The following is a 108,754-nucleotide window of genomic DNA, read 5'->3' as shown; positions in this document are numbered from 1 at the left end:
CAGGACAACAGAGGTGGGAACACGTCCGGTGCGGGCCGACGACGAGCTCGTCACTGCCGCGAAGCGCGGTGACGCCACCGCGTGGCGCGAGCTCTATCGCGCCCACGCCGGTCGGCTGCTGCTGTGGCTCGAGGCGCGCTCATCCCCCGGCGGCGAGGCCGCCGACGACCTCGCCGCCGCAGCCTGGCTGGTTGCCGCCGAGCGGATCGTCGACTTCACCGGGAGCTCGTCGGACTTCGGTGGCTGGCTGTTCGGCATCGCCCGCAAGCACGCCGCCAACGCCTCGCGGCGCACCGCCACCCGGATCAGGGGCCTCGACACCCTCGCCACCGACGCCGAGGTGACCGTCGCGGGGCCCGACACCCCTCTGCTGTCCGACGAGTGGGTGCGGAACGCCCTGGCGGTGCTGCCGCCGCGGGAGCGCGACGTCATCGCGTGCACCGAGGTGCTCGACCTCGACGTCAGCCAGACCGCCGCGGCGCTCGGCATGACGGCGGTCGCCGTCCGGGTCGCCCGGCACCGCGGCCTCAAACGGCTGCGGTCGCGACTCGGCGCCCCGCCGCCGGACCGCCCGGACATGGAGTAGAACAGGTTCTATTCTGGGCGCATGACGTTACAGGTGTCCGACGAGCACCGGGTCCGCACGCTGACCCTCGACCGCCCCGAGGCGCTGAACGCCTTCAACGAGGAGCTGTACGACGCCACGGCGGAGGCCCTCCTCGCCGCGGCCGTCGACCCCGAGGTGGCGGTGGTGCTGCTGACCGGCGCCGGCCGGGCCTTCAGCGCGGGCACCGACCTGCTGGAGATGCATCGGCTGGCCACGGATCCCGACTTCCCCCGTGGCACGCACGGCTTCATCGGCCTCGTCGACGCGCTGGTCGACTTCCCCAAGCCCCTCGTCGTCGCCGTCAACGGGTTGGGGCTGGGCATCGGCGCGACGATCCTCGGCTTCGCGGACCTCGCGTTCATGGCGGACGGGGCCCGGCTCAAGTGCCCCTTCACCTCACTCGGCGTCGCGCCCGAGGCGGCGTCGTCGTACCTGTTCCCGGCGCTGGTCGGACGTCAGCACGCGGCGTGGGCACTGCTCTCCGCGGAGTGGATCAGCGCCGAGGAGGCGCGGGCGATGGGGCTGGTCAAGGAGGTCTGCCCGGCAGGGGAGCTGATGGCCACCGCCCGCCGGCACGCCGAGGTGCTCGCCGCGAAGCCGATCTCGTCGCTCGTCGCGGTCAAGCGGACCATGACCGAGCCGCACCGGGCGGCGATCCGCGCGGCCCGGGATCGCGAGAACGCCGCCTTCGCCGAGCTGATGGGCGGTCCGGCCAACCTCGAGGCGCTGGCCGCCTTCGCGGAGGGACGGGAGCCCGACTTCACCCGGCTGCCGGCGGGCTGGTGACTCGGTCGACGGCTCGTCGACGGCTCAAGCGACGGCTCGGTCGACGGCTCAGGCGACGACCATGTCGCCGAGCGCGTCGACCAGAGCCTCCCGGAAGCCGGGCGGGGGCGTCACCGAGCGCTGGGTCTCGACATCGAAGAAGACGAGCGTCACCTTCGAGCGGGCCAGCACCGCGCCCTCGCTCGCGCGATCGGTGCCGTCGGTGATCTCGGACTCGATGACCATCGACCTGGTGCCGATCCGCGGGATCACCGACCAGGTGTCGTAGGCCTGCGGTCGCAGCGTGATCGGGGCGACGTACTCGACGTCGGCCTGGGCGATCACGCTCGCGATCCGCGGGAAGTCCCGCAGTTCCTGCCGCAGTCGTCCGAGCGAGGCGATCCGGGCCTCCTGGAAGTACTCGAAGTACTTCACGTTGTTGACGTGCCGGTAGACGTCGAGGTCGGAGAAGCGGACCTGCACCGGGTAGTGCGCCGCCCGGTCCCGCGGCACGTCCACCAGGACGGGGCGCGAGCGCTGGTCCCCGAGCTCGGCGTACGGCGCCAGCGCGTTGCGCTCCTGGTCGTCGAGGCGGCGCGGCAGCCCGGTCTCGAGGACGAACGGCGCCAGCACGGTGCGGGCGCGCAGGTAGACCGTGCGCGTGCCGTCGGACTGCTCCTCGAACACCTCGTGGTCGAGGGTGAAGCTGGCAGCGCGGATCTCGCTCACCCAGGACTCGATGGCGGCGGCCTGGAAGTGGAAGCGCAGCGGCGCCCGGAAGGTGACCTCGTGACGGCGTACGACGTAGGCGACATCGTGACGATGCTCGACCCCCGCGGCGGTCCTGCAGGCGTGCAGCAGGGCGCCCCGCGCCTCCTGGAGGTAGTCGACGTACTTCACGTTGTTGACGTGGTTCAGCTGGTCGATGTCACCCCAGCGCAGGGGGCAGTCGTAGCGGTGCCGCACGCGGCGCAGACTACGCTGTGCGCGTTCCGCCCCTCATTCCGCATCAAGGAGCCCCCATGCCCGAGGCCGTGATCGTTTCCGCCGCTCGTACGCCGATCGGACGCGCCAACAAGGGATCGCTCAAGGACTTCCGTCCCGACGACCTGACCGCGCTCATCGCCCAGGCCGCGCTGGACAAGGTCCCCGCGCTCGACCCCAACGACGTCGACGACCTCCTGCTGGGCTGCGGTCTGCCCGGTGGTGAGGCCGGCAACAACATGGCCCGCGTCGTCACCACGCTGATGGGCTACGAGATCCCGGGTGCCACCGTCACCCGCTACTGCTCCTCCTCGGTGCAGACCTCGCGGATGGCCTTCCACGCGATCAAGGCCGGCGAGGGCGACGTGTTCATCTCCGCCGGCGTGGAGACCGTCTCGCGCTTCCAGTTCGGGACCTCCGACCACATCCCGAACACCAAGAACGCACTCTTCGCCGACGCCCAGCAGCGCACCGAGGAGTACGCCCAGGGCGGTCGTGACTGGCACGACCCGCGCGAGGACGGTGTCCTGCCCGACATCTACATCGCGATGGGCCAGACCGCCGAGAACGTCGCGCGCCTGCGCGGTCTCAAGCGCGAGGACCTCGACCACTTCGCCGTCCGCTCGCAGAACCTCGCCGAGAAGGCGATCGCCGACGGTTTCTGGGAGCGCGAGATCACCCCTGTCACGCTCGCCGACGGCACTGTCGTGACCCAGGACGACGGCCCGCGCGCCGGCGTCACCTATGACGCGATCTCGCAGCTGCAGCCGGTCTTCCGGCCCGACGGCGTCGTCACCGCCGGCAACTGCTGTCCGCTCAACGACGGCGCCGCCGCCGTCGTGATCATGTCCGACACCAAGGCGGCCGAGCTGGGTCTGACCCCGCTCGCCCGCATCGTCTCCACCGGCGTCTCCGGCCTCTCCCCCGAGATCATGGGCCTGGGCCCGGTCGAGGCGACCCGGAACGCGCTGAAGTACGCCGGCATGACCATCGACGACATCGACCTCGCCGAGATCAACGAGGCCTTCGCCGCCCAGGTGCTGCCGTCCGCCGAGGACCTCGGCATCCCGATCGAGAAACTCAACGTCAACGGCGGCGCCATCGCGGTCGGCCACCCGTTCGGCATGACCGGTGCGCGCCTGCAGAACACGATGCTCAACTCCCTGCAGTGGCACGACAAGTCGACCGGCCTGATCACCATGTGCGTCGGCGGCGGTCAGGGCATGGCGATGATCGTGGAGCGCCTCAGCTGATCCCGACCCGGCTCAGATTGAACGCGCTCGACCGCCGACCCGGCGCAGATTGAATACGCATGCGGGCCGTCCCGGCTCAGATTGAATAGCGAGCAACTCAATCTGCGACGGGTCGGCGTCGTCCGGAGTTCAATCTGCGACGGGTCGGCGTCGGTCGGGAGTCGTAGCCTGCGGGCCATGAGTATCGAGGTGCGGCCCGCCGCCGTTTTCGAGGACGTGAAGGCGCTGGTGGGGCCGAAGCGCGCCGACGCCAGCGTGTGCTGGTGCCTCAGCTACCGGATCCCGTCGACGGTCAACAACAAGATGCGCGGGCAGGAGCGCGGCGCGTACGTCGCCCGGCTGCTCGAGGACGGGCCGCTGGGCGTCCTGGCCTACGACGGCGACGTGCCCGTCGGCTGGGCGGCGGTCGCGCCCCGCTCGGCGACGACCTTCGCCCGCAACCGCAAGATCCCCCAGGTCGACGAGCTCCCGGTGTGGTCGCTGTGGTGCATCCGGGTCCGGCCCGGTCATCGCGGCCAGGGCATCTCCCACGCCCTCATCGCCGGTGCCGTCGCGTACGCCCGGGAGCAGGGCGCGCCCGCGGTCGAGGCGTACCCGCTCGACAACGGCGGCGCGAAGGTCGACCAGACCATGGCGTACGCCGGGCTGCGGGCCAACTTCGAGGCCGCGGGCTTCCGTCACGTCGCCGACACCACGTCCGTCCTGAGCGGACACCCGCGGGTGCTGATGAGGATCGCCTTAGACTGACGCGGTGACTGACGAGAGCGCTGCGCCCGTGGCGACCGGCCACGAGCCGCGGTGGCTCGACCAGGACCAACAGCGCGCCTGGCGCTCCTTCCTCCTCGGCACCACCCTGCTCCTCGACCGCATCGACGAGGACCTGCGCCGCGAGCACGGACTCTCGGCGGTGGAGTACGAGATCCTGGTGCGGCTCTCCGAGGCCGACGGAACGCTGCGGATGGCCCAGCTGGCCGCCGCGCTGGCCCACAGCCGCAGCCGGGTCACCCACACCGTGAAGCGGATGGAGGGGGCGGGCCTCGTCGTGCGCGAGGAGTCGCCCGACGACGGCCGTGGGGTCGACTGCCGGCTCACCGACGCCGGTCAGGACATGCTGCGTACCGCGGCCCCCGGCCACGTCGAGACCGTGCGGCACTCGCTCATCGACCTCGTCGACCCCGACGACCTGCTGGCGCTGGGACGGGTGATGGACGCGGTCTGCGACCAGCTGATCTGCGCGCACCCGGAGCGCGAGATCAGGTAGCCGGGCTCTGCGGCGCGAGGCACGAGCGACGCGCTCGCGCCATCAATACCGGCCGTGTGGCCGCCACGCGAACGGTGGGCCTACGAGAGCCAACCGCGCAGGCCGGCGGAACGTGAGACGTAGGGAGCGAGGAACGAGCGACCGGAGCGAGCGTGCCGCCGGCCTGCGCGGGAGCTCCGCCCGGCGGCGACGCGCTCGCGCCTAATCACGCGTCAGGCGGCGGTGGGTGACGCGGTGCGGGCGGGCCGCCTCGACGCCGAGGCGCTCGATCTTGTTGTCCTCGTAGGACGCGAAGTTGCCCTCGAACCAGAACCACTCGCCCTCGTTGTCCTCGGTGCCCTCCCAGGCGAGGATGTGGGTGGCCACGCGGTCGAGGAACCAGCGGTCGTGGGAGGTCACGACGGCACAGCCCGGGAAGTCGAGCAGCGCGTCCTCGAGCGAGGACAGGGTCTCGACGTCGAGGTCGTTGGTCGGCTCGTCAAGGAGCAGCATGTTGCCGCCCTGCTTGAGCGTGAGCGCGAGGTTGAGGCGGTTGCGCTCACCTCCGGACAGCACGCCGGCCTTCTTCTGCTGGTCCGGGCCCTTGAAGCCGAACGAGGCGACGTAGGCGCGGCTGTTCATCTCGAAGTTGGCGACCTTGATGAAGTCGAGGCCGTCGGAGACGACCTCCCAGACGTTCTTGTTGGGGTCGATGCCGCCACGGCTCTGGTCGACATAGGAGATCTTCACGGTCTGCCCGACGTTGAGCTTGCCGGAGTCCGGCTCCTCGTTGCCGGTGATCATCCGGAACAGCGTGGTCTTGCCGACGCCGTTGGGGCCGACCACACCCACGATGCCGGCGCGCGGCAGGGTGAAGGAGATGTCGTTCCACAGGACCCGGCCCTCACCGTGCTCATTGAGGAAGGCCTTGGTGAGGTGCTCGGCCTCGAGGACCACGTCACCGAGCCGCGGGCCCGGCGGGATGTTGATGTCGGCGGCGTCGATCTTGCGGGCCTTGTCGGCCTCGGCGGCCAGCTCCTCGTAACGGGCCAGACGCGACTTGGACTTGGTCTGGCGAGCCTTGGCGTTGGAGCGGACCCACTCCAGCTCCTTCTCGAGCATCTTGGCGCGCTTGGCGTCCTTGGCGCCCTCGACCTTGAGTCGCTCCTTCTTGGTCTCGAGGTACGTCGAGTAGTTGCCTTCGTAGCCGTGGATCGAGCCACGGTCGACCTCGGCGATCCACTGCGCGACGTTGTCGAGGAAGTACCGGTCGTGGGTGACCGCCAGGACGGCGCCCGGGTAGGACTTGAGGTGGCCCTCCAGCCACTGGACCGACTCGGCGTCGAGATGGTTGGTCGGCTCGTCGAGCAGCAGCAGGTCGGGCTGCTGGAGCAGCAGCTTGCACAGCGCGACCCGGCGCCGCTCGCCACCGGACAGGTTGTCGACGAGCGCGTCGGACGGCGGGCAGCGCAGTGCGTCCATCGCCTGCTCGAGGCGGCTGTCGAGGTCCCAGGCGTTCATGTTGTCGAGCTCGGTCTGCAGCTCACCGGTCTCGGCCATGAGCGCGTCCTGGTCGGCGTCGGGGTCGCCCATCTCCATGTAGGCGTCCTCGAGGCGCTTCATCTTCGCCTTGGTGTCGGCGACGGCCTCCTCGACGTTCTCCAGCACCGTCCTGCCCTCGGTCAGCGGCGGCTCCTGCTGGAGCATGCCGACCGTGGCGTCGGGGTCGCGGACGATGTCGCCGTTGTTGGGCACGTCGAGCCCGGCCATCAGCTTGAGCAGCGATGACTTGCCCATGCCGTTGGGGCCGACGACGCCGATCTTCGCGCCGTGCAGGAACGACAGCGTGACGTTGTCGAGGACCACCTTGTCGCCGTGGGCCTTGCGCACATTGCGCAGAGAGAGGACGTACTCAGCCATGCCCCCAGGCTACGCAGCGGCGGCCTCTCGGTCGTGGTCGGGGTCACCCGCCGCGGCGGCGGAGGCGGCCTTGACGAACGTGGCGACGCCGCGGGTGAGGTCGTGGCCGATGGTGAGCGCCTCGATCTCGAGGGCGAGGACCTCCACGCCGTTCTTGTTGACGTAGGTCCGGTGCTCGAGCCGGCCGTGCACCAGGACCGGGTCGCCCTGGTGCAGCGACGGCCCGCCGTGGGTCGCGAGGCGCCGCCACGCGCTGACGCCGTACCACTGGGGCTGGCCGTCGACCCAGGTGCCGGAGGCGCGGCTGAAGTGTCGTGGGGTGCAGCCGAGCCGGAAGCTGAGGACGGGCACGCCGCCGACCTCCCGCAGCATCGGCGTCGTGCCGATCCAGCCCTGCACGGTCACCATCGTCTGGTGGGACATCTCGGTCTCTCCTCTCGTCGGTGCCGGCCGCGAGATCGACCGGTCGCCGACGAGTCCACGCCACCGGACCGACGAAGCGCCTCGGCGCACCCTCCGGCTGTGGACGAGCCCGGGCACGGGCCGGTGCTGTGGAGACCCAACGGCACCCCCGCGGAGCGTTGGGGCGGACGGGACCGCCGATCCTCAGGCCCGAGCGGTCTCGAGTCCACGACGGAAGGCGGCGTACGACGACAGCTCGACACCGATCGGCTGCACGACGTCGCTCTCCAGGACCTGGTGGACGACGCCCCGCAGCCGCTCGTCGGCCTGGTCGGCGCGCTGGCGGGCCAGGCCCCGGACCAGCATCCGCCCGACCGCCGCGAGCAGCAGCCCGAGCACGAGACCGCCGATGCCGAGCACGGCGGGGAGCGGGAGGCCCGCCACCTCCGTCAGATCCTCGGTCGTGCCCTGCACGGCCGCGACGGCCCACCAGGCGAAGCCGCCGACGGCGGCGACCAGCAGCAGCCAGTGGAGCAGGCGGACGAGACCGACCCACGCGGGCAGCCGGCCGCCGAGGTCGATCTCGCGCAGGCCCTTCTCGAGTCGCTCGCCGGTCGCGGCCAGCCGCGCCGACGCGCTCTCGCGAACCCGGGGCGCCCAGGCCGGGCCGACGCCGTCGGAGACCTCGTCGGCGAGGGCCCGGATGGTGGTGTCGACGGCAGCCCGGTCGAGGGGCGCGACCTCGGGATCGTCGCCAGGACCGTCCTCGCCGCGGCGCAGCAGCGCGAGCGGCGGCCAGGAGACGGCACTGCGGGCTCGCTCCCCCACGGTGCGCTCGATGCCCTCGACCACCGCGGAGATGCCGGCGGCGTCGGCGAGGCGGTCCTCGACCTCCTCGACCCGACGCCTGGGCAGCTCGGCCGCCGGCGTCGTGCCGCCCGCCTGCTCGAGGCGGCCCGCGGCGGCCGCGATGTCGGCCTCCACCCGCAGGCTCGTGCTGCGCTTGTCGTTGACCCGGCGCAGGATCTCGGCGCGGAGCTCGGCCATGCCGATGCCCTCCTTCGCCGAGATCGGCAGCACCTGCACCTGCGGCAGCCCGTCCTCGGCGAGCAGTCGCCGCACGTCGTCGATCATCGCCTGCCGGCGCTCGGGCGGCACCGTGTCGATGTGGTTGAGCGCGACGAGCATGACGTCCTGATGGGTGCCCATCGGTTTGAAGTAGCGATCGTGGACGGCCGCGTCGGCGTACTTCTGCGGGTCGAGGATCCACACCATCAGGTCGGCGACGGCCACCAGCCGATCGACCTCGAGGTGGTGGGCGACCTCGGTGGAGTCGTGGTCCGGCAGGTCCAGGAGTACGACGCCGTCGAACTCCGACTCCGAGCGCGTGTCGAGCATGGAGTCGCGCATGGTCTGGTGCCGCGGCGGGATGCCGAGCCAGTCCAGCAGCTCGCCGGCACCCGCACTGCCCCACACCACAGCGGTGGCCCACGAGGTCGTGGGACGGCGGATGCCGACCGAGGACAGCTCCAGGCCGGTCAGGGCGTTGTAGGTCGACGACTTGCCCGAGCCGGTCGCGCCGGCGATCGCCACGACCGTGTGCCGGGCCGAGAGGCGCAGCCGCCCGGTGGACTTGTCGACGGCCGCGGCGACGTCGTCGAGCACGGCGTCGGCCACCCGGCCGCGGGCCGCCTCGACGGCCGCGCCCAGACCGGCGACCCGGGCGCCGATCGCGGTGCCGCGGGTCGCGAGGTCCCCCGGGATCCGGTCGTCGAGCCCTTCAGTCAGCGGTGCAGTCACAGATGTCCACCCGTCCCCTTCTTGGCCGCGGCGAACCGCAGGTCGTCCACTCGTCGCGCCGCCTGGCGGAGCTGGTCGGGCGCGTCCGGCTTGAGCTCCCACTGCGCGGCCGGCGCGAGGTAGCGGGCCCGCTCGGCGCCCATCAGGGTCGTCAGCCGGCGGGCCAGGGTGCCCCGGGCCTGGTCGACCACGCGGGCGGCTCCGGTCTCGCCGAGGGTGCTCTCCAGCAGCGTCCGGCCCAGCTGCACCGATCCGGCCGCGGCACCGCGCGGATCGGGCCCGGCGAGGGCGACGACGCCCAGCGTGACGGCGAGCCCGCGGGCGCCGAGCGCCAGGAAGCGGGCGCTGTGGCGCGCGTCGCCGGCCTCGTGCTTGACGAACTCCTGGAGCTCCTCGTGCCAGCCCCGGATCTCCTGCTCGGCCTGCGAGCGCAGGCCGCGGCCCGCTCGGGTGAGGTCGTCGGCGGTCGACCGGAGCAGGGCCTCGCCGTAGGACTGCTCCCTCCACACGGCGGCAGCGGCGGCGGCCGCGCGTTCGGCGTGGTCGGCGACGAGGGCCTGCAGGCCCATCTCGATCGCCACACCGACCCGCTCGGCCTGTTGCGGCTTGCCCTTGATCGCGTTGACCAGTCGCTCGCGCACGAAGCCCACCTTGGCCTCGAGGGTGCGGGTCAGCTCGCCGCTGCCGACGAACTCCTGCCAGCGCGCCAGCAGGTCGCCGCGCAGCAGCGTCCCGTCGGCGCCGGCGGTGAGCAGCGCGGTCTGCGCGCCGTCGTACACCTGGTCGGCGCTGGTCAGCAGCTCGCCGACCGCCCCGACCTGCTGGGAGACGGCGTCGGCGATCGGGAACGCCTTGCGGGTCACCGTGCGCACCGCGCCGGCGACGGTCTGGTTGACGACGTCGCGCTTGGCGGCCGCGTCGCCGGCGAGCGCCGCGAGCCAACCCTTGATCTCGGTGCCGTACGACGCCGGCAGCAGTCCGTCGTCGCTGACGGTGCCCTGAGGGACGGCGAACAGCGGGCTGTCCTTGAGCCCGCGGGCCGCCATCATCCGCGCGAGATGGACCGAGACGGTCGCGACGTCCTCCTCCGGCGTCCGGCTGAGCACGAGGGCGACCGCAGTGTTGCGCTCGACGGCGTTCTTGAGGTGCTCCCACGGCACCTGGTCGGAGTAGCGGGCCGCGGAGGTCACGAAGAGCCACAGGTCCGCGGCGGCGAGGAGCTGGGCGGCGAGCTCACGGTTGCGCTCGTCGACCGAGTCGACGTCGGGCGCGTCGAGGACCGCCAGGCCGCGCGGCACGGCGGTGCTGGGGACGAGCTGGATCGCGAACTGGTCGGTCGTGGGCTGCTGGACCCGCGCCAGCTCGGGCAGCAGCCGGTCGGCGCCGAACCAGCGGCCGTCCTCGGGGTGGTGGACCAGCACGGGCGAGCGCGTGGTGGGGCGCAGCAGGCCGGGGACGGTGACCCGGCTGCCGACCAGCGTGTTGACCAGGGTGGACTTGCCGGCCCCGGTCGACCCGCCCACCACCACCAGCAGCGGTGCGTCGATCTCGGTGAGCCGCGGGATGATGTAGTCCTCGAGCTGCTCGATGATGTGCTCGCGCCCGACCCGCAGCGCATCCACGCCGGGGAGGTCGAGCGGGAGCGGCGCATTGAGCAGGGATCCGTGCAGGCGGACCACCTCGGTGAGCATCTTGCTCCCGAGGAGGTCGTCGCTGAGATCGGCGCCGAGGGTCATCGCTGGGGTACCACCTGTCCGGGAAAGGCGATCCGCGGCCGGGCCGCCTGGATCCGACCGAGGAAGTCCTGACCGCGCACCTGCCAGTCGGCCGGGGCGGTGCCGCGCAACAGCCGGTGGTGCAGGTAGCCGAGCTCGATGGCGGCCTGCTGGTAGTCGCGCATCGCGCGCTCCGCCTCCGGCCCGCCGAGGCGGCGGGCGTGGCGGCGGGCGTCACGGCGGGCGCGCAGGTCCACGACCCAACCGATGTCGGTGGCCGGGAGCAGGCCACGCTGCGCCGCGTCGGTGAGGGCCATCCGCAGCACGTGGGCCTCGGTCTCGCGGGCCCACCACGCCAACGCGATCACACCGAGGAAGGCCGGCGCCATGATGACGACGTACACGACGGCGAAGCTGCCGAAGCCGTACACCGTCGAGCCGTTCCAGACCGCGTGGGCGAGCACCGCGAGGAGGTAGCCGCCGAGCGGGGCGAGCCAGCGCACCGTCCGGCTGCGCGAGCTGACCGCGAGGCCGATGCCGATGCCGGTGAACGCCGTGAAGAGCGGGTGCGCGAACGGGCTGAAGACGCACCGGATCACGAAGGTGCCGGTGACGGCCTCGATGCCGCCCGGTCCCATGCCGTCGGTGCCGTTCCAGGCGGCGGCGAGGTAGAGGATGTTCTCGGTGAAGGCGAAGCCGACGCCGACCATGCCGGCGTACACGATGCCGTCGAGGATCCCGTCGACCTCCGCGCGCCGCCACCACAGCAGCAGCACCAGGAACAGCCCCTTGCTCGCCTCCTCGACCACCGGCGCGGCGACCGCCAGGGAGAAGTCGTCGGTGAAGCCGACGAGGAGGCCACCGAGGCCCTGCACGACGACCGCGGCCATGGTCGCGACGAAGGCACCCCACGCGAGGCCGCCGAGGAGCAGCGCGCGCGGCTCGGGCTCGTAGCGATCCAGCCAGAGGTACGCCGCCAGCACCGGCCCGACCGGCAGCGCGGCGAGCGCGGTGGCCAGCAGGGTGATGGCCGGGGCGCCCGACAGAGCCAGGACCAGCAGGGTGAGCAGCGCGCCGAGCACCACCGCCACGGTCACGACGACCGTGAAGGCAACACTGTTGCGGCGGGCTGGAGGCATGGGGGAACCCTATCGGGAGCGGCTGCCGCGCTCCCGATCGCCGCATGTGCGGGCGAGCGTACAGTGGCGATGTGAGTGCGGACATCACCGACGACAGCGCCCAAAACACGCCCAAGACGGAGCAGCACGACCCGGCCGTCCCCGAGGCCTACGCCGCCTTCATGCGGACCGGGTGGGACGAGCGCGAGGACGACGTCGCACGCCATCCGGTCGCCGACCTCGCCGCCGCCCGCCGCGCCCGCCTGGCCGAGGCGTTCCCCGGCGAACGTCTGGTCCTGCCCGGCGGTGGCTACCAGGTGCGCGCCTACGACACCGACTACCGCTTCCGCGCCGACACCGCGCACGCCTACTACTCCGGCAACCAGACGTCCGACGCCGTCCTGGTCGTCGAGCCGGACGGCTCCTCGGTGCTCTACGCCCGCCCCCGCTCGGGCCGCGACACCGACGAGTTCTTCCGCGACCGGCAGTACGGCGCCCTGTGGGCCGGGAAGCGTCCGTCGGCCGGCGAGCTGGAGGCTGCCCTCGGCCTGAGGGTCAAGCACGTCGACGAGCTCGAGGCCGACCTGGCGCGGGGCGCGAAGACCCGGGTGCACCGCGGCGTGTCCGCCACCGTCGACAGCCTGGTGGCCGGCGACGAGGCCCGCGACGGCGAGCTGGCCCGGGTCGCGTCGGAGATGCGCCTGGTCAAGGACGCCTGGGAGGTCGCGCAGCTGCAGGCCGCGGTCGACGCGACGACGCTCGGCTTCGAGGACTGCGTGCGGGAGTGGGACCGGGTCGTCGAGCACGGCGAGCGCTGGCTGGAGGGCACCTTCTTCCGCCGCGCCCGCACGATGGGCAACGACCTCGGCTACGAGTCGATCGTGGCCGGCGGGTCGCACGCGACCACGCTGCACTGGATCGAGAACTCCGGTCCGATCGTCCCCGGCCAGCTGGTCTTGTGCGACATGGGCGTCGAGGGCGCCAACCTCTACACCGCCGACATCACCCGCACCCTTCCCGTCACCGGGACGTTCTCGCCGCTCCAGCGCGACCTCTACACGCTGGTGCTGCGCGCGCAGGACGCCGCGCTGGCCGCGCTGCGGCCGGGCGCGAGGTTCCTGGCCGGCCACGACGCGGCGATGGACGTGCTCGCCCACGGTCTCGACGACCTCGGCCTGCTGCCGGTGTCGGTCGACGAGGCGCTCTCCCCCGACTCCCGGGTCTACGCCCGCTGGACGCTGCACGGCGTCAGCCACATGCTCGGGATGGACGTGCACGACTGCGGCCAGGCCGCGCCCGAGTCGTACCGCGAGGCCAAGCTCGTCGAGGGCATGGTGCTGACCGTCGAGCCGGGCCTCTACTTCCAGGCCGACGACCTGCTCGTCCCCGAGGAGCTGCGCGGCATCGGCATCCGGATCGAGGACGACGTCGTGGTCACCGCCGACGGCGTCCAGAACCTCTCGGCCGCGCTCCCGCGCACCCCCGAGGCGGTCGAGGAGTGGATGGCCGCCCTGCGGGGGTGAGACCACGGGCGGCGCGGCGCGCGATGTGAGCGGAGTCGGGCCGCTCGGCTGCGCTACCTTGCTGCCCTGACGACTCGGCGTACTTCGAACGGCTCGAGCACGCTCGAACAGGAGAGAGCAATGGCGGACAAGACGATCGTGACCGGCGTGGACGGCAGCGACACCGCGATGGCGGCGGCCGAGAGGGCGGCGACGCTTGCCCAGGCGCTGGGCGCCCGGCTGCACGTCGTGTCCGCCTTCGGCAGGTACGAGTCCGAGACCGTGCAGATCGGCAGCGACACCCTCCTCCTCAGCACCGAGCGGGACGCCGAGGAGGTCGCGGCGAAGGTCGCGACCAGCCTGCGCACGACGTTCCCCGGGCTCGAGGTCACCACGGCCGCCGCCGACGGCAAGCCCGGCGAGGCGATGGTGGCCGCGGCCGATCAGCTCGGCGCCGAGCTGATCGTCGTCGGCAACAAGCGGGTCCAGGGCATCGCCGGCCGGGTGCTCGGCAGCATCGCCCGCGACGTGGCCGCGCACGCCTCCTGCGACGTGTACGTCGCGCACACGCACGAGCGCAAGTAGCCGCTCCGCCCGCCCGCGGGGTCCGGCGACTTCCGAGTAACCCCCGGACGGGTCGAGACTGGGTCCGTGCCCACCAGGACTGCCACTGCCTCGTCGTACTCCATCACGATGCGCCTGTACACCACCGTCGACCACGGGGTCGTGGGCGAGGTCGCCACGGCGATCGCCGGCGCGGGCGGGATGGTGACCGCGATCGACGTCGCGGACTCCAGCGCGCACCGGCTCACCGTCGATGTCACCTGCTCGGCCGCGGACGCCGAGCACGCCGCCGATCTCCAGGCCGCCGTCGCGGCGGTCCCCGGCGTCGAGGTCCACAAGGTCTCCGACCGGACCTTCCTCATCCACCTCGGCGGCAAGATCGAGGTCACCTCCAAGGTCCCGCTCAAGACCCGCGACGACATGTCGCTCGCCTACACCCCCGGCGTCGGACGGGTGTCGATGGCGATCGCGGAGAACCCCGAGGACGTTCGCCGCCTCACCATCAAGGGCAACGCCGTCGCCGTGGTGACCGACGGCTCGGCCGTGCTCGGCCTGGGCAACATCGGCCCCGGCGCCGCTCTCCCCGTGATGGAGGGCAAGGCCGCGCTCTTCAAGCGGTTCGGCGAGATCGACGCCTGGCCGATCTGCCTCGACACCCAGGACACCGACGAGATCGTGCGCACGGTCGAGCTGATCGCGCCCGGGTTCGGCGGCATCAACCTCGAGGACATCGCCGCCCCGCGCTGCTTCGAGATCGAGGCCCGGCTGCGCGAGCGCCTCGACATCCCGGTCTTCCACGACGACCAGCACGGCACCGCGATCGTCGTGCTCGCCGCCCTCACCAACGCGCTGCGCGTGGTGAAGAAGGAGATGGGCACGGCGCGCGTCGTCGTGTCCGGCGGCGGCGCCGCCGGCACCGCGATCGTGAAGCTGCTGCTCGCGGCCGGCGCGCAGGACGTCGTCGTCGTCGACCGCGACGGCGCGCTCGTCGCCGACGCGCCCGGCCTGTCGGCCGCCCACCAGGAGCTGGCCGCCCTCACCAACCGCGAGCGCCGCACCGGCGGCCTGCAGCAGGTGCTCGAGGGCGCCGACGTGTTCATCGGCGTCAGCGCCCCCGGCATCCTCGCCCCGGAGTGGATCCCCACCATGGCCGCCGACCCGGTCGTCTTCGCCCTCGCGAACCCCGACCCCGAGGTCGACCCCGCCGCGGCCGCCCGCCACGCCGCGGTCGTGGCGTCGGGCCGCTCGGACTTCCCCAACCAGATCAACAACGTGCTCGCCTTCCCCGGCGTCTTCCGGGGCCTCCTCGACGCCCGGGCCTCCGAGGTGACGATGGAGATGATGCTGCGCGCCGCCGAGGCCATCGCCCTCGTCGTACGCGACGACGAGTTGAACGCGAGCTTCATCATGCCGTCGGTGTTCCACCCCGAGGTGCACCACGCGGTCGCCGCCGCGATCGCGGGACACTGAGCGATATCCTCGGGCCAGGCCCCCGTGGCGCAATGGATAGCGCAGCGGATTTCTACTCCGATGGTTGCGGGTTCGACTCCTGCCGGGGGCACCAAAGTGTTCATATCCGAACCATCGTCCTTTGCCGGGCGGTGGTTCTTTGCTTCCCACGAGAGACGCCCCTTGGGACGTTCGAGGCCCAGAACGGCCCGGCGGCGTAGATCCAGGGCGCGCCTACGGTGCTTGGCGACCATGACGTTCTCCCCCAGGTCTTCATCCTTGGTGGGGACAGTCTCGTCCTCGAGCGGTGCCGAAATGTGAGTTTGGATCTGCGCGTTCTGGTGCGCATTCCGTTCGTCCTCGAGATCGACATCAAGGGTGGGGCTGAGAAGCCTCTGGAAGGCTGGCATGACGTCGCTGCCGACGATGTCGTCGTCATCGATGTAGATGCGTTCGAAGACTGCCCGGTTCAGCTCGCGCCGGACAACGGGATCGGCTTCGGCGTACTGACTCTGTGGAGCGCCGAGCAGCGCCAGGCAGCGTTCGAGTCCGGCCGTCACCTTCGACTCGCTGAGTTCGAGGCGGGTGACCTCGTCCTCGATCGCGGCTCGCTCGGTGGCGATGCGCGCTTGCTCCTTCTTCAGTTCATGCTGGTCGACCGCGTCGGCGTAGAACGCCTGCAGCGCTTTCTCGCTCTCCCGCGCCAGACGGGTGAGGCGCGTAGCGGCCTCCTCACGGGACAGCGCTCGCATTGGTGCGATCGTCTCCACGTGCGAGAGCACGAGGCGCCGGATCTCCTCACCATGGCGTTCTGAGATCCGCACAGTCCCCCAGTGGCGAGCGACGAGTAGCTCCAGCTGATGAGCCTGAGCAGACCGGAAGTTGCAGCCGTTCCTCAGGTTCTTGCGGCCGAGGCAGCTGAAGTAGTCGTACATGGTGCCCTGGTTGTTGCGCGCCCGGCCGAAGGTCAGAGGTTCTCCGCAGCGGCCGCAGTAGAGGGAGCCTTTCAAGTAGTGGTTGTGTACGTGCGGCTTCTCGCCACTCTCGAAACGCTGCGTCCGCACTTGCCGCGCGCGTTCGAACAGCTCTTCGGCTATGAGCGCAGGGTGGCTGCCTGGGTACTCGACTCCTTCGAACGAGACCACGCCGAGGTAGTAGCGGTTCTTGAGGATCCGGTAGATATGCGAGCTGTGGATCGGGCGAGGCGGCTTGTTCGGTCGAGGGATAGTTCGCACCTGGTGGCGTTCGAGTTCGTCGCGCAGCATTGGCACCGTCCAGTCGCCGGACGCGTAACGTTCGAAGAGCCACGGCACCCAATGGGCGCGCTCGTCGTCGACGACAACCGTGCGCACCTCGCGGCCTTCCGCAGTACGCCGATGGACGTTGAGGTAGCCGAAGGGTGCCATGCCGGGAGTGCCACCGTTCATGGCCTTCTGGCGCATGCCCTTCTTTGCCTCGGTGGCGAGGTTCCGCGAGTAGAACTCGGCGATCGAGCTCATGATGCCGTGAAGGAGCATGCCGCTCGGCGTCTCATCGATGTTCTCGCTGCAGGACACGAGCTGTGCACCGGCGGCAGCGAGCTGGACGTTGATCTCGACATCATCGACGCGGTTGCGCGCAAGGCGGTCAACCTTGTGAACGATCACGTGCTTGATGCGGTGCTCGGCCACGAACGCCAGCATCTTCTTCAGCTCAGGACGGTTGGCGGATCGGGCACTTTCTCCGGCGTCGACGAACTCGGCGACGACGACCGCACCGAGTGTCTCTGCTCGGCGCAGGCAAGCGTCGCGTTGGGCAGGAATGGAGAAGCCCTCGGCCTCGCCGCCCTTGGTCGCCTGCTCTTTGGTACTGACGCGCAGATAGATGACCGCCATGGGCTTGACACCGAATGCTTCAGACGCGTGCATCATGCTCTCCTTGTTGTGTAGATGGCCCGGAACCGCTGCCCGCTTCCTACGGCTGTCGTGGTCGGGCGGGCGCAGCGTGGGGTTGGCTCTCTGTCGACGGCGACATTGAGGCGGGTCTGCGCGAGCCGGGCCTGGATGGCGGGTTCGCTGACGCCGAAGTGGCTGGCGAGGTCAGCGATCTTCTGGATGCCGCTGACCCACGCAGCTTTGAGTTCTCGTTTGCCGACGAGTGCGCAGCCTGCGAAGTAGTCGGCGGCTTTCTCGGCTTGCTGCTCGCCGCTGCGGAAGCGGTCGCCGGTGTAGAGGTCGTGAGTGCGACCGTGGTCGATGATGTGCTTGTACTCGTGCAGGATGGTGAAGCGCTGGCGGGTGACGGGGTCGCCCTTGGCGATCGTGATGACCCAGTGTTCGCCGTTCCAGTGGCTCATGCCGCTGACCGGGAGTTCGTCGTAGGCGACGGTGATCCGTGGCAGGCCGGTGATGTGGTGTTCGAGGATGCCGCGCTCGTCGGCGACGAGCGCAGCCATACGAATGGCTTGCTGCTCAGCGACGCGCAGTGCTTCGTCGAACGTCAGCGGGCGACGTGGGATGAGATGCCGGAGGCTCGCCAGTACTGATGGGGTTGTTGCAGTTGTTGATGTCATGGGAAGCCTCCTTTCGGCGCCGGTCTAGCGGCGTGTGATTGATTTCTTGGGGTCAGTCGGTCTCGTCTTGCCCTGGCGCGGGACCGTCGGCGTGGTAGCCGTGCTTGGCGGCGATGCGGGCGAAGCTGGCTTCGAGTTCGGCGCGGGCCTCGTTGGGCAGGTTGGCGTACTTGCTTCGGAGGTAGGGCGCGAAGGTCGGTAGCTGCGTCGGCCGGGCGTAGCCCGCTGCGACGTAGAGATCCGCCAGGTCCAGTTCGAGTGCGTTGGCGAGCGCGTCGAGCAGCTCGGGAGTCGGCGCAGCGGTGTCGCCACGCTCGATGCGACCGATGGTGGAGTCAACGAGTCCGGATCGGCGAGCCAGCTCCTTGACGCTCAGCTGCTTGCGTTCACGGGCTACTTTCACCAGCCGTCCTATATTTGTCGTTCGCTTTGCATTCATGATTTGGCGATGTTTCCTTTCGTTTTCCTCATTTTATCTCAGCGCGGCGTATATGCCGAGAACATTTCTGTTGTGGAATTCGCATTTCAGGATCTCCTCCCCTTATTCGGAAACGTTGTTTTTGGGGAGTCAGGGAGCCGCTGGCTGCGGCTCGACCTGACTCCCCGCGTGGGGTGAGCTGCGACCGTCGAGGTCGGGTTCAGCTCTTGGTGCTGCGGCCCCGGGGCGTGGCCGGCTTGGTGTCCGGGAACAATGCGGCAATGGCGCTGCGCTGTTCGGCGGCTTCGCGCTCGATCTCTTCGGTCAAGGCGGCTGCCTTGGCCGAGATCTCGGGGTTGGCGCTCAGCGTGGCGAGATGTGCCTCGATGGCGTCGCGGATGGTGTCCGTGACCGAGGTGCCTGCCAGCTTGGCCAGGATCGAGAGTCGAGCGTGCTGCTCGTCCTCGAGCCGGATGGCGAGGGTCTTCATGGCCCTTTCCTCCTTCCTGAGAGTTCACAGTCCGTGGGGTTGCAGCGCCTCCGAGTTGGCGCTGCAGTCCCGTTGGCCACCTCCTCGGGGTGGTGCGACCGGCGAAGGCAGGTGCCTTCACGGTGAGGCGGTCGCAGTCCCCCGATGAGGGACGTGGTCCGGCGCGAGACCAGGTCAGAGGAGCCGGGCGCGGAGGTCGAAGACCCAGACGCCACCGGCTGGGTCCGGCTCAATGTGGACCTCGCGGTTGTCGGTCCATTCGCGAGCCAGGCCCTGATAGTCGAGGAAGAGGTGTTTGGCGATCCAGTGTGGGATCTGCTGGGCCAGTACTTCGCCGAGTTCGGTGCTCGCCACGACGTCGCCAGCCCAGGCGGCGACGGAGTCGTAGTGGCCGCAGTAGGCGCGGTCGAAGAGCGCCAGGGCGTGGGGGTTGTGGTCGTTAAGCCGGGCCCAGGCGTCGTAGACAGCGGCGTGCTCGCGGCTGGCGGCCTCGGGGCTGCTTGGGGTTGTTGTGGCGTGTCGTTCGTGGGTCATGTCACCTCCTTTCCTGGTGCTTGCTGATTCGGCTCTGGCCGTCCACTGCGGACCTCGCGGCGGTAGCGGTCCAGGGCGAGCCGGATGTAATCGTCGCTGAGTTCGATGCCGAGCCAGTCGCGGCCGAGCTTGGCCGCAGCGATGGCCGTGGTCCCTGCCCCGATGAAGGGGTCGAGCACGATGCCGGGCTCGGCGTTGGAGGCGCAGCTACAGGTGGGGCGCGGTGGGGCTCGCCATGCCTGGTGTCCGTGGCGGATGACTGCGCGGGTCCAGGGAGCGCGGCAGCGGGTGCAGCGCATCCGTGGGGTGCTGGCTTCAACCATGCGGCGGGCGAGGCGTTCGGGGTAGGTCGCGAAGTGGGCACCGCGGTAGCCACCGGCTGGGAGTTGCCAGACGTCGCCGGGGTTCTTGCCCAGCGGGTGCCCGGCACGACCGGCGGCATGCAGGGCGTCGAGTCCTCGGTCGCCGTCGGCGTTCGGCCCGAGCCAGGCCGGCCGCTCTGCGGTGGGCGCCCGGCCGGCCCGACGCGGACGTAGCTGTGAGGTGTGCGGTGCCCGGAGGGCGTCGAGATCGAAGTAGTAGCGAGGCTGCCGGGTCAACAGGTAGATGATCTCGTGGGTGGTCGACAGCCTGTCACGGACGCTGGACGGGATCGGGTTGGTCTTGGCCCAGACGACGACGTTGCGTACGGTCCAGCCGTCGGCAAGCAGGCGGAGGGCCAAGCGCTGCGGCCCAAGCAGCAGGCTCTTGCGCGGTGCGCCCTCGCGAGGGTGGGTGCTGTAACTGTCGCCAAGGTTGAGCCAGATGCTGCCGGTGGGCACGAGGATGCGGGCTGCTTCACGGAGGACCTTCTGCAGGGCGTCGGCCCAGTCGTCGATGTGGTGCTCGAGGCCGACTTGGCCGGGATGGCCGTAGTCGCGCAGACGGAAGTACGGCGGACTGGTGACGATGGCGTCGACCGAGTGGTCCTCCAGCCTCTCAAGTCGGTCGAGTGCGTCTCCGGCGAGGATCTGGTTGCGCGGTGTGTGGCGTGGTCGGGAGCGGCGCTTCATGACAGCGGCTCCGTCAGCACGGCAGTGAAGGTCTCGGGGGTGGTGTAGCGGTAGAGCGCGGGTGTCAGACGCGGGCTGCGCAGGACAGTGGCGCGCAGTCGGTCGGCCCTCTCCGGCTTGGCGAACAGCCACAGCACCAACGGGAAAGTCCCGTTCTCGTGTTGCTCGATGCCGCTGCGGCGGAAAGCCTCGTAGTGACCGCACTTGCGGAGCAGCGTCGGCAGGCTCTCGGTGCCGAGATCGACCTCGATGAACCAGCGGTCGGTGTACTCGGCGGTCTGGATGCTGAGTGCGAGGTCGGGTTGCAGCCATCGCGGCTCGCCGCCCTGTCCGGTGTAGCGGCGCCAGCAGTCTGGTTCGGTCTGCACCGTGACGTCCTGGACCCCGGGGCGCAGGCGCACGGCGCGAGCAGCCAGGTGGGCATCCGCGACGGCCAGGCAGTGCGCTAAGAAACGCTCGGAGGGTTCATGGGTGCGGAAGGTGCTGCCGTCATCGCGAAGCAACCGGGCGCCCGCCGGGGCGAGTTGCCAGACCCGGGCCGCGCTCCCGGCTCGCACTCCCCCGATGCGCCGGGCCAGGGAGCGGATGAGCGCCAGGCGTTCGAGCCGGGCCAGCACGTAGCGCGCGGTGCGTGCCGCTGACTCGTCAGAGGCGTGACCGGTGAAGACAAAGGCCTGGACCTGGTGAGTGGTCAGGTAGCGGTGCTCACCGATGCGGTCCAGCACCTGGCGGTCGCGTTCCGGAATGTTGTCGGCGATCCGGTTGAGGACGTCGGCGTCGACGCGGCGGCGTTTGCGGGGCAGCGGCCCGGCGGCCGGCTCGGGAGGCAGGACGGAGCGAGTAGTCGTCCCCCGACGGGACGTGTTTACGTCGCTGACCTGCGGCGATGCCACGTCGCTGCTGAAGCCGAGCGGAAGACCGGTTGGAAGGCCAGCGCCTGGCGTATAGCCGCTCATGTCGGCTCTCCTTCGGTACCTGTCCGTGAGGTTCGGTGACGGGCGCGGCCGAACGACTCCTCGCCAGGCACTTGACTACCGCCGCGACCTGTGGCGGGTTGCCCGGCAAGGGTCAGCAGGTCCGCCTCGACCTCGGACAGCGGCTGTCCGTAGCGCTCCGCGGATCGCTGACGCACCAGCTGCGGATCCCGCAGCGGCGCCGGGAGCGGCGCCGTGGTCAAGCTGACCCACGGCCGGGATTGGTTGCCATCGAGCAGTCCGGCGTAGGCGTGGAAGGCCGGGAGCGCGGTGAAGTCCTCGGTCGCGAGCAGTCCTCCGGTCAGGCCGGCGATCTCGCGGGCGTCGGGACCGGTGAGCTCGAAGACGACACGGGAGCGAGCGTTGGCGGTGATGGCAGCCTTCACCTTCGGCGGCAACTGGCCGAGGTGCTGGTGGGCCAACGTGTAGCCGACGCCGAGTCCGCGAGCCTGGGCCAGCGCATCGGAGAGGTCACCCGGTAGGCGCAGGTAGTCCTGGAGCTCGTCGACCATGACCATGACGGGATGACGACGCTGAGCCGGAACACCAGCGCGTGCCAGCGCGGCAGCCCAGAGCTGGGAGACCACCAGTGAGCCGATGAGTTGCGCAGCTTCGGCACCGATCGCGCCTTTGGCGAGATCGACCAAGAGGATGCGGCGCTTGGTGAAGACGTCAGCGAGGTTGAACCGCGGGTGCCGTTGGCCGAGGACGCCGCGGACACCGGGGCGCAGCAGGATCGGGCGCAGTCGTCGCATGATCGGCGCGATGGCTTGGGTGCGCTCCGCATCGGATAGCGCCTCCCACCAGGCCCAGAACGAGCCGAGTCCCATGGAGTCAGCGCGGATCACCGGGCCGACGACCGAGCGTCGGAAGCCGTCGTTGGTCAGCAGCAGCGGCACCATCGCCAGCGAGGCATCACCGCGCCGGGCCAAGGTGGTCAAGCAGGCGTGGAGCACGTCCTGGACTTGGACGCCCCACGCATCGGCGTACAGCGAGTGGAGTACGCCGAGGGTGACATCAGCGGCGAGGTCCGGATCCTTTGCACCAGCCAGCCCGTTGATACCCACCGGGGCCGGGGACCTGGTGTCGAGGACGACGATGTCATCGAGAGCCGGCTCGTCAGCCCGGGCGAGGATGTCGTCGACCAGGTCGCCTTTGGGATCGATGACCACGACGCTGCGGCCAGCGTCGATGTCTTGTAGCGCCAGGTTCGCCATAAGAGTGGACTTCCCTACCCCGGTCGGCCCGATGAGGTGCAGATGCCGGAGCGAGTCGTCGACGGAGAGCGCGACAGGCTGTGTTGGCCGGGCGGTTGCGGTGCCAACGACGCGGCCGTGACGGCGCGCAGCCTTCGCCGGAGCCAGGAGGCATGGATGCGGAGAAGCGACGCCCGGGAGCGGCGCGGCCTTGGCGCTTGAGACGGGCCAGCCGGTCAGCGGGACCAGGTCGGAGACGCTGAGTGTGTTGGTCCAACGCCAGCTGGACCGGGCTTGGTCGAAGGTGGTCAGTGGTGCACCGACGATGCGCAGCCGCACACCCGGCGCTTCGAGTTGTCGCCAGGCGGAGACCACGCTGGCGATGAGGCTGCGCGAGCGGGCGGTGTCGCGGCTTGAGGCGCCGATCCGGACTTCGCACGCGAAGCCGTACTCTCCCGATTTCGCTGTCGCCTCACGGGGCGTCTGAGCGGGTTGACTGGGTAGTTGGTGGGGCCGACGACGCGGTCCGAGGATGATCTGTAGGTGGAGCAGTTCGCCCCGGCGCGTCTGGGCCAGTGCGCCGAGGAGCCCACGAGTGGCCGGTTCAGCGGCGTCCCAGCGCAGCGGTAGCCGACGGTCGCCGGCGACTCGAAGCCGAGCCGCTTGGTCGACGCGAGAACCGAGACCATCGAAGGTCGATGGCTGGTCGGGGCGGCCCAGACCAGGGATCTGGGCACCCAGCGCCGCCACAGCCCGCTTCACGTGGCGAGCGTCAGTACCGAGCTTCCACGTCACCACGCCGTCCCGGCCGGTCGTCTCCAGCACGATCTGGGGCTGGCCGCTCAACCCGGCGAGCGCTGTCAGGGCGGCGCGGGCCTGCTCGGCAGGCAGGGACCTCGGAAGGTCGAGGCGGGTCCAGACGAAGGGACCGGAAGCTCGTCGCTCAAGCATCGCGACGCTCCTGCTTCGGAGCCTCGGGTGCTTGTGGGCGCTGCGCTGCGGCGTCACGTTCGGCGGCGGCAGCGGCCATCGCGATGATCGCCCGGGCGATCTTGCGAGTGTCAGGCGTGGTGCGCTGCTCGGAGCGGATGGTCAAGCGACGCTCACCGCCGCGGCGGCGTTTGGTGGAGGCGCGCTGCTTGCGGGCTCGTTGCTGGTCGCGGCGTTCGGCGCGAGTCACGGAGACGTCCTCTGGCTCTCCGGCCAATGCTGCATTCTTGTAACTCTTGTTCTTGGGCATGACGAAATACACCTCCTTTCAGGCAGTTGATGACGTGGATTGGCAGCGCTGCGTGAATGCAGCGGCTCTGCCCTTGACTATGCGCTGCACGCATGCAGCGGTCAATATGGATTGTTCATTCCACAACGCCGACCGGAAGGCGTCATTATTTGGCGCTACCACCGCCGATATTCTCGTCGAATTAGCAGCGCAATCGCGGCGAGAATGCCGCACACCGCCAGGCCGACACACAGCCAGGCCCAGATGGCCTGGAGGATGAGCACCGCCCCGTACAGCGCCATGGCGGCGAGCAGCAGCCCGACCGCGGTATCGAGGAACCGGCTGCCTCGGGAGAAGTCGTCCACTACGACGCCGCCTCGACTCGGCGCAGCTCGGTCAGGATGCCCTCATCCAGTCCGAGGTTGATGCAGGTACGGGTGAACTCGCCTTGGTTGAACGGAAACCGGCCAGCGACGCCGAGCAGGATGACCTGGCCGAGGACGTCGGCACGGAACAGCTCGTGCTCCCTGGTACCGGGACCGAGCCCGGCTGCAGCCAGCGCATTGAGATGCCAGACCGCGAGCTCCCACTCGTCGGGCAGCGAGAACGACAGCCCGAGGTGGCAGTGGCTGACGTCGTGCCAGAACCGGAACGCGACGTTGTCTTCGGGCTCAAGGTAGATCGTGTCGTCGCAGAAGAGGTTGGAGATCGGCAACGGGTCGCCGGTGGCCTTTGAGTGCGCGAAGGCGCCGCGGAGCTGCTGGGAGGTCGAGGGCGCATCTGAGGTGGGGACCCGGCCGAAGCCGAACCGTTCGGCCGTCTGGTCGGCCCGCTCGCGGACGAACCGCGACAGGTTGATCCGGGCTCCTTGGGGGCCGGCCGCCGGAACGTACCGGGTCGGTCTCTTGGTCGTAGGCTTGTCAGTGGGCATGCGAGAACTCCTTGAAGTCATTCATTGGCGTGAAGGGTGGATGGGTGTGATTGCGGTGTCCGAGCGGCCTGGTCGGGGCATTGCAGTGCTTCCGACCAGGCCCACCCGACTACATGCGTAGACGCAGGGCAGCTACTTCTTCGGCCAGCGGATGAGGCGGGCGTGCTGGCTGTGCGCTCGGGCCTGGGCGCGTGTCATGTACCGGAAGCAGACCGGGCAGAAGGGCTGCTTCTTCTTCCGCAGGTCACGAACCCGGGCCATCGGGGATCACCTCCCCTCCGGCACGTGACGGGTGGGCTACTGGCGACTCGAGCGACCACTGCGCCGCCCAGTCCACCGTGACGCCGGCCAGCGCCTGGGCCAGCTCCTGGATCTCCGTGCGCACGGACACCGGTGCGACAGTCGCCGTCCAGGCGATCTCATCGACCACGACCAGCACCATCCGCGCGACCGTGCCGATGAGGGCCTGCTCCAGCTGCCCGAGCTGCGAGGACCCGTGAGACCGCATCTCGGCGATGCCGATTCGGTCGTAGGGGCCGGCCGCATCAGTGAGGGTGTCCACCGGTCACCACCCGTCCCGTCGCTGACGACGGGCCAGGTTGTCCATGTCCCGCTTGGTCTGCTTCGTGATGGCGCTGATCCGGGTGTTCTGCCGCTTCAGGGTGATCGTGTCGATAGCGGCCGGCAGGAAGAACCAAACGAGGCTGCCAGCGACAACGAGCGTGACGACGATGGCGATGAGGGTGTGCATGTCAGGCTCGCTTGTCGTTGTTCGCGACGGAGTTCTGGATCTCCGCGGTCAGGCGGGCGTGGTTGAAGAGCAGCCCGGTGATGGGTGCTTCCAGGTTGGGGTGCTCAGCCAGTACCTCCTGACGCTTCAGGTCGCACTGACGAAGCGACTCCATGCCCATCTGGGTGACGGCGTTAAGCGCGGCGACCTGCGTGATGGCCATGTAGCCATCCGCAACCACCTCGGTCGGCGTGCGGTCGCGGTAGCGCTCCAGTCCACCGCCACCACCGCCCATCAAGGCGTACTGCCGGTCGACCCGGTCCATGTGCTTGTTCGGCATGTTGAAATCTCCTCCTACTCGTTGGGGATGGCGTCGAGGTGATCCCGCAGCTGCTCGATCCACTCGGCGAGGTCTTGGGAGTGGATCTCCTGGTTCAGCACTGCACCCGCCGCCAGTCGGCCGACACGGGCCAGCGCGCAGTCGGCGGCGATGAGGTGGTCAAGCAGATCGGTGTGCATGAGCGGGCCCTCCGGCTCTTGGATGAACTCAACAGTTCGAGACTTGCAGGCTGCGGCATGGAGGTCATGGCAAGAATCTGCAATCTTCTGAGCCATGGATCTGCCGCCGTCGGACTTCTTCGTCCGTTACCGCGACCGCGAGCGGGAGCGTGCCGCGCGAACCCTCGAGAGCCAGCTCAGGGGCCTGTGGCGCTGCGCTCCGCTCAGCGGGACAGTTCTTGAAGACCACGCACAAGACATCACTTGGCTGCTCGGCTCAGGAAGTGGTGAGGTAGCACTGCATCATCTGACCGAGCTACTCAGTGGCTTCATCGACGATGAGGAAATCGCCGGACTCGCTGTGGCACTAGGTTTGCATCCGGCGGTCAGCACGGGCGACGTAGACGAAAGATTCAGCGCGTACGCGTTACATCTGGGAAAAAGCGGCGACTCAGCAACCGGTCGACGCCGAGCCAACCGGGGCGTTCAGCGTTTTGCGGAGTTTCTTTCCGTGATGGACCAAGGTGATTCATCCGTCGGAATCCTCGATATTGAGCTTGCTGGTTCCGAGGAAGAAATCGAAGCGCGAATGATCATGCACTTCCCTAGCAACCGAACACGCTGGGTCCTGCGCGCCCGATCCAACCAACTGCCAACCACAATCAACATTGCAAGCTCTGACCAACTTCCCGATAATCCTCCGGCGTGGCTTGAGCGCCGAGAACCTTGGGAGAGGAGGTGGCACGAATGGAAGGCCTTTGCGCTGAAAGGCCAGCTCGGCCAGCTCGATCGAGTCTCGCTTGAGATTGATTGGCTGGCAACTGTCCCGCCGCGCATTTGTTTCGAGCATCATCTACCATTTCCGACGAGCGTGACCGTAGTTCAGCAGGTTCGCGGCATTTGGATAATGATCTCCAAGACGAATCACGGTTGACATGTCAACCACTTTGTGATTAAATCTCTATACCTCCGTCGCTGGGATGAAGCGCACGGGCCGAAATCACTAGGAACTTGCGGCCCATGCGCTCCATCTCACAATTCAGGAGGAAGAACGATGGAAGATCGCGACCTGTCCCTTGAGGACGAACTGGCATCCGGTCAGTGGATGTGGCGCGTCATCACGACAGCGCTCGGTATGCCCGAGGCCGCCAACGATACCCGCGACTACTGGCAGAGTGTCGCCGATGGCACTCGCCTCCTTCTCGGCATCGCTTACAAGCTGGCGCATGAACTTGGCGAACACCATTCAGATTGCGATAGGCTAATGCCCGCCTCCACACGGGCATTGATTGGCCAAATCCTGGATCAACGCGAGGAGATTGAAGCCGCCTGGCTCGACCTCCTTAAATGAGAGCCCACCCGAAGTAGAGCCCGCTCCTTCGGGGAGGGCTCTATTTCTATTCTGCGCACAAAAGGCTTCACATGCCCTAGGAAGTTTGAGATAATTGCCATAAGCAATGAAAGACCGTTCGACTCTCCTCGCCCGCATTTATCGTCTCAAACTCCTCTTCATCGGAGCACTGCTCGTCATCCTCGGTCTTCTGACCTCGACGCTGGCAGAGTCGTTGAAGGGCCTGGATTCGCCCAGTCTGGTTGTTGCAGTGGTCGATGGCCTGTCCAGTGTCTTCCTCGTCACCGGTGCCATCGGAATTGCGGTGGACTTCTTTACGGGACGAGACAAAGAGGCAGCTGACACCGAGCGTCTGCGAAATGTCCTCAAAGAGGCCTCACCCGACATCAGGGATGCGGTCATTGCCGGCTTCGCAGAGACGCCAGACAGCATGCGTGGTGTTGCGACCACCGAGACACTCGACAAGTTGGCCACCAACGCGCTCGTCCTTCGCCTCGGTGACGAGCAGTTCGCGCGAGAGATCTACGCCGACGTGCGGGATCAGGCGATCCGGTCATCAGAGCGTTGGTCGGACGTCGACATCGACGTTCGGCTCTCAGCCCTAGCTGAGCGGAGCACCGAGGGTGCTCCTCGTGGGTCCGTTGGGGTGCCGCTGTTCGAGGTCATCGTGACCTGGGACTACACGCTCGTGCCGAGTGCTCGAGTGCAGAAGTTTGCCTGCGTCAGCAACCGCGACGAGTTCCACGACCTACTCGACGAAGTACCAGCGACATCCACGTGGTTCCTGTCTCCGAAGACCAGACTCCAGCCCACTGACAAGGCCGCGTACGAGCTTCTGCAGTTCAGCGTCGACGGAGAGCCGTGCTCAATCCGCCGTAGTGCGACCGAGACCCGTCAGACCTACACCGTCGATCTCGGTGAGGACGTCGTCCGAGCCGGCAAGCCGGTCAAGATCCGGCACACGCTGCGCACCGTCATCACTCGCGAGGGCCACTGGCTCCAGCTCGCGATGACACAACCGACGAAGAACCTGCGTCTGACGCTCGACTACACGGACACGAACATCAGCACCCTGCAGGTGACTGATCTCGTCTCCAGCGCGAAGCAGCCTTGGGTCAGCTACCTGCCCCAAGAGCAGTCGACCAAGGTTGTCTCGATCGAAGTGCCGGGGTGGGTGCTGCCCAAGGCTGCTGTCACGTTCATCTGGACACTGGACGGCGAAGTCGCTGCACCAGCTGCTTGATCCGAACCGGAAGGCTCGGCTTCACGTCCGTCGGAAAGAACCCGCCGCCGCCACTCATGTGGATCTCCTCGTTGTCCCGTGGCCGGCGCATCACAAGGAACGCCTGCACCTCCCAGTCTCTCCGGGAGGACGACGATAAGACCCATAGTCTTGGGATTCAAGGTCTCTGGATGGAAAGTCTTGAGACCGATGGGGTTGGGCCGTGCCCCGACCCGCAGGCAAGCCTCCACTGTCCTCGGCAACCGCCGAGTTCGGTGCGCGCGTGCGCCAACGCCGGACGGAGCTCGAACTCAGCCAGGAAGCCTTGGCCGACATCTGCGAGCTGCACTGGACCTACATCGGTCAGGTCGAGCGTGGCCAGCGCAACATCTCGCTCCACAACATCATCAGAATCGCCGAGGCGCTGGAGGTCGACCCGGGGCAACTGGTGTCCGGCTTGGCGGTGTAGCGGCGCCGACCTGGCCTACGTCAGCAGGGCCGCCGGCACGGAGAGCCTTCGGACGGGCGCGGGCGAGGCGGTGCGACACAATGCGTGCGCTGCGCCTGGCCTTGGCCAGGCTCGACGACAGCGGCTTGCGTTCTACGCGGAGCTGTCGGGCGGGTGCACCTTGACTGTCCCGTCGGCCAGCAGATCGAATCGGTTCTCCATGACATGCAAGGCCGACTCGAAGTCAAGGATCTGGCCCGGGGTACTCGCCGCACGACTTGTATCAAGCGAGAACGCTTCCGGTAGCGCTTGGGCCATCGCCTTGACCCTGGCGCTGGTTCGCCTAATCGTGACAACCGCTGTATCGAGCCTGTCGAGATCCGTGCTCAGGCTGGCAGCCAGGCCGACCTTTCCCGGTTTGGCCCGATAGCCACGCCAGGCAATGCGAGGCGCGCTCCCATCGCTCGACTCGATTCGAGCTGGAAGCCACCAATCGTGGATTGCGCGATTGCGCGTCTTGCCGGCGTCCTCCGCTGCTTGCAGCGCGGACGCTGCGGCGGCCTGGAAGTCCGCGCTGATATCGCTCTCCTCGAGTCGCGCCCTGATGTCGCCAACCAGCTTGCTCGTGCTGATCTGATTGTTGATCCGAAGGGCCGCCGGCCCCGGAGGAACGATGGTCTCAAGCGCCCAGCGTAGGGATATGTCCAGCTCTACGTGCGCGCGGGCGACGCGCCCTATGCGCAGGCACAGCTCATCGTCATCACTCAGGTTCGTCACGATCGGCAGCATGACATTAACGACGGCACCCTAGAGGGGGCGGCCCTTATCGATGCCTGGAAGCCGCCATGGAACCCGGCACGCCCGGTTCTCCTGCAGGCCACGTCCGCCTAATATCCTGACCCGATGTCCGATGACCTGTCCCTGTTCGGCGACGACGAACAACCGGGGCCGCAGTCTGTTGAGCCCGTCGCTGCACCCGTCGCCGACTGGCAGATCGCCCTCCTCCGGAAGGCGCTCGACGCTCGGGGCCTGACGTCGATGACGGACCGTCAGCGGGCCATCGAGGCAGTTGCGGCACGCCCAGTCGAGTCTCTGCGAGCGTTGACCCACGAGGAGGCCCTGACGGTGCTCACTCGCCTCGGACCGGCGCCAGAGACCCAGCGGTCGGGCTCGACGTGGGATCAACGCGACGAGGACACCTGGATCGATCGGCTGTGACGAGCGGTCGTAACCCAACACTCAGTCGGAACCTCGATCAGCACTTGCTTCAGCCGCTCCTCGAACGACCCGCCGCTCGTCCGCCCATACTTGTCGGACACGTACTGGTGCCAGCGTGATGGGTGCCTCGGTTCACCGCCGACCGTCCAGAACGCACCGATGCCGCACGACTCAGCCGTCCCGATCAACCACTCAACCTGGGCCTGCAACCAGCGCCGGGCGTCACCACTCAGGCCGGCGACGCCCCAGCCTGCGAGGAGACCTGCCGCGTCCTGCATCGAAACGTTCAGCTGGGCGCGAGAGGCAGCCCAAGCATCTTGGTCAAAGCTGTTGAGCTCAGCAACAGAAGGCGTCGCTGCAGCGCACAGGTTCGCGATGACAACCTCGTCGTAGCCGAGGAGCGTCGCAGCACGTTCGACGGCATTGCGGCTGCGCATTCCCGAACTGGCACTGGGTGGGTTCAATAGAACGGCCACCAGGGCGCCACGGCGAGTCGACGTCGTCAGCTCGCCGGCTCCACCGCGTCGCGCGCGCTCCGCACCCGCTCATGGGCGGCGTCAGGACCGCCGTCCTTCCACGGCTCGTCCCAGTCGATGTCGGTGCGACTCAGGTCGGGATCGCCGTCTTCGTGGGTCAGGACCAGCGCGCAGTCGCGGTTCGTCGCTTGGCCCTTGGTCTCGCCCCAGATGCGACTGACTTTGCTCGTAGCGGGGAGGTCGTCCTTGATGGTCTCGAGCAGCCGCATGCTCGTCCGACCCTTGATCTCATCCCACATCTGGTTGGCGAGCGGCAGGGCGTCTTCCTTGCCCGGATCTTTCACGTCGCCGATCACCAGCACCGCGATGCCGTCCTTCTTGAGCGCGCGCTGGATCCCGAGGGCCGTGCGCAGCATGAAGTCGCAGTACGAGCTGAAGGTGTGGCGGTGGTCGAGGACAGCGTTGAGCTTCTTCCGCCCCGCGCCTTGCTCGCGACCAACCTCGTCGATACCCAGCAGCCACAGCCGAATCCAGTTGGACTGTGCGTAGTTCACCACCTGGAGGTACGGCGGGGAGGTCACGACAAGGTCGACCGACCCCGGCGCAAGCTCCTTGCCGGTCAACAGCGTGGCGGCGTCCAGATGGTGCGCGACGCCTGCCTGGCCCAAGTTCTCGTCAAGATAGAGACGAGCAAGCTTGTCGCGCAACCGCTCGAAAACATCCTGGTCGAGCTTCTTGAGCTCCTTCTCGCGGATGAACTTCTCGACGTACGTCGGTGACATGCTGAATGTGTTCGGCATGCTGATGCTGAGGTATTGGCTCGTGCCGTCCCGACGCCAGCCGCCGTGCATGATGCCCGCCAGCGAGCCGGCCAGCATGAACTCAGCTCGGCTCCACGTCGTGATCTTCTTCGACAGCAGGCGGTTCCGGATAAAGCACAGCTGGGCGAGCGTGTTGTCGTGGTAGAGCATCCGGATGTCAGGGGAGACATCCAGTTCGCCCTGCTTGCTCGCCTTGAACGCCTTCTCCAGTTCGTCGACGAAAGCGTTGGCCTCCTCCCAAGTCGGCGGCGCGGTCTTGGCGCGCGAGAGCACGTAGGCCAGCGGGCTCAGGTCATTGGCGACGGCCTTGCGGCCCTCGACGCGCGCCTGAAGCGGTGTCGTCCCTCGACCGCTAAACGGGTCGAGAACAACCTCGCCAGCACGCGAGTACTGCTGGATGAACTGGTGAGCCACCTTCGCCGGGAACATCCCGTGGTACGAGCACATGGTGTGCATCGAGTGTCCCCAGCGCGAGCTGACGCTGTGCCAGAGGTCGCCGGACGACGTGGTTCCACCGTCCAGTGTTCCACGCTCCGGCGTGTCGAAATACGCGTCTTCGGACCAGTCAGTCATCACGCTCATGCTAGGTAGGCCTCAAACGACTTCGCCGCTGCCACGACCACCGGCTGCTTCGATTCCTTGGACACCCGCGACAAGTGGTCGCGGGCTTCCTTGAACATCTTCTGCGTCGCCTTGCCCGCAGCGCGCCGCAAACCCAGGTCGCGCTTGATCGCCCGGACGTCTTCGCCAGCGTGGAAGCACTCAGACGGCAGCGCCGCAGTGACCATCTCGATGAACTTCAGCGGGTAGCGCTCGGTGCCACCCAGCCGCGCAGCATCCGCTACAGCGGAGACCCAGACCTCGGGATCCTCCCCCTTGGCGAACTTGTCACGAAGCGCCCGCTCCAGGCCCTCATCCGTCAATCGCAGCCACGCGTACGGATTGGATGACGGGAACACACCAACATCCATCAGCTCGACGATGCGGGCGGCCAGTCCGCGGCGCTCCATGAGGCGCCACAGCCCCGTGTAGTTCCGGAGCGTCGCCGGCGAGACGCCGATGTAGCGGGCGATGTCAACCTTCAGAACGTTCTCGGCCTTATGCAGGTGCTCGACCAAGGTGGCGAGCTGGCTTGGGAGCAGATCCTGGTAGATGTCCGACTGGAAGCGGATCTCGTAGCGAAGGTCGTAGTCCAGCAGGTACGCGGGGATCGTCTGGAACCGAGTCGAATCCTTCTCCCGGAGCGACTTGACGGCGCCGAGTCGGAGCGCGCCGTCGATCACCAGGTAGCCGCCGTCTGGGCTAGCTGCCACCTTTAGCGGCTCGGCAAGACCGATCTCGTCGACCGAGGACCGAAGCCGGTCCTCGAATGACTTGGCGCTGCCTGAGCGCACCAGCTCCGGGCTGAGCGCCAGCTCGTCGGGGGCAACCTCGATGAGCTTCACCGGGCCACCACCTCGTAGGAGTCGCCCTGCTTCCGGACGGCCGTCGGGAAGTCCATAGCGAGCTGCCGGAAGCGCTCCTTTAGCGTGCCCGCCGGCAGGTCCGCCAGCGCATTGCACGCCCACTGAAACAGCGCGATGCGATGCCCGAACTGCTTGCGCCCCAGCTCGGTCAGTTCCTGCCAGCCAAGCGCGACAAACAGTGCTTCGACTTCCTTGGTCTTGAGCTTCAGGCCCGAGATCACCTCGAGGACCGCCTGCCGCTCGGCATGGTCGACGTGTCGAGCAATGACGGCATGCATGGCAAGGCTGACATCTCCGGCCTCCAGAGCCTCGACCTCGCGGGACGTCACACCGTCAAGCTGTGCGAGCAGGCGGCGCACGGTCGAGGGGGACACGCCGAAGCGGCGGGCAATCGCGGAGGTCTCTTCGCCGTCCTGGCGAGCGCGCTGGATGAGGAGTGCCCGATCGACCGGGCGCATCTTGAGGCGTGCCACGTTCTCAACCAAGAACTGCTGGACCTTCTCAGTCTCGGCGTACGTGTCGTCCACAACCATGGCCGGGATGGTCTCGACGCCCAGCAGCCGGCACGCCAGCGTGCGTCCTTGGCCCTTGATCAGCAGGTAGTCGCCGCTGCCGTCTGGAGCGGAGCGAACGGTGATCGGGGTCAGGACGCCGAACTGCTCAATCGAGCGTTGCAGCTCGCGGTGACCATCGCGATCGCGCTTGCGACCTAGGCCGTCTTCCGGCCGGATCCTGGCTACAGGCACATCGAGAACCGGGAAGGACTGGTGGTCCCGCGTTGGCTTGGTCATCGTCTCCGAGACCGTCGCCGTCCCCTCACGCGCCGCTACCACCCGTGCCCACCACCCTTCGAATTACATCCATGTGATTCTGCCAGACCTCCGCCTGGAACCCGGCATCGCAACCCTTCCAGCGGGTCGCCAGGAAACGCAAGCAAGGACCTCCTCGGCCGTCTCAGTTGACCGTAGGCGTGGGGTCCGACACGACCTCGTACCGCACCTCTGAACACGCCCCGCGACTGGGACAACCGGAAATGCGAAACGGGCTCCCAGGCGGTTGTTCTCCGCCCAGGAGCCCGTTCAAGAAGCCTGGCCTCAGTCCTCGGACTCGCTGCCCGCGAGCTCGACATCGGGGTCCATCGCCACCAGGACCGCCTCAGCGAGCCGGTGCAACTCACCAGTGAGGTAGTGATCGTCGGGCGGCGCCTCCATCCTAGAAGTCTCGTGGTGCTGCAGCCACAGGCCGCAGGCCACCGGGAACTGGTACCGATCCGCGCGGACGTTGATCTGCTCCTCGGTCAATGAGCTCGACGCCAGTGCCTTGCCAAGCAGGTCGTAGTCGCGGTTGACCCAGATGATCGTCGACTCGTCGTCCTGGTCGACCAGGCCAACGACCTGCGGACCGAAGCGGTCGCTCCAGGCGTCGCCGTCGGCCTTACTGACCCAGCGAACGTCCGGACCGGTCTCCTCATCCTGACCACCCTTGGGCTGCGAGGGCAGCTTGGGCGCCTCCACCACGTCGATTGGCAGCGTCGCCGTCAGCTCACCACCAGCGGTCGTCAGCTCGACGTGGAGCTTGTACTCCCCGATCGGGGTCTCCGGCGTCGCCAAGAACGCCCAACGCGTCTTGCCGCCGAGCAGCACCGACCGACTCGAGAGCGTGACGCCGTGGTCGCTGGGACCCTCAACCCGCACCTTGAGGTCGTCGTCGTGGTTCGGCAGGTAGTTGTTCTTGGCGTCGACGTTCACCCAGACGTATGAGCCGCGACCCTGCGCGAGGCGCATCCGCTTGGAGTCGAAGGTGATCTCGGTCGGCACATTCGGCAACGCGGTGTCGTCGGTGACCCGACCTCCTCCGCCGCCACCGCCGTGGCCACCCCCGCCTCCGGTCGAGGCTGTCGACCCTCCACCAGAGAACGCGTCACCGCTGCCACCAGGCCCCGTCCCCGAGCCCTTGCTGCCGCCAGCCGGCTTGGCGAGACCCGCGAGCTTGGTCTTGATGAACTTCCCGAGGCGCTTGCGGACCTTCTCGTTGGTAGCCGCCGTCGAGCGCTTCAGGAGCCGCTCCTTCTCCGAGTGGTTCAGCGCCTTGAGTTCGCCGTCGCTGCGGATCAGGTCCGAGACCCGCTCGTAGATCAGCTTGCGCAGCTCGCTCTCGGTCGCGCGCTCGCGGGTGGACGCGAACAGCTCGCGCCGCCCCTGGGGCTTCAGCCCGTTGGCGTTGATGTGGACGACCATGTTCTTGAAGAGGAACGGCATCTTGGCCTTGTCCTTGATCCACGTCCGCCTCTCCGCATCCTGGCGCTGGCCGTGCAGGGTCAACGAGACGGCCGAGTTGGCGTCGACGTACGAGCCAGCAGGGTCGCTCTTGGACTTCGAACCCTCCGGGCGCACCAGCGCCCACCAGCTTGCGGTGACCGACCCGTAGTCACCGCCCAGGTCGATCACGTGGCTGTCGTAAGCACCCAGTTCCAGGTCACCCTTGGCACTAGCGACGTTGCCGAGCCGGGCCGCGTTGCCGATGATGACGCGGCTGTCAGGACTCCCGTCGGACTTCTTCGGGTCACCGGCCCGGTCACCGCTCACGAGGAACGGCAGCACCGGCTCGAACAGGGCGGCGTGGAGGAACTGCCACATCTGCGTCGTGAACGGGCCCTGGAGGTTCTGGACGTCGTACTCGACGTGCGTGATTCGAGCACCGTGCGGGAAGTCCGGGAACAGCCCGGCGGGCAGGGTGAAGGGCGTCCCGTCCTCCTGCACGATCCAGACGTATCGCGGCAGGATGTTCTTGGTGGGGTCGGTCTGCTCCTCGTAGACGATCGTCCAGCCGACCAGGTCCTCCTGACCGTCCTCGAGCAGTTCGGGGTGGCGCCGCGACATGATCAGCGTGTACTTGCTGAAGCCGAAGGTCACGGAGCCGCCCTGGCCGTACGTGCCCATCGTGAAGGGCTTCCCGACCTTGTTCGACTCGTTCAGGGAGAGCAGGGTCTTCCAGAACATCGAGGGGTGCTGGCCCACACCCTGGTCGGTGACGCGCACCGTCGGACGGCGCTTCTCGCCCGACTCGTGAAGTGAGATGACCAGCTTCTCCGCGAGCGACCGCCGCTGAGTATCGGTCATGTCCGCCAAGCCGCCAACGGGGATGCCGAGCAGCGCGGCGGCCTCCTGCGGCGTCTGCGGGTCAGCACCGGGGTTGAGGAGTACTGCCAGCTCCAGCAGGCTGTCGATGCCGTTGGTCAGCCGCTCGATCATCGCGAGGCCGGGGTCGGACGCCATCCGGATGGTGCCGATGTTGTTGTCGCGGCCGACCGGGATGGCCTTCGCGGGCACCATCCCGAGGATGTTCTCGATGTCGGCGACCGTCTGCGCCTGCAGCAGGAGGGCGGCGAGGTGTGCGTCACTCATGCCGCCACCGCCTTGACGAGCGCCGGCAGAAGGACCTTGTGGATCGTCTTAAGTCGCTGCGAGATCGCCGGGACGGAGACGCCGAGGTCGCGAGCGATGTCGGACATCTCCCGGTCGTGGAGGTAGCGGTCGGTCAGGATGCGCGCCTGTGTCGGGTCGAGCAGAGCCGAGATGGACTCGATCGTGAAGGCCTTCGGCTCGACGCCTGCCCAGCCCTGGCGGCGCGCCCCAGGCCGCACGGAGCGCTCCCGGACCCCCTCCGGCGACGAGGAGGTCTTGCCGGCCATCGCCGCACAGGTACGGACGGCCTCGGTGCGCATGTAGCGGCGAGCGTAGGAGATGAAGCCTGCGGTACCCACGGCGTGCTTGCGGACGGCCTTGACGAGGCCCAGGCGCGCGCCCTGGGCGGCGTCCTGGCAAGCGTTCCACTCGCTGGTGACGCTGTTAGCCGTCGCCGTGATCGAGCCGGCGAAGCGGTTGAGGATCTCGGCCATCGCGGCCGAGTCGTCGTCCGGGTCGGCCTGGGCCGCCCGGATCAGGTCTTCGAGCGACGGGTCGCTCGGGATAACAAAAACACCCATGGTGGATGTGCTCCTTGAGGTTGACAGGTCTCAGGGGCACCCGGATGGGTGTGCAGTAGTCGCATTGGCGGCTCGAACATCATCGGTAGGCCCAGGCGTATTGCCCAAGCATGTAGACGAACCCCTGCTGTATGTAGTTGTGCTGCCTGAGGGTAGCAGCCGGACCGGAGTTACACCGGTCCGGCTGCCACCCACCTTCGGTCAGGCTGCGCTGGTGTCGCCCTCGTCAGGCTCGTCCGCGACATCCACCTGCCGCAAAGCGAGCAGCGCGGCCTTGAGGTTGGGCGACCAGACGGTCTGACGCTCGGACTCGTAGAACGCGCGGCGGTCCGACTCAGGCTCAGCATCGACCTCTGCTTCCCCGAGCGTCCAGAGCAGCAGCTCCAGCGCCGCACGGGTGGCGATGCTCGATCCCGGCCCGGCGTATACGTCTGCGTAGAAGGGGTGGTCCTTGTTGATCAGGAGCACCATCTGCCCACCTCGCGCGAGGAACCGGAAGAACGGAGCCCCGGGAAGGTCCTCAGTCTCGACGGCACGCGGGTTGTCAGCCTGCTGCGCCTTCATCTCCTCCTTGACCGTCTCCTCGTCGACGCCGGACTCCTTGGCACGGCGCTTCGCCTCGTCCTCGAGATTCTTGGCCGCTTCGTCGCGCCGGGACTGCGTGTCCTTCGGCGGCTTGGTGGTCTTGAACTTCTGGGCCTGCTCCAGCGCGGCGATCGAGGCCTTCTTCTTCTCCTCGACCTCCTCGCGGATCTCAGCGGTCTCCTTCTTGTAGGTCGACCGCATGTTCGCGATGTTCTCGGCCAACTTGGCCGAGTCCTTCAGCCGATCCCAGACGCTCTCCGATGGGATGACCTGCTGCTTCGCTGTGGTCATGGCGAACTCGTCGTCGAGCGTCGCGTCGAAGTCGACCTCGATCTTCCAGTACCGGTCCGTCGTCGGGTTGGAGAGCGCCCCGAGCAGGTTCTTCGGGCGCACGACGTCGATCTGCCGGCCGTTGCGCAGGAAGATCACGCCGTGGTGCAGGTCAGCGATGGCCGCGCGCTCGTTGAAAACGCCCTTGCCGGACGACGTGGTGCCCTTGTGCTCCGTCTTCCGATAGAAGGTCGCGGGCAGCCGGGAGAACCGCACTCGCATGACGCCCTTGACCTTCTTCGTGACCGGGTCGGGCACCTCGACGATCGCGCTCGGCAGCTCAACTGCGCGGTCGCTGTCCAGGTCGAAGTAGCGGAAGCCCGGTGTGAGGAACAGCGGGTCGCAGGGCTCCACCTTCTCGCCGTCGACCGTCATGGGGACGTCGACGAGATAGTTGCGGTAGATGACCCCGAGATTGCTCAGCAGGCTGTCGCGCAGCGCGTCGCGAGTCTTGTAGTCGAGGCGGGTGCCGTCGAGCTTGTCCCACACCACAACCGTGCCGTGCTCCAACGGCCAGCGCTTCGTGCTCTTGAGGTGGTCGACGACGAACTTCGGCGGCTCCGCCATGACCGTCTCCGGCGTGTTGATCCGGTGGTCCGTCGTCCAGTCGCCGTTGCCGATCTCCTCCACGTCGAGGTAGGACTTCGCCCACTCACCGTCAGCCGTCTTCGAGAAGACCTCGACGCGGAGGCACTGGCTGACCGAGGCGCTCGGCAGGCCGTAGCCGTACTTGCCGAAGCCGCGCCGGTCGTTCGGGCGGGTGCCCGCACCCCAGACGAGGGATGCTCGCACCATAGCCGGGACCATGCCCCAGCCGTTGTCGATGACGGCGATCTGGCTCGGCTTGGCGCCGCCCTTGTTGAAGCCGAAGATCACGTCGGTGAACGTTGCGTTGGCCTGGACCGAGTTGTCGATCAGCTCGGCGAGCGCGTACGACGTGCTCTTGTAGCCGATGTCGCGCATACCCCGCACGAACGCGTCGCCCACGATGAGGTTCCATCCGGACTTGTCGAGCGTCTCGACGAGGGCCTTCTGTGCTGCGAACGGGTCGTCCGCGGTGGTGATGGTCATGCCCCTACCTCCTATGTCTGTTGGACGGCCTCGGTTGGACCGCCTCGGGAAGTGACACCTACATAAGACATGAAGCAGCAGCCCGACTTAAGGCTGCTGCGAAGAAGGTTTTCTGATGCCACGTGTCGTACCCCAGATCTACCCTCACGCACATGACACGTCGCCAGGAGTTCGCCCAGCTGCTGCCCACGATCGTGAGGTTGGAGGCAGGCGGCCGCCCCGTCCATCTCCGTGACATCTACGCCGCCGTGGAGCGAGATCACCCGGACCTTGTCGACGACGAGATCGAGGCATCGACCGGTCGATCGCGTTGGCAGCACGAGCTGCGCTGGGAGCTAGAGACGTTGGTCGTCCACGGAGACCTCAAGCGGCGCAAGGAACTCGGTCGCGGCATGTACTCCCGCTAAAACCTTGCAGAGTGATAATGCCATGTGCGACAGTCGCACAAATTTATCGCACAGTCGCACAAGGAGTTGTCATGGGCTCATTCGTATCTGCAGTCGCGGACCTCGCCCGAGAGCATGGTGCAGAGGTTCGAAGTCGGCTGATCACGCTCCGGGAGCACCGCGAACAGATCGCCGCAGAACTGGCTGCTGTAGATCGACAGGTCGCCCTGTTCGAGGGCCTTCTTGACCTGGAGCCTTCGCCGGCACCAGGGCAGACTTTGGTCTTCACCAAGACGGACGTCCCCCTGACCCTGCACGCGGCTATGGCCGAGGTCCTCAAGACCGCCCCGGAGCGGATGATGCGGGCATCTGATCTCGCCGCCGCCATCGAGCGGCGCGGCCTCTACAAGATGCGTGACGGTCGCCCAGTCGAGGCCCAGCAGATCCACGCTCGTGTCGGCCACTACCGCGAAATGTTCACCAAGGACGGGACATTCATCAAGCTCAAGTAGCAGATGCCCTGCGACCTACCGCCGGCTTCCTCTTCCCCGGGGTCGAACCTCGGCCCCCGCCGACCTGAGAATATTCAGAACCGTCGACTTGGCTACCTGCAGCTCGCTGGCGATCTGCCTCGAACTCTTGCCGTCCTGATAGGCAGCGACAATCTCGGCCCTGCGACGATCGGTCATGCGGGCACGCTGCAGGTTGACCGTGGTGGTGTGATCGCGCCGAGTGCGACGACCGGAAGTGGAATCGACCGAGGCTCGGGGGTTGACCTTCACTTGGGCGAGGAGCGCCCATCGTCCGACCGGATCGCCGCCCAGGTGGTCGAGCCGTCGTCGGAGCGGTACTCGACGAGGGTGAGCGGGACGGCGTCGGTGCCCGCCCCCACCCCCGTCCGGTACGACGCCAGCACGCTCCCCCGCGCGGCCGACTCCGCCGCGGCGTCGGCCAGGTAGGCCGCCTCGAACAGCGCCCACAGCTGCGCGGCGGTGACCTCACCGCCGGTGGCGTCGGTGTGCTGCTGGACGCGGCGACTGAAGTCGATCTGCAGGCGGCGGGGCAGGTCGACGCCGTACTCCGCCTCCAGCAGGTGGGCGATGCCGCCCTTGCCGGACTGGGAGTTGACCCGGATCACCTCGTCGTAGCTGCGGCCGAGGTCGGCCGGGTCGACGGGCAGGTAGGGCACCCGCCACTCGATCTCGTCCGCGGGCTTGCCGAGCTCCGCGGCGCGGGCGCGGTGCTCCGAGAGGCCCTTGCGGATGGCGTCCTGGTGCGTGCCGCTGAAGGCGGTGTGGACCAGGTCGCCGACGTAGGGGTGGCGCGGGTGGATCTCGATCCGGTTGCAGTGCTCGACGGTGCGGCGGATCTCGTCGACGTCGGAGAAGTCGATCATCGGGTCGATCCCCTGGGCATGCAGGTTGAGGGCGAGCGTGGCGATGTCGACGTTGCCGGTGCGCTCGCCGTTGCCGAAGACGCAGCCCTCGACCCGCTGCGCGCCGGCCAGGACGGCGAGCTCGGCGCAGGCGATGCCGGTGCCGCGGTCGTTGTGCGGGTGGACGGAGAGGATCACGGAGTCGCGGCGGGCCAGTGACTTGTGCATGTACTCGATCTGGTCGGCGTACACATTGGGCGTGGCGACCTCCACGGTGGCGGGCAGGTTGAGGATCACGGGCCGCTCGGGGGTCGCGTCCCACAGGGTCGTCACCGCGTCGCAGATCTCCAGGACATAGTCGGGCTCGGTGAGGTTGAAGACCTCGGGCGAGAACTCGAAGCGCACGTCGGGCAGCCGGTCCGCGAGCTCGAGGACGTCGCGCGCCCCGGCCAGGACCAGGTCCCGCAGCGACGCCCGGGAGTGTCCGAGCACGACGTCGCGCCAGGTGGGCGCGGTGGCCGTGTAGAGGTGGATGACGACGGGGTTGCGCAGCCCGCGCACGGACTCCACGGTGCGGGCGATCAGGTCCCGGCGGGCCGGGGTGAACACCACGACCGTCACGTCCGGCGGCGCCAGGTCGGAGGAGGCGAGCAGGCGGACGAAGTCGAAGTCGGTCTGCGAGGCCGACGGGTAGCCGACCTCGATCTCCTTGTAGCCCATCGCGACGAGCAGCTCGAAGAACCGGCGCTTGCGCGCGGGGTCCATCGGCTCGGCGAGGGCCTGGTTGCCGTCGCGCAGGTCGACGGGCACCCACAGCGGCGCGGCGGTGAGCCGGCGCGTCGGCCAGGTCCGCTCGGTCAGTGGGACGGGCACGCGGTCGTAGACGTCGCGGTAGCGGTGGGAGGGCATCCCGGAGGGACGCTGGCGGTTCCAGGTGGTGGCGGTCATGCGGGGTTCCTTGCCGGTCGTGGGTATGGCCGGCGCATGCATCACTCCACGACGGGGAGCCAGCCGCACCAGGCCCCGCCGCGGCGGGGAAGGAGGAGGCTGGTGGTCCGCATGGCCTAGACTCTAACCACTCCTCAGACAAGTAGACAAGCGCAGACCAGCAAGGAACCGCCTGACATGAGCTCGACCGTCCTCGACCTGCACGACGTCGTCTTCCGCCGCGGAGGCAACGAGATCCTCCACGGGGTGGACCTGACGGTGCGGGCCGGCGAGCACTGGGCGCTGCTCGGGCCCAACGGAGCCGGCAAGAGCACGCTGCTCGGGTTCTGCAGTGCCCAGGTCCACCCGACGTCCGGCACGGTCGACGTCCTCGGCAAGCGGCTGGGCCGGGTCGAGCTGCAGGAGCTGCGCCGCCACATCGGGCACGTCAACCCCCGCCACCCCCTCCAGTCCGGGCTCACCGTCCGCCAGGTCGTGCTGACCGGCGTCACCGGCACCATCGAGCTGCCGATGCGCTGGTCCCCCACCGACGAGCAGAACCGGACCGCCGACGAGCTGATCGCCGAGGTCGGCCTCGCCCACCGGCGCGACGCCCGCTGGCCGAACCTCTCCCAGGGCGAGCGTGGCCGGACCCTCATCGCCCGGGCCCTCATCGCGCAGCCCGAGCTGCTGCTCCTCGACGAGCCGACGACCGGCCTCGACGTCGCCGCCCGTGAGCAGCTGCTCTCGGTCCTGGACCGCCTGGCGCACACGGCTCCCGAGGTCGCGTCGGTGCTGGTCACCCACCACCTCGAGGAGCTGCCGACCACCACGACCCACGCGCTGCTGCTCGCGCACGGCCAGGTCGTGGTCGCCGGCCCCGTCGACGAGGCGGTCACCACCGAGACCATCACCCGTACCTTCGAGCACCCGATCGAGGTCGACCACGACGCCGGCCGCTGGCGCGCCCGCGCGCTGCCGCCGAGCCGGCTGCACAGCGCGTAGGGCACGAAGGCCCGGGTACCTCCCGGACATGCCGACCTCCGTCATCACCACCGCAGCCGACCTCGCCGGACACGCCCTGTCGACGCTCACCCGCGGCGTCGCCGCCCTCCGGTCGCCCTCGGAGAAGCCGCTCCACGCCGACGGCGAGATGTACGCCGGCCGGCTGGTCCGCTCCGGCACGGACCTGCCGATCGGGGTGCCGTGGATCGACCAGCCGGGCGAGGACGAGGTGACGGTCCGCCTGTCCCGGGCGATCGGGCTGCCCGGTCGCCTGCCTGATGTGCAGGGCCTGGCCCTGCGACTGCGCAAGGGCCAGACGCGGTACGGCGACCTGCTGCTCGCCACGACCGGATGGGACCCCGTCACCCGCCACCTGCTGCTGCCGGCGTGGAGCGCCGACTCGCCGTTGACGACCCTGCTGCCGTACCGCAGCCCGGCCGGCCCGCTGGTGATCGGCGCCCGGGCCGTCGACGTCCGCGGCTACCACCTGTCCTGGGCCGTCGTGGGCCGGGCATGGCACCCGCTCGGCGAGCTCACGCTGGAGATGCCCTTGCTACCGGAGGACGAGGTGTCCTTCGACCCGGTTGTCAATCCGCTGCCCGGCCTGCGGCAGTACGCCTGGGTCGAGCGGCTGCGGGAGCAGTCCTATGCCACAGCCCGCCGGCTGCGGCGCGCCTCCCGCCACTGAGCCCGCGCCCGCCGTACAAAGGACGCAGCCCCGCGGGAGGTATGAGCCCCGTGGGGCTGACGCCTTCCGGGACCCATGTCACGCGGGGGGCGCGTACGCCGCGATCTCGGCGCGCAGCCGATGCTTGACCTCGTCCGGGGCGAAGGACGCGTCGACGCCGGCGACGGCCAGTCGGGCCAGACCCGCCTCGTCGAGACCGAGCAGCTCGGCCGCGATCTCGTACTCCCGGTTCAGCGTGGTCCCGAACATCGGCGGGTCGTCGGAGTTGATCGTCACCACGACGCCCGCGTCGACGAAGACCGGCAGCGGATGCTCGTCGAGCGAGGCGACCGCGCGGGTGGCGACGTTCGACGACGGGCACACCTCGAGCGGGATCCGGTGCTCGGCCAGGTGGGCCAGCAGGGCCGGGTCCTGCGCGGCCGACGTGCCATGCCCGATCCGCTCGGCGCCGAGATCGCGCAACGAGGTCCAGATCGTCTCGGGTCCCGTCGTCTCGCCCGCGTGCGGCACCGAGCGCAGGCCCGCGGCCCGGGCCGCGGCGAAGTGGGGGACGAACCACTCGCGCGGCACCCCGATCTCCGGTCCACCGAGACCGAACCCGAGCAGCCCCGCCGGCCCGTGGTCGAGCGCGAAGCCCAGCGTCGCGTCCGCCGCCGGGATCCCCGACTCCCCCGGGATGTCGTAGATCCACCGCAGCACGAGGCCGAAGTCGCGCTCCGCGGCCACGCGGGCGTCCTCGATCGCCTCCGTGTAGGCCTCGATCGCCATGCCGCGTCCCGGCTCGTCGGGCAGCACGGACGTGTACGGCGTGCAGGTGAGCTCGGCGTACCGGACGGTCTGGCCCTCGTGGAGCTCCCGGGCGATCTCGTAGGTGAGGTAGCGGACGTCCTCCGGGGTGCGGACCAGGTCGACGACGGCGAGATAGACCTCGATGAAGTGCGCGAAGTCGCGGAAGGCGAAGAACTCCCGCAGCAGGTCCGGATCGGACGGGACCGTGCCCGGGTGACGCTGCGCCAGCTCGGACACGATCCGCGGCGACGCGGAGCCGACGTGGTGGACGTGGAGCTCGGCCTTGGGCAGGCCCGCGACGAAGTTGCTCAGCACGGGACGATCCTGCCAGTCGGCCGGTCCCCGGTCATTCGAGTTCCGCGACCAGGTTCTTGGCGAGGTCCTGGATCGTGCGGCCGTCCTGGTAGACCTCCCCGTCGAGCAGGACGGTCGGCGTGCCCTGGATGCCGGCCTTGTCGGCCTCGGCGGTGGCCGCGGTGACCCAGTCCTTGTGAGAGACGCTCTCGATGCCCTCGCGGACGTCGGCCTCGGTGGCGCCCGCCTCGACGGCGAGGTCGACGAGGTCGTCGTCGCTCACCGAGTCGGGGGCCTCCTCGGACGGCTGGTTCTCGTAGAGCAGGTCGTGGAACTTCTTCGCGACCTCGGGCCCGGACTTCTCCAGCACCAGCGCGAAGGCGCTCGCCGCCCGGATGGGGTAGTCGCCGAAGCTCTGGCTGAGCAGGTCGAACGGGCGGTACTCGACGAACACCTTGCCGTCGGCCGCCAGCTTCTCGAAGTCGGCGCGCGTCGCGGACTCCAGCTGCCCGCAGAAGGGGCACAGGAAGTCCTCGTAGACGATGACCGAGTGCGGCGCGTCGGGATCGCCGATGGTCACCCCGTAGTCACTGGAGCCGGCGCCGACCGCCTTGACCTCCTCCTTGTTCAGGACGCTGACGAGGATCGAGCCGCCCACGATGAGCACCATGACGCCGAGCACGCCCACGATGGTGAAGATCCGGCGTCGGCTCTCGCGCTGGGCCTGCGCGGCCCGCTCGGCGGCGGCCTTGTCCGCTCGGGCCTTGGCCTTCGAGTTCGACGACATCAGTGCACGGCTCCTTCGGTGACGGTGGCCCGATCGTCGGGCCCCGAGGTGAACAGTAGGGAATGGAGGGACAGTCGCGTCCGTCGGAGGAACGCGACGAGGAGGGAGGCGGCCAGCAGCGCGACGTCGCGGGCGATCTCCCACGGGTACGCCGACGCGGCGCCGGCCTTGGCCCCGCCGCCACCGAAGCAGCCGCAGTCGATCTCGATCCCGCGCGCCCATACCGACGCGATCCCGACGATGAACGCCGCGAACAGCACGGCCGACACGACCGCCGCGCCCCGCGCGAACACCCCCAGCACCAGCGCCAGGCCGACGACCAGCTCGACAGCAGGCAGCGCGATGCCCACGACCTCGGCCACCGAGGACGGCAGCAGCTGGTAGGCGCGGACGGCGGCGATGCTCGCGTCCGGCTCGGTGATCTTGAGCCCACCGGCGACGATCCACACACCACCGGTCACCAGCCGGGCGGCAAGACCCACCCAGGCCAGCGTCCCTCTCATGCCGGCGAGGCTAACCGGCCCCGCTGAGCGACTCCTGAGAAGCGGTGCCCCAGAACACCGCACCACGACGGCGTACGGCGTAGGGTGCGGGCTCGTGAACGAACGACTGGTCTGGATCGACTGCGAGATGACCGGCCTCGACCTCGGCGCCGACGCGCTCATCGAGGTCGCGGCGCTGGTGACGGACTTCGACCTCAACGTGCTCGGCGACGGGGTCGACGTCATCATCAAGCCGCCCGCGGAGGCGCTGGACCAGATGATCGAGTTCGTGCGGAACATGCACGAGTCCTCAGGCCTGCTCGCCGAGCTCGAGAACGGCGTGACGCTGCACGAGGCCGAGGAGCAGGTGATGGGCTACCTGCGCGAGCACTGCCCGCCCGACAGCCGGCCGCCGCTGGCCGGGAACTCGGTCGCGACCGACCGCGGCTTCGTCGCCCGCGACATGGCGGTGCTGGACGCCTTCCTCCACTACCGGATCGTCGACGTCTCCTCGATCAAGGAGCTGTCCAGGCGCTGGTTCCCGCGCGCCTACTTCAACGCGCCCACCAAGCGCGGCAACCACCGCGCCCTCGCCGACATCCAGGAGAGCATCGAGGAGCTGCGCTACTACCGCGACACGGTCTTCGTGCCCCTCCCCGGCCCGGACTCCGACGCCGCCAAGGAGGCGGCAGCACGACACGGCGGCTCGATCACCGGCCTCGGCGCCCCCTGAGCCGATACCGATTCCTCATTCGGGGCCGCTTGCCTCTACACTCGTCCCCGGCTCTTCGAGAGCCATGGTGGGTATAGCTCAGCTGGTAGAGCGCCGCGTTGTGGTCGCGGATGTCGCGGGTTCAAGTCCCGTTACTCACCCCATCGGCGGGGCCTGGACTTCGGTTCGGGCCCCGCTTGCTTCTGTCGGCGCGCGCCGGCCGGCGCGCGCTGTCCCGCCGACCGCGCGAGTGCTCCGGCACCGGGAGCCCGTGCCGGAGCGCGTGGCCCGTGTCCACGCCCCTCGCGACGTCGGCGACGACACGGGCGAGCACGGTGAGCGCTCGGCGAGGGAACGCCCCAGACCCCGACTTCACAGATCTGTATAGCATGGTCGGCACGGTAACATACAGATCTGTGAAGTCAACGGACACCGGGAGAACGCCCGACGAGATCGTCCTGACGCCCGCGGCGCGCCGGATCCTCGACGTCGCCTCCGCCCTGTTCTACGCACACGGCATCACCGCGGTGGGCGTCGACACCATCGCCGCGGAGTCGGGCGTCACCAAGCGCACGCTGTACGACCGATTCGGCTCGAAGGACGCTCTCGTGGCGAGCTGTCTGGCCGAGCGCAACCGACTCTGGTGGGCCCGCCTGGAGGCCCGTCTGGCCGAGCTCGACGGCGAGCGGGTGCTCGCGACCTTCGACTGCTACCTCGACACCCGCGACATCGGCCGCGGCTGCGCCTTCCTCAACGCCGCCGCCGAGCTGCCGCGCGAGCACCCCGCGCACGCCCTCGCGCGAGGGCACAAGCGCGCCGTCCGCGAGCGGATCGGCGAGCTCCTGGCACTGGACCACCCGGACCTCGAAGGACGGGACGACCTGGCCGAGCACCTCTTCCTGCTCCTCGAGGGCGCGGTCTCGCAGCGGGGGCTCGACGACGACGACCGGCGGATGCGCACGGCGCGCGACCTCGCGGCTTCGCTGCTGCCGAGCGGTCGACCGGCATCCACCCAGGGGTGAACACGTCGACTCCATGGCGGCAAGACAGGGCGCGCACCCACCAGGTGCGTCACGACCGCTGAGCCATAGAGCCTCGTCCTGGAAGGCGAGACCTTGTTGTCGCGCCCACCGGAAGGCCCCGTTCCATGACGGTGAGCGTCCCTGTCCGTCAGCGCGGGGCCCCCGGCGCGACCACATCGCGCAGGTAGTCCTCGACCAGCCCCGCCGCCAGCTCGTTGCGCCGCGGCGGGGCGGTGAGGCGCGCCGTCCAGTCCCGGTAGAGGTCGACGCAGGCGACGAGCGCTGCGCCGGCCTCCGCGGCGTCGTACCCGCAGACCGTGGCCTCGAGGGCGCGCGCCCGGTCCGGAGCGAGGGTCTCCAACCGGCGTACGCCGCGGGGGGCCACACCGCCGAGTGCAGCGGCCAGGGGTCCATGGACCACCTCGCGCAGGAAGCCGAGGAAGCCGATCACCTCGAACAGCTCCCCGCGGGCAAGCTTCGTCGCACCGTAGTGGATCCAGGTCCAGAACCTCTCCTCGACCCACGCAGCGTCGTAGCCCTCCCCCGCGGCCGGCCGCGCCGCCAGGGCCCGGGTGAGGCTGCCGTCGCGCTCCCAGACGACGACCGGATCGCCGACGCGGTCGCCGAGGTCGGAGATCCGGACGAACTTGAAGTCGACGTGCAGCAGCGGCGGGCCGACCAGCGCGATGATCAACCGCGGCTCCCCCACGTGCTCGCCGGTGAACCCGTCGACCAGGGACGCCCAGGAGCCGATCAGACCGAGCCGGTCGGCCATCACCTCGTCGTACGCCTCGTCGCGCACGACGACGACGAGGTCGACATCGGAGTGCTCGTCCGCCGTCCCGTCCGCCATCGAGCCGGACAGCCCCAGTCCGAGCACCCGCTCGTCTCGCCGGATGGCGGCCGTCAGTCGTTCGAGAAGCTCTGTTTGCGCGTGCACGTCGTCGTCCTCACGTCTCATCGGATCGGTCCGGAAAAAAGTGGAGCAACGTAGCACGCGAAGCGGTCCGGTCGACAGCGATAATTCTTCTGACTAAAGTCAGAGAATGCTCACGGACGTGCTGCGGCGTTTCAACCGGACCTACACCCAGCGGATCGGGGTGCTCGACGAGTCCTTCCTCGGCACCGGCCGGCCGCTCGCCGTGTCACGACTGCTCTTCGAGGTGGGCAGCGCGCCGGACGCGACCGTGCGCGCCCTGCGCGACCGGCTCGACCTCGACTCGGGCCACCTCTCCCGGATGCTGCGCCGACTCGAGTCCGACGGCCTGGTCGCGACGGTCCCCGACGAGGCCGACCGCCGGCGTCGGCTGGTCCGGCTCACGTCCGCCGGCCAGGACGCGTACGACGACCTCGAGCGTCGCTCCGAGCGGCGGGCCGCGGAACTGGTCGCTCCGCTGACCGCGCGCCAGCAGGAGCGCCTGGCCGATGCCCTGCGCACCGCCGACCTGCTGGTGCGGGCGGCGACGGTCCGCCTGGAGGAGGTGCCCTCCGACGCGCCGATCGCCCGGGAGGCGACCCGGCGCTACGTCGCCGAGCTCGACGCTCGCTTCCCCGACGGGTTCGATCCGGGCGGGCCCGACGTACCCGAGCCCGGGTCGACCTATGTCGTCGCGACGTCGGACGGCGAGCCGGTCGCGTACGGCGGGATCCGCCCGGTCCTCGACGACGGGACCGCCGAGATCAAGCGGATGTGGGTGCACGGCGACTGGCGCGGCGCCGGCCTCGGGGCCCGGATGCTGCGCCACCTGGAGGCGCTCGCCGCCGCGCAGGGCCACCGCCGCGTCGTCCTTGACACGAACGGGAGCCTGCGCGAGGCGATCGCGATGTACGAGCGTTCCGGCTACGAGCGGATCGAGCGCTACAACGACAACCCGTACGCTGAGGCGTTCTTCGCCAAGATGCTGTGAGTATCGCTCGGCTCAGCCGCCGATCGGCAGGCCGAACCGGCCCTTCTGGAAGTCCTCGTACGCCGCCATCACCTCGGCCTTGGTGTTCATCACGAACGGCCCGGCCCAGGCGATCGGCTCCCCGATCGGCCGGCCGCCGACGACGATGACGTCGAGCTTCGGCGAGCGGCTCTCCTGGGTGCCGTCGGCGGCGATCGTCAGGTAGTCGCCGGCACCGAGCACCGCGGTCTGGCCGGTGTGCACAGGACTCGGCTCGGTTGCGCCGACCGTCCCGGAGCCGTTGAGGACGTAGACCAGCGCGTTGTAGTCGACCTGCCAGGGCAGATCCAGCCGCGAGCCGGGCTCCAGAGTGGCGTGCACGAGCGTCATCGGACTGTACGTCGACCCGGGGCCGGCGTGCCCGCCGACGCTGCCCGCGATCACCCGGACGAGCGCGCCGGCGTCGTCGCTGGCGAGCAGCGCGACCTCGCCCGAGCGGATGTCCTGGTAGCGCGGGTCGTTCACCTTGTCGGTCTTGGGCAGGTTCACCCAGAGCTGGATGCCGTGGAACAGGCCACCGGCCTGGACCAGCCACTCGGGCGGCGTCTCGATGTGCAGCAGCCCGCTGCCGGCGGTCATCCACTGGGTGTCGCCGTTGGTGATGCTGCCGCCGCCACCGTGGCTGTCCTGGTGGTCGAAGACGCCGTCGATGATGTAGGTGACGGTCTCGAAGCCGCGGTGCGGGTGCCACGGGGTGCCCTTGGGCTCACCCGGCGCATACTCCACCTCGCCCATCTGGTCCATCATGATGAACGGGTCGAGATGACGCAGGTCGATGCCGGCGAACGCCCGCCGCACCGGGAAGCCCTCCCCCTCGTAGCCCTGCGGCGCGGTCGTCACCTGCCAGACCGGGCGCGGTTGGTCACCGAGCCCCGGCGCCTTCAGACGCTGCAGGACGGTCAGGTCGTCGACGGTGATAGCGGGCATCTCCTCCACCTCCAGGTGGCTGGTTGGATTGGTTGCCGTGTCAACCATAACTCACCCCGGAGCATTCCCTCGCCCCTAGAGTGCGAGCCATGACCAGGGGGAAGTACGACGCCGTCGTCGTCGGTGCCGGCCACAACGGCCTGGCCGCCGCGGCCTATCTCGCCCGCGCCGGCCTCTCCGTCCTGGTGCTCGAACGGCTCGGCCGGGTCGGCGGCGCAGCGGTCTCCGCGCAGGCCTTCCCCGGCTTCCCGACCCGGCTGTCGCGCTACTCCTACCTGGTCTCGCTCCTGCCCGACCGGATCGTCGACGACCTCGACCTCGACCTCGCCCTGGCGAGCCGGCCGACGGCGTCGTACTCCCCCACCGTGCGCGGCGGCCGCGCCACCGGGCTGCTCGTCGAGCGTGCCGAGGGCGAGGCGACGCGGGCCTCCTTCCGGGAGCTCACCGGCAGCGACGACGAGTACGACGCCTGGCGGGTGTTCTACGACGGCGTCGCGACCCTGGCACGGGCCGTGGCACCGACTCTCACCGAGCCACTGGCCACCGACGCGGCCCTGCGCGCCCAGGTCGACCCGGAGATCTGGCGCGACGTCGTCGAGCAGCCGATCGGCGTCGCCATCGGGCGCCGGTTCCGCGACGACCTGGTGCGCGGTGTCGTCGGCACCGACGCGCTGATCGGGACCTTCGCCTCGCTCCACGACCGGTCCCTGGTCCAGAACCGCTGCTTCCTCTACCACCTCATCGGCAACGGGACGGGCGAGTGGCGGGTGCCCGTCGGGGGGATGGGCGCCGTCACCGACGCGCTGGCGCGGGCGGCGACCGAGGCCGGCGCCGAGATCGTGACCGGGGCGGGCGTGAGCTCGATCCGCCCCCACGGCGAGGCGGCGGGAGACCCGGTCGAGGTGCGCTGGCACGACGGCACCCGGGAGCACACCGTCGAGGCGTCCCACGTGCTGGCGAACGTCGCGCCGTGGGTGCTGCGGATCCTCCTCGGCGAGGAGGAGGATCCGGCCAGCAAGCCCCAGGGCGCCCAGCTCAAGGTCAACCTCCTCCTCGCGCGGCTGCCCCGCCTGCGCTCCGGCATCGACCCGGAGGTCGCCTTCGCCGGCACCCTCCACCTCGCCGAGACGGCGTCCGACCTGGAGGTCGCCTGGGCCGCGGCCCAGCGCGGCGAGCTCCCCGATCCGCTGCCCGGCGAGGTCTACTGCCACTCGCTCACCGACCCGAGCGTCCTCGGCGACGTGCCGCCCGGCACCCACACCCTCACCTACTTCGGCCTCCACACCCCGGCCCGGCTCTTCGACGCCGACCCCGACGGCATGCGGGAGGAGGCGGTCCGGCGGGCGATCGCATCGCTCGACGCCGTGCTCGACGACCGGATCGAGGACGTCGTGCTGCGCGCACCCGACGGCACCCCCTGCATCGAGGCCAAGATCCCCCAGGACATCGAGGCGGACCTCGCCATGCCGGGCGGTCACATCTTCCACGGCGACCTCGAGTGGCCGTGGGCCCCCGCGCGTGCGCGACTGGACAGCCCCGCCCAGCGCTGGGGGGTCCAGACCGGACACACCGGCGTCCTCCTGTGCGGCGCGGGCGCCCGGCGGGGTGGTGCAGTGTCCGGTCTCGGCGGTCACAATGCCGCGCGCGCCGTCCTCGAGTCCCGCTGAGGGCGGCAGGTGCGGTCGGCGATTTCACCCGGATCGGCGTACGCTGGTAATGTTCCATCTCGCGTTCGACGCACGCGCCATTAGCTCAATTGGCAGAGCAGCTGACTCTTAATCAGCGGGTTCGGGGTTCGAGTCCCTGATGGCGTACCGAACGGAAGGGCCCGGTCAGATGACCGGGCCCTTCCGCATGTCCTCCGCCGACCGACCGCCGAAGGAACCCGTGCGCGCCACCTCCCTGCTCGTCGCCGTCCTCCTGGCACTCGGCGTCCTCGCCTCCGCCCCGAGCACGGCCCGGGCCGACGGAGCGCAGGACGCAGCAGGTACGGCGCCGGCCGGGGTCCACACCTTCGAGGCGGTCGCCCACCGGGGGGCGATCGGACGCCACCGCACCGAGAACGGCCTGCGCGCGCTGCGCCACGCCGCCGCGCTCGGCGCGGACCGGGTCGAGCTCGATGTCCGGCCGACCGCGGACGGTCGCCTGGTCGTGATGCACGACGCCCGACTCGATCGGACGACCGACTGCAACGGTCGGGTCAGCGCCTGGACCCTGGCCCGGATCCAGCGGTCCTGCCGGCTCCGCGACCGCAGCGACGTCCCCTCGCTGGAGGCCTACGTCGCCGAGGCCCGCCGACTCGAGGTCGGCCTGCTCATCGAGCTCAAGCAGGCGCCCGGTTGGCGGCACAAGACCTGGCGGTACCTGCGCGAGACCCTCGATACGCTCCACTACGCCGACCGGGTGCGGCTGCTGTCGTTCAACCCGGCGCTGCTGCGCCGGGCCGCCAAGGCGCTCCCCGACACCTCTACGGTCTGGATCGCGCACCGCCTCCGGCCGGGCATCCGACAGGTCGCCAAGATCGCCGACGGCGTGTCGATCGACGCGCGGTTCGTGACGCCGCGCCTGGTCAGACAGTTGCAGGCCGCCGGGCTCCTCGTCCTCGGGCAGGTCTCCAACCGGCGTGCCGACTGGCAGCGGTATCTGCACGCGGGCGTCGACAGCGGCAGCACCGACCGCATCGCCGGCCTCGTCACGTGGCGGCACCGACGCCAACCCGTCGCGGACTGACCCGCCATCGCCGCGGCGCTCGGCCTCACTACGATTCTCGGCGTGGAGTCGACCCAGCCCGCCCTGCTGCTGCCCGGCGTGGAGCTGCTCGAGCAGATCGGCCACGGCGGCTTCGCCACGGTGTGGCGCGGGCGGCAGCTCGCGGTCGACCGCGACGTCGCGGTGAAGATCGACAACCGGGTGCTCGACGACGACGGCAACCGCCGCCGGTTCGTGCGCGAGGCCACAGCGGTCAGCCGGATCAGCGGCCACCCGCACGTGGTGTCGCTGATCGACGTCGGCGTGACGCGCGACAACCGGCCCTACCTCGTGATGGAGCTGTGCACCCACGGCAGTCTGGCGTCCTATCTCTCGCAGCACGGGCCGATGCAGGTGGCGGAGGCGGTCGAGGTCGGCCTCGCGGTCACCAGTGCACTGGCCGCCGCCCACGAGGCCGGGATCCTGCACCGCGACATCAAGCCCGGCAACATCCTGATCGACGCGTGGGGCACGCCGCGCCTCTCCGACTTCGGCCTCGCCGCCCTCCCCCAGCCCGGGCGCGACCCGTCGGTGAGCCTCGAGGCGCTGACGCCGGCGTACGCCTCGCCGGAGGCCTTCTCCTTCTCGACCCCCGCACCCCAGTCCGACGTGTTCTCGATGGGTGCGACCCTGCACGCGATGATCTCCGGGGCCTCGCCGCGCCGCTCGACCGACGGCAGCCCCGTCCCCATCGACGAGGTGCTGGCCAGCCTGCGCGCGGAGTTCCCCGACCCGGGCCTGCCCGGCAGCGAGCAGCTGATGCGGGTGATCCGGGTCGCCACGGCCTATGACGCGGCGAACCGCTATCCGACCGCGCGTGAGCTGCACGACGCGCTGCGCGAGATCCGGACCGGCGGCACGAGCGGCGGCGTCGTGGTCGGCGGGCCGGAGGCCAGCTTCACCCAGCTCCGCCCGCCGCCCCCGCCTCGCGCGCCCCGCTCAGCCGGCGCCGCGCGGCGCCGCTGGCCGCTCGCTCTCGCCGCCGCGGTGGCCGGGCTCGGCATCGGCGGACTGGGCGGGGTACTGCTCGCTCCCGAGAACCGCGCCGAACCACCCGCCGACGCGCGGCCGGACCCGTCGACCGGAGGCACCGGGACCACGGACCAGGCGGCCGCCACCGACCCGTTGACCGGCGCCCCCGAGCTCGGAGCCTGCTACAGCGGGGTCCAGCAGCTCGGCCAGGCGCTGAGCGCCACGAAGGGCGCGTGCAGCCGCAGCAACTGGTTCACCTTCGCGGTGGGTCGGCTCGCCGAGGCCACGACGGACGTGACCACCGACGCGGTCGACGCCGAGGCACGGGCGACCTGCACCGCCGACACCCTGCGCGGCTACGACGCCGACACCGGCGGCACCCGTCCGCAGGGCGAGTACGACGTGTTCGTGCTGCCGCCCAGCACCCTGGCGTTCGCACAGGGGCAGCGCTGGTTCGCCTGTCTGGCCCGGCTGACCTCCTGACCCGACCGGGCGCAGGTCCGGGGCGCAGGTCCGGGGCGCAGGTCCGGGGCGCAGGTCCGGGGCGCTGCCCGGGCCGCGGCCGGACCGGGCGACGGTCTGACGCCCGGCAGGTCGGGTACCGCGGGGCCCGACCCCAGGAGGTATCCCGCATGCACCACGACCGCAGCAGTGTCGCGGCCGCGCTGACCGAGGCGGCCCGGACCATCAACGCCCACCGCTCCCTCGACGACACCCTCGACGCCATCGTCCGCGCCGCCCAGGAGACGGTTCCGGGGTTCGAGCACGTCGGCATCTCCATCACACACGGCGACCGCCAGATCGAGACCCGGTCCGGGACCGGTCCGCTGGTCTGGGAGATCGACGATCTCCAGTACAAGCTCGGGGAAGGACCCTGTTACGACGCGATCCGCCGGGGCGGCGTGACGATCATGGAGGACATCGCGACCGAGCAGCGCTGGCCGCGGTACGTCGAGGAGGCGGCTCGGCACGGTCTGCACGCCCAGATGGGGCTCCAGCTCTACAGCGAGGACGGCACGCTCGGCGGTCTCAACTTCTACTCCCGGGAGCCGGGCATCGACCCGGACGCGATCCAGCTCGCCGAGCTCTTCGCGGCCCACGCGTCGATCGCCCTGGGCCGGGCGAGACACGAGCACCAGCTCAACGAGTCGGTGACGACGCGGCAGGCGATCGGCACCGCGGTCGGGATCATCATGGAGCGCTACCGGATCCCGGAGGACCGGGCCTTCCAGTTCCTCGTGCGCGCCAGCAGCACGGGCAACGTCAAGCTGCGCGTCGTCGCCCAGGAGGTCGTCGACGCGGCCGGCCGCGCGTACGCCGTCCCGACGCCCGAGGGCGGGTGAGTCAGGCCTCGACCGCGAGGACCTGCTCGGCCGGGACCCACTGGGTCCGGACGTGGCCGTCGGCCTCGTAGGTGACCAGCGCGCGGGCCCCGTCGCGGTCCCATTTCAAGACGAGCCCCGGCACGGGCGGACCGTCGGCCGTGACCTGGACGTGGACCTGCTCGGACATGCGGGCTCCTGCGGTGCTGCGGGGTCGACCGACCCCCGTGGCAGCCCGCGTCCTGAGCCGCAGGCCCACCGTACTCGCACGGCGGGCCCCGCCGGATGCCGGGACCATGACCGGGTAACGACCGGGGATGGAGACATCGACGGCAAGCGCACGAGTGCAGGTCTCGGCCTCCCCCGCCCAGGTGTGGCGGGCACTGACCGAGCCCGAGCAGATCAAGTCCTACTTCTTCGGCGCCGAGGTGGACACGACCTGGGAGCCCGGGTCGCCGATCACCTGGCGCGGCGAGTACGACGGCCGCTCGTTCGAGGACAAGGGCGAAGTGCTGGAGGTCGCGCCCGAGCAGCTGCTCGTGGTCACCCACTACAGCCCGCTGACCGGCCGGCCGGACACCCCGGAGAACTACCACCGCGTGGCCTGGCGGCTCGAGGACGACGGCGACCATACGGACGTCACCGTCGAGCAGTCGCTCACCGGGGGCGAGGACGAGGCTCCCGCCCGCGAGAACTGGACCAACGTGCTGCGCCAGCTCAAGGAGCACGTCGAACGGGGCTGACCTCCCCCCTCGCGCCCACCGCCGCTTGTAACTAAGGGTTACAGCACGAAATTCGGTGCCACAACGCCCTGGTAGTGGCCACAACACCCTGGTAGATGCACGGGGACCGGCGCGAGCGCCGGCGTACGTCGATTCGCCGGAACCGACCCGACTACCCGGGCGTTCCGACCACTACCCGGGCGCTATTGCAGTGGATAAGGTGACGTAACCCTTAGTTACAAGACGCCGCGCGCCGTCACGCGGGGTGGGGGCCGGAGGTGTGGTGCTGGAGCAGCTCCCCGGCCAGCAGGACGCCGGCGCGGTCGAGCTCGGGCGGGTCGAGCACCGTCGCGGTCGGGCCGGCGGTGAGCAGCAGCCGGCCGATCCGGTCCTGGACCGGCGGGAGCAGCTCGAGGTCGACGACGACGTCCTGCTCGTCGTCCTCGACGAAGCTCACCTGCTCGGCATAGACGTCGGCCACCCAGCGCGACTCCTGCGGCAGCAGCACCCGCACCCGCGTCGTGGTCCGCTGCCGGGCCAGCAGGTCGTCGGCGTCGTCGGGTACGACGAACCTGCGGTCCAGCACCTCGACCGAGCGGATGTTGGAGATCAGGTAGGTCCGGATCCGGCCCCGGTCATCGACCGGACCGGCGTCCACCTCCCAGCCCCGCCGGGTCTGCACCAGGCGCCAGGGCTCGATCTCGCGCTCGGTGACGCCCGGCTCCCACGCCCGCGAGTAGACGATCCGGACCGTCCGGCCCTCGCCCTGGGCCCGGCGCAGCCGCGGCAGCAGGGCGTTCGGGGCGTGGGGGCCGTGCGCGGCAGCGCTCCCGGCCTCGTCGGCCGCCTCCCCCACGGCCTGACCGAACAGCGTCTCGGCCAGCACGTCGAGAGCCTCGGCGAGCTCGACGTTGTCGGGCTCGATCTCCAGCAGCGCCTGGCCGGCGGCATGGACGCGGCCCAGCTCGCCGGCGTCGACGTACTCGACGCCCAGGTCGATCGGGCTCTCCGCGACCAGCCGCACGACCTCGGCAGTCCCCGGGTCCTCGGTGTCGCCGTCGGCTCCCAGGAACTCCAGCACCTCGGGTCGTGAGAGCAGCCACTCGCCGCCGATGTCGGCGGTGTAGAACGCCAGCAGGTCCTGGCGCAGCTCGGCGACCGACGTGTCGAAGGCCGCGGCCAGGTCGCGCAGGGCGAGCCCGTCGGGGCTGGCGGCGAGTCGCGCGAACACCTCGGGGAGCCGGGCGATCCGGCTGACGTACTTCGGGACGTCGCTCACCGGTCGGCCCCCGCTCCGCGGGCGGCGGTCAGGAAGGCCACCAGGTCGGCCTGCGCCTCCGGGGGCCCGTCGATCCGCACCCGGTCGTCGAGCTCGACCAGCCGCGCGTGGAGGGCGGCACGATGGGTGACGCGGTAGCGCAGCAGCACATCGGCGCCGTCGGCCACGACCCCGAGCGGCTCGCCGAGCCAGCGGCGTACGTCGGGCGCGTAGCCGGCCGGTGCCCGCAGGGTCACCTCGACCGGCGGGTCGATCTCCCACGACATCGGGTGCAGCTCGGGGTGGCGCACCTGCGGCGGCACCTGGGCACTGTGCGCCTCTCCCGAGGCGACGTCGAGCATCCGGGAGACCACGAAGGTCTTGACGACCGGGTCGGCGAGGTCCCGGTCCTCGACGCCGCGGAGGTACCAGACGCCGTCCTGGCTGCGGACCGACTCGGGATGCACGACGCGTGGAGAGCCCTTGTAGCCGAAGCGCAGCACTCGCTGGTCGCGAACCGCGTCGACCACCGGGCCCAGCGCCTCCGGCACGGCCACCTGCACCGCGGCCGGGACCGTCCCCCCGGCGGTGACCGGCGCGTCGTCGTCGGTCAGGCCGAGCCGCTGGGCGAGATCGCCGCGGTCGGCGAGCAGCACCGCACGGCGCAGCGCCGCCTGCTGGCCGAGCGTGAGGCGCACCCGCAGGCGGTTGTCGACGGTCGTCATCCGGTAGACCGCCGGCGAGCCGGCGGGGGCGATGTTCTCGATCCGCCAGCCCTGCCGCTCGAGGTGCCTGATCTCGCGCTTGAGCTGGTCGTGGCCCGGGGAGGCCGGGAACCCGGCGACCCGGTCGAGCCGCGCGGCGCTCACGCCGCTCTGGGGGTAGGCCTGGAGCACGGCGGCGATGCGCACGAGCCGCTCCATCGGTCCGCGCTGGTCCCGTCCCGGCACCTTGGCCACCCCGGCTCCTCCCCACTCGTCCTGTGTGAGCCCGTGGGGATGACGCTACTTGCCGCGTACGACGACCGTCCGCATCAGGCCCCAGGCTCGGGCCGCTCGTCAGAGGTAGAGGCCCGCTGCCTCGTCGCCGAGACGCTCGGCGGCGACCGCGTGGATGTCACGCTCGCGCATGACGACGTACACGTCGCCGGAGACCTCCACCTCGGCCTTGTCGTCGGGGTCGTAGAGCACCTTGTCGCCGGTCACGACCGAGCGGCAGTGGGGGCCGACCGCGACCACGCGCGACCAGGCCAGGCGGCGGGCGCCCATCGCGGCGGTCGCGGGGATGACGATGCCGCCGGAGGACCGGCGCTCGCCGGCCTCGCTGTCGGCCTCGCACAGGATGCGGTCGTGCAGCATCTTGATGGGGGTCTTGTCGGACATGTGCGCGCTCACCCGCGGAACAGCGGGGCTCAGCGGGTGATCTTGCGCAGCACGGCGAACAGCGCGATCACACCGACGACGCCGCCGACGACCTTGAGGATGTTGTCGGTGCGCGGCTCCCCGGTGGCGGGGTCAACGAAGTGGGCCTTCGCCTGCGCCACCTCGCGACTGACGATCGTCTTGGGGTGCGAGCGGTAGAGCAGCTGGTCGATCGTGCCCGCAAGGCGCTCACGGGCCTCCTCGATCTCACGCTCGATGTCAGAGGGAGTCTCACTCACCGGGGCAGGCTATCAACCGAGACCGAGCGCGGGTCGAAACCCCAGGGCAGTTCCAACCGGTGGGCACGCATGAGGGCCTCGTCGGTCAGCACGTCGTACGTCCTCCCGTCGGCCACGACCCGGCCGTCGCTGAGCACCACCGAGCGAGGACACAGCTCCAGCGCGTAGGGCAGGTCGTGGGTGACCATCAGCAGAGTGACGTCGAGGCCACGCAGGATGTCGGCGAGCTCGCGGCGCGACGCGGGGTCGAGGTTGGAGCTCGGCTCGTCGAGCACCAGGATCTCCGGCTCCATGGCCAGCACGGTCGCCACCGCGACCCGACGGCGCTGACCGAACGAGAGGTGGTGGGGCGGCCGGTCGGCGAAGTCGGCCATGCCGACCCGGTCGAGCGCCTCCAGCACCCGCTGCTCGAGCGCGGCGCCCTTGAGACCGAGGTTGGCCGGCCCGAAGCCGACGTCGGCGCGGACCGAGCCCATGAACAGCTGGTCGTCGGGGTCCTGGAAGACCACGCCGACCCGGCGGCGGATCTCGAGCAGGTTCTTCTTGGTCACCGACAGGCCGCTGACCGCGACGCTGCCCTCGCCGTGCCCCGTCTCCCCGGACAGGATCCCGTTGAGATGCAGCACCAGCGTGGTCTTGCCGGCGCCGTTGGGCCCGAGCAGCGCGACCCGCTCGCCCTGGTGCACATGCAGGTCCACGCCGAAGAGCGCCTGGTGACCGTCGGGGTAGGCGAAGGCCAGGTCGCGGATGTCGAGGACGGGCGTCATCGTGCGTCTCCGGGCAACCGGCCGTCGTAGCCGCGGGACAGCATGGCGAGGTGCACCCGCTCCCCCCTCTCGTAGGACCGCACGAACAGCGCCCCGAGGGTACGCGCCAGCGCCGGCCAGTGCCGGGGCGACCGGGGGTCGACGCCGCGCGAGCGCATGGCGGTGAGCATCCGCCCGAGGTCACTGGTGACGACGTCGAGGTAGCGGATCATGAAGCTCATGATCTGCACGAGCAGGTCGGGCATCCGCAGCCGCTGCAGCCCGCGGAGCACGTCGGTCGGCTCGGTGGTCGCGGCGAGCGTCAACGACGCCAGCACACCCAGCGTGCCCTTGACGGCCAGGCCCCAGGCGGCCATCAGGCCGGACTCGGACAGCGAGAGCTCCCACCCGCCGAGAGGTACGGCGACGCGCGGGCCCTCGGCGACGAACGGCATCAGCGCGGCGAACAGCAGGAAGGGCACCTCCACGACCATCCGCGGCAGCAGGTAGGTCAGGGGGACCCGGGCGAGGAGCACCACGCCGAGCAGCAGGGCGAGATAGCCGCCGAAGATGGGGTACCACTCCCGGGGCGTGGCGACGATCGTCAGGACGAAGCCGAGCAGCAGCAGGATCTTCAGGTGTGCCGGTGCCCGGTGCACCACGGAGTGCCCGTGGAAGTGCAGTCGATGCCCGTGCCCCGCGCCCATGCCGGTCCCGTCACTCCTGCTGGCCGCGGCGGCGCAGCACCCAGAACAGGCCGCCGCCGATGAGGAGTGTCAGGCCGACCCCGGCCACCCCGGCGATGCCGCCGCTGAGCCGCTCGTCGTCGACGCCCTTGGTCCCGTAGTCGGCGAACGGGCTGCCGGTGTCGACCGGGTCCTTCGCGGAGTCGCTGAAGCCGGTCTTCCCCGCGACGTACTCGAGGCCGTCGGGGTGGCTGCTGGCGTAGTAGCTGCCGACGCCGGCGACGAGGAGGGCGACGAGCAGCCCGGCGAGCAGGAAGCGGCGGTTCCTCATGCCGTGACCTCCCCGGTGCGCAGGGAGGTGCGGCGGACCAGGCCCCGAGCGCCGTGGACCAGGTCCGGCCGCGACGCGATGACGGCGCTGACCACGAGCCCGGTCACGACCGCCTCCCCGATGCCGATGACGACGTGCCAGCCGACCATGGCGGCCAGCACCTTGCCGACGGACACGTCGGCGGTGCCGCCGATCGCGAACAGCAGGGTGAAGACGGTGGCCGCAGCGGGGACCGACACGAGGGCGCCGAGCGCGGCGGCCACCGGCACCGAGCCGAGCTTGCGCGGCAGCACGGCGAGCACGAGCCGGAACCCGGCGTACCCGACGAAGACGCCGACCAGGCCCATCAGGGTGATGTTGGTGCCGAGAGCCGTCAGGCCGCCGTCGGCCATGAAGAGGCCCTGGACCAGGAGGACGACGCTGATGCACAGCGCCCCGGTCCACGGTCCGACCAGGACGGCCGCCAGCGCGCCGCCGAGGAGGTGACCGCTGGTGCCGGCGCCCACGGGGAAGTTGATCATCTGCCCCGCGAAGACGAAGGCGGCCACGAGGCCCGCCATCGGGGCGGTGCGGTCGTCGAGCTCGGCGCGCGCCCTGCGCAGCGCGATGCCCACGCCGGCGGCGGCGACGACGCCCGTCGCGACCGAGGTCGGGGCGTCGAGGAAGCCGTCCGGGACGTGCATGGTTGCTCCTGTACTCCATCCGGTGTTCGGTCGTCGGCCACCGGGGTAGTTAGATGGTCACGAGCACTGACTCATTCTTCGGCCACTTTATTGCATCGCTGTTGCAACAGCATCTGCCCACCAGGAGAGTACGCATCCCATGAGCGACCAGGCCAGGCTGTCCGCCGGCGACCGTGCGCCGGACTTCTCCCTCGCGTCCGACCAGGACGGCGAGGTCGACCTCTACGACCTCCTGAAGCAGGGCCGGAAGGTGATCGTCTACTTCTATCCGGCGGCGATGACGCCGGGCTGCACCAAGCAGGCATGCGACTTCACCGACTCCCTCGACGCGCTGCAGGCGGCGGGCTACACCGTCGTCGGCATCTCGAAGGACACGACGACGAAGCTCGCCAAGTTCCGTGAGCGCGACGGCCTCACGATCACCCTGCTCTCCGACCCCGACCTCGCCGTCCACCGGGCCTATGGCGCCTACGGCGAGAAGAAGCTCTACGGCAAGGTCGTCGAGGGCGTCATCCGCTCGACCTTCGTCGTCGACACCGACGGCGCCGTCGAGCTCGCGCAGTACAACGTCAAGGCGACCGGACACGTGGCCAAGCTCCGCAAGGACCTCGGCCTGCCCGTCCCGCCTGCCTGAACCGGATCTGAAGGACACCCGATGAAGCTGCACCAGTCCCTCGCCGAGCTCGCCCGCGACCACGGCTCGGCGCTGTTCCGCGACGCCGCCGCCTTCCGCGGCTCCCTCGACGACTACCTCGACGAGGGCCAGGCCTCCGGCGGCACGATCAACCTGCTCACCGACGCGGTGCGGCTGGGTGCCCTCGACGCCCTCGTCTCGATGCTCGACAGCGGAGCCAACGCCGCCGACGCGGTCGAGTCCGCGGGCCAGCGCCTGGCCCGCGACCGCGGCAGCGCCGACGTCCGCGGCTGCCAGTGGGCGGTGGCGGTGCTCGGCTTCGCCCTGGGCCGGGTGCCCGAGTCCCTCGTCGCCGGCCTGGATCCCGACGCGGGCACGTCCGCTCCTCCGGGACACGGCCCCGGGGGCACCGCGCCGACCCAGCCGCCGCTCACGTCCCCGGCATCGCCCCCGATGACCTCACCGATGACCTCGCCGGTCACGTCCCCGCAGCAGCCGGTCATGGCGCAGCGACCCGCGCCGCCGTACGCCACGCCGGGTGCTCCGACGCCGCCGCCCCCTCCGCCCGGGGCGTGGTCGCAGCCGACGCCGCCGAAGAGGTCCAACACCGGCCTCGTCGTCGCCGCCATCGCCGTGGCCCTCGTGATCGTCGTCGCCGCCATCATCGGCATCATCGCGATCACCGGTCGCGACGACGACAAGTCGGCCGACGACCCGGCGACGCAGACGACCGACCCGACCGATTCCACGGACCCGACCGACTCCACCGACGAGCCCACCGACGAGCCCACCGACGACGAGAGCGGCCCGTCCGACCTCGGCGGGCCGAGCGTGACCGGCACCGGCTACGAGGCGCACCTGCCGAAGGGCTGGGTCGACGGCACCGACGAGTTCACCGCACAGAGCCCCGACGCGACCACCCTCGACCGGGTCTTCCTCTGGGGCGCGACCTTCAAGGCCGCGCGGGCCAACGTGATCGTCGAGATCCAGTCGGCGTACGGCAGCTCCGACCCGGCAGACATCGCGGACGACTGGCGGAGTGCGCTGACCGCCGGCGACGACACGGCGTTCACGACCGACATCGACGACACCACCATCGACGGGCAGACCGCGCTCGGCGTCGACATCAGCCGCACCAACGACAACGACGTCGACGTCGCCCAACGGTCCTACCTGGTGATCTCCGGCGACACGGCGTACTCGATCACCGTCTCGCTCAAGGACGGCGATGACGACGTGCTCGACAGGTTCACCGAGATCCTCGGCGCCTGGCAGTGGACCGAGTGAGCTGAGCTGAGGGGTCGGCGGGCGTGCTGCTGCTGACCACCATCGGCGCGGTCCAGCGGTCCGCTCAGGCCAGCCAGGAGCGGGCCGCGGCGACCAGCGCGGCCACGCCGGACTCGAGCGTCGGGCCCGCGAGCGGGGCGTAGCGCGGCGAGTGGTTCGACGGCAGTCCGTCGACCACGCGGCGGATCTCGTCGACCGAGGTGGCGCTCGCGAAGAGCGCCGGGTCGGCGCCGCCGAGGAGCCAGTACGCGCAGGGGGCACCCGCCGCGTCGGCCAGGATGCCGACGTCCTCGCTGCCGGTGACCGGGCCGGGATCGACGACGACCCAGCGCCCCTCCGCCGCGAAGGCCTCGCGGACGCGGTCGCAGGCGGCGGCGTCGTTGACCACCGCCGGGAAGGTGTTGAGGGTCTCGATCTCCGGCTCCCGCGGCGCGCCGGCCGCGGCGGCCTCGCCCCTTACGATCCGCTCGACGGCGGCGAGCACCCGCGTGCGCACGTCGGCGTCCGTGGTCCGGATGCTCAGGCCGAGCACGGCCCGGTCGGGGATGACGTTGGCGACCGTGCCCGCGTGGAAGGAGCCGACGGTGAGTACGACGGTCTCGGTGGCCGCCACCTCCCGCGAGACGACGGTCTGCAGCCGCTGCACCACCGACGCGCCCAGCACCACCGGGTCGACGGTCGTCTCGGGTCGCGACCCGTGGCCACCCGTGCCGTGGAGGGTGATCCGCAGTGCGTCGGACGCCGCGAACGCCGGGCCGGAACGAACGCCGAGCACCCCGACCGGCACCGGCGCCACGTGCTGGCCGAGCACCACGTCCGGCGTACCGAACCGCACGAAGAGGCCGTCGTCGACCATCGCCTGCGCCCCGCCGCCGCCCTCCTCGTCGGGCTGGAAAACCAGCAGCAGCCGGCCCTGCCAGCGGGGGTCCGCGGCGAGCCTCGCCGCGGCACCGAGCAGGCAGGTCGTGTGCACGTCGTGGCCGCAGGCGTGCATCACCGGCGACTCGGTGCCGTCGGCACCGATCGCCGTGGCCTCGCTGGCATACGGCAGTCCGGTAGCCTCCTGCACCGGCAAGGCGTCCATGTCGGCCCGCAGCAGCACCGTGGGCCCCTCCCGGCGGGTGAGCGTCCCGACGACCCCCGTGCCGCCCACGCCCTGCGCCACGTCGTACCCGAGGCTGCGCAGGTGCTCAGCCACGACGCCGGCGGTGCGGTGCTCCTGGCGGCCGAGCTCGGGGTGACGGTGCAGGTCCTCGTAGATGGCGACCAGCTCGTCGAGGGTGGCAGGCATGGCCACATCCTTCCGCTGCCGACCAGCCACAGCAATGGCGTGCACGACGTTGCGTCGGACCTCGGGAGCAGCATCGATCTCATGACGCGACGCACGTACACCAAAGAGCTCCTCGAGCCGATCGTCGCCGGATCGACGTCGATCGCAGATGTGTTGCGGAACCTCGGGCTGAGGCAGGACGGCGGCAGCCACACACATCTCAGCCGAACGATCAAACGGCTCGAGATCGACACGTCCCACTTCCGCCCCTACGCGACTCGTCGTGCACCACGGCGCCGGAGCCCGGGTCAGATCCTCGTCCGTCAGCCTCCCGACTACCGACGAGAGAAGCCGATGCTCCTGAAGCGTGCGCTGCTTGAGACCGGCCGCGCGTACCGGTGCGCCGCTTGCGGCAACGACGGCACTGGCGCGGTGAGCCACTCACCCTTGACGTGGACCACATCGATGGAGACTTCCTCAACAACCTGCCCGGCCACGTCCGCTTCCTCTGCCCCAACTGCCATCGGCAGACACCCAACTTCGCAGGTCGGGGCAAGGGGCGGTTCACGATCGACCGCCGTGATCAGGGCCGCGCTCCGGCGCTCTAGACTCGTGCCCGCTCACGCCGGAGTGGTGGAACTGGCAGACACGCGGCACTTAGGATGCCGTGCCTTCGGGTGTGCGGGTTCGAGTCCCGCCTTCGGCACCAACGAGTCAACTCGGAGGGTGGGCCACGTCCCTGGTGGTGGGTCGACTGGCCGCGAGATGTCGGTCGGCCAGGGTCGGATCTTGTCGGTCCCACGACAGCGGATCTCTTGCACGGGCGGACCACGCCGCATTGCACTCTCTGGCGGTGCGGTTCCCGCCGGCAGAAACCCGGCTACTCCGGGTCCAAGGCCGTCACCTCAAGCGGACCGCTGAGGGTCTTCAGGCAGCCGAAGGGATCGCTGATGGTTGCGACGTCTGCCGCCGACACAGTGACGTACCCGCCCGAGCCGCGAACGACGCTGCCGAAGTCGACGGTCCCGGCATTGGGGAACTCGACGCCCGCGCCGTCGGGAGCAAGACGCGCCCCGTGAGAAGCGAGCAGCAACCGCCCGTCGACCGTGACGCAGCCGTTCGCGTTCACATCGAGGCGCCCTTCGACCAGGGCTTGGAGGGTGCCCTCCGACGGCGGAGCCACCAGCAGACCTACCGTTGGAGCGGCGAGAGCCGCCGCGTCGGGTTCGTTGGCTGAGGGAGAGTTGCTCGGGGCGATGCTCGCGAAGAGAGCGATCGTGGCGCACAGCAGCGCAACCGAGGCGGCTGCGGCGACCGCAATCCTGCGGCCCCGGCGTCGACGATCGCCGGGCTCTGGCTCACCGCGTCCCTCGACGGGCGGGCCGCCGCGGTACGGAGGCGTCGCCTGGCCCACGTTCTGGTACATCCCTCGCAGTCCGCCTTCGAGGTCGTCTGTCGGGATCATTCGGCCGTCTCCTTGCTCGATTCGTGACTGCGTCGCAATGCTGCGAGCGCGCGTGAGGCCGTGGCCCGCACCGTGACCGCTCGGATGCCGAGGATGTCCGCGATGTCGTCGGCCAGCTCCTCGAAGTAGCGCAGCGCCAATACCGCTCGCTGGCGGGTCGGCAACTGCCGAACCTGTCGCCACAGCGCATCCTGGAGCAGAACGCTGTCCAGGTCCTGCGCCGCACGTTCGTCGACGCTCTCCGCGGGTTCCCGCGTTAGGTCGGCTGGAGCACCCCTGGTCAGGCCAGCAGGTCGGCGACCAGCGGCGCGACCTCGCGCAGCGCCCGCCCGCGGTGGGAGATGGCGTCCTTGTCCTCGCGGGACAGCTCGGCGGTGGTGAGGCCGGGGTGGTCGTCGGCGACGAAGAGGACGTCGTAGCCGAAGCCGCCGCTCCCCCGCACCTCACGGATCACCCGGCCGCCCATCCGGCCCTCGACGACCAGCTCGCGGCCGTCGGGGTGGACAACGGCGACGGCGCAGGTGAAGTGGGCCGTACGGCGCTCGTCGGGGACGTCGTGCAGCTGGGCGAGGAGCAGCTCGTTGTTGCGGTCGTCACTCTTCGGCGGGCCGGACCAGCGGGCCGACAGGACGCCGGGCATGCCGTTGAGAGCGTCGACGCACAGGCCGGAGTCGTCGGCGAGGGTGGGCAGGCCGGTGGCGGCGACGCCGGCACGGGCCTTGAGCAGGGCGTTCCCCTCGAAGGTGGACTGGTCCTCGACCGGCTCGTCGAACGGCGTGACGTCATCGAGGCCGACCACCTCGACCACGCCCGTCTGCTCGGTCAGATGCTCGGCGAGGATCCGGCGCATCTCCTCGAGCTTCTTGGCGTTGCGGGACGCGACGAGCACCTTCACGAGCGCAGCGACTCCTGCTGCAGGCGGGTGAGGTCGGCGCACCCCTTCTCGGCGAGCGCCAGGAGGGCGTCGAGCTCGGCGCGGTCGAAGGCGGCTCCCTCGGCCGTGCCCTGGACCTCGACGAACTTGCCGTCGCCGGTCATCACGACGTTCATGTCGGTCTCGGCCCGCACGTCCTCGACGTAGGGCAGGTCGAGGCGCGGCACGCCGTCGATGATGCCGACGCTCACGGCGGCCACCGAGCCGGTGAGCGCGCCGGGGACACCGAGCTTCGCGCAGGCGTCGGCGAGGGCGACGTACGCGCCGGTGATGGCCGCGGTCCGGGTGCCGCCGTCGGCCTGGAGCACGTCGCAGTCGATCTGGATCGTGTTCTCCCGCAGCGCCTTGTCGTCGATGATCGCGCGCAGGGAGCGGCCGATCAGGCGGCTGATCTCGTGGGTGCGGCCGCCGATCCGCCCCTTGACCGACTCACGGTCCGAGCGGGTGTTGGTGGAGGCGGGGAGCATGGCGTACTCGGCCGTCACCCAGCCGAGGCCGGAGCCCTTGCGCCACCGCGGCACCCCCTCCGACGCGGAGGCCGCGCACAGCACACGCGTCCTGCCGAACTCGACCAGGACCGAACCGGCCGGGTGGTCGAGCCAGTTGCGGGTGATCTTGATCGGGCGCAGCTCGTCGTCGGCGCGGCCGTCCTCACGGGTGCTCATGCGCCCAACCTACCGAGCGGCGGCCATCGCCCTCCGCACCGCCCACGGGCCCAGGTCACGGGCCCGGCGGCCGAACCACGGCGCCCCCTCGGTGACCATCCAGGCCACGTCACGCCGCCAGCTCGGCGGGCAGCCGCCGCCGGGCTCCAGGCTCGGCAGGGGGAAGTCGAAGCCCGCGGCCCGCAGCCGCTCCCCCCATGCCCGCGCCAGGGCGCGGTGACCCGACTCCGACGGGTGGAAGCGGTCGATCGACCAGCAGGCGCGGTCGAGCACCTCCGGCATCAGCGCGAGATCGAGCCGGAGGCCGCCGAACGTCGCGTACAGGTCGTCGTACACCTCGTTGACGACGGCGATCCGGTCCGCCATCGGCCGCACCAGGAGCCGCGGCAGGCCGAGCAACGCCGCGTGGTCGTGCCATCGGACGGTCATCAGCGTGGCGCCGCCCTCGGCGAGCGCTCCCGCGACGTGGTGCAGGTCGGCGTGCAGCCGGCCCGGATCCCAGGTGGAGCGGAGCGTGTCGTTGACGCCGACGATCAGCGAGGCGAGATCCGGCCGGTGGGCCAGCGCCTCGCCGAGCTGGCGCTCGCGCACGATCTCGGCGGTGGCACCCGACATGGCGACATTGCAGAAGGAGACGTCGTACGACGCCCGCAGCGACTCGGCGAGCAGCCGGGCCCAGCCCCGCCAGCCACCGCCGGGGACCGGGTCACCGAGCCCGACGGTGGTGCTGTCGCCGAGGGCGGCGAACCGCAGGTATCCGTTGCCCACGGGAAACAACCGTGGCGGAGCCCGCTACGCGCAGGCTCCGCCACGGTGACGTGTCCGGCAATCTTCGGTGAAGCGCCGGGGTGGTGCTACTTGAACTCGATGCGCAGCAGCCGCATGGTGCCGAGGACCAGCGGGATCACGAGCCAGATCACGCCGGAGGTCGCGATCTGCGCCCACTCCTCCCCGGAGGGCTGGTAGTCGCCGCTGAACAGCGGCATCTGCGCGGTGTTGAACTCGATCCACGGCGCGACCTTCTCGAAGCCGGAGCTCAGCTCGCTCAGGATGCCGGCCGCCATCGGCAGGATCAGGGCGTAGACGAAGTAGGCGACGATGCCCGCCGGAGTGTTCATCAGCAGCGTCGCGATGGCGAAGCCGACGACGATGCCGACCAGGTTGGTGAGCACGAATCCGTTGAACAGCAGGTTGCCGTCCACGGACCACTCGGGCGAGGCGCCGGTCGCCGCCGCGACGGCGGTGAAGATCAGCGCGAGCAGCGATGCCAGCACCATCACGGAGGCCGCCAGGCCGACACCGGCGAGGAACTTGGCTGCCACCACGCGCGAGCGCTGGGGCTCGAGCGTGAAGGTGACCAGGCCGTTGCGCTGCGACTGCTCGCTGGTGACCAGCATGATGATCAGGATCGGCAGGAAGTAGCCGAGTACGCCACCACTGACACCGAGCAGGTCCTCGAAGTTCTTGGAGTCGTCGGGCGCCACGAGGGTGTAGATCAGCAGGACGACCAGGACCAGACCGACGATGGAGGTCGCGAACCAGAAGCCCGCCCGGGTGTCGAGGGCCTTGCGGATCTCGACCCCGACCAGGCGGGACAGCGGTGTCCGCGGCGTGCCGGAGACGTCCAGGGTGGGGACTGCGGTGGTGCTCATGCCGGGATACCTCCGGGGGTCGGGGCGCCGACGCCGGGGACGGCCTCGCGGGCGTCGGCCGAGGTCAGCTCGAGGAACAGGTCCTCCAGGCCGGCACCGCCGGACCGGAGGTCGGTGAGGACGACACCAGCGGTGAGGGCGGTGCGACCGACCTGCTCCGGGCTCGCCAGCACCTTGAGGCCCGCACCCGCCGGCTCCACGGCGTGACCAGCATGGGTCAGCGCGGCGCCGAGCGCGGTGTTGTCGAGCGAGGTCACCATCGTGACCGGGGTGCCGTTGGCACCGGCGAGCAGGGTCTCCCGGTCGCCCTGGGCGACGATCTTGCCGCGCCCGATGAGGATCATCTCGTCGGCGATCTGCTCGACCTCGTGCAGCAGGTGGCTGGACAGCAGCACGGTGCCGCCGCGGTCGGCGTACCCCTTGAGCAGACCACGCATCCAACGGATGCCCGCCGGGTCGAGGCCGTTGGCGGGCTCGTCGAGGATGAGGACCGACGGGTCGCCCAGCAGGGCGTGGGCGATGCCGAGACGCTGCTTCATGCCGAGCGAGTAGTTGCGCAGGCGGCGGCCCGCCTCGTCGTCGTTGAGCCCGACCAGGGCGAGCATCTCGTCGACCCGGGTCTTCGGCAGGCCCATCGTCTGCGCGGCGATGGAGAGGATCTCCCGACCCGAGCGGCCGACGTGCTGGGCCGAGGCGTCGAGCAGGGTGCCGACGTGGCGGCCCGGGTTGGGGATGTCGTGGTAGCGCAGACCGCCGATGGTGATCTGACCACGGGTCGGGAGGGTGAGGCCGACCATCACCCTCATGGTGGTCGTCTTGCCGGCGCCGTTGGGACCGAGGAAGCCGGTCACCCGGCCGGGCTGGCAGACGAAGCTGACGTCATCCACGGCGGTGTACGCGCCGTAGGTCTTGGTGAGTCGATCAACGGTGATCATGGCTCCAGCCTGCCCGAACGGCCGGGTCCGCACATCGAACCCGCGTCGCGAGTCGCCCCGACCAAAGTAGGTGCCGGTCCGGTCCCCGGACGCTGCCCCTCCCCCGCCCGGAGGCCCTAGGGTCGCTGTCGTGGAGCAGCCGACGCCGGACGACTACCAGCCGCGGCTGCGGTGGTACGGCCACCTGTGGCGGTACGCCCTCCTGCTCGCGATCAGCGCCCTGGTCTGGTCGCCGGTGGCCGACCAGCAAGCCGACCGCGTACCCCTGCTGTTCTGGCTCGACGTCGTCCTGGGCGTCGCCGCGTACGTCCTCGTCGCGTTCCGCCGCCGCTGGCCGGTGTCGGTCGCGGTGATCACAGTCCTGATGACGCCGTTCAGCGCGATCGCCGCCGGCCCCGCGACGCTGGCGACGGTCTCGCTGGCGACCCGCCGCCGCTGGTGGCAGGTGATCGGGATCGGCATCCTCAACCTGCTGGGCGGCCTGGCCTACTACTGGGTGCAGCCGACCGAGGACACCGACCCGTGGTGGCTGACCGCGACGGTCAGCGTCGCCGTGTGCGCGGCGATCGTGGCGTGGGGCATGTACATCGGGTCGCGGCGCGAGCTGGTCTGGACGCTGCGCCAGCGGGCCGAGACCGCCGAGGCGGAGCGGGACCTGCGCGCCACGCAGGCCCGGTCCACCGAGCGTGCGCGGATCGCGCGAGAGATGCACGACGTGCTCGCCCACCGGATCTCCCAGATCTCCATGCACGCCGGCGCCCTCACCTATCGCGAGGACCTCTCCGCCGACGAGATGCGCACCAGCGTCGCCGTGATCCAGGCCAAGGCGCACGAGGCGCTCACCGACCTGCGCGAGGTGCTGGGGGTGCTCCGCGATGTCGAGGGCGCCGGCCCGCTGACCGGCCCGCAGCCGACCCATCGAGATCTCGATGCGCTCCTCGCCGACGCGCGACAGGCCGGCGCCGTCATCGAGTACGACGACGGCCTCGCCGCCTCCGGCGAGGAGGCCGATCAGCTGCCCGATGCCGTCGGCCGGACCGTCTACCGGATCGTGCAGGAGGGCATCACCAACGCCGGCAAGCACGCCCCGGCGGCGACCCTGCGGATCCGGATCACGGGTTCACCCGCCGACGGCGTCGACGTCGTCCTCGCGAACGCCCTCGGCTTCGGCCCCACCCGGACGCCGGGCGCCGGTCTCGGCCTGGTCGGCCTGACCGAGCGAGCGGAGCTGCGCGGCGGCACCCTCGAGCACCGCGTCGAGCGATGCCCCGACACGCCGGGGGCCGACGTCTTCGTCCTGCACGCCTGGCTACCGTGGGCAGCCGAGCCCGGCCAGGGAGAGGACCACCCGTGAGCGATCAGATCCGCGTCGTCATCGTCGACGACGACCCGTTGGTGCGCTCCGCGCTGACCCTGATGCTCGGCGGCCAGGCCGACATCGCGGTCGTCGGGGAGGCCGCGGACGGCCGTGCCGGCGTCGCCCTCGCCCGTGAGCTGCGCCCCGACGTCGTCCTCATGGACATCCGGATGCCCGTCCTCGACGGTCTCGCGGCGACCCGGATCCTCCACGCCGACCCGTGCCCGCCGCACGTGATCGTGCTGACGACCTTCGACGCCGACGACTACGTCGTGGGCGCGCTCGCCGCCGGGGCGGACGGCTTCCTGCTCAAGGACACGGCACCGCCTGAGATCGTCGCCGCCCTCCGCAAGGTGGCCGACGGCGACCCCATGCTCTCCCCGTCCGTCACCCGCACCCTGATCGAGCGGGTGCGCACCGGCTCCGGTGACACCCGCGCGGCCGACGCGCAGCGCCGACTCGACCGGCTCACCGAGCGCGAGCTCGATGTCGCCGGCGCCGTCGGCCGTGGCCTCTCCAACGCCGAGATCGCCGCCGAGCTCCACCTGTCGGTGCCCACCGTCAAGGGTCACGTGTCGAAGCTGTTCGAGAAGCTGGAGACCACCAACCGGGTGCAGATCGCGCTGACCATCCGCGACGCCGGGCATCCGGTGGAGTGAGCGGACATGCCTTGCATGCAGCTGACCTGAAATGCATGTCCGCCCTCCAGGTCCGCAACGTCGTGATCTCCTGATCAGCCACACGGCCGACGGCACGGACGAGTCAACGGCCCGAGCCGGGCTCTGCCCGCTTCCTCATCTCTTCTGCTTTCGCCAGTGACTCCTGGAGTTCGCCCGTCGCGGCCTGCTCCTGGATCCGGGCGAACCCCTCCTCCAGCTGGGCGGTACCGGGGCAGTCGATGAACCGGCCCTTGCCCATGTTCACTATGTGGTCGGGTCCGAAGTACCGCGTGTAGAACTCGATGACGTCGGGCCGCTGGAAGAAGGCGACCGCGTCGGCACATTCGTCGAAGGGGACCGACTGGGCCTTCAGCTGCCGGTGCAGCTCGTCCATGTCGATCTCGCCGGCGTCGGAGGGCTCCTCGACCCGGACGAAGGTCGTGACGACCCGCCAGGCCGAGCCGGGATCGGCGGCGATGGTGAACGAGGTCTGGCCCGACTCGAGGTCGGCGACCCCGCCGGCCCCGAGCATGTCGGGGTCGCGCACGAAGGCGCGTGCCTCCTTCGCAGTGCACTCCACGGATCCGCCGTTCGGCCAGACGAACCGCCCGGCGGTGAGGCAGGCGATGCGGAACTCGACGCCGGTGGCGCCCTCGGGCGCCGGACCGACCTCGATCGCCCGCGTCCCGGTCCCGTTCGTGGTCACCGGCGCGCTGAGCGGGACCGGGCGGTGAGGCAACGCCGGACGCGGGTTGAGCAGCTGGTCGAGGGACAACGTGCCGGACGGACTCGGCGAGCCGGCCGTCGCCACGTCCTTCGCGCCGTCCGGGTCGCCGCCGCCCTCGCGTGCGATGCCGATCGCGCCGGCGGCGCCGATCGCGACCACCGCCGCGGTCGCCGCGACCGCGATCCACCGTCGCGACCTCGCGGCGGGGGCGGCGGACGCGGCGGTCGGGGGGACGTCGATCGTCCGGGCAGCGCGGGTGAGCAGGTCGCGGGCTTCGTCATCCGTGAGCATCGGGGCTCCTCAGGGTCGTCGCGAGCGCGGCGAGCCCGCGGGCGGCGCGACTCTTCACCGTGCCGGGCGGGATCCGCAGGACGTCGGCGATCTCGCGTTCGGTGAGATCGGCGTAGTAGCGCAGGACGAGGACCTCCCGCTGGGTCGCCGGCATAGCGGCCAGCGCCTCCCGGACGGCGAGGCCCGTGGTGAGGTCCGCATCGGTGATGGCGTCGGGCAGGTCGCCGGTCGGGAGCTCGCCGCGCCACTTCCGCCGCCACGCGCTGGCGCGGGTGTTGACCAGGATCCGGTAGACGTACGCCTCGGGCGAGCCCGCGCGCCGGACCTTCGCCCAGTGCCGGTAGCACGTGGTCAGCGCGCTCTGGACGATGTCCTCGGCATCAGCGATCGGAGAGCCCATGAGCACGACCGCGCGGACCAGCGCCGGACGGCGGCTGGCGACGAACTCATCGAACTCCACACCCGAAGGACGCTTCGACTCCGGCATCGGGTTCCGAGCGGCGAGGGACTTTCCCGGATTGCCGTTCCCCGAGCTGCCCTACAGCTCGTAGACGGTGCCCTGCGCGGCCAGCTCGGTCGGTCCGTCGAAGGCGCTCGCCGCCTCGGCGAGCATGGTCTGCGCGTCGTGCCAGGGCGGGACGTGGGTGACGACCAGGCGCTTGACCGCGGCCTTGGCGGCGACCTCGCCGGCCTCGACGCCGGTGAGGTGGAGGTTCGGGGGGTTGTCGTCGCCGGCGCGGAAGGATGCCTCGCAGAGGAAGAGGTCGGCGTCGGCCGCGATGTCCATCAGCGCCGGGGTGGGGCCGGTGTCGCCGCTGTAGGCGAGGACCTTGCCGAAGGCCGACACCCGCAGGCCGTACGCCGGGACCGGGTGGTCGACCTCGTACGGCTCGACGCGGAACGGGCCGATCTCGACCGGGTCGCCGTAGACGCGGAAGGAGAACTCCTCCTCCATGCCGGGCTTGCGGGGCAGGTCGTAGGCCTTGGCGAGCCGCTTGGCCGTGCCCTTGGGGCCCCAGACCGGGATCTTGGGCTGGCTGCCCGTGGGGTGGTACTTGCGGAGCACGTAGTAGCTGGTCATGTCGACGCAGTGGTCGGCATGCAGGTGGCTGATGAAGACGGCGTCGACCTGGAGCGGGTCGACGTAGCGCTGGAGGGTGCCGAGCGCACCGTTGCCCATGTCGAGGACCAGGCTCCAGGTGCGCTGCCCGTCGCCGGCCTGGACGAGATAGCAGCTCGCCGGCGAGTCCGGGCCGGGGTAGGAGCCGGAGCAGCCGACGATCGTCACCCGCACGGTGCTGGGACTCGGCGGCACCCGCAGGGCCGTCGTCTCCGGTGCCGTCCCGGCATCGATGCTGTCACCCGTCAACGCACACCCCCTGCGAACTGACCTGCCGCGACGAGCTCGGGCCCGAGGAACCGTCGCCCGATGGTCTCGAACTCCGCCGGGGAGCCGGTCGTCGCGAAGGAGTACGACGGTTCGCCTCCCGGCCGCATGAGGCCGGTGTCGGCCAGCATCCGGTAGACGTCCTTGGCGCACTCCTCCGCGCTGCTGACCAAGGTGACGTCGTCGCCCATCACGTAGGAGACGACGCCGGTCAGCAGCGGGTAGTGGGTACAGCCGAGGATCAGGGTGTCGACGCCGAGCTCGGTGAGCGGGTCGAGGTACTCGTGGGCGACCGCGATGAGCTCGTCGCCACCGGTCACGCCCGCCTCCACGAAGTCGACGAACCGCGGGCAGGCACGCGTGGTGAGGGACAGCTGGGGCGCTGCGGCGAAGGCGTCGTCGTAGGCCATCGACTCGGCGGTCGAGCGGGTGCAGATGACGCCGATCCGGCCGTTGCGGGTCGCGGCGACCGCGCGGCGGGTGGCCGGGTAGATCACCTCGACCACCGGGACGTCGTAGCGCTCGCGGGCGTCGCGCAGCATCGCGGCCGACGCGGAGTTGCAGGCGATGACGAGCGCCTTGACGCCCTGCGCGACCAGATGGTCGAGGCACTCGAGTGCGTACTCGCGAACCTCGCCGATCGGCTTGGGGCCGTAGGGCTGGCGCGCCGTGTCGCCGACGTAGGTGATCGACTCGTGCGGCAGCTGGTCGATGACCGAGCGCGCGACGGTCAGGCCTCCGAAACCGGAGTCGAAGATCCCGATCGGGCCGTCGAGGTCGGGATGGTTCACCTGCCGCACCCGGTCAGACTACGGCGTCGAAGTGCCCACCGGCGTCATTCCGGGACCGAGATCACGTCCCCGGGACCACGGCGACGTAGGCTCGTCGGGTGATCAGCCTGCGCCGTCCCGCCGTCCTCGCCGTCGCCGTCGCCGCCGCCCTCGCGGGCTTCGGGCTCTCCGGACCCGGCACCGCCACCGCGGACCGCGCGGAGGCGGCGCGCGACACGATCAACAGCAAGCACGTCGTCGCGATCTCGGTCGACGGCCTGAACCCGCGCGCGCTCAAGCGGCTCGGGCGGGCGGGCACCCCCAACCTGCACCGGATCATCAAGGACGAGGGCGCCGGCACGGTCAACGCGCGCAGCCAGCTCGAGATGACCGTCACCCTGCCCAATCACACCAGCATGGTGACCGGTCGCCGGATCAAGGCGGCCAAGGGCGGTCACGGCGTGACCTGGAACGACGACACGGTGACCAAGACCGTCCAGCAGGCCGCCGGGCACGGCGTCGACTCGGTGTTCTCCCAGGTCCGCGCGGCCGGCGGGACCACGGCGGTCTACGCGACCAAGTCGAAGTTCTGGCTGTTCGAGCGGTCCTGGCCCGCCGCCATCGAGCCCAATGTGATCGAGGTCGAGAAGGACGGCGCCGTCGCGAAGGCGCTGCGCGCCGACCTCGCCACCGACCCGGCCTCGTTCTCGTTCCTCCATCTCGGCAAGCCCGACCAGGTCGGCCACGACCACGGCTGGATGTCCCCGACGTACCTGAAGGCCGTCGCGAAGGTCGACCGCATCGTCGGCAAGATCATGGCCCAGATCGAGTCCACCCCGTCGCTGCGCGCCAACACGATCATCGTGCTGACCTCCGACCACGGCGGCATCCCGGGCACGCGGAACCACGCCATCAAGACCAACCGCGAGAACTACCGCGTCGCGTTCGCGTTCTGGGGTCCCGGCGCCGGCGTGCCGAACACCGAGCTCTACAAGCTGAACGCCGACCGCGCCAAGCCCGGTCGCACCCGGCCCGGCTTCAAGGCCGTCCCCCAGCCGATCCGCAACGGTGAGGTCGCCAACGTCAGCCTCGACATCCTGGGGATCGGCCCGGTCCCCGACAGCCTCTGGAACAGCGCCCAGGACCTGAACTGGAAGTGACGGTCGTCAGCGGCCGAGCTCGCGCGGGGTCGGCCAGGGGTTGAAGCGACAGCCCTGCGTGCCCTTCGACTGCTGCATCATCACCGGCGCGAGAGCCCCTCGGCCCGGGCAGGACGCGTGGCCGCGACCGAGCCAGTGGCCGGTCTCGTGGTTGACGACCATGTGGCGATAGTCGCGCAGGGAACGTCCGGCGCCGTTCCACGCCGGCGACGCGTCCCGCCAGCGCTCGACGTTGATGATCACGTTGCGACCGACCCGACAGGACCAGGTGGCGCTGCAGGAGCCGGAGAAGGCCGGGACCAGCGCGGCCTGCGAGAGCCACAGGGTGAACGCGCCGCCGCGCTTCACCTGCCGGAAGCGGACGCCCCCGGCCCGCCAGCCGCGCGCGTCGTCGTAGGTCTCCTGGGCGAGACGCCGGAAGTCGGCGACGTCGACGCCCCCGACGGCGCCGCGGGTGCGGACGCTGTAGCGGACGGTACGGCGCACACCGATTCGATGCTTGACCCGGCCCACGCCTACCTGGGCGACGGTGTCGGCGTACCCGGTCGCGCCCACGACGACCACGAGGTCGAGCCGGTGGCCGACGTCCTCGGGCGCGATCTCGTGCTTGCGCCGCACCTCGCCGGGGATCGGTACGCCGTCGCGCAGCCACTGGTAGCCGATCCGCTCGGGTGCCGGCGACCAGGCCCCGGGGGCGGCCTTCAGGATGCGGCCGTACTTGCGCGCCCCGTCGTACGACGGGGGCTGGACCTGCGTGAGCGAGGGCAGCTCGTCCTGCGCGGCGGCCGGCAGGACCGGCGCGACCAGCACGAGCGAGAGGGCGAGCATCGACTGGAGCAGCACACGGGTCACGTCGTCCGACCCTACGGCGTCAGCCCCGGCGGTACAGGAGCCAGGCGAGGTAGCAGCCGCCCAGCACGACGGTGACCATGCCGACCGGCAGCGCCGTGGGTGCGAAGACCCGCTGCGCCACGAGGTCGGAGGCGGCGAGCAGGACCGCACCCATCGCCGCGGAGGCGACCAGGGCAGGCGGGCTGCCTCCGACGACCCGGCGTGCCAGCTGGGGCGCGGCGAGGGCGACGAAAGCGATCGGACCGGCCACGGCGGCGGTGACCGCGGTGAGCGCGACCCCGGCTCCGACGGCGAGGAGTCGCCGCGACCGGAGCCGCAGCCCGAGCGCCGTCGCGACGTCGTCCCCGAGCTCGTGCAGGGCGAGCGGGCGGGCGACCGCCATGACGGCAGGGAGGAGGACGAGCGCGCACCCGGCGGTGAGGCGCAGGTCGGCCCAGGTGATCCCGTTGAGGGTCCCGACGCCCCACTGCGAGGCCTGCAGCCCCTCCTCCGCCGTGGCCCGGAGCACCAACCAGGTGTTGACCGACGACAGCAGCGCACCGGCCGCGATCCCGAGGATGATGAACCGCGCGCCGCGCAGCCCCTCGTGGCCGGCAAGCCCGAGCACCACCCCGGCGGTCAGCAGACCGCTGAGGGTCGCCGCCACCGGTACGGCGGGCCCGCTGAGGTCGAGGACGAGCAGCGCCACGAGCACACCGGTGTAGGCACCGCTGGAGAACCCGATGACGTCGGGCGAGCCGAGCGCGTTGCGGGTGACGACCTGGAAGATCGCGCCGCTGAGGCCCATCATCGCGCCGAAGAGGAGGGCGGTGAGCACCCGCGGCAGCCGCCACTCGAGGACGACGAGCTCGGTGATCCGGGTGCCACGCCCGGCCAGGACGTCGACCGTCTCGCCGAGCGACACCCCGGCGTCCGGGCTGGGCAGCGAGGCGACGCCGACCGCGAGCGCGACACCCAGGAGGACCAGGACGCCGAGCACGCCACGCACCCGGACCCGGCCGCTGATCCGTCCGCCGAGGAGACGCACGGCCACCACCCGGCTCACGATCGCCTCCGGATGACGACCGCCAGCAGGACGGCGCCGACCGCCGCGGCCACGACGCCGACCGGAAGCTCGCGCGGCTGGGCGACGTACCGGCCGAGGAGATCGCACCCGAGCAGGAGGATCGGGCCGGCGAGCAGCGAGCAGACCATCACCCGGCGGTGGTCGGGCCCGATCAGGGCCGCGACGATGTGCGGCACCATCAGCCCGACGAAGACGATCGGTCCGGCAGCGGCGGTCGCGGCACCGCACAGCAGGGTGACCGCGACGAGGGCCAGGACCCGGGTCCGGACCAGGCGTACGCCGAGCGCCTGCGCGGTGTCGTCGCCGAGCGCGAGCGCGTTGATGCTGCGCCCGAGGACCAGGGCGAGCACGATGCCGGCCACGACGAAGGGAGCGACCGCGAGTACCCGGTCGTAGCCGACGACCGCGAGCGAGCCGGCGTTCCAGCTGCGCATGCTGTCGAAGGCGCGAGGATGCAGCAGCACCAGCCCCGAGGTGATGCCGGTCAGGACCGCGCCCACCGCGACGCCGGAGAGGGTCAGCGTCACGACGTCGCCCCCGGAGCGGCGGGGGCGACCGATCACCGCGACGACGAGCGTGGTGAGAGCCGCGCCGGCGAGGGCGAACCACACCTGCCCGCCGGGACGGACGATCCCCCACTGGGTGATCGCGAGCGCGACACCGAGCGCCGCGCCGGCGTTGACGCCGAGGATGCCGGGGTCGGCGAGCGGGTTGCGGGTCAGGCCCTGCATCAGTGCTCCGGACAGCCCGAGCGCGGCGCCGACCAGCAGCCCGACGATGGTTCGCGGGACCCGCAGGTCGCGGATCACCTGGTCGTGGGAGGAGCCGTCGCCCGACCACAGCGCCTGGCCGACCTCGACCGGGCTGAACACCCGGCCGCCCAGGCACAGGCTGGCCACCGTCGCGACGACGACGGCGGCCAGCAGTGCCCCGATGGTGCGTCCGGGGCTCACGAACGCGCGGCGAGCGGTTCCAGGATCGTGGTCTCCACGTCGTCGAGGAACTGAAGCGCGGTGTCGTAGTCGGTGACCCCGTAGGACAGCTCGAAGACCGAGCCGGACCTCGCCGCCGGCAGCGCCGTGAAGAGCGAGTTGCTCTTGATCACCGCGAACGGCTCCCAGGGGGTCCCGTCGGCGTTGGCCGGGACGACGATCACGTCGGCGGTGCTCAGGATCGCGTCCAGCCGCTCGAAGGAGTAGCTCGCGTAGCCCGGCTCGGGCGAGGCGTCGGGGATGCCCGGCGCAGGCGTCGCCCCCAGTTCGTCCAGCAGGGCGCCGACGGTCCCGGTCGGGTAGAGCACCGAGAACTCCGCCTCGGCGTCGCCGACCGACACGGTGGCCCACGTCAGGGCCAGCTGGTCGGCGTACCTCTCCTTGAGCCCGGCCACCTTGGCGGCGTAGGCCTCCTCGCGCTCGGCCAGCGCGTCACCGGCACCGGTCGCCTCGGCGAGGCCGGCCATGATCGCCTTCCAGTCGCCGCGGAAGGAGCCCTTGACGATCACGGTGGGAGCGATGTCGGCGAGCCGCTCGTAGGCCTTCTCGTCGATCTCGTAGGCGTCCCCCACGATCAGGTCGGGGGCGGCCTTGACGATGGCGTCGTAGTTGGTCTCGCCGAAGGCGCCGACGGTCGCGACCCCCTTGACGAACTCCTGCTGGGCCGGGGTGAACGAGTCGACCCACGTGCCGTAGTCCTGGGTGGCCACCGGCTTCACGTCGAGCGACTGCAGCTGCCAGGGCGTGTCGTAGCTGACCGCCACGACCCGCTCGGGCTGCGCAGGAACCTCGACGTCGCCGTACGCGGACGCGACGGTGCGCGTGTCCGCGCCGGACGTGCCCGGGTCGTCGTCCTCGCTGCCGCACGCGGACAGGGCAAGGGCCGCCGCCACGGTGAGGGCCACTCCGAGACGGCCGAGATAACGGGTCGTGCGCACCACGATGCTCCACTCTGTTCTTTGGTAAGGCTTACCTGCCCAAGAGTGGAGACCGCGCGGCCCGCTGGCAACGGCTACGGCGACGGGTTGGTGCGCGAAACGGACAGGAGATGTCGTGAACGCGACATCAGGTGACCTGGGTCATGCGCTGCCGGTGCTGGGCGGGGCTGGCGCCGGTCACCCGACGGTAGGCCGCGATGAACGCGCTCGGGTTGCGGTAGCCGACCTGCCGGGCCACCGACGCCACGGTCCGGCCCTGGTCGAGGAGCGACGCGGCCATCGCCATCCGGGCCCGGCTGCGCCACTGCCCGAAGGCGAGCCCGGTCTCGGCGACGAAGGCGCGGTTGAGGCTGCGCGCGCTCATCCCGAACTCCCCCGCCCACTCCTCGGCGGTGCGCGGCACGGTCAGCTCGGCGAGCACCGCGTCGGCGACCCGGCGCGCGCCCGCGCTCGTGGGCCGCGGCACGGAGAGCGCGCCGCGGGCGTCGGGCTCGAGCAGGTCGAGCGCGAACTCCTCGGCCCGGCGCCGACGCTCGGGGGTCGTGGCGTCGATGCGCAGGTGGTCGAGCAGGTCCACCAGCAGCGGGGACATCGGCAGCAGCACCGGCGCGGTGACCGTGATCGGCGAGCGCTCGCGGTCGATCCAGGTGCAGTTGAAGCCGGTGCCCGAGACGGCGCACGCGGAGTGCGGGACGCCGGCCGGGATCCACAGCCCGTAGCTGGCCGGGACCCAGTACTCGCGCCCGGCGACCTGCACCCCGACCTTGCCGTCCGAGCCCCAGAGCATCTCGTGGTCGGGGTGGACGTGCTCGTCCCACGCCTGGGGCAGCCGCGGGGTGCGGATCCAGTTGGTGGCGATGAGCACCGTGCGGTCCGCGGCCTCCGGACCCACCAGCCCGCGCCACCACAGGGTGTAGTGACCGAGCGAGTCGATGACCTCCGGCGCGCTCGCGCCCGGAACGGTCATGCCCAGAGCTGGCCCTCGAGCCGGTCCTCCGCCTCGTCGACGGTGCCTTCGTAGGCACCGGTGGAGAGGTACTTCCAGCCGCCGTCGGCCACGACGAACGCGATATCGGCGCTCTCGCCGGCCTTGGCCGCCTTGGCGGCCTGGCCGAGCGCGGCGTGCAGGATCGCACCCGTGGAGATGCCGGCGAAGATCCCCTCGAGCTCGAGCAGCTCACGCACCCGGCGTACGGCGTCGCGAGGGCCGACCGAGAAGCGGCTGTCGATCAGCTCGGCGTCGTACAGCTCGGGCACGAAGCCCTCGTCGAGGTTGCGCAGGCCGTAGACGAGCTCGCCGTATCGCGGCTCGGCGGCGACGATCTTGACCTCGGGCTGGGCGCGGCGGAAGAACCGGGAGACGCCCATCAGCGTGCCCGTCGTACCGAGGCCGGCGACGAAGTGGGTGATCGAAGGCAGGTCGGCGAGGATCTCGGGGCCGGTGCCCTCCTCGTGCGCGAGGGCGTTGGCGGCGTTGCCGTACTGGTAGAGCATCACCCAGTCGGGGTGCTCCGCCGCGATCTGCTTGGCGACGCGGACCGCCTCGTTGGAGCCGCCGGCGGCGGGCGAGGAGACGATCTCGGCGCCCCACATCCGCAGCAGCTGGCGCCGCTCCTCGGAGGTGTTCTCCGGCATCACGAAGACGGTGCGGTAGCCCTTGAGCTTGGCCGCCATCGCGATCGAGATGCCGGTGTTGCCCGACGTCGGCTCGAGGATCGTGCAGCCGGGACGGAGCACGCCGTTCTTCTCGGCCTCCTCGATCATCTTGAGGGCCGGGCGGTCCTTGATCGAGCCGGTCGGGTTGCGGTCCTCGAGCTTGGCCCAGATCCGCACCTCCCGACCGTCGGGGGCACCCGCGGGGTTGAACGGCGCCGACAGTCGCGGCAGACCCACCAGCGGCGTGTTGCCGACGGAGGTCAGGAGACTGTCGTAGCGCACCATCTGCTCGCCTCCGGGGTCGGGCAGCTCAGCGAGCGCCGCCGGCGACCGCCGGCAGGATGACGACCTGGTCGCCGTCGGAGAGCGCGGCCTCGAGGCTGCCGATGAAGCGGACGTCCTCGTCGTTGATGTAGATGTTGACGAAGCGGCGCAGGTCCGCGCCCTCGATGAGACGGTCCTTGATGCCGGGGTGGTTGGCCTCGAGGGAGTCGATCAGCGCGCTCAGGGTGGCGCCGTCGGCGCTGACCGCCTTCTCGCCACCCGTGTAGGTGCGCAGGATGGTCGGGATCCGGACCTCGATGGCCATGTCAGCTGCTCTCCTCTGCTGCGTCAGTGCTGTCGGCGCTCGCCGCGACGGTGACCTCTTCCTCGGTCACGACGCCGTCGATGATTCTGTAGGACCTGAACTCCACGGGGCCCGGGTTATTCCCGTGCTCCTGCGTGCTGACCAGCACATAGTGCGCCCCCGGCTCGCTGGCCAGGTTGATGTCGGTGACGCTCGGGTACGCCTCGGTCGCGGTGTGGGAGTGGTAGATCACCACCGGCTCCTCGTCGCGGTCGTCGAGCTCGCGATAGAGGCGCAGCAGGTCCGTCGAGTCGTACTCGTAGAAGGTCGGGCTGCCGGCGGCGTTCACCATCTCGATCAGCCGCACGGGCCGGTCGCTGCCGAGGGGGCCCGCGACCATCCCGCACGCCTCGACCGGGTGGTCCCGTCGGGCATGCTCCACGATGGCGTCGTACGTCGCCTGATCGATGCGCAACACGCGGTCAAGGGTAGGGCGTCGGGTGGGCGCGGCCGGCATCGGCCCGAGGGGCGGCCACGGCGGGGGTGTCGATTGGGCACAAACTGCATACCGCCGGCCCGAATTGTCGCGGTTTGGTCCCAAACCGCAGGTTTACTGACGAGTCATTCCGACTCAGGCGGCGGGCGTGACCGACTTGGCCCGGATCCGCTCGGGCGTGGGCCAGCGCACGTCGCGGACCCAGCCGAGCTTCTCCAGCACCCAGATGATGCGCGCGGAGGTGTCGAACTGGAACCGCTTCACGCCGTGACGCGCGGAGGTCGGGTCCGCGTGGTGCAGGTTGTGCCAGGACTCGCCTCCGGACGGGATGGCGAGCCACCAGACGTTGCCCGAGAAGTCGCGGGAGGCGAAAGGACGCTCGCCGAGGGTGTGGCAGATCGAGTTGATCGACCAGGTGACGTGGTGGATCAGGCCGATGCGGACGACGGTGCCCCAGAAGAACGCGGTGAGCGCGCCCTGCCAGGACCAGGTCAGCAGGAAGCCGAGCAGGGGCGGGAGGAGGATCGAGGTGAGCACCCACAGCCAGAACAGCCGGGAGATCCGGATCAGGTCACGGTCCTTGGCGAGATCGGGGGCGTACTTGTCGATCGAGGTCTGCTCGGGGTCGAACAGCCAGCCGACGTGCGCCCACACGAAGCCCTTCGTCAGGCCGCGCAGGCTGTTGCCGTAGCGCCACGGGGAGTGCGGGTCGCCGTCCTTGTCGGAGTACTTGTGGTGCTTGCGGTGGTCGGCGACCCAGCGGACGACCGGGCCCTCGATCGCCATCGAGCCGAGGATCGCCAAGGTGACCTTCACCGCCCGGTTGGGCTTGAACGACCTGTGGGTGAAGAGCCGGTGGTAGCCGACGGTCACGCCGTGCAGGGTCAGGCCGTACATCACGAAGGTGATCGCGACGTCGCTCCAGCCGAGCCAGCCGCCCCACGCCACGGGGATGGCGGCGAGGAAGGCGACGAACGGGACCGCGATGAACAGGCCGAGCGCCAGCCGTTCCCAGAAGCCCTGGGTGTCGCCGCCCATGGTGGCCCGGAGGGCCGGCGGCTGGGGCGATGGCTCGGGACGATCCTCGATCGCGGTCACGCCTCCCAGCCTAAGCCTTGACCCGATACCGCCGCTCCGGGCGTCCGGTGCCGCCGTACCGCAGCCGGACCTCGGCGGCGCCGGCGTCCACGAAATGCTCGAGGTAGCGCCGGGCAGTGACCCGGGACAGGCCGACCGTCTCGGCCGTCTCCGAGGCGGAGATCTCCCCCGCGGCCCGCGCCGCCTCCAGCACCAGCTCCGCCGTCTCGGGGCTCAGTCCCTTCGGCAGTCCCGGCGGTACGTCGACGGGCGAGCCGGTCCCGAAGGCCCGGTCGATCGTGGCCTGGTCGACCTCCGCCTCGCGGTCCCCGGCCGCGCCGGGCAGGGTGGCGAGGATGGCGGCCACCCGGCGCAGGCGCTCGGCCAGGTCGTCGTACTCGAACGGCTTGACGAGGTACTGCAGCGCGCCGCCGTGGAGTGCGGCGCGGACCGCGGCGGCCCCGCGCTCGGCCGTGACCATGACGACGGCGACGTCGCGCCCCTGCTCACGGGACCTGGCGCGCAGCCCCTCGAGGACCTCGAGCCCGGAGAGGTCGGGCAGGTGCACGTCGAGCAGCACCAGGTCCGGTAGAAGGGCGACGGCGAGCTCGAGGGCCTCCGCGCCGGTGCGGGCGGTGCCCACGACCTCGAACCCTTCGGTCTGCTCGACGAAGCGACCGTGGATGCGGGCGACCATGAAGTCGTCGTCGACCACGAGGACGCGCAGTACCCGGCTCACGGTCGCCCATCCTGACCGACGACGGGGCCGATGGGGAGCACGACCCGGAACTCGGCGCCTCCGCCGTCCTGCGGGCGCCCGGGCTCGGCGTCGTCGACCACGACCTCGCCGCCGCGCTGGGCGCAGATCAGCCGGACCAGCGGCAGCCCGATGCCGCGCCCGCCGAGCACCTCCTCCTTGGTGGAGAAGCCGCGGACGAAGATGGCGTCGCGCAGGTCGGCGGAGATACCGGGGCCGTTGTCGCGGACCCGGACCCGGACCGCGCCGGCCGACGCCTGCTCGGCATGCACCCAGATCTCGACCAGCGCCGCCGGCCGGCCGGCGCAGGCGTCGACGGCGTTGTCGACGAGGTTGCCCAGAACCGTGGTGAGGTCGGCGCTCTCGTCGGGCGCGAGCGCGGGCAGCCGCGACCCCGGGTCGAGCACGAGGGAGACGCCGCGCTCCTCGGCCACCGCGTACTTGGCGACGACGAGCGCCGCCACGGCCGGGTCGGCGAGTCGCTGCGCGACCTGCTCCCCCACCTCCGCCCGGTGCCGGGTCAGGGTGCCGACCAGGCTCGCCACCTCGTCGTACTCCCCCAGCTGGACCAGCCCCGAGATCGTGTGCAGGCGGTTGTCGAACTCGTGGGTCTGGGCACGCAGGGTGTCGGTGATCGAGAGGTTGGAGCTGAGCTGGCTCTGCAGTGAGACCAGCTCGGTGCGGTCGCGCAACGTCGTGACCGTGCCGATCCCCCGGCCGCCCGACGAGGCGTCGCCGCGGTTGAACACCACGACCCGGGTCCCGACGAGCGCGAGCGCGTCGCGGACCTGCGCGGCCGCGCCCCCGCCCGCGCCGGCCAGGAGCGCCACGACGTGCGGGTCCAGGCCGAGATCGTCGACCTGCCGGCCGACCGGCTCCGGCCCGCCGTCGAGTCCGAGCGTGGCCCGGGCCGCGTCGTTCATCACCGTCACCCGGCCGTCGGTGCCGACACCGACGACGCCCTCGCGGATCGCGTGCAGCAGCGCCTCCCGGTGGTCGGCCAGGTGGGCGAGCTCGGTGGTGCCGAGGCCGCGGGTCGATCGGCGGACGACGCGCGCGACCAGCCCCGTGCCGACCAGGCCGAGCACCGCGCCCAGCCCCAGGAAGAGCCCCAGCTCGGGCACCGCCTCGGCGAGCTGGTCGGCCAGGGACGGATAGGCCACCTCGGCCACGATGGCACCGACGGCGCTGTTGTCGCCCGCCGCGTCCGCGATGACGGGCGCGTAGGCCGCCACCCGCCGCTCACCGCCCGCCTCGACGTCGGTCGTCCCCCCGCGCCCGGCTCCCACCTCGCCGCCACCCAGGTCGGCCCGCTCCCCCACCCGGCTGGCGTCGGTCGCCGCGAGGACGGTGCCGTCGGCTCCGACCACGAGGACGTCGGTCGCGCCGGAGAGGCGCACCCCGCGCTCGGCGTACGACGTCAGGTCGGCCGAGACCTGCCACAGCTCGGCACCGCGGCGCACGTCCTCGAGCCCGGTCCGGACGAAGTCCTGCACGGCGACGTACTCCGCCACCGAGCGCATCTGCGCGCCCCGCTCGTCGGCGAAGTCGGCGTTGGACTGCCGGATGCTGAGCACGCCGACCGCGACGAGCAGCACCACGATCACGAGGAGCTGCAGGAGCAGCACCTTCGCGGCCAGGGTCAGCTCGCCGCGGCGCCAGCTCAACCGCGCGATGGGTGCGACCACAACGACCACAACCTCCTTTGCGTCCGCAAGCGTGACGGCCGCCACAGCCACCGCCATGCTGACACGGATCGCACGTGAGCGCGGTCACCACCCGATCCGGAGGTTCCCATGCATGTGAGTCGGCCGAAGGGCACCGCCCTCGTCGCGCTCCTCCTCGCCCTGGCGCTCGCCGCGGTCGTCAGCGGCTGCGGGGTCACCCGCGACTCGGACGACCCGAGCAACCGGCGGCTGCGGATGATGATCCCCAACAGCGTGGGCGGCGGCTACGACCTCACCGGCCGCGCCGCCGCGCGGGCCTTGGAGGACAACGACCTCACCGGCCGCTTCGAGATCACCAACGTGCAGGGCGCGAGCGGCACGGTCGCGATGCAGCGGCTGGTCAACGAGAAGGGCGCCGACGACCTCATGATGCTGATGGGGCTCGGCGTGGTCGGCGCGGTCTACACCAACAAGTCGAGCGCCACCCCGCTCAAGATGACGCCGATCGCCCGGCTGGTCGAGGAGCAGGAGGGCATCCTGGTGCCCGCCGACTCGCCGTTCGAGACGATCGACGACCTGGTCGTGGCGTGGCGCGAGGACCCGGGCGGTCTCGCCGTCGGCGGCGGCTCCAGCAACGGCGGCCCCGACCACCTGTTCCCGATGCAGCTCGCCGACGCGATCGGGGTCGACCCGACGCAGGTCAACTACATCTCGTACGACGGCGGCGGCCCCCTCACGACGGCACTCCTCGGCGCCAAGATCGACGTCGGCATGTCCGGCCTCGGCGAGTTCGAGGGCCAGATCGAGGACGGCAAGCTGCGGGTCCTCGCGGTCTCCGGCGCCGAGCGCCTCGACGGGATCGACGCGCCGACCCTGACCGAGGCCGGGGTCGACCTGGTCTTCACCAACTGGCGCGGCGTCCTCGCCCCGCCCGGCATCTCCGACGCGCAGCGGGACTACCTCACCGAGCTGCTCACCGAGATGCACGACACGGACGAGTGGAGGGACGCGCTCGAGGCCAACGGCTGGACCGACAACTTCGCCACCGGCCAGGAGTTCGAGGACTTCCTCGCCGAGCAGGACGACCGCGTCGCCGACACCCTGAAGGAGCTGGGACTCGCATGACCACCCCCGACCTCGACCGACCCGGAAGCCGGGTCGTCGACAAGGCCCAGTACGGCCTGGCCGCGTTCCTCGTGCTCGCCGGCGGCTACGTCCTGGTGGACGCCGCCGGCCTGGAGGACGGCTTCGCCGACCAGCCGGTCCAGCCCTACACGATCCCGTACGTCGTCGGCGGGGTCCTCGCGCTCCTCGGCGTCCTGCTCGCCGTCGCGACCGCCCGCGGCGACCGGCCCGAGGCCGAGGAGGGCGAGGACGTCGACCTCACCCAGGGCACCGACGTACGCACCGTCGGCCTGCTGGCCCTCGTGCTGGTCGCCAACATCGCGCTGATCGACGTCCTGGGCTGGGCGATCACCGGCGCCCTGCTGTTCGCCGGTTCGGCCGTCGTCCTCGGCAGCCGCAGCTGGGTCCGTGACCTCGCCGTCGGCGTCGCCCTGTCGGTCGGCAGCTGGTACGGCTTCTACGTCGGCCTCGGGATCCCGATCCCCGCCGGCATCCTGGACGGAGTGCTCTGATGGACCTGCTCCTCGACGGCTTCCAGACCGCCCTCACCCCCGAGAACCTGCTCTTCGCCGCCCTCGGCGTGCTGCTCGGCACCGCTGTCGGCGTACTCCCGGGAATCGGACCGGCGATGACCCTGGCCCTGCTGCTGCCGGTGACCTACAGCGTCGGCGCGGACAGCGCGATCATCATGTTCGCCGGCATCTACTACGGGGGCATGTACGGCGGCTCGACCACCTCGATCCTGCTCAACACACCCGGCGAGTCCTCGTCGGTGATCACCGCGATCGAGGGCAACAAGATGGCCAAGGCGGGGCGGGCCGCCCAGGCCCTCGCCACCGCCGCGATCGGCTCGTTCGTCGCCGGCAGCATCGCGACGGTCCTGCTGTGGATCGTCACCCCGCAGGTCGCCGACATCGTCGTCACGCTCGGCTCCCCGTCGTACTTCGCGCTGATGGTGCTGGCACTGTTCGCCGTCACCGCCGTGCTCGGCGCGTCCAAGCTGCGCGGCTTCATCGGGCTCTTCCTCGGCCTCGCGATCGGCCTGGTCGGCACCAGCACCGGGCAGGCTCGACTCACCTTCGGCGAGCCGCTCCTCGCGGACGGCATCGACATCGTGGTCGTCGCGGTCGCGCTGTTCGCGATCGGCGAGGCGCTGTGGGTCGCGGCGCACCTGCGCCGCAAGCCGCTGGAGATCATCCCCGTCGGCCAGCCCTGGATGAGCCGCGAGGACTGGGGCCGCTCCTGGAAGCCGTGGCTGCGCGGCACGGCGTTCGGCTTCCCGTTCGGCGCCCTGCCGGCCGGTGGCGCGGAGCTGCCCACCTTCTTGTCCTACGCGACGGAGAAGAAGCTGTCGAAGCACCCCGAGGAGTTCGGCAGGGGCGCGATCGAGGGCGTCGCCGGCCCGGAGGCGGCCAACAACGCCTCGGCCGCGGGCACCCTGGTGCCGCTGCTCGCGCTGGGTCTGCCCACCACGGCGACCGCCGCGATCATGCTGGTGGCACTGCAGGGCTACGGCTTCCAGACCGGCCCGACCCTGATGGACGACCACCCGGACCTGGTCTGGGGACTGCTCGCCAGCCTGTTCGTGGCCAACGCGCTGCTGCTGGTGCTCAACCTGCCGATGGCCCCGCTGTGGGCGAAGCTGCTGCGGATCCCCCGGCCCTACCTGTACGCGGGCATCCTCTTCTTCGCCTCGCTCGGCGCCTACAGCGTGAACTTCCAGGCGTTCGACCTCGCGCTGCTGCTGGTCATCGGCGTGCTCGGCTTCTTCATGCGCCGCTTCGGCATCCCCGTGCTGCCGCTGATCATCGGCGTCATCCTCGGCCCCAAGCTCGAGGAGCAGCTGACCACCGCCCTGAAGATCTCGCAGGGTGACGTGAGCACCCTGTGGAGCGAGCCGGTCGCCGTCGTCGTCTACGTCGTGATGGCGCTGCTGCTCGTCGCCATGGCCGTCGCCGGCCTCCGCAGGCCCGCAGCGGCGGAGCACTCACCCGCCGCGGATGCCGATGACACCGACGAGAAGGAGCTGGTCGAGCGATGAGCACGTCCGGGAGCATCGTGGTCGCCTACAGCGCGGACCGGTACGGCGCCGCCGCCCTCGAGCACGCCGCCGGACTCGCCCGCAAGGACGGCGCCCGGCTGGTCGTCGTGAACGCGACACTCGGCAGCAGCCTGGTCGACGCCCGGTTCGCGCACGACGCGGACATCGCCGCGCTGCGCGACCGGCTGGCCAGCGACGGAGTCGACGTCGTCGTACGCCACGACGTGGTGACGGACGTCGCCGACGCCGTCATCGCCGCGGCCGACGAGGAGCGGGCCGGCCTGATCGTGGTCGGCATCCGGCACCGCACCCCCGTCGGCAAGCTCCTGCTCGGCAGCGTGGCCCAGCGGATCATCCTCGAGGCGCACTGTCCGGTGCTGGCGGTGAAGCCCGCCGGCTGATGTGGACGACGCAACGACCGGAATTGCTGCCTCCGGCCGGACACGGCGACAATTTCGGTAGTTGCGTGGCCCGCACGAGCCACCTGCCGCTGGACCAGGCTCAGCGCACGGCGTGGACCAGGGTCTCCTGCAGGAACCCGAGCCACTCGTAGATGTGGTGGGCCTGGGCGCGGGGGTCGTCGTCGGGGAGCGAGTGCCAGTAGTCCTCGTCGCCCTCGTGGACCTCGAGCCGGGTGCCGAGGGCCAGGCGCAGGTCGGTGAACGAGCGCATCCAGACCAGCGCGATCTCCGGATCGAGCTCGACGTCGATGGTGAGGTCCTCCTCGGTCGGCTCCGACGGCAGGCCGGCCTCCTCGAGGACGTCGATCACCGATGCCGCGGCCCGGGCCTTGCCGTCGCGCAGCGTGCCCTCGGTGAACCGGCGGAACTCACCGGCGGCCTCGTCGTCTCCGCGGTAGGCGTTGGGGAAGAGCCGGCGCAGCACCGGGTCCTCGGGCTCGGTCGTCGGGCCGGAGAAGTCGAGCAGCGCCTCCAGCGGGTCGCGCTCGGTGGCGGCGACGGCCGACTCGTTGTGCAGCAGCTCGACGAGCTGCGCGGCCAGGGAGCGCAACAGGTCGGCCTCGAAGACCGAGAAGGTCGCGATGGCGCGCTTGCTCCGGCGGTGCCGGACGAATCCAGAGGTCACCCCGCCGCCCTCAGTCGGCCTTCGAGAGGGTCGCCCACAGGCCGTACTCGTGCATCGCCTGCACGTCGCGCTCCATCTCCTCGCGGGTACCGCTGCTGACCACGGACCTGCCGTCCTCGTGGACCTCCATCATCAGCTTCTCGGCCTTCTTCTTGCCGTAGCCGAAGTGCTTCTGGAAGACGAAGGTCACATACGACATCAGGTTCACGGGGTCGTTCCACACCACCGTCACCCAGGGGGTGTCGGTGAGCATGATCGCGTCCGGGGTGAGGTCCTGCTGGACTCCCGGATCGACCTTCTCCGGGCTAGCGGTCGTCACGGTCCCATCGTGTCACAGGGACCTGGAGCACTCATGAGCACCACGTGTCGGCCAGCGTGGTGACGACGTTGAAGTTCCGGTTGGTGGCGACCACCCGCAGGGCCTTCTCGGTCTTGTAGGGGTCGACGCCACCGGCCTGGTAGCCGGGTCCGAGGAGCAGGTGCGCCGCCCGGCGTCGTACGACGATGGCGTTGACCTCGTCGCCACGCGCCTCGACCGCGGCGACCAGGTCGGGCTCGGGCTCCTCCTTGAGCAGGTAGACGTAGTGCCGCTCGAGGTCGGTCCGGGCCGCGGCCAGCTCGCGGGCGTCGTCGGCGATCGCGACCAGCTCGGCCGGGGTGTAGGCGATGGTCGGGACCTCGAAGCCGGTCCGCTCCAGGTACGCCGCCTCCAGCGCGGCCTCGACCTTCGCCCGCGACCGCAGCGACATGGTCAGCCGGACGTTGCCGGTGTTGATGTGGGTCCGCACGTCCCGGCCACCGGCGGCCTCGGTCGCGGCGACGATGTCGGCCTTCGGGAACTTGCGGTTGGGGCCGAGGTTGATGGCACGCAGGAACGCGACGTACGTGGGCATGGCACCGATTGTGTCGTGTGCCACCCCCGCTCGACATGTATAGGTTTCCTATGTAACTTGGTCGGACGTGAGCAATCCCGGCGTCGACGCCCTCAGCAGCGACCTCACGGTGTACGCCGCCCGGCTGGTGCGGCTCGTCCGGCGGGCGCACGCGCCCAGCGCCGGCACCCGGGTGCTCTCGATCCTCGACGAGACCGGGCCGCTCGGCATCACCGCGCTCGCCCAGGTCGACCGCTGCTCGCAGCCGACGATGACCGGCCAGGTCCGCCAGCTCGTCGAGCTGGGCTGGGTGACCAAGGCGCCCCATCCCGAGGACGCCCGCAGCAGCCTCGTCGACCTCACCGACGCGGGGCGCGCCGAGCTGCGTCGCATCCGGCGGCTCAGCGCCGCGCTCGTCTCCGAGCGCCTCGCTCGCACCGATCTCACCGCCGACGACCTCGCGACCGCCGTGGCCGTGCTCCAGGCCGTCCTCGAACCCACTCCCCCGACGACTCCGGAAGGACTCTCGTGACCGCCACCGCCGGCACCCACACCCCCACCCACGCCGCCGAGGGCGGATCCTTCCTGCGCCAGCCGCGCGCGGTGTGGGCGGTCGCCTTCGCCTGTGTCATCGCGTTCATGGGCATCGGCCTGGTCGACCCGATCCTCAAGGAGATCGCGGCCAAGCTCGAGGCGACGCCGAGCCAGGTCTCACTGCTCTTCACCAGCTACATGGCGGTGATGGGCGTGGCGATGCTGGTCACCGGCGTGGTCTCCTCCCGGATCGGAGCCAAGCGCACGCTGCTCACCGGACTGGCGCTGATCATCGTCTTCGCGGGACTCGCCGGCATGTCCGGGTCGGTCGGCGCCGTGATCGGCTTCCGTGCCGGCTGGGGTCTCGGCAACGCCCTCTTCATCGCCACCGCGCTGTCCACGATCGTGAGCTCGTCGAAGGGATCGCTCGCGCAGGCGATCATCCTGTTCGAGGCCGCGCTCGGCCTCGGCATCGCGTCCGGCCCCCTCATCGGCGGCCTGCTCGGCGAGCACTCCTGGCGCGGCCCGTTCTTCGGGGTCTCCGTACTGATGACGATCGCGCTCGTCGCGACCGCGGTCTTCCTGCCCGCGACGCCGCCCGCACCGCGGCGTACGACGCTGGCGGACCCGTTCAAGGCCCTCGCCCATCCCGCGCTCGCGGTGATCGCGGCCGTCGCAGTCTGCTACAACCTGGGCTTCTTCTCGCTGCTCGCCGCCGGGCCGTTCGCGCTGCCCGAGGCCGGGATCATGCAGATCGGCTGGATCTTCTTCGGCTGGGGCGTGCTGCTCGCGATCGCGTCCGTCGCGTTCGCCCCCTGGGTGCAGCGCAGGATCGGCACGGTGCCGGCGCTCATCGGCGCCCTCGCGCTGTTCGCGCTCGACCTGCTGATGATGGCCGTCGGCGCCGACACGGCCGTGGTCGTGATCGTCGGCATCGTCGTGGCCGGCGCCTTCCTCGGCGTCATCAACACCCTGGTCACCGAGGCCGTCATGGGAGCGGCCCCGGTCGAGCGGCCGGTGGCGTCCGCGGCGTACTCCTTCGTCCGATTCACCGGCGGCGCCGTCGGCCCCTACGTCGCGCTCAAGCTCGCCGAGCACCAGGGCTCCGCCGCGCCGTTCTGGTTCGGCGGGATCGCGGTCGCGGTGGGCGTCGCCGTCCTGCTCGCCGGAGCGCGCACGGTCGGCACGGCGCTGCGCGGGGGATCCGCTCCCGCCCCGCACTCCGCCGAGGAGGCCCAGGCCGAGGCACTGGGCGATCTCGCCTGACCCGGCACAGTTTGAACCGAGAATGACGCCGACCCGGCGCAGATTGAACAAAAGACGACGCCCACCCGGCGCAGATTGAACGACTGCCTGTTCAATCTGCGCCGGGTCGGGGCGGATCAGAGTTCAACCTGCGCCGGGTCAGCGCGGATCAGAGTTCAATCTGCGCCGGGTCGCGCTCAGCTGAAGATCATGCAACTGGAGCTGGCGTAGGCGACCAGCTTGCCGCGGCCGTCGTACAGCTTCGCCTCGGCGAGGGCGGTACGGCGGCCGCGCTGCAGCACCGTGCCGACGGCGCGCAGCCGGCCGGAGTCGACGGTGACCGGCTTGAGGAACTTCACCGTCAGGTCGAGCGAGGTATAACCCTCGCCGACGGCGAGGGTGGAGTGGACGGCGCAGCCGCAGGCGGAGTCGAGCAGGGTCGCGAAGACACCACCGTGCACACTGCCGATCGGGTTGTAGTGGCGCAACTCGGGGTCGAGCTCGAAGACCGCGGTCCCCCGCTCCGGTACGTCGAAGCCCGCGAAGCCCAGGGTGTCGGCGATCGGCGCGACGGGGAGCCGCCCGTCGCGCATCGCCCGCAGCTGCTCGAAGCCGTCGAGCGTCGCCGGGTCGGCCGCGGCGAGCTGGGTCTTGGTCGCGGACTCAGTCATAGCGCCATCAGACCAGCGCGAGGCTGAGTCTGTCAATGAGACCTGGGTCGCCCTATGCTGGAGCGATGGCAGCCACCGATGCTCCCCCGAGCTCACCGCCCGCGCTCGCGTGGTCGGTCGACAACTGCACGCTGGGCCGGGCGATGGCCATCCTCGGCGAGCGGTGGACGGTCGTCGTGCTGCGCGAGGTGTTCCTCGGCGTCCGCCGCTTCGACGACATCCGCCGCCATGCGGGCATCCCCCGCCAGGTGCTCACCGACCGGCTCGCCTCCCTGGTCGAGCACGACATCCTGCGCAAGGAGCCCTACCGTCAGGACGGCGCCCGCACCCGGCACGAGTACCGGCTGACCGCGAAGGGCCTCGAGCTCCAGCCGATCCTGCTCGCCATCAGCCACTGGGGCGACCGCCACCTGGCCGACCCGGGAGGTCCACCGACCGTGTTCGTGCACCGCGAGTGCGAGGAGCCCGTCCACGTCGAGGTCCGCTGCGCCGCGGGCCACCACGTCGACGATCCCCGGGGGGTCGCCACCCGCCCGGGGCCCGGCGTCCGGCCGTTTCAGGCGCGCGAGCGCGCCAGCAGGTAGACGAAGTAAGGCGCGCCGATCAGCGCCACGACCAGCCCTGCCGGGACCTGAGCCGGCGCGATCACTGTCCTGCCGACGAGATCGGCGAGGCCGAGCAGCACCGCCCCGAGCAGGATCGCCACCGGCACCGAGCGCGCGTGCCGCCCCCCGACCAGGGCGCGCGCCATGTGCGGTGCCACCAGTCCCACGAAGCCCACCACGCCGACCGCGGCGACACTCGTCGCGGCGAGCAGCGCCGCCGTGACCAGGACGACGAGGCGAACGGTATCCAGACGCACGCCCACCAGGCGCGGGGTGTCCTCGTCGAGGGCGAGCAGGTCGAGGTCGCGGCGGACCAGCCAGGCGAGCGGCAGCGCGACGGCGAGCACGACCGCGACGGGCAGCACCTGCTCGAACGTGCGGCCGTACGTCGTCCCGGACATCCAGGTGTAGATCCGCGGCGTGTCCCAGGGGTTCGAGCGCACCAGCAGGAACGTCGTCAGCGCGGCGGCGCCGTACCAGGTGCCGATGCCGATGAGCAGGAGCCGGTCGGCGTCGAGCCCGTGCCGCCAGGCGAGGCCGTAGACCAGGGCGAAGGCGACGAGGGCACCGGTGACCGCGCCGACCAGGATCGCACCGTTGCTCGCGGCCTGAGAGACGCCGGCCCCGGTCACCACGATCACGGCCCCCACGCCGGCACCACCGGTGATGCCGAGGATGCCCGGCTCGGCCAGGGGGTTGCGGCAGGTCGCCTGCACCAGGGCGCCGGAGAGCGCCAGCGCCGCGCCGCCCAGCACCGCCGCGGCGACCCGGGGCGCACGCTCGTCGAGCGCGAACTGGATGAGCGGCGCGGCCTCGCCGCGCAGCCACAGGGAGAGATCGCCGGCCCGCAGCCAGGTGTCGCCGGCCAGCAGGCTGAGCAGGGTCACCGCGGCGGCGGCCACGACGACCAGGGCGAGGACGACGAGGAAGCGCACCCGGCCGCCCACCCGGACCCGCGCCGCGGCGGTCTGCCGGGTCGGGCCGAAGTCGCGGCCGCGGCGAGCCAGGACGATCATCACCAGCGCGCCCATCAGGGTGGTGGTGATGCCCGTCGGGATCGAGATCGCCTGGTCGGCACCGAGCACGGCCCGGATCAGCGCGTCGGCGAGGATCACGACGACGGCACCGGTGAGGCCGGCGGCGGGGATGAGGACGGCGTGCCGGTTCAGCGCCGGCACCATCCGGCCGCACAGCCGCACGATCACGGGGGCGAACAGGCCGACGAAGCCGATCGGGCCGGCCAGGGTCACCGACGCCGCGGTGAGCAGCACCGCGAGCACCGTGCCCGCGGCACGCGTCGAGCGGACGGGCACGCCGAGCACCGCCGCGCTGTCGTCGCCGAGGCCGAGCAGGTCGAGGCGCCGGGCGAGCAGCAGCGCCGCCACGGTGCACGCGACCACGACCGGCGCGGCCTGCTGGAAGGTGCGCAGCCCGAGCTGGCTGAGCGAGCCGCTCCCCCAGGCGAACAGGCTGGTGGTCTCCTCCTGGAACAGGATGAGCAGGGTGGACGTGGCGGCCTGCAGGGCCAGCGCCACGGCCGAGCCGGCCAGGACCAGCCGCGTGGTCGCCGTACCCGCGCCGCCGGCGAGGCCGAGGACGAGGAAGGCGGCGAGCCCGCCACCGGCGAAGGCGGTCAGCCCCGAGGCCCAGATCGGCACCGTCACGCCGAAGGCCGCCACGACGGTCACCGCGAGATAGGCACCGCCGGTGACGGCGAGGGTGTCGGGCGAGGCGAGGGCGTTGCGGGCCAGCGACTGGAAGAGCGCGCCCGCCACGCCCAGGGCGAAGCCGACGGCGATGCCCGCCGCGAGTCGCGGGACGCGGGAGCCGATCAGGACGTCGCCGGCGTCGGCTCCGGGTCCCGAGCCGTCCCGGTCGCCGAGCAGCCAGCGGACGAGGTCGCCCGCGCCGATCGCGGACGTGCCCTGGGTGAGGTGCCACAGCGAGGCTCCCAGCAGGACGGCGACGAGCAGCAGCAGGGCGCCGCTCGCGCCCGCGAGGCCCGAGGCCCCGAGCCGAGGCCTCGCCCCGGCCGGCTCGGTCGGGTTCGCGGTGGCGGGCTGCTGCTGCTCGACGGTCATCGCTGGGTGCCTGGGCTGCCTGCTCCGCCTACTTCGTGAGCAGGTCGACGTACGCGTCGATGATCTGCTCGGCCGAGCGTGGGCCGCCGAAGGTCCACACGCCCGGCGGGAACGCGTGGCTGCGGCCCTCGGCGACAGCGGGGATCTTCTGCCAGACGGCGTTCTCGGCGAGGGTGGCGTTCACGTCGCCCTCGGGGTCGACGGTGCCGGTGTAGAGGAAGGTCGCGTCGCCGAGCTCGCTCATGCCCTCGATGTCGGTCTGGCCGAGGCCGTACGCCTCGTCGACCTCGCCCGTCCAGGCGTTGGTGAGGCCGAGCGCCTCACCGAGCTCGCCGATGAGCGAGCCCTGGCCGAAGGGACGGATCGAGACGTTGCCGCCCTGCACGTAGCCGTCGAAGTAGACGAACGAGGTGGCGTCGGTCGCGGCGACCTCGTCCTTCGCCTCGGCGAGGTGCGCGTTGAAGTCGTCGACGACGACCTTCGCCCGCTCCTCGCGACCGGTCGCCTGCGCGATCAGCTCGAAGGTGCCGAGCATGTTGGCCACCGGGTCGGCGGCGTCGGCACCCTTGGTGGCGAGCACCGGTACGTCGTACTTCGCCAGCTGCTTGAGGATCTCGTCCTCGGCGGTGTAGGCCTCGACGATGACCAGGTCGGGATCGGCGCCGAAGAGGGTCTCCAGGTTCGGCTCGCCGCGGGTGCCCACGTCGGTGACGCCTTCGGGCAGCTCCTCGGCGGTGTCCCAGGTGGCGTAGCCCTCGGCGTCGGCGACCGCGACGGGGGTCAGGCACAGGGTGAGGACGTCCTCGACCTGCTGCCACTCGAGCACGGCCACGCGCTCGGCGGGCTTGTCCAGCTCGACGGTGCGGCCATAGCTGTCGGTGAGCGTCACCGGCCCGGTGGCGGTCGCGGTCTCGTCGGCGGAGCAGTCGGCCGAGTCGTTGGCCTTCGGGGCCTCCTTGTCGGCGCCGGTGTCGGTCGTCCCGCAGGCCGCCAGGAGCAGGCCGAGCGGCAACGCCACCATGGGCGTCAGGGCAGCGGCGATCGGTCGGGTCTTCATCGGGTTCCTCACTGTGGTTCGGTGATGTCGGCGCGCGTCAACTGGAGCGGTGCCGCTGGTGCCTGCCCTGGGCCTCCACCCGCACCGCGCCCGTGTCCGGGTCGACGAGGCAGCGGATGGGCAGCCCGTACACGGCGGACAGATGCACGGGCGTGAGTACGTCGACCGGTGTGCCGACCGCGCGCACCGTGCCCTGGTGCAGCAGCACGACCTGATCGGCCACGGTGGCGGCATGGTTCAGGTCGTGGAGGACGACGCCGAGCGCCGTCCCGTGGCGGTCCGCGAGGTCGCGGACCAGATCGAGGGTCTCGACCTGGTAGCGCAGGTCGAGATGGTTGGTCGGCTCGTCGAGGAGCACGACGGCGGTGTCCTGGGCCAAGCAGGTGGCCAGCCAGACCCGCTGGAGCTCTCCGCCGGAGAGCTGGTCGACGGGCCGGTCGGCCATGCCGTCGACGCCGGTGACCGCCATGGCGTGGTCGACGGCGGCCCGGTCCGTGTCCGTCGCGCCGGCGAAGCGACCGCGGTGGGGGTGGCGTCCGAAGGCGACGACGTCGCGGACCTCCAGACCCGACGGGTGCGGCCGCGACTGGGACAGCAGGGTCACCCGGCGGGCGAACTCCTTGGCGCTCAGCGGTGCGGTGTCCGCGTCGTCGAGCGTGACCCGACCCTCGGCGACCGGGTGGAGCCGGGCCAGCGAGCGCAGCACGGTCGACTTCCCCGAGCCGTTGGGTCCGATCAGCGCGGTGACCCGGCCCGGCTCGAGGCGCACCGAGACCCCGTGCACCACCGTGCTGCGCTGGTAACCCAGCACCAGATCGCGTCCCTCGAGAACCGTCGTCACGACAAGGAAGCGTAGCCTAAGTTAGGTCAGGCTTCCCTATCGGGTTGCACCGGTGCAGGCGACTCACGACGTCTTGCGGACCGCCCACTCCCGGATCCGGTCGATCCGCTTCTGCAGCTGATCGCCGTTGGCGACCGCGGCGGCCGGACCGCCGCACTCCTTGCGCAGCGCGGCGTGGGTGATCCCGTGGGCCTGGCCGGTGCGGTGGTGCCACGACGCGACCAGCGAGTTGAGCTCGCGGCGCAGCAGTCCGAGGTGCTCGTGGGTGGTCACCTCGGCGACCGTGTCGGCCGCGCGCTCGTCGCCGGCCTCCGGGCGCCGGGTACGACGCCGGTCCGCCTGCCGCTGCTGGAGCAGGGCGCTGACCTGGTCGGGCTCCAGCAGCCCGGGGATGCCGAGGAAGTCCATCTCCTCGTCCGAGCCCACGTGGACCTCGCCCTCGTGGCCGAACTGCGCGCCGTCGTAGAGCGCATGGTCGAAGCGCGCCTCGGAGCCGAGCGCCTCGAAGGGCAGCGCCTCGAGCTCGTCGGAGGCGGCGTCGCCCTGGTTGGCCTGGTTCATCAGGTCCTCCTCGGCGGCGAAGATGTCGCCGTCGCTGCTGACCCGGCGCTTGAGCACGTGGTCGCGCTGCGCCTCGAGCTCGGCGGCGAAGGTGAGCAGGTTCGGCACCGAGGGCAGGAACACCGACGCGATCTCGCCGCGCTTGCGGGCGCGCACGAAACGGCCGACGGCCTGCGCGAAGAACAGCGGGGTCGACGTCGTCGTCGCCCACACGCCCACCGCGAGGCGCGGCACGTCGACGCCCTCGGACACCATCCGGACCGCCACCATCCAGCGGCTGTCGTTCTCGCTGAACGCGGAGATCTTCTTCGAGGACGCCTTCTCGTCGGACAGGACGACGGTCGCGGACTCGCCGCTGATCTGCTTGAGCAGCTTGGCGTAGGCGCGGGCGCTGTCCTGGTCGGAGGCGATCACCAGCCCGCCCGCGTCGGGGATGTGGCGGCGCACCTCCGAGAGGCGCTTGTCGGCCGCGGCCAGCACGGACGGGATCCACGACCCGTCGGGGTCCAGCGCGGTGCGCAGCGCCTGGGAGGTCATGTCCTTGGTGAGCGGCTCGCCCAGCGACGCGACGACCTCGTCGCCGGCCCGGGTCCGCCAGCTCATCTGGCCGGAGTAGGCCAGGAACAGCACCGGCCGCACGACATGGTCGGACAGCGCCTCGGCGTAGCCGTAGGTGAAGTCGGCCACCGAGGTCGGCACGCCGTCCCCGCCCGGCGCATAGGTGACGAACGGGATCGGGTTGATGTCGGAGCGGAACGGCGTGCCCGTCAGCGCCAGCCGGCGCGCCGCCGGCTCGAAGGCCTCGCGCACGCCCTCGCCCCAGCTCATCGAGTCGCCGGCATGGTGGATCTCGTCGAGGATGACCAGGGTCTTGAAGCGCTCGGTCCGGATCCGCATCGCCAGCGGGTTGACGCCGACGCCCGCGTAGGTGACCGCGACCCCGACGTAGTCGCTGGAGATCTTGCCCGAGCCCGCCGAGTACGTCGGGTCGATCGGCAGCCCCGCCCGCGCCGCGGCCTCGGCCCACTGCATCTTGAGGTGCTCGGTCGGCGCGACGATGATCAGCCGGTCGATCAGCCGGCGGCCGAGCAGCTCCGCGGCGACCGTGAGGGCGAACGTCGTCTTGCCGGCACCGGGCGTGGCGACGGCGAGGAAGTCACGCGGGTTGCGGGCCAGGTAGTCGGTGAGCGCGGCGGACTGCCAGGCACGCAGCGACGGCGCCGTGCCCCAGGCTGCCCGCTCCGGCCAGGCCGGACCGAGCGAGGTCATGCGTCGGGACCGGACCCTTCGCCGCCGGATCCGTCGCCCGGCTTGCCGTCGCCGAGACCCTCCCAGATCTCCTTGCACTCCGGGCAGACCGGGAACTTCTCGGGCGCCCTGCTGGGCACCCACACCTTCCCGCACAGGGCCACCACCGGCGTGCCCATCACCATCGCCTCGGTGAGCTTGTCCTTCTCCACGTAGTGGGAGAAACGCTCGTGGTCGCCCTCGTCGGTCGGGACGGTGCGGCGGTCCTCGCGGACGTCCGTTTCTGTCGAGAAGCCGATCGTGGTCACGTCGCGCAGTCTAGTGGCTGCCGGAGACATCGACGTCCTTCGGGAGCCCGAACCACACGAGGACCGCCACCAGCAGGGTGAGCACGCCGCCGACCAGGCCGACCACTCCGAACGCATCGGTGTACGACGCCAGCGCCGCGGGCTCGAACGGCGTCCCGAGCGCACCCGAGACGGACTCCACGGCCGCATCGTCCGCGCCGGCCGGGAGACCGTGCCGGTAGACCACGCCGGCGAGGCTGCCGAGCACGGCGATGCCGAGCACGCCGCCGACCTCGTAGGACATCTCCTCGACGGCGGCTGCCGAGCCGGCCTGGTGGACCGGCGCCGAGCCCATGATCAGCGCGGACGCGAGCCCGAGGGCCGCCGTACCGAAGCCGACGAGGAGCAGCGCGACCGCGACGCCGGCGTAGGCCAGGGGGCGCGGGAGCACCCACAGCGTGAGCAGGCCGGCGGCGAGCACGACCAGGCCCGCGACGACCACGTTGCGGGCGCCGAGCCGCGCGGCGACCGCGGGCGCCAGCGGCGGGCCGATCAGGCCGCCGAGGGCCATCGGCAGCAGGGCGACGCCGGCGACCAGCGGGCTCCAGCCCTGGACCAACTGCAGCCACTGCGAGCCGACGAACAGCAGCGCCATCATCGCGGTGCTGCTCACCAGCGCCGTGGCCACGCCGGAGCGGAAGACCGGGTCGGCGAAGAGGCGGACGGCGAGCATCGGCTCGTCCTGGCGCAGGCAGCGCCGCACGAAGACCGTCAGGAGAGCGAAGCCCACCAGCAGGACGAGAACGGTGACGACGTCGAGGTCGCCCTTCCCGAGGTGCTTGATGCCGTAGACGGCCGCGACCATGCCGCCCACGGAGAGCAGTACGCCGAGCGCGTCGACCCGGCCGGGCTTCTCCGAGCGGCTCTCGGGCAGCAGCAGGAGACCGGCGACGAGCGCGACGACCATGAGGGGCACGTTGACCAGGAAGGCCGCGTGCCAGCTGAACGCACTGAGCAGCGCGCCGCCCACGATCGGCCCCATCGCACTGCCGACCGCGGCGGTCGCGGCCCACAGGCCCAGGGCGAACGCCCGCTCCCGGGCGTCCGGGAAGAGCGCCCGGATCAGCGAGAGCGTGGCGGGCATGATCATCGCGCCGCCGATGCCGAGCAGGGCGCGCACGGCGATCACGTCGCCCGGGCTCCGGGCGATCAACGCGCCGAGGGAGGCGAGGGCGAAGATGGCGAAGCCGATCAGCAGCATCCGGCGCCGGCCCCACCGGTCGGCGAGGGCGGCCACCGGGACGAGCAGGCCGGCGAGGACGAGCGAGTAGACGTCGACGATCCACAACTGGGCGAGGGCACCGGCGTGGAGGTCCTCGGTCAGCTCGGGCAGCGCCACGTTGAGGACGGTCATGTCCATCACGACGACGAGCAGGCTGGCCGCGAGGACGGCCAGGCCGCCCCAGCGGCGGCGGTCCTGCGCGACGCCGGCCCGCGACGGCGTGGTGCGCGGGGTCGTGGCGGTCATCGGGCCGCCCCGCCCTCGAGGAAGGTGGAGCGGACCAGGTCCTGGGCGTCGCGCGCCGCGATGTCGCCGGCGACCAGCGCGTCGCGCACGGCGACGAGCAGGCCGTAGAGACTGTGGCCCAACCATCGGGCCGCGACGTCGGAGCGCAGGACGCCGGCTGCCTGGGCGGCGGCGTACAGGGTCACCTCCTCGGCGAACAGCGCGTCGGCGCGCTCGCGCAGGGCCGGGCCGTTGACGACGGTGGGGTCGGTCAGGGCGATGCCGTACTCGTCGGCGTCGACCACGAAGCGGCCGATCATGTCGTCGAGACAGGCCCGGATCAGCGCCGGGTCGGCAGACGCGACGGCGCCGGCCACCCCCGCCTCGGTCATGCTCTCGGCCCAGCGGTCGAGCGAGCGGCGGCCGATCTCGTGGAGCAGGTCCTCGCGGCTGGCGAAGTGACGGTGGACGGTCGCGCGGCCGACGCCCGCCGCGGCGGCGATCTCGGCCATCGGCGCGGTCGGGTCCGTGGCGAGCAGGCGCTGCGCTGCGGCCAGCACCGTGTCCCGGGTACTCATGGTTCCTCCTAGTGAGACTTCACTGTCTCATATGAGACAGTGAAGTCTCAAGTTGGAGAGACCGTCAGTTGAGCTCCGGGTCCAGCGGACGGGTGGCGTGCAGCGCGAGATCGCCGGGCTGGCGACGCAGCACCTGGCGGCGGAGGTCGCGGGCGTCACCGCCGAAGACGTCGTCGACCTGCCCGGGGACGACGTACCAGCTCCCCTCCTCGATCTCGGCCTGGAGCTGGCCGGCCCCCCAGCCGGCGTACCCGGCGAAGATCCGCAGCCGGTCGACGCTGCCGTCGACGAGCTCGCGGGGCGTGTCGAGGTCGAGCAGGCCGACCCGGTCCCACACGGGCCGGAACCCGGCGGCGTCCTCGCCGCCCGGTGCGGCGAGCGCCACCGCGAGGGCTCCGTCGGTCGCGACCGGGCCACCCTGGAAGAGCACCTCGGGCTCCTCGACCACCTCGCCCCACTCGCCCAGCACCTCGGAGACCGGCAGCGCGGTGGGGCGGTTGAGGACCACCCCGAGGGCGCCGTCGTCGTTGACGTCGAGCAGCAGCACCACCGTGTCGACGAAGTTCGGGTCCAGCAGCTGGGCCGACGCCAGCAGCAGGTGTCCGGCACTCAGCTCGCTCGACATGCCTCCATCATCCCCCGTGCAGAAGGAGGCGCCGCTCATGTAACTAAGGGTTACAGCACGGATTTGGGACCCATGAGGCCAATGTGGTGGATAACCGCACCGTAACCCTTAGTTACAAGCGGTCAGGCTGCGACGACGGCGCGCAGCCGCTCGAGCAGCGACCCGCGGACCTCGGGCTCGGCGTACACCGCGTCCGGGGTGATCATCGGCAGACCGCGATGGAGCAGGCGCGCCCGCTCCTCGATCTCGGCGCCGATCCGGCCCGCGGCCGCGTCGCCGATGCTGGTGCGGCCCGCCATCACGGCGAGCAGGTGATGCTCCTTGAAGCCCGCCGTGGCCATCGCCGACGCCATCGCGTCGTCGAGCGGGTGCGCGCGGTAGTGGTCGATGATCAGCCGCACGCCGGGGAGCTCGTGGGCGGTGTTGCTCCACGCGATCGCGACGGCCTCGTCGAGATCCATCGGCTGGTGGGCGAGCATCCGCTCGGCCTGGCCGGACAGGCGGGTGTGCCACTTCAGGGTGAGGGCCGCCAGCAGGTCGAGCTCGTCACGGAAGGCCGCGGAGACGCCGTCGACGTCCATGGGCAGGATGCCGTCGCGGCGCACGGCGGAGGTCGCGATGACGGAGCGGAGGGTCTCGCCCCGGTTGTGAAAGGCCGTCCAGGTCATGGTCAGCACTCCTCGTTCGATCGGCGGCCGCCGGATTCGGGAGCTCCGACATACCGCTGGTACGTACTACGAGTATGGAGCAGACCGTCGGTACGCCCAACGGCGCGACACCGTGATCCCGCCCACCCCGGGCCGTGACCGGTGTCACGCCGGACCCGAGCGCGCGCCTATGCTGAGCGGGTGGCGAAGGCATCGGTGTCGAAGCTCGTCCCCAAGGTCCCCGTGCCGGGTGTCCCGGGCGGATCCCGGCGGGCGTCGTACTCCGCCTCGACCAAGCGGGCCCTCGTCGACGTCGCGGAGCGGCTGTTCGCCGAGAAGGGGTACGCCGCCACCTCGCTCGACGCGATCGTCTCCGGCGCCCGGGTCACCAAGGGCGCGCTGTACCACCACTTCTCCGGCAAGCAGGCGCTCTTCGAATCCGTCTTCGAGCGGGTCGAGCAGGAGGCCGCCAAGCGGATCCAGAAGTCGCTGCGGGGCCAGAAGGACCCGTGGCGCAAGGCGACCGAGGGCCTGCGCTCCTTCCTCGACGTGGTCCAGGAGTCGCCGTACCGGCGGATCGTGATCCAGGACGGGCCGGCGGTGCTCGGCTACGAGCGCTACCGCGAGCAGGAGGAGCGCTCGACCTTCGCCAATATCGTCGAGATCGTCCGGGCCACCCTCGACGCGGGCGCATGGGACCTCGACGAGGACATGCTGCAGACCTTCGCGCGGATCTTCTTCGGCGCGATGTCCTCGGCCGGCGAGTCCGTCGCCACGGCGGCCGACCCCGAGGCCGCGGCCCGCCGGGTCGAGAGCGCGATCGGCTTCCTGCTCGCCGGCGTGCAGAGCCTGGTGGAGCAGGGTGTCGCGATGCCGAGCGCGTTCGCCGGCGCCGACGACCGGGGCGCCGCGGACCGGGACTGACCCCGACCGCTTCCGGCCTCGCCCGTCAGGGACGGCTCAGAAGGCGAGGGCCCCGGCCTGCAGATAGGCCAGCACCGGGGTGCCGCCCGGACCAGCCGCAGGGACCCGGACCGCGTCGTCCGCGACACCGACCACCACGACCTCGGCGTTGCCGCACATGCTGAGACCGATCGACCGGACGCCGCCCTCGGGACGGTCGCGCAGGAGCGAGCGGGCCAGCATCGCGCGGTCCTCGGCGGCGACGGCCGGTGCCACGGATCGGTTCAGCGCGGCCGCCCGGAAGGCCTGACAGGCGCTCTCGTGGTCCCGGTGGACCGACGCGACCGGCGGGCTCGTGCCCTCCCCGGACGGCATCGACCGCTCCCCCATGCCTCCGGCGGGCCCGATCGCCAGCACGACCCCGACAGCCGCGACGACGACCGCGAGGACGGCGGTCGCGATGATCACCGCGGGGCGAGCCCTCGGCTCCTCATAGCGCTTCATGTCACATCTCGGATTGCCGCTCGGGGTCGTCTGTCCTGAGAAAACTAGACGGATCCGCGGCGCGGCCGCCGATGCTCCCGGGGCGCTCCCCGGAGACCACCCGATCTCGTCATCCGCGTGACAACATCGGGCCCACACCGCCCCTGTCGGGGCGCGCGGCTATTGGCCGACGGTCACCGACCCGTTGTTGGCCTCGACCGGCACCAGCTCGATCCAGACCTTGCCGGCGGGCACCCTGAGCTCCGCGCCGTCGGCGGTGGCGAGGCTCAGCGTCGAGTCGACCTTGTCCTTGGTCCAGGTGCCCTCGACGACCTGGCCGTTGTGGAACAGCTGCGCGGCGCCGGTGCCCTCGAACCTGCTCTCCGGCACGAAGTTGCCGGCCGGGTCCGTGTAGCCGGCGTCGACGACCTTCACCCGCAGCACCAGCACCGAGCTGGCCTGGAAGTGGTCGCCCTGGGCGGCGTTGGAGTTGGTGTTGGTGTAGCTGCCGTCCTCGAAACGCCAGTTGGTGGTCCGGCTGCCGAAGTGCGCGGAGAGGGTCGGGGCCGGGGCGCCGCCGGCGAAGTCCGCCTCGGTGCCCCACGGCAGGTAGTCGGCCGGGCGCGCCGTCTTGCCGTCCTCGGCCGCCTTGGCGACCTTCTTGAGGTCGGTGAAGAGGTTGTAGGGCGCGCTGCGGCCGCTGTTGCGGTAGAAGCCGGGGCCGCCCTCGCTGAAGTACTTGATCTTGTTGCGGTCGATCCGGGCGATGGTCGGTGCCGCCGCGCCGCTGGTCGCTATCACGCCGCCCACCGGCGAGACGATGCCGATGTCGCTGGCCCGCATCGAACGGACCGGGCCGATGTCGCCGGGCAGCTGGGAGTAGTAGAAGGCGGCCAGGCGGGTGATGCCGCCCTCGACCAGCTCTTCGACGACCAGGTCGGCCTTGCTCAGCCCGACCTGCGGAGAGCTGGCCGGCGAGTTGTCGATCTTGGTGACCACGACCGGACGGTCCAGCTCGACGGACTGCCCCGGCTGCGCCTCGAGACCGGTCAGCGGCCAGATCTGCGGGACCTCCGGCGTCGGGCTCGCCTCCGCGGTGCTGTCGCCGTCCGACTTCTTGTCACCGTCGTCCCCACCCCCGCAGCCGGCGAGCACGAGGCTCAGCACGACGAGCGAAGCGGGCAGGGCGCTGCGGAGGGTGGAAGCACGCACCCGGTCAGTCTGTCCCACGCCGCGTCCCGAGGATGGAGCCGCCCCCGCGTGTCGCGCGGCGGGGTCCACTTCCGCGGCGCCGGCCTGTGACGGGATGGGCGCACGATGCGTCGTACAGGAGGAAGCGCAAACGACGTCCCAGGAGTGCCGTGTTCGAGCCTGACCCCCCGGTCCCCGATCCGTTCGAGGAGTTCGCCCGAGCGCGGGCGCCGCACCTCTACCGCGCCGCGTGGCTGCTCTGCGGACACCGGACCGAGGCCGAGGACCTGGTCCAGGAGACCCTGGCGAAGGTCTACGTGCGGATGCACCGCCGCCGCGGACCGCGCCTGGACAACCCGGCGGCGTACGCCCAGACGGTGCTGACCCGCACCTTCATCAGTGCCCGGCGGCGGGCGAGCAGCACCGAAGTGCCGTACGCCGACCTGCCGGGCCTCGACACGGCCGGCGCCGACTGCGGCACGGATCACGCCGGGACGACCGACCTGCGACTCGCGCTCACCGATGCACTCGCCGACCTCACGCCGGTCGACCGGGCCGTCGTGGTGCTGCGGCACCTGGACGGCCTGTCCGTCGAGGAGGTCGCGCACGCCCTGGGACTCACCTCGGGAGCGGTCCGCAATCGGAGCATGCGCGCCCTGGCGCGGATGCGGAAGGAGGCACTGCGATGAACGAGCACGACCTGACCACAGTCATGGAGCGCGCCGCGGAGCGACTGGACCCGGACGTCGCGGACCTGGTGGCCGGCGGCGCCCGCCGGGGCCGCCGTCGGCTGCGCCGGCGCCGCGCGACCGTCGGCGTCTCCGGCGCGGTGGTCGGCGCCCTCGCCGTCGGCGCCGTCGCCTGGGCGTCCGCACCCGGCGGCGGGACGGCGCGCGACCTCCCGGTCGCCACCCCGCCCACGGCCGCGATCACCACGCCGAGCGGCGACCAGCGTGCGCTGGCCGACGACGACGTCCTGGTGCGGGGGCTGCTCGACCGCCTGCCCGGCGGCGAGGTCACCGACCTCGAGGTCCAGCCCGTGTTCGATGAGCCCGGCTCCCCGTACCAACGCGGTCTGGAGATCGGTCTGCGCCTCGACGGCGCGGCAGTCCAGGTCAGGATCTACGACGGGAGCGTCGATCCCGAGGGCTGGGCACGGTCCGTGGAGCCCGGCCAGAAGCCCGAAGGCTGCGATGCGTCGCTGGTCGACGCGGACAAGGAGACCTGGAGCCAGGCCATCCGCGACGCCGCCAAGACCGCCACGGACGTGACAGGCTTCGATCGGGCCAACCCGCCGCCGGAGTTGCCTCCCCGCTCCCCCGAGCAGGCCTGCATCTCATGGGCCAGCAGGATGCGGGAGCAGAAGTGCGCCGCCGACCCGACCTGCCTGGCCAAGCGGACGGCGTACTCGCCGAAGAAGTCCTGCGGGCCCGACGGCCGTCAACTGCCCGACGGGTCCTGGCTGTGGCCGCGCTCCGGCGACGGCGGGGACGGCTCCGACACCAGCGGCTTCACGGGCAACTGGGCCGGGATCTGCACGCCCGACGGCTGGTCGATCGACGTCAGCGCCTTCAACAGCACCGACTCCGAAGGGTTCGACCCCGACGGAGGGAGGTCGACGGTGATCGCCGACGAGCCGCCGCTCAGCCTCGACCAGGTCACCGAGCTCGCGACCGCCGGCTTCTGGTTCGAGTGACGTCGTGTGCCTGAGGCTCCGGACACATCCAGGGTCTCAGGCACACGACCTAGCCTCGGCGGCTCAGGTGCCGAGCGAGACGCCGCCGTCGACGTAGAGCGTCTGGCCGGTGATGTACGACGCCTCGTCGCTCGAGAGGAAGGTCACCGCGGCGGCGATGTCGGCGGGGAACCCGACCCGCTTGACCGGGTTGGCCTCGGCACTCAGGCGGCGGAACTCCTCGACGTCCATCTTCAGCCGGGCCGCGGTGGCATC

The 108,754-nt window shown here is 70.7% G+C and carries 125 protein-coding genes, 4 tRNA genes and 1 pseudogene; 45 read left to right on the top strand and 85 right to left on the bottom strand.

Going from position 1 to position 108,754, the window contains the following annotated elements:
• The first annotated feature begins 13 nt into the window (after positions 1-13).
• Positions 14-586, top strand: coding sequence for a sigma-70 family RNA polymerase sigma factor (locus RB608_RS18310; protein ID WP_308089482.1), 573 nt, complete (start codon positions 14-16; stop codon positions 584-586).
• A gap of 21 nt (positions 587-607) precedes the next feature.
• Positions 608-1,393, top strand: coding sequence for an enoyl-CoA hydratase-related protein (locus tag RB608_RS18305; protein WP_308089481.1), 786 nt, complete (start codon positions 608-610; stop codon positions 1,391-1,393).
• Positions 1,394-1,441: 48 nt separating this feature from the next.
• On the opposite strand, the gene RB608_RS18300 is transcribed toward RB608_RS18305, so the two are convergent.
• Complete coding sequence (locus RB608_RS18300) at positions 1,442-2,338, bottom strand: thioesterase family protein (protein WP_308089480.1); 897 nt, start codon at positions 2,336-2,338, stop codon at positions 1,442-1,444.
• A gap of 56 nt (positions 2,339-2,394) precedes the next feature.
• On the opposite strand from RB608_RS18300, the gene RB608_RS18295 reads away from it, so the two are divergent.
• The 3 genes from RB608_RS18295 (at position 2,395) to RB608_RS18285 (ending at position 4,870) form a co-directional block, all read left to right on the top strand.
• Positions 2,395-3,609 carry an acetyl-CoA C-acetyltransferase gene (locus RB608_RS18295; protein ID WP_308089479.1) on the top strand — a complete coding sequence of 405 codons (1,215 nt, stop codon included), beginning with the start codon at positions 2,395-2,397 and terminating at the stop codon, positions 3,607-3,609.
• A gap of 177 nt (positions 3,610-3,786) precedes the next feature.
• A complete protein-coding gene (locus tag RB608_RS18290; RefSeq protein WP_308089478.1) occupies positions 3,787-4,356 on the top strand; it encodes a GNAT family N-acetyltransferase in 570 nt (189 codons plus the stop codon).
• A 4-nt stretch (positions 4,357-4,360) separates the two neighbouring features.
• Entirely contained in the window at positions 4,361-4,870 is a 510-nt protein-coding gene (locus RB608_RS18285) for a MarR family winged helix-turn-helix transcriptional regulator (protein ID WP_308089477.1), read from the top strand.
• Between the two features lie 201 nt (positions 4,871-5,071).
• On the opposite strand, the gene ettA is transcribed toward RB608_RS18285, so the two are convergent.
• From ettA to RB608_RS18260, 5 genes are all read right to left on the bottom strand, one after another.
• Complete coding sequence (gene ettA / locus RB608_RS18280; protein ID WP_308089476.1) at positions 5,072-6,769, bottom strand: energy-dependent translational throttle protein EttA; 1,698 nt, start codon at positions 6,767-6,769, stop codon at positions 5,072-5,074.
• 9 nt (positions 6,770-6,778) lie between these two features.
• On the bottom strand, positions 6,779-7,192 hold the full coding sequence (locus RB608_RS18275; RefSeq protein ID WP_308089475.1) for a single-stranded DNA-binding protein: 414 nt from the start codon (positions 7,190-7,192) through the stop codon (positions 6,779-6,781).
• 183 nt (positions 7,193-7,375) lie between these two features.
• Positions 7,376-8,971 (bottom strand): GTPase, encoded by a 1,596-nt coding sequence (locus tag RB608_RS18270; RefSeq protein WP_308089474.1) that lies wholly within the window; start codon positions 8,969-8,971, stop codon positions 7,376-7,378.
• The gene (locus tag RB608_RS18265; protein WP_308089473.1) at positions 8,968-10,707 is read right to left on the bottom strand and encodes a GTPase domain-containing protein; all 1,740 of its coding nucleotides are present in this window, start codon (positions 10,705-10,707) and stop codon (positions 8,968-8,970) included. The genes RB608_RS18270 and RB608_RS18265 overlap by 4 nt, the downstream gene beginning before the upstream one ends.
• On the bottom strand, positions 10,704-11,825 hold the full coding sequence (locus tag RB608_RS18260) for a PrsW family intramembrane metalloprotease (protein WP_308089472.1): 1,122 nt from the start codon (positions 11,823-11,825) through the stop codon (positions 10,704-10,706). Before RB608_RS18260 ends, RB608_RS18265 begins: the two co-directional genes overlap by 4 nt.
• A gap of 71 nt (positions 11,826-11,896) precedes the next feature.
• Between RB608_RS18260 and RB608_RS18255 the strand changes: the two genes are divergently transcribed.
• The 5 genes from RB608_RS18255 (at position 11,897) to RB608_RS18235 (ending at position 16,134) form a co-directional block, all read left to right on the top strand.
• Positions 11,897-13,327: an aminopeptidase P family protein gene (locus tag RB608_RS18255; RefSeq protein ID WP_308089471.1), complete on the top strand. Its 1,431-nt coding sequence runs from the start codon at positions 11,897-11,899 to the stop codon at positions 13,325-13,327.
• Between the two features lie 120 nt (positions 13,328-13,447).
• A complete protein-coding gene (locus tag RB608_RS18250) occupies positions 13,448-13,891 on the top strand; it encodes a universal stress protein (protein WP_308089470.1) in 444 nt (147 codons plus the stop codon).
• Between the two features lie 108 nt (positions 13,892-13,999).
• Positions 14,000-15,340, top strand: a complete 1,341-nt coding sequence (locus RB608_RS18245) for an NAD-dependent malic enzyme (RefSeq protein WP_308089615.1) — start codon at positions 14,000-14,002, stop codon at positions 15,338-15,340.
• An 18-nt stretch (positions 15,341-15,358) separates the two neighbouring features.
• A tRNA-Arg gene (locus RB608_RS18240) sits at positions 15,359-15,434 on the top strand.
• Between the two features lie 202 nt (positions 15,435-15,636).
• The gene (locus RB608_RS18235) at positions 15,637-16,134 is read left to right on the top strand and encodes a hypothetical protein (protein WP_308089469.1); all 498 of its coding nucleotides are present in this window, start codon (positions 15,637-15,639) and stop codon (positions 16,132-16,134) included.
• A 33-nt stretch (positions 16,135-16,167) separates the two neighbouring features.
• Here RB608_RS18235 and RB608_RS28330 read toward each other — a convergent pair.
• From RB608_RS28330 to RB608_RS18155, 16 genes and pseudogenes are all read right to left on the bottom strand, one after another.
• Positions 16,168-17,193: pseudogene (locus tag RB608_RS28330) on the bottom strand (recombinase family protein); the annotation flags it as partial.
• A gap of 32 nt (positions 17,194-17,225) precedes the next feature.
• The gene (locus RB608_RS18225) at positions 17,226-17,870 is read right to left on the bottom strand and encodes an ImmA/IrrE family metallo-endopeptidase (protein WP_308089467.1); all 645 of its coding nucleotides are present in this window, start codon (positions 17,868-17,870) and stop codon (positions 17,226-17,228) included.
• A gap of 52 nt (positions 17,871-17,922) precedes the next feature.
• Positions 17,923-18,273: a helix-turn-helix transcriptional regulator gene (locus tag RB608_RS18220; RefSeq protein WP_308089466.1), complete on the bottom strand. Its 351-nt coding sequence runs from the start codon at positions 18,271-18,273 to the stop codon at positions 17,923-17,925.
• A gap of 235 nt (positions 18,274-18,508) precedes the next feature.
• Positions 18,509-18,778 (bottom strand): hypothetical protein, encoded by a 270-nt coding sequence (locus RB608_RS18215; RefSeq protein WP_308089465.1) that lies wholly within the window; start codon positions 18,776-18,778, stop codon positions 18,509-18,511.
• 174 nt (positions 18,779-18,952) lie between these two features.
• A complete protein-coding gene (locus RB608_RS18210; RefSeq protein WP_308089464.1) occupies positions 18,953-19,312 on the bottom strand; it encodes an antirestriction protein ArdA in 360 nt (119 codons plus the stop codon).
• Positions 19,309-20,364, bottom strand: coding sequence for a site-specific DNA-methyltransferase (locus tag RB608_RS18205; protein ID WP_308089463.1), 1,056 nt, complete (start codon positions 20,362-20,364; stop codon positions 19,309-19,311). The genes RB608_RS18210 and RB608_RS18205 overlap by 4 nt, the downstream gene beginning before the upstream one ends.
• Entirely contained in the window at positions 20,361-21,320 is a 960-nt protein-coding gene (locus RB608_RS18200; RefSeq protein ID WP_308089462.1) for a replication-relaxation family protein, read from the bottom strand. The genes RB608_RS18205 and RB608_RS18200 overlap by 4 nt, the downstream gene beginning before the upstream one ends.
• Positions 21,317-23,485, bottom strand: coding sequence for a type IV secretion system DNA-binding domain-containing protein (locus tag RB608_RS18195; RefSeq protein ID WP_308089461.1), 2,169 nt, complete (start codon positions 23,483-23,485; stop codon positions 21,317-21,319). The genes RB608_RS18200 and RB608_RS18195 overlap by 4 nt, the downstream gene beginning before the upstream one ends.
• On the bottom strand, positions 23,478-23,774 hold the full coding sequence (locus tag RB608_RS18190) for a hypothetical protein (protein WP_308089460.1): 297 nt from the start codon (positions 23,772-23,774) through the stop codon (positions 23,478-23,480). Before RB608_RS18190 ends, RB608_RS18195 begins: the two co-directional genes overlap by 8 nt.
• 155 nt (positions 23,775-23,929) lie before the next feature.
• Positions 23,930-24,118 (bottom strand): hypothetical protein, encoded by a 189-nt coding sequence (locus RB608_RS18185; protein WP_308089459.1) that lies wholly within the window; start codon positions 24,116-24,118, stop codon positions 23,930-23,932.
• The gene (locus RB608_RS18180) at positions 24,118-24,684 is read right to left on the bottom strand and encodes a hypothetical protein (RefSeq protein ID WP_308089458.1); all 567 of its coding nucleotides are present in this window, start codon (positions 24,682-24,684) and stop codon (positions 24,118-24,120) included. Before RB608_RS18180 ends, RB608_RS18185 begins: the two co-directional genes overlap by 1 nt.
• Before the next feature lie 132 nt (positions 24,685-24,816).
• A complete protein-coding gene (locus tag RB608_RS18175; RefSeq protein ID WP_308089457.1) occupies positions 24,817-24,945 on the bottom strand; it encodes a hypothetical protein in 129 nt (42 codons plus the stop codon).
• Positions 24,929-25,246 carry a hypothetical protein gene (locus tag RB608_RS18170; protein ID WP_308089456.1) on the bottom strand — a complete coding sequence of 106 codons (318 nt, stop codon included), beginning with the start codon at positions 25,244-25,246 and terminating at the stop codon, positions 24,929-24,931. The genes RB608_RS18175 and RB608_RS18170 overlap by 17 nt, the downstream gene beginning before the upstream one ends.
• Before the next feature lie 3 nt (positions 25,247-25,249).
• The gene (locus tag RB608_RS18165; protein WP_308089455.1) at positions 25,250-25,435 is read right to left on the bottom strand and encodes a hypothetical protein; all 186 of its coding nucleotides are present in this window, start codon (positions 25,433-25,435) and stop codon (positions 25,250-25,252) included.
• A 1-nt stretch (position 25,436) separates the two neighbouring features.
• Complete coding sequence (locus tag RB608_RS18160; protein ID WP_308089454.1) at positions 25,437-25,754, bottom strand: hypothetical protein; 318 nt, start codon at positions 25,752-25,754, stop codon at positions 25,437-25,439.
• Between the two features lie 14 nt (positions 25,755-25,768).
• Positions 25,769-25,933 (bottom strand): hypothetical protein, encoded by a 165-nt coding sequence (locus RB608_RS18155; protein WP_308089453.1) that lies wholly within the window; start codon positions 25,931-25,933, stop codon positions 25,769-25,771.
• 94 nt (positions 25,934-26,027) lie between these two features.
• Here RB608_RS18155 and RB608_RS18150 point away from each other — a divergent pair, with 94 nt between their 5' ends.
• The 4 genes from RB608_RS18150 to RB608_RS18135 all read left to right on the top strand — a co-directional run bounded on the left by RB608_RS18150 (position 26,028) and on the right by RB608_RS18135 (position 28,954).
• Positions 26,028-26,846 (top strand): hypothetical protein, encoded by an 819-nt coding sequence (locus tag RB608_RS18150; RefSeq protein WP_308089452.1) that lies wholly within the window; start codon positions 26,028-26,030, stop codon positions 26,844-26,846.
• A gap of 120 nt (positions 26,847-26,966) precedes the next feature.
• Entirely contained in the window at positions 26,967-27,263 is a 297-nt protein-coding gene (locus tag RB608_RS18145) for a hypothetical protein (protein WP_308089451.1), read from the top strand.
• A gap of 106 nt (positions 27,264-27,369) precedes the next feature.
• Positions 27,370-28,506, top strand: a complete 1,137-nt coding sequence (locus RB608_RS18140) for a hypothetical protein (RefSeq protein WP_308089450.1) — start codon at positions 27,370-27,372, stop codon at positions 28,504-28,506.
• A gap of 202 nt (positions 28,507-28,708) precedes the next feature.
• Positions 28,709-28,954 (top strand): helix-turn-helix transcriptional regulator, encoded by a 246-nt coding sequence (locus tag RB608_RS18135; protein WP_308089449.1) that lies wholly within the window; start codon positions 28,709-28,711, stop codon positions 28,952-28,954.
• A gap of 132 nt (positions 28,955-29,086) precedes the next feature.
• Here RB608_RS18135 and RB608_RS18130 read toward each other — a convergent pair whose 3' ends face one another.
• A complete protein-coding gene (locus RB608_RS18130) occupies positions 29,087-29,710 on the bottom strand; it encodes a hypothetical protein (protein ID WP_308089448.1) in 624 nt (207 codons plus the stop codon).
• A gap of 126 nt (positions 29,711-29,836) precedes the next feature.
• Between RB608_RS18130 and RB608_RS18125 the strand changes: the two genes are divergently transcribed.
• Entirely contained in the window at positions 29,837-30,151 is a 315-nt protein-coding gene (locus RB608_RS18125; protein ID WP_308089447.1) for a hypothetical protein, read from the top strand.
• On the opposite strand, the gene RB608_RS18120 is transcribed toward RB608_RS18125, so the two are convergent.
• The 7 genes from RB608_RS18120 to RB608_RS18090 form a co-directional block, all read right to left on the bottom strand.
• Complete coding sequence (locus RB608_RS18120) at positions 30,115-30,627, bottom strand: DUF1643 domain-containing protein (RefSeq protein WP_308089446.1); 513 nt, start codon at positions 30,625-30,627, stop codon at positions 30,115-30,117. The two genes, RB608_RS18125 and RB608_RS18120, sit on opposite strands and share 37 nt — an antisense overlap.
• 26 nt (positions 30,628-30,653) lie before the next feature.
• Positions 30,654-32,021, bottom strand: coding sequence for a DNA methyltransferase (locus RB608_RS18115; protein ID WP_308089445.1), 1,368 nt, complete (start codon positions 32,019-32,021; stop codon positions 30,654-30,656).
• A 5-nt stretch (positions 32,022-32,026) separates the two neighbouring features.
• Positions 32,027-32,893 carry a ParB/RepB/Spo0J family partition protein gene (locus RB608_RS18110; RefSeq protein WP_308089444.1) on the bottom strand — a complete coding sequence of 289 codons (867 nt, stop codon included), beginning with the start codon at positions 32,891-32,893 and terminating at the stop codon, positions 32,027-32,029.
• Positions 32,890-33,705 carry a ParB/RepB/Spo0J family partition protein gene (locus RB608_RS18105; protein WP_308089443.1) on the bottom strand — a complete coding sequence of 272 codons (816 nt, stop codon included), beginning with the start codon at positions 33,703-33,705 and terminating at the stop codon, positions 32,890-32,892. Before RB608_RS18105 ends, RB608_RS18110 begins: the two co-directional genes overlap by 4 nt.
• A gap of 303 nt (positions 33,706-34,008) precedes the next feature.
• Complete coding sequence (locus tag RB608_RS18100; RefSeq protein ID WP_308089442.1) at positions 34,009-36,318, bottom strand: hypothetical protein; 2,310 nt, start codon at positions 36,316-36,318, stop codon at positions 34,009-34,011.
• Positions 36,315-36,899 carry a sigma factor-like helix-turn-helix DNA-binding protein gene (locus RB608_RS18095; RefSeq protein ID WP_308089441.1) on the bottom strand — a complete coding sequence of 195 codons (585 nt, stop codon included), beginning with the start codon at positions 36,897-36,899 and terminating at the stop codon, positions 36,315-36,317. Before RB608_RS18095 ends, RB608_RS18100 begins: the two co-directional genes overlap by 4 nt.
• Before the next feature lie 201 nt (positions 36,900-37,100).
• A complete protein-coding gene (locus RB608_RS18090; protein WP_308089440.1) occupies positions 37,101-38,885 on the bottom strand; it encodes an ATP-binding protein in 1,785 nt (594 codons plus the stop codon).
• A gap of 152 nt (positions 38,886-39,037) precedes the next feature.
• On the opposite strand from RB608_RS18090, the gene RB608_RS18085 reads away from it, so the two are divergent.
• Positions 39,038-39,292, top strand: a complete 255-nt coding sequence (locus RB608_RS18085; protein ID WP_308089439.1) for a hypothetical protein — start codon at positions 39,038-39,040, stop codon at positions 39,290-39,292.
• Between the two features lie 71 nt (positions 39,293-39,363).
• A complete protein-coding gene (locus tag RB608_RS18080; RefSeq protein ID WP_308089438.1) occupies positions 39,364-39,783 on the top strand; it encodes a hypothetical protein in 420 nt (139 codons plus the stop codon).
• 15 nt (positions 39,784-39,798) lie between these two features.
• On the opposite strand, the gene RB608_RS28325 is transcribed toward RB608_RS18080, so the two are convergent.
• A complete protein-coding gene (locus tag RB608_RS28325) occupies positions 39,799-39,960 on the bottom strand; it encodes a helix-turn-helix domain-containing protein (protein WP_392391015.1) in 162 nt (53 codons plus the stop codon).
• A gap of 89 nt (positions 39,961-40,049) precedes the next feature.
• Entirely contained in the window at positions 40,050-41,594 is a 1,545-nt protein-coding gene (locus tag RB608_RS18075; RefSeq protein ID WP_308089437.1) for a 2-isopropylmalate synthase, read from the bottom strand.
• Between the two features lie 177 nt (positions 41,595-41,771).
• Here RB608_RS18075 and RB608_RS18070 point away from each other — a divergent pair, with 177 nt between their 5' ends.
• Both RB608_RS18070 and RB608_RS18065 read left to right on the top strand, forming a co-directional pair.
• Positions 41,772-42,578, top strand: a complete 807-nt coding sequence (locus RB608_RS18070; RefSeq protein ID WP_308089436.1) for an ATP-binding cassette domain-containing protein — start codon at positions 41,772-41,774, stop codon at positions 42,576-42,578.
• Between the two features lie 28 nt (positions 42,579-42,606).
• Positions 42,607-43,266 (top strand): hypothetical protein, encoded by a 660-nt coding sequence (locus RB608_RS18065; RefSeq protein ID WP_308089435.1) that lies wholly within the window; start codon positions 42,607-42,609, stop codon positions 43,264-43,266.
• Positions 43,267-43,344: 78 nt separating this feature from the next.
• On the opposite strand, the gene RB608_RS18060 is transcribed toward RB608_RS18065, so the two are convergent.
• Genes RB608_RS18060 through RB608_RS18050 form a run of 3 tightly spaced genes read right to left on the bottom strand, consistent with a single transcriptional unit; the run spans position 43,345 to position 45,639 of the window.
• Positions 43,345-44,370 carry an adenosine deaminase gene (locus tag RB608_RS18060; protein WP_308089434.1) on the bottom strand — a complete coding sequence of 342 codons (1,026 nt, stop codon included), beginning with the start codon at positions 44,368-44,370 and terminating at the stop codon, positions 43,345-43,347.
• 31 nt (positions 44,371-44,401) lie between these two features.
• Positions 44,402-45,136, bottom strand: a complete 735-nt coding sequence (locus tag RB608_RS18055) for a thioredoxin domain-containing protein (RefSeq protein ID WP_308089433.1) — start codon at positions 45,134-45,136, stop codon at positions 44,402-44,404.
• The gene (locus RB608_RS18050) at positions 45,136-45,639 is read right to left on the bottom strand and encodes a MauE/DoxX family redox-associated membrane protein (protein ID WP_308089432.1); all 504 of its coding nucleotides are present in this window, start codon (positions 45,637-45,639) and stop codon (positions 45,136-45,138) included. The genes RB608_RS18055 and RB608_RS18050 overlap by 1 nt, the downstream gene beginning before the upstream one ends.
• A gap of 94 nt (positions 45,640-45,733) precedes the next feature.
• Between RB608_RS18050 and orn the strand changes: the two genes are divergently transcribed.
• From orn to RB608_RS18035, 3 genes are all read left to right on the top strand, one after another.
• A complete protein-coding gene (orn, locus tag RB608_RS18045) occupies positions 45,734-46,351 on the top strand; it encodes an oligoribonuclease (protein WP_308089431.1) in 618 nt (205 codons plus the stop codon).
• Between the two features lie 67 nt (positions 46,352-46,418).
• Positions 46,419-46,494: transfer RNA gene (locus tag RB608_RS18040), tRNA-His, on the top strand.
• A 252-nt stretch (positions 46,495-46,746) separates the two neighbouring features.
• Entirely contained in the window at positions 46,747-47,352 is a 606-nt protein-coding gene (locus RB608_RS18035) for a helix-turn-helix domain-containing protein (RefSeq protein ID WP_308089430.1), read from the top strand.
• A 148-nt stretch (positions 47,353-47,500) separates the two neighbouring features.
• On the opposite strand, the gene RB608_RS18030 is transcribed toward RB608_RS18035, so the two are convergent.
• The gene (locus RB608_RS18030; RefSeq protein ID WP_308089429.1) at positions 47,501-48,313 is read right to left on the bottom strand and encodes a nucleotidyltransferase domain-containing protein; all 813 of its coding nucleotides are present in this window, start codon (positions 48,311-48,313) and stop codon (positions 47,501-47,503) included.
• Between the two features lie 85 nt (positions 48,314-48,398).
• Between RB608_RS18030 and RB608_RS18025 the strand changes: the two genes are divergently transcribed.
• On the top strand, positions 48,399-49,259 hold the full coding sequence (locus RB608_RS18025; protein ID WP_308089428.1) for a bifunctional helix-turn-helix transcriptional regulator/GNAT family N-acetyltransferase: 861 nt from the start codon (positions 48,399-48,401) through the stop codon (positions 49,257-49,259).
• Between the two features lie 12 nt (positions 49,260-49,271).
• Here RB608_RS18025 and RB608_RS18020 read toward each other — a convergent pair whose 3' ends face one another.
• Positions 49,272-50,225, bottom strand: a complete 954-nt coding sequence (locus RB608_RS18020) for a pirin family protein (protein WP_308089427.1) — start codon at positions 50,223-50,225, stop codon at positions 49,272-49,274.
• A gap of 89 nt (positions 50,226-50,314) precedes the next feature.
• Here RB608_RS18020 and RB608_RS18015 point away from each other — a divergent pair, with 89 nt between their 5' ends.
• The 5 genes from RB608_RS18015 to RB608_RS17995 all read left to right on the top strand — a co-directional run bounded on the left by RB608_RS18015 (position 50,315) and on the right by RB608_RS17995 (position 55,288).
• A complete protein-coding gene (locus RB608_RS18015; RefSeq protein ID WP_308089426.1) occupies positions 50,315-51,892 on the top strand; it encodes an NAD(P)/FAD-dependent oxidoreductase in 1,578 nt (525 codons plus the stop codon).
• 74 nt (positions 51,893-51,966) lie between these two features.
• Positions 51,967-52,039 (top strand) — tRNA-Lys (locus tag RB608_RS18010).
• A 73-nt stretch (positions 52,040-52,112) separates the two neighbouring features.
• Positions 52,113-52,955 (top strand): glycerophosphodiester phosphodiesterase family protein, encoded by an 843-nt coding sequence (locus RB608_RS18005; protein ID WP_308089425.1) that lies wholly within the window; start codon positions 52,113-52,115, stop codon positions 52,953-52,955.
• Between the two features lie 42 nt (positions 52,956-52,997).
• Positions 52,998-54,428 (top strand): serine/threonine-protein kinase, encoded by a 1,431-nt coding sequence (locus RB608_RS18000; RefSeq protein WP_308089424.1) that lies wholly within the window; start codon positions 52,998-53,000, stop codon positions 54,426-54,428.
• 149 nt (positions 54,429-54,577) lie between these two features.
• Positions 54,578-55,288, top strand: coding sequence for a GAF and ANTAR domain-containing protein (locus tag RB608_RS17995; protein WP_308089423.1), 711 nt, complete (start codon positions 54,578-54,580; stop codon positions 55,286-55,288).
• A gap of 1 nt (position 55,289) precedes the next feature.
• Here RB608_RS17995 and RB608_RS17990 read toward each other — a convergent pair whose 3' ends face one another.
• Positions 55,290-55,457, bottom strand: coding sequence for a hypothetical protein (locus RB608_RS17990; protein WP_308089422.1), 168 nt, complete (start codon positions 55,455-55,457; stop codon positions 55,290-55,292).
• A 127-nt stretch (positions 55,458-55,584) separates the two neighbouring features.
• On the opposite strand from RB608_RS17990, the gene RB608_RS17985 reads away from it, so the two are divergent.
• Positions 55,585-56,010 carry an SRPBCC domain-containing protein gene (locus tag RB608_RS17985; RefSeq protein WP_308089421.1) on the top strand — a complete coding sequence of 142 codons (426 nt, stop codon included), beginning with the start codon at positions 55,585-55,587 and terminating at the stop codon, positions 56,008-56,010.
• A 235-nt stretch (positions 56,011-56,245) separates the two neighbouring features.
• Here the strand turns inward: RB608_RS17985 and RB608_RS17980 are convergent, their stop codons facing one another.
• From RB608_RS17980 to RB608_RS17945, 8 genes are all read right to left on the bottom strand, one after another.
• Positions 56,246-57,268, bottom strand: a complete 1,023-nt coding sequence (locus RB608_RS17980; RefSeq protein WP_308089420.1) for a WYL domain-containing protein — start codon at positions 57,266-57,268, stop codon at positions 56,246-56,248.
• Positions 57,265-58,206 (bottom strand): WYL domain-containing protein, encoded by a 942-nt coding sequence (locus tag RB608_RS17975; RefSeq protein ID WP_308089419.1) that lies wholly within the window; start codon positions 58,204-58,206, stop codon positions 57,265-57,267. The genes RB608_RS17980 and RB608_RS17975 overlap by 4 nt, the downstream gene beginning before the upstream one ends.
• A 99-nt stretch (positions 58,207-58,305) precedes the next feature.
• Positions 58,306-58,629, bottom strand: coding sequence for a co-chaperone GroES (locus tag RB608_RS17970; RefSeq protein ID WP_308089418.1), 324 nt, complete (start codon positions 58,627-58,629; stop codon positions 58,306-58,308).
• A gap of 29 nt (positions 58,630-58,658) precedes the next feature.
• Positions 58,659-58,907: a DUF3618 domain-containing protein gene (locus tag RB608_RS17965; protein WP_308089417.1), complete on the bottom strand. Its 249-nt coding sequence runs from the start codon at positions 58,905-58,907 to the stop codon at positions 58,659-58,661.
• On the bottom strand, positions 58,904-59,674 hold the full coding sequence (locus RB608_RS17960; RefSeq protein ID WP_308089416.1) for an ABC transporter ATP-binding protein: 771 nt from the start codon (positions 59,672-59,674) through the stop codon (positions 58,904-58,906). The genes RB608_RS17965 and RB608_RS17960 overlap by 4 nt, the downstream gene beginning before the upstream one ends.
• Complete coding sequence (gene cbiQ, locus RB608_RS17955; protein ID WP_308089415.1) at positions 59,671-60,360, bottom strand: cobalt ECF transporter T component CbiQ; 690 nt, start codon at positions 60,358-60,360, stop codon at positions 59,671-59,673. The genes RB608_RS17960 and cbiQ overlap by 4 nt, the downstream gene beginning before the upstream one ends.
• Before the next feature lie 10 nt (positions 60,361-60,370).
• Positions 60,371-60,670, bottom strand: coding sequence for a PDGLE domain-containing protein (locus RB608_RS17950; protein WP_308089414.1), 300 nt, complete (start codon positions 60,668-60,670; stop codon positions 60,371-60,373).
• Positions 60,667-61,353 carry an energy-coupling factor ABC transporter permease gene (locus tag RB608_RS17945; protein ID WP_308089413.1) on the bottom strand — a complete coding sequence of 229 codons (687 nt, stop codon included), beginning with the start codon at positions 61,351-61,353 and terminating at the stop codon, positions 60,667-60,669. The genes RB608_RS17950 and RB608_RS17945 overlap by 4 nt, the downstream gene beginning before the upstream one ends.
• A 139-nt stretch (positions 61,354-61,492) precedes the next feature.
• Between RB608_RS17945 and bcp the strand changes: the two genes are divergently transcribed.
• Entirely contained in the window at positions 61,493-61,987 is a 495-nt protein-coding gene (gene bcp / locus RB608_RS17940; protein WP_308089412.1) for a thioredoxin-dependent thiol peroxidase, read from the top strand.
• Between the two features lie 21 nt (positions 61,988-62,008).
• Positions 62,009-63,274 carry a hypothetical protein gene (locus RB608_RS17935; protein ID WP_308089411.1) on the top strand — a complete coding sequence of 422 codons (1,266 nt, stop codon included), beginning with the start codon at positions 62,009-62,011 and terminating at the stop codon, positions 63,272-63,274.
• Positions 63,275-63,338: 64 nt separating this feature from the next.
• Here RB608_RS17935 and RB608_RS17930 read toward each other — a convergent pair whose 3' ends face one another.
• Entirely contained in the window at positions 63,339-64,565 is a 1,227-nt protein-coding gene (locus RB608_RS17930) for an amidohydrolase (RefSeq protein ID WP_308089410.1), read from the bottom strand.
• Positions 64,566-65,168: 603 nt separating this feature from the next.
• On the opposite strand from RB608_RS17930, the gene RB608_RS17925 reads away from it, so the two are divergent.
• Positions 65,169-65,253: transfer RNA gene (locus tag RB608_RS17925), tRNA-Leu, on the top strand.
• A 171-nt stretch (positions 65,254-65,424) separates the two neighbouring features.
• Here the strand turns inward: RB608_RS17925 and RB608_RS17920 are convergent.
• The 7 genes from RB608_RS17920 to RB608_RS17890 form a co-directional block, all read right to left on the bottom strand.
• Complete coding sequence (locus RB608_RS17920; protein ID WP_308089409.1) at positions 65,425-66,009, bottom strand: hypothetical protein; 585 nt, start codon at positions 66,007-66,009, stop codon at positions 65,425-65,427.
• Entirely contained in the window at positions 66,006-66,194 is a 189-nt protein-coding gene (locus RB608_RS17915; RefSeq protein ID WP_308089614.1) for a sigma factor-like helix-turn-helix DNA-binding protein, read from the bottom strand. Before RB608_RS17915 ends, RB608_RS17920 begins: the two co-directional genes overlap by 4 nt.
• Positions 66,195-66,289: 95 nt before the next feature.
• Entirely contained in the window at positions 66,290-66,904 is a 615-nt protein-coding gene (gene rdgB / locus RB608_RS17910) for an RdgB/HAM1 family non-canonical purine NTP pyrophosphatase (RefSeq protein WP_308089408.1), read from the bottom strand.
• Positions 66,901-67,608: a ribonuclease PH gene (gene rph / locus RB608_RS17905; RefSeq protein WP_308089407.1), complete on the bottom strand. Its 708-nt coding sequence runs from the start codon at positions 67,606-67,608 to the stop codon at positions 66,901-66,903. Before rph ends, rdgB begins: the two co-directional genes overlap by 4 nt.
• 9 nt (positions 67,609-67,617) lie before the next feature.
• Entirely contained in the window at positions 67,618-68,376 is a 759-nt protein-coding gene (locus RB608_RS17900; protein ID WP_308089406.1) for an SGNH/GDSL hydrolase family protein, read from the bottom strand.
• 86 nt (positions 68,377-68,462) lie between these two features.
• Complete coding sequence (locus RB608_RS17895) at positions 68,463-69,260, bottom strand: ABC transporter permease (RefSeq protein ID WP_308089405.1); 798 nt, start codon at positions 69,258-69,260, stop codon at positions 68,463-68,465.
• On the bottom strand, positions 69,257-70,195 hold the full coding sequence (locus RB608_RS17890; protein ID WP_308089404.1) for an ATP-binding cassette domain-containing protein: 939 nt from the start codon (positions 70,193-70,195) through the stop codon (positions 69,257-69,259). Before RB608_RS17890 ends, RB608_RS17895 begins: the two co-directional genes overlap by 4 nt.
• Before the next feature lie 130 nt (positions 70,196-70,325).
• Between RB608_RS17890 and RB608_RS17885 the strand changes: the two genes are divergently transcribed.
• Together RB608_RS17885 and RB608_RS17880 are read left to right on the top strand one after the other, a co-directional pair.
• The gene (locus RB608_RS17885) at positions 70,326-71,549 is read left to right on the top strand and encodes a histidine kinase (RefSeq protein ID WP_308089403.1); all 1,224 of its coding nucleotides are present in this window, start codon (positions 70,326-70,328) and stop codon (positions 71,547-71,549) included.
• Entirely contained in the window at positions 71,546-72,211 is a 666-nt protein-coding gene (locus tag RB608_RS17880) for a response regulator transcription factor (RefSeq protein WP_308089402.1), read from the top strand. Before RB608_RS17885 ends, RB608_RS17880 begins: the two co-directional genes overlap by 4 nt.
• A 103-nt stretch (positions 72,212-72,314) precedes the next feature.
• On the opposite strand, the gene RB608_RS17875 is transcribed toward RB608_RS17880, so the two are convergent.
• The 4 genes from RB608_RS17875 to murI all read right to left on the bottom strand — a co-directional run bounded on the left by RB608_RS17875 (position 72,315) and on the right by murI (position 75,416).
• A complete protein-coding gene (locus tag RB608_RS17875; protein WP_308089401.1) occupies positions 72,315-73,229 on the bottom strand; it encodes a hypothetical protein in 915 nt (304 codons plus the stop codon).
• A complete protein-coding gene (locus RB608_RS17870) occupies positions 73,216-73,689 on the bottom strand; it encodes a SigE family RNA polymerase sigma factor (protein WP_308089400.1) in 474 nt (157 codons plus the stop codon). Before RB608_RS17870 ends, RB608_RS17875 begins: the two co-directional genes overlap by 14 nt.
• A 78-nt stretch (positions 73,690-73,767) precedes the next feature.
• On the bottom strand, positions 73,768-74,598 hold the full coding sequence (locus tag RB608_RS17865) for an MBL fold metallo-hydrolase (protein ID WP_308089399.1): 831 nt from the start codon (positions 74,596-74,598) through the stop codon (positions 73,768-73,770).
• Positions 74,595-75,416 carry a glutamate racemase gene (gene murI, locus RB608_RS17860; protein WP_308089398.1) on the bottom strand — a complete coding sequence of 274 codons (822 nt, stop codon included), beginning with the start codon at positions 75,414-75,416 and terminating at the stop codon, positions 74,595-74,597. The genes RB608_RS17865 and murI overlap by 4 nt, the downstream gene beginning before the upstream one ends.
• Positions 75,417-75,505: 89 nt before the next feature.
• Between murI and RB608_RS17855 the strand changes: the two genes are divergently transcribed.
• A complete protein-coding gene (locus RB608_RS17855) occupies positions 75,506-76,546 on the top strand; it encodes an alkaline phosphatase family protein (RefSeq protein WP_308089397.1) in 1,041 nt (346 codons plus the stop codon).
• A 6-nt stretch (positions 76,547-76,552) separates the two neighbouring features.
• Here the strand turns inward: RB608_RS17855 and RB608_RS17850 are convergent, their stop codons facing one another.
• The 11 genes from RB608_RS17850 to RB608_RS17800 all read right to left on the bottom strand — a co-directional run bounded on the left by RB608_RS17850 (position 76,553) and on the right by RB608_RS17800 (position 86,636).
• The gene (locus RB608_RS17850; protein WP_308089396.1) at positions 76,553-77,398 is read right to left on the bottom strand and encodes a DUF3152 domain-containing protein; all 846 of its coding nucleotides are present in this window, start codon (positions 77,396-77,398) and stop codon (positions 76,553-76,555) included.
• 19 nt (positions 77,399-77,417) lie between these two features.
• A complete protein-coding gene (locus tag RB608_RS17845) occupies positions 77,418-78,443 on the bottom strand; it encodes an iron chelate uptake ABC transporter family permease subunit (RefSeq protein ID WP_308089395.1) in 1,026 nt (341 codons plus the stop codon).
• Complete coding sequence (locus RB608_RS17840; RefSeq protein ID WP_308089394.1) at positions 78,440-79,417, bottom strand: iron chelate uptake ABC transporter family permease subunit; 978 nt, start codon at positions 79,415-79,417, stop codon at positions 78,440-78,442. The genes RB608_RS17845 and RB608_RS17840 overlap by 4 nt, the downstream gene beginning before the upstream one ends.
• Complete coding sequence (locus RB608_RS17835) at positions 79,414-80,394, bottom strand: ABC transporter substrate-binding protein (protein WP_308089393.1); 981 nt, start codon at positions 80,392-80,394, stop codon at positions 79,414-79,416. Before RB608_RS17835 ends, RB608_RS17840 begins: the two co-directional genes overlap by 4 nt.
• Before the next feature lie 127 nt (positions 80,395-80,521).
• Complete coding sequence (locus RB608_RS17830) at positions 80,522-81,361, bottom strand: AraC family transcriptional regulator (protein WP_308089392.1); 840 nt, start codon at positions 81,359-81,361, stop codon at positions 80,522-80,524.
• Positions 81,358-82,335 (bottom strand): pyridoxal-phosphate dependent enzyme, encoded by a 978-nt coding sequence (locus RB608_RS17825; protein ID WP_308089391.1) that lies wholly within the window; start codon positions 82,333-82,335, stop codon positions 81,358-81,360. The genes RB608_RS17830 and RB608_RS17825 overlap by 4 nt, the downstream gene beginning before the upstream one ends.
• Positions 82,336-82,360: 25 nt before the next feature.
• On the bottom strand, positions 82,361-82,639 hold the full coding sequence (locus RB608_RS17820) for a MoaD family protein (RefSeq protein ID WP_282400652.1): 279 nt from the start codon (positions 82,637-82,639) through the stop codon (positions 82,361-82,363).
• A 1-nt stretch (position 82,640) separates the two neighbouring features.
• Positions 82,641-83,096 (bottom strand): M67 family metallopeptidase, encoded by a 456-nt coding sequence (locus tag RB608_RS17815; protein WP_308089390.1) that lies wholly within the window; start codon positions 83,094-83,096, stop codon positions 82,641-82,643.
• A 153-nt stretch (positions 83,097-83,249) separates the two neighbouring features.
• Entirely contained in the window at positions 83,250-84,212 is a 963-nt protein-coding gene (locus tag RB608_RS17810) for an acyl-CoA desaturase (protein WP_308089389.1), read from the bottom strand.
• Positions 84,213-84,222: 10 nt separating this feature from the next.
• Positions 84,223-84,930, bottom strand: coding sequence for a response regulator (locus RB608_RS17805; RefSeq protein ID WP_308089388.1), 708 nt, complete (start codon positions 84,928-84,930; stop codon positions 84,223-84,225).
• A complete protein-coding gene (locus RB608_RS17800; RefSeq protein WP_308089387.1) occupies positions 84,927-86,636 on the bottom strand; it encodes an ATP-binding protein in 1,710 nt (569 codons plus the stop codon). Before RB608_RS17800 ends, RB608_RS17805 begins: the two co-directional genes overlap by 4 nt.
• A gap of 114 nt (positions 86,637-86,750) precedes the next feature.
• On the opposite strand from RB608_RS17800, the gene RB608_RS17795 reads away from it, so the two are divergent.
• From RB608_RS17795 to RB608_RS17780, 4 genes are read left to right on the top strand one after another with little or no spacing between them, the layout of a single operon-like run.
• Positions 86,751-87,740 (top strand): tripartite tricarboxylate transporter substrate-binding protein, encoded by a 990-nt coding sequence (locus RB608_RS17795; RefSeq protein ID WP_308089386.1) that lies wholly within the window; start codon positions 86,751-86,753, stop codon positions 87,738-87,740.
• The gene (locus RB608_RS17790) at positions 87,737-88,252 is read left to right on the top strand and encodes a tripartite tricarboxylate transporter TctB family protein (protein WP_308089385.1); all 516 of its coding nucleotides are present in this window, start codon (positions 87,737-87,739) and stop codon (positions 88,250-88,252) included. Before RB608_RS17795 ends, RB608_RS17790 begins: the two co-directional genes overlap by 4 nt.
• Positions 88,252-89,781 (top strand): tripartite tricarboxylate transporter permease, encoded by a 1,530-nt coding sequence (locus RB608_RS17785; protein ID WP_308089384.1) that lies wholly within the window; start codon positions 88,252-88,254, stop codon positions 89,779-89,781. The genes RB608_RS17790 and RB608_RS17785 overlap by 1 nt, the downstream gene beginning before the upstream one ends.
• Positions 89,778-90,182: a universal stress protein gene (locus tag RB608_RS17780; protein ID WP_308089383.1), complete on the top strand. Its 405-nt coding sequence runs from the start codon at positions 89,778-89,780 to the stop codon at positions 90,180-90,182. The genes RB608_RS17785 and RB608_RS17780 overlap by 4 nt, the downstream gene beginning before the upstream one ends.
• Before the next feature lie 100 nt (positions 90,183-90,282).
• Here the strand turns inward: RB608_RS17780 and RB608_RS17775 are convergent, their stop codons facing one another.
• Genes RB608_RS17775 through RB608_RS17765 form a run of 3 tightly spaced genes read right to left on the bottom strand, consistent with a single transcriptional unit; the run spans position 90,283 to position 91,760 of the window.
• Positions 90,283-90,867 carry a DUF2017 domain-containing protein gene (locus tag RB608_RS17775; protein WP_308089382.1) on the bottom strand — a complete coding sequence of 195 codons (585 nt, stop codon included), beginning with the start codon at positions 90,865-90,867 and terminating at the stop codon, positions 90,283-90,285.
• A gap of 10 nt (positions 90,868-90,877) precedes the next feature.
• Positions 90,878-91,186, bottom strand: coding sequence for an ATP-dependent Clp protease adapter ClpS (gene clpS / locus RB608_RS17770; protein WP_392391014.1), 309 nt, complete (start codon positions 91,184-91,186; stop codon positions 90,878-90,880).
• Between the two features lie 31 nt (positions 91,187-91,217).
• The gene (locus RB608_RS17765; RefSeq protein WP_308089381.1) at positions 91,218-91,760 is read right to left on the bottom strand and encodes a DUF1697 domain-containing protein; all 543 of its coding nucleotides are present in this window, start codon (positions 91,758-91,760) and stop codon (positions 91,218-91,220) included.
• 67 nt (positions 91,761-91,827) lie between these two features.
• Between RB608_RS17765 and RB608_RS17760 the strand changes: the two genes are divergently transcribed.
• Together RB608_RS17760 and RB608_RS17755 are read left to right on the top strand one after the other, a co-directional pair.
• Positions 91,828-92,271 carry a MarR family transcriptional regulator gene (locus RB608_RS17760; RefSeq protein ID WP_308089380.1) on the top strand — a complete coding sequence of 148 codons (444 nt, stop codon included), beginning with the start codon at positions 91,828-91,830 and terminating at the stop codon, positions 92,269-92,271.
• Positions 92,268-93,539, top strand: coding sequence for an MFS transporter (locus RB608_RS17755; RefSeq protein ID WP_308089379.1), 1,272 nt, complete (start codon positions 92,268-92,270; stop codon positions 93,537-93,539). The genes RB608_RS17760 and RB608_RS17755 overlap by 4 nt, the downstream gene beginning before the upstream one ends.
• Before the next feature lie 176 nt (positions 93,540-93,715).
• Here RB608_RS17755 and RB608_RS17750 read toward each other — a convergent pair whose 3' ends face one another.
• Entirely contained in the window at positions 93,716-94,189 is a 474-nt protein-coding gene (locus tag RB608_RS17750) for a PaaI family thioesterase (protein ID WP_308089378.1), read from the bottom strand.
• Between the two features lie 65 nt (positions 94,190-94,254).
• Between RB608_RS17750 and RB608_RS17745 the strand changes: the two genes are divergently transcribed.
• A complete protein-coding gene (locus RB608_RS17745) occupies positions 94,255-94,773 on the top strand; it encodes a helix-turn-helix domain-containing protein (protein WP_308089377.1) in 519 nt (172 codons plus the stop codon).
• Here RB608_RS17745 and RB608_RS17740 read toward each other — a convergent pair.
• From RB608_RS17740 to RB608_RS17700, 9 genes are all read right to left on the bottom strand, one after another.
• Entirely contained in the window at positions 94,746-96,875 is a 2,130-nt protein-coding gene (locus RB608_RS17740; protein ID WP_308089376.1) for an iron ABC transporter permease, read from the bottom strand. The genes RB608_RS17745 and RB608_RS17740 overlap by 28 nt on opposite strands.
• A 28-nt stretch (positions 96,876-96,903) precedes the next feature.
• Positions 96,904-97,932, bottom strand: a complete 1,029-nt coding sequence (locus RB608_RS17735; protein ID WP_308089375.1) for an iron-siderophore ABC transporter substrate-binding protein — start codon at positions 97,930-97,932, stop codon at positions 96,904-96,906.
• 37 nt (positions 97,933-97,969) lie between these two features.
• Complete coding sequence (locus RB608_RS17730; protein ID WP_308089374.1) at positions 97,970-98,773, bottom strand: ABC transporter ATP-binding protein; 804 nt, start codon at positions 98,771-98,773, stop codon at positions 97,970-97,972.
• A 63-nt stretch (positions 98,774-98,836) separates the two neighbouring features.
• Positions 98,837-100,603, bottom strand: a complete 1,767-nt coding sequence (locus RB608_RS17725; RefSeq protein ID WP_308089373.1) for a DEAD/DEAH box helicase — start codon at positions 100,601-100,603, stop codon at positions 98,837-98,839.
• Positions 100,600-100,890, bottom strand: coding sequence for a DUF3039 domain-containing protein (locus RB608_RS17720; protein ID WP_392391013.1), 291 nt, complete (start codon positions 100,888-100,890; stop codon positions 100,600-100,602). Before RB608_RS17720 ends, RB608_RS17725 begins: the two co-directional genes overlap by 4 nt.
• A 10-nt stretch (positions 100,891-100,900) precedes the next feature.
• The gene (locus RB608_RS17715) at positions 100,901-102,397 is read right to left on the bottom strand and encodes an MFS transporter (RefSeq protein ID WP_308089372.1); all 1,497 of its coding nucleotides are present in this window, start codon (positions 102,395-102,397) and stop codon (positions 100,901-100,903) included.
• Positions 102,394-102,954, bottom strand: coding sequence for a TetR/AcrR family transcriptional regulator (locus tag RB608_RS17710; RefSeq protein WP_308089371.1), 561 nt, complete (start codon positions 102,952-102,954; stop codon positions 102,394-102,396). Before RB608_RS17710 ends, RB608_RS17715 begins: the two co-directional genes overlap by 4 nt.
• Before the next feature lie 64 nt (positions 102,955-103,018).
• Positions 103,019-103,579: a YqgE/AlgH family protein gene (locus RB608_RS17705; protein WP_308089370.1), complete on the bottom strand. Its 561-nt coding sequence runs from the start codon at positions 103,577-103,579 to the stop codon at positions 103,019-103,021.
• A 122-nt stretch (positions 103,580-103,701) separates the two neighbouring features.
• Positions 103,702-104,247, bottom strand: a complete 546-nt coding sequence (locus RB608_RS17700; protein ID WP_308089369.1) for a hypothetical protein — start codon at positions 104,245-104,247, stop codon at positions 103,702-103,704.
• Positions 104,248-104,427: 180 nt separating this feature from the next.
• Between RB608_RS17700 and RB608_RS17695 the strand changes: the two genes are divergently transcribed.
• The gene (locus RB608_RS17695; RefSeq protein WP_308089368.1) at positions 104,428-105,150 is read left to right on the top strand and encodes a TetR family transcriptional regulator; all 723 of its coding nucleotides are present in this window, start codon (positions 104,428-104,430) and stop codon (positions 105,148-105,150) included.
• A gap of 36 nt (positions 105,151-105,186) precedes the next feature.
• Here the strand turns inward: RB608_RS17695 and RB608_RS17690 are convergent, their stop codons facing one another.
• A complete protein-coding gene (locus RB608_RS17690; RefSeq protein ID WP_308089367.1) occupies positions 105,187-105,633 on the bottom strand; it encodes a hypothetical protein in 447 nt (148 codons plus the stop codon).
• Positions 105,634-105,792: 159 nt separating this feature from the next.
• Positions 105,793-106,824 (bottom strand): DUF3048 domain-containing protein, encoded by a 1,032-nt coding sequence (locus RB608_RS17685; RefSeq protein WP_308089366.1) that lies wholly within the window; start codon positions 106,822-106,824, stop codon positions 105,793-105,795.
• Between the two features lie 149 nt (positions 106,825-106,973).
• On the opposite strand from RB608_RS17685, the gene RB608_RS17680 reads away from it, so the two are divergent.
• Together RB608_RS17680 and RB608_RS17675 are read left to right on the top strand one after the other, a co-directional pair.
• Complete coding sequence (locus RB608_RS17680) at positions 106,974-107,492, top strand: SigE family RNA polymerase sigma factor (RefSeq protein ID WP_308089365.1); 519 nt, start codon at positions 106,974-106,976, stop codon at positions 107,490-107,492.
• Entirely contained in the window at positions 107,489-108,499 is a 1,011-nt protein-coding gene (locus RB608_RS17675; RefSeq protein WP_308089364.1) for a hypothetical protein, read from the top strand. Before RB608_RS17680 ends, RB608_RS17675 begins: the two co-directional genes overlap by 4 nt.
• A 63-nt stretch (positions 108,500-108,562) precedes the next feature.
• On the opposite strand, the gene RB608_RS17670 is transcribed toward RB608_RS17675, so the two are convergent.
• Positions 108,563-108,754, bottom strand: a 192-nt coding sequence (locus RB608_RS17670; protein WP_308089363.1) for an SDR family oxidoreductase, incomplete at its 5' end; no start/stop codon positions are given.

The sequence above is a fragment of the Nocardioides sp. LHD-245 genome (assembly GCF_030929495.1).
GTDB lineage: Bacteria > Actinomycetota > Actinomycetes > Propionibacteriales > Nocardioidaceae > Nocardioides.
This window is presented reverse-complemented; position numbering and strand designations above follow the sequence as displayed.

Coding starts and splice junctions, on each gene's coding strand:
- RB608_RS18160 (WP_308089454.1), bottom strand. CDS start 25,754: ATGCCGAACAAGCACATGGACCGGGTCGACCGGCAGTACGCCTTGATG.
- RB608_RS17825 (WP_308089391.1), bottom strand. CDS start 82,335: ATGGTGCGCTACGACAGTCTCCTGACCTCCGTCGGCAACACGCCGCTG.
- RB608_RS18105 (WP_308089443.1), bottom strand. CDS start 33,705: ATGACCAAGCCAACGCGGGACCACCAGTCCTTCCCGGTTCTCGATGTG.
- RB608_RS18195 (WP_308089461.1), bottom strand. CDS start 23,485: ATGCTTGAGCGACGAGCTTCCGGTCCCTTCGTCTGGACCCGCCTCGAC.
- RB608_RS18210 (WP_308089464.1), bottom strand. CDS start 19,312: ATGACCCACGAACGACACGCCACAACAACCCCAAGCAGCCCCGAGGCC.
- RB608_RS17895 (WP_308089405.1), bottom strand. CDS start 69,260: ATGAGCACCACCGCAGTCCCCACCCTGGACGTCTCCGGCACGCCGCGG.
- RB608_RS17700 (WP_308089369.1), bottom strand. CDS start 104,247: ATGACCTGGACGGCCTTTCACAACCGGGGCGAGACCCTCCGCTCCGTC.
- RB608_RS18055 (WP_308089433.1), bottom strand. CDS start 45,136: ATGTCGTCGAACTCGAAGGCCAAGGCCCGAGCGGACAAGGCCGCCGCC.
- RB608_RS17750 (WP_308089378.1), bottom strand. CDS start 94,189: ATGACTGAGTCCGCGACCAAGACCCAGCTCGCCGCGGCCGACCCGGCG.
- RB608_RS18215 (WP_308089465.1), bottom strand. CDS start 18,778: ATGAAGACCCTCGCCATCCGGCTCGAGGACGAGCAGCACGCTCGACTC.
- cbiQ (WP_308089415.1), bottom strand. CDS start 60,360: ATGGGCGCGGGGCACGGGCATCGACTGCACTTCCACGGGCACTCCGTG.
- RB608_RS18085 (WP_308089439.1), top strand. CDS start 39,038: ATGACACGTCGCCAGGAGTTCGCCCAGCTGCTGCCCACGATCGTGAGG.
- RB608_RS18115 (WP_308089445.1), bottom strand. CDS start 32,021: ATGACTGACTGGTCCGAAGACGCGTATTTCGACACGCCGGAGCGTGGA.
- RB608_RS28325 (WP_392391015.1), bottom strand. CDS start 39,960: ATGACCGATCGTCGCAGGGCCGAGATTGTCGCTGCCTATCAGGACGGC.
- RB608_RS18020 (WP_308089427.1), bottom strand. CDS start 50,225: ATGCCCGCTATCACCGTCGACGACCTGACCGTCCTGCAGCGTCTGAAG.
- RB608_RS18175 (WP_308089457.1), bottom strand. CDS start 24,945: ATGGCCCGGGTTCGTGACCTGCGGAAGAAGAAGCAGCCCTTCTGCCCG.
- RB608_RS17990 (WP_308089422.1), bottom strand. CDS start 55,457: ATGTCCGAGCAGGTCCACGTCCAGGTCACGGCCGACGGTCCGCCCGTG.
- RB608_RS17985 (WP_308089421.1), top strand. CDS start 55,585: ATGGAGACATCGACGGCAAGCGCACGAGTGCAGGTCTCGGCCTCCCCC.
- RB608_RS18260 (WP_308089472.1), bottom strand. CDS start 11,825: ATGCCTCCAGCCCGCCGCAACAGTGTTGCCTTCACGGTCGTCGTGACC.
- RB608_RS18225 (WP_308089467.1), bottom strand. CDS start 17,870: ATGACATCAACAACTGCAACAACCCCATCAGTACTGGCGAGCCTCCGG.
- RB608_RS17790 (WP_308089385.1), top strand. CDS start 87,737: ATGACCACCCCCGACCTCGACCGACCCGGAAGCCGGGTCGTCGACAAG.
- RB608_RS17935 (WP_308089411.1), top strand. CDS start 62,009: ATGAAGCTGCACCAGTCCCTCGCCGAGCTCGCCCGCGACCACGGCTCG.
- RB608_RS18095 (WP_308089441.1), bottom strand. CDS start 36,899: ATGGGTGTTTTTGTTATCCCGAGCGACCCGTCGCTCGAAGACCTGATC.
- RB608_RS17930 (WP_308089410.1), bottom strand. CDS start 64,565: ATGCCTGCCACCCTCGACGAGCTGGTCGCCATCTACGAGGACCTGCAC.
- RB608_RS17740 (WP_308089376.1), bottom strand. CDS start 96,875: ATGACCGTCGAGCAGCAGCAGCCCGCCACCGCGAACCCGACCGAGCCG.
- RB608_RS18075 (WP_308089437.1), bottom strand. CDS start 41,594: ATGACCGCCACCACCTGGAACCGCCAGCGTCCCTCCGGGATGCCCTCC.
- RB608_RS18100 (WP_308089442.1), bottom strand. CDS start 36,318: ATGAGTGACGCACACCTCGCCGCCCTCCTGCTGCAGGCGCAGACGGTC.
- RB608_RS18050 (WP_308089432.1), bottom strand. CDS start 45,639: ATGAGAGGGACGCTGGCCTGGGTGGGTCTTGCCGCCCGGCTGGTGACC.
- RB608_RS17735 (WP_308089375.1), bottom strand. CDS start 97,932: ATGAAGACCCGACCGATCGCCGCTGCCCTGACGCCCATGGTGGCGTTG.
- RB608_RS17780 (WP_308089383.1), top strand. CDS start 89,778: ATGAGCACGTCCGGGAGCATCGTGGTCGCCTACAGCGCGGACCGGTAC.
- ettA (WP_308089476.1), bottom strand. CDS start 6,769: ATGGCTGAGTACGTCCTCTCTCTGCGCAATGTGCGCAAGGCCCACGGC.
- RB608_RS18200 (WP_308089462.1), bottom strand. CDS start 21,320: ATGAGCGGCTATACGCCAGGCGCTGGCCTTCCAACCGGTCTTCCGCTC.
- RB608_RS17725 (WP_308089373.1), bottom strand. CDS start 100,603: ATGACCTCGCTCGGTCCGGCCTGGCCGGAGCGGGCAGCCTGGGGCACG.
- RB608_RS17960 (WP_308089416.1), bottom strand. CDS start 59,674: ATGACGCCCGTCCTCGACATCCGCGACCTGGCCTTCGCCTACCCCGAC.
- RB608_RS18070 (WP_308089436.1), top strand. CDS start 41,772: ATGAGCTCGACCGTCCTCGACCTGCACGACGTCGTCTTCCGCCGCGGA.
- RB608_RS17785 (WP_308089384.1), top strand. CDS start 88,252: ATGGACCTGCTCCTCGACGGCTTCCAGACCGCCCTCACCCCCGAGAAC.
- RB608_RS17945 (WP_308089413.1), bottom strand. CDS start 61,353: ATGCACGTCCCGGACGGCTTCCTCGACGCCCCGACCTCGGTCGCGACG.
- RB608_RS18065 (WP_308089435.1), top strand. CDS start 42,607: ATGCCGACCTCCGTCATCACCACCGCAGCCGACCTCGCCGGACACGCC.
- RB608_RS17920 (WP_308089409.1), bottom strand. CDS start 66,009: ATGATCCCGACAGACGACCTCGAAGGCGGACTGCGAGGGATGTACCAG.
- RB608_RS18140 (WP_308089450.1), top strand. CDS start 27,370: ATGAAAGACCGTTCGACTCTCCTCGCCCGCATTTATCGTCTCAAACTC.
- RB608_RS18165 (WP_308089455.1), bottom strand. CDS start 25,435: ATGCACACCCTCATCGCCATCGTCGTCACGCTCGTTGTCGCTGGCAGC.
- RB608_RS17950 (WP_308089414.1), bottom strand. CDS start 60,670: ATGAGGAACCGCCGCTTCCTGCTCGCCGGGCTGCTCGTCGCCCTCCTC.
- RB608_RS18015 (WP_308089426.1), top strand. CDS start 50,315: ATGACCAGGGGGAAGTACGACGCCGTCGTCGTCGGTGCCGGCCACAAC.
- RB608_RS17690 (WP_308089367.1), bottom strand. CDS start 105,633: ATGAAGCGCTATGAGGAGCCGAGGGCTCGCCCCGCGGTGATCATCGCG.
- RB608_RS17890 (WP_308089404.1), bottom strand. CDS start 70,195: ATGATCACCGTTGATCGACTCACCAAGACCTACGGCGCGTACACCGCC.
- RB608_RS18090 (WP_308089440.1), bottom strand. CDS start 38,885: ATGACCATCACCACCGCGGACGACCCGTTCGCAGCACAGAAGGCCCTC.
- RB608_RS17820 (WP_282400652.1), bottom strand. CDS start 82,639: ATGGCCATCGAGGTCCGGATCCCGACCATCCTGCGCACCTACACGGGT.
- rph (WP_308089407.1), bottom strand. CDS start 67,608: ATGAGCACCCGTGAGGACGGCCGCGCCGACGACGAGCTGCGCCCGATC.
- RB608_RS17765 (WP_308089381.1), bottom strand. CDS start 91,760: ATGCCCACGTACGTCGCGTTCCTGCGTGCCATCAACCTCGGCCCCAAC.
- RB608_RS17830 (WP_308089392.1), bottom strand. CDS start 81,361: ATGACCGTTCCGGGCGCGAGCGCGCCGGAGGTCATCGACTCGCTCGGT.
- RB608_RS18080 (WP_308089438.1), top strand. CDS start 39,364: ATGGGCTCATTCGTATCTGCAGTCGCGGACCTCGCCCGAGAGCATGGT.
- RB608_RS18025 (WP_308089428.1), top strand. CDS start 48,399: ATGCTCACGGACGTGCTGCGGCGTTTCAACCGGACCTACACCCAGCGG.
- RB608_RS17715 (WP_308089372.1), bottom strand. CDS start 102,397: ATGACCGCCACGACCCCGCGCACCACGCCGTCGCGGGCCGGCGTCGCG.
- RB608_RS17875 (WP_308089401.1), bottom strand. CDS start 73,229: ATGCTCACGGATGACGAAGCCCGCGACCTGCTCACCCGCGCTGCCCGG.
- RB608_RS18295 (WP_308089479.1), top strand. CDS start 2,395: ATGCCCGAGGCCGTGATCGTTTCCGCCGCTCGTACGCCGATCGGACGC.
- RB608_RS17710 (WP_308089371.1), bottom strand. CDS start 102,954: ATGAGTACCCGGGACACGGTGCTGGCCGCAGCGCAGCGCCTGCTCGCC.
- RB608_RS18205 (WP_308089463.1), bottom strand. CDS start 20,364: ATGAAGCGCCGCTCCCGACCACGCCACACACCGCGCAACCAGATCCTC.
- RB608_RS18275 (WP_308089475.1), bottom strand. CDS start 7,192: ATGTCCCACCAGACGATGGTGACCGTGCAGGGCTGGATCGGCACGACG.
- RB608_RS17745 (WP_308089377.1), top strand. CDS start 94,255: ATGGCAGCCACCGATGCTCCCCCGAGCTCACCGCCCGCGCTCGCGTGG.
- RB608_RS17970 (WP_308089418.1), bottom strand. CDS start 58,629: ATGTCCGACAAGACCCCCATCAAGATGCTGCACGACCGCATCCTGTGC.
- RB608_RS18265 (WP_308089473.1), bottom strand. CDS start 10,707: ATGACCCTCGGCGCCGATCTCAGCGACGACCTCCTCGGGAGCAAGATG.
- RB608_RS18290 (WP_308089478.1), top strand. CDS start 3,787: ATGAGTATCGAGGTGCGGCCCGCCGCCGTTTTCGAGGACGTGAAGGCG.
- RB608_RS18125 (WP_308089447.1), top strand. CDS start 29,837: ATGTCCGATGACCTGTCCCTGTTCGGCGACGACGAACAACCGGGGCCG.
- RB608_RS17995 (WP_308089423.1), top strand. CDS start 54,578: ATGCACCACGACCGCAGCAGTGTCGCGGCCGCGCTGACCGAGGCGGCC.
- RB608_RS18190 (WP_308089460.1), bottom strand. CDS start 23,774: ATGCCCAAGAACAAGAGTTACAAGAATGCAGCATTGGCCGGAGAGCCA.
- RB608_RS18030 (WP_308089429.1), bottom strand. CDS start 48,313: ATGAGACGTGAGGACGACGACGTGCACGCGCAAACAGAGCTTCTCGAA.
- RB608_RS17675 (WP_308089364.1), top strand. CDS start 107,489: ATGAACGAGCACGACCTGACCACAGTCATGGAGCGCGCCGCGGAGCGA.
- RB608_RS17705 (WP_308089370.1), bottom strand. CDS start 103,579: ATGTCGAGCGAGCTGAGTGCCGGACACCTGCTGCTGGCGTCGGCCCAG.
- RB608_RS18245 (WP_308089615.1), top strand. CDS start 14,000: ATGCGCCTGTACACCACCGTCGACCACGGGGTCGTGGGCGAGGTCGCC.
- RB608_RS18145 (WP_308089451.1), top strand. CDS start 26,967: ATGGAAGATCGCGACCTGTCCCTTGAGGACGAACTGGCATCCGGTCAG.
- RB608_RS18155 (WP_308089453.1), bottom strand. CDS start 25,933: ATGCACACCGATCTGCTTGACCACCTCATCGCCGCCGACTGCGCGCTG.
- RB608_RS18180 (WP_308089458.1), bottom strand. CDS start 24,684: ATGCCCACTGACAAGCCTACGACCAAGAGACCGACCCGGTACGTTCCG.
- RB608_RS18250 (WP_308089470.1), top strand. CDS start 13,448: ATGGCGGACAAGACGATCGTGACCGGCGTGGACGGCAGCGACACCGCG.
- bcp (WP_308089412.1), top strand. CDS start 61,493: ATGAGCGACCAGGCCAGGCTGTCCGCCGGCGACCGTGCGCCGGACTTC.
- RB608_RS18305 (WP_308089481.1), top strand. CDS start 608: ATGACGTTACAGGTGTCCGACGAGCACCGGGTCCGCACGCTGACCCTC.
- RB608_RS18150 (WP_308089452.1), top strand. CDS start 26,028: ATGGATCTGCCGCCGTCGGACTTCTTCGTCCGTTACCGCGACCGCGAG.